The organism is Ensifer adhaerens (assembly GCF_002007205.1).
GTDB lineage: Bacteria > Pseudomonadota > Alphaproteobacteria > Rhizobiales > Rhizobiaceae > Ensifer > Ensifer adhaerens_D.
The window spans coordinates 612,104-723,712 of the sequence record NZ_LAZS01000005.1 but is presented as its reverse complement, the minus strand read 5'-3'; the positions used below and the strand labels follow the sequence as shown (position 1 = coordinate 723,712).

Here is a 111,609-nt window from a genome sequence, read left to right as displayed (position 1 = left end):
TCAACATGCAGACGAGCTTCATGCACCCGCCCTTCGGCTTCGCGCTCTTCTATCTGCGCTCGGTCGCGGCCAAGGTGCCCTATCTCGACAAGATCACCGGCAAGAACATCCAGCCAGTCACGACCGGCCAGATCTACTGGGGTGCGGTGCCCTTCGTCGGCATCCAGATCGTGATGGTGGCGCTGACGATCATGTTCCCGCAGATGGTCATGCACTACAAGGGAACGGGCACCGCCGTCGATCCGAACACCATCAAGATCGAGGTGCCCGGCTTCGGCGCCGGCGGCGGCGGTCTGGGCCTGCCCGGCGGCCTGCAGCTTCCAGGTGGCAGCCCGCTCGACCAGAAGCCGGCCGACCAGGGTGGTGGCGCACAGCCGCAGACGGCACCGTCCAACGACCTCAGCCAGCCACCGTCGTTTGGCAACCCGGGTGCCCAACCGCAGACGGCCCCATCCAACGACCTCAGCCAGCCACCGTCGTTCAATTAAGACGGCCGGCAGACGGACAAAAAGAGGGCGGCCCACAGGCCGCCCTTTTCGTTTGCCGACAACGATACCCGATGCCTGCAGGAGGTTGAGCGCAAACCACACTCTCCCTCATTCCTGTGCGTGTCACAGGAATCTCGCCAGCCCAAGTCCTTGGGCTGAAAAGAGTCTTTCGATCCGACGGACGTCGGATCGCTCCCCGCCACAAGGGCGAGGATGAACGAGGACGGGGCACGCATATCGCCACAAGCCATCGTCGTGGTCTGTCAGCAATCTCAGACCAACCATACCAAACGCACCCGCTCACTCCAGCCGCTTGGCGGGATTGTCGCGATACCAGTCGACGATCATCGGCATCGCCTCCTCGAACGGCCCGCCGACATAGACGTTGAGCAGACCCATGCGCGCGGTGCTCTCATTGCGGAAATCATGCATCGTCCCGCGCGGGATGACGAACAGCGAGCCCTTCGGCTTCTGGTGCCAGATATCGCCGACGAGCACGCTGGCGGTACCCTCGATCACATAGAAGATCTCGTCATTGTCGTCGTGCTTGTGGGCGCCCGGCCCCTCGTGCCTGGCATCGAGCCACCATTCCGAGATCGAAAAGCGACCCGCGGTCTCCGCTCCATCGGCTTTGAACACCGCTTGGATGGCGCCCATGTCGTAGCGGCGCCCCTCGTCGGGGCCGAGCACGACCGATTGGCCTTCGCTTGGCATTGCAGCTTCTCCTCGCAAATTGAAGGTCACACACTACCACGAAATACCGAAATCGCCGTGCCTGGCGTACACGCGGCCGTTGCTGAAACGAAAAAGCCGCCCGCAACCCGAGTTGCGAGCGGCCCTTGATCGTCTGAAACAGGCTGGGGCTTAGAGCTTGCCGCCGCGCTGCTGGATCATCATGAAGGTGTCGTAGTTGTATTCGGCGATCTGGGCGTTGAGGTAATACTCGCCGCGGAAAGCCTTGATCGAGTCCCAGATCTTCTTGAAGGTCGGGTTCGCGGCTTCCATCTCCGCATAGACCTCGTTGGCCTTGTCGAAGCAGGCCGACAGGATTTCGGCGCTGAACGGGCTGAGCTTGGCACCGGAAGCCACCAGGCGCTTGATCGCCGACGGGTTCAGGTAGTCGTACTTCTGCAGCATGTTCGCGTCGGTCGCCTGGCAGGCGGTACGCAGCAGCGACTGGTAGTTCTTGGGCAGGCCTTCGAAGGCCGCCTTGTTGAACATGGCGTGGACCGTCGGGCCACCTTCCCACCAGCCGGGATAGTAGTAGTAGGGTGCGACCTTGTAGAAGCCGAGCTTCTCGTCGTCATAGGGGCCGACCCATTCGGCAGCGTCGATGGTGCCCTTTTCCAGCGCCGGGTAGATGTCGCCGCCGGCGATCTGCTGCGGCACGACGCCGAGCTTCTCGACGACCTTGCCGGCAAAGCCCCCGATGCGCATCTTCAGGCCCTGCATGTCGGCGACCGTCTTGATTTCCTTGCGGAACCAGCCGCCCATCTGCACGCCGGTGTTGCCGCCGGGGAAGCCGACGAGGCCTTGGGTGCCCAGGAATTCGTTGAAGAGGTCGATGCCGCCGCCATGGTAGTGCCAGGCGTTCATGCCGCGCGCATTGAGCGCGAAGGGAACGGCCGCACCAAGCGCCCAGGTCGGGTCCTTGCCCCAGTAATAGTATGCAACCGTGTGGCAGGCCTCGACCGTACCGGCAGCAGCCGCGTCAGCCGCCTGCAGGCCGGGAACGATTTCGCCGGCCGCGAAAACCTGGATCTGGAAAGCACCGTCGGTTGCCTCCGAGACGTATTTCGACAGCACTTCGCCGCCGCCATAGATCGTGTCGAGCGACTTCGGGAACGACGACGCCAGGCGCCAGTTCACTTTCGGGTTTGCCTGTGCGATGGCCGGCGTCGCAAGCGCGGCTGCACCTGCGGCCGCCAAGCCGCCGAGGCTTGCGTTTTTAATGAATGAACGGCGATCCATGGTTCCTCCCCTAGTTCTCGCCAAAAAGGGTGGACGCAGCGCGCCTCTACCCATCAATCCACCCTGCCCCTTCCCGGACAAACAGTGGCTCTCCTCCTCGTTGCCCGTCGAAGGCGACGCAAATCGGCATCGCAACCGCCGGGCATCGTCGCACCTTACAGAAACACCGGACCATGTCCAGAAGCCGCTTTCCGGCGTTTATTCGACTTTTGTCTAATACGCCGGAAAGCGATGTGCTTTGCCTAAAATGCAGGCAAATCAATATTTTCGGTCGAAATCAGAGTTCGGCCGACTTGGCCCAGAGGTTGATGTCCGCCTCGCGCGCATAAAGATCGATCTCGGCCAATTCTTCCGCGGTGAACGTGTCGTTTTCGAGCGCCTTGACGCAATCGACGATCTGTTCCGAGCGGCTGGCGCCGATCAGCGCCGAGGTGATGCGGCCGTTGCGCAGCACCCAGGCAAGCGCCATCTGCGCCAGCGTCTGGCCGCGCTTTTCCGCGATGCCGTTCAGCTTGCGGATGTTGTCGATGATCTCCGGACGAATGAAGTCCTTCTTCAGGAAGTGGTTCTGCGCCGCACGGCTGTCGGACGGGATGCCGCCAAGATACTTCGTCGTCAGCATGCCCTGGGCAAGCGGCGAGAAGACGATCGAGCCGATGCCGAGGTCTTCGAGGGTGTGGATCAGGCCGTCGTCCTCGATCCAGCGGTTGAGCATCGAATAGCTCGGCTGGTGGATCAAGCACGGGGTGCCGAGATCCTTCAGAATCGCGGCCGCCTCGCGGGTGCGCTGCGAATTGTAGGAGGAGATGCCGACATAGAGCGCCCGGCCCGAACGCACGATATGGTCGAGCGCGCCGCAGGTCTCTTCGAGCGGCGTCTCCGGATCGAAGCGGTGTGAATAGAAGATGTCGACATAGTCGAGGCCCATGCGCTTCAGGCTCTGGTCGCAGGACGCGATCATGTATTTACGGCTGCCCCACTCGCCATAGGGACCGGCCCACATGTCGTAGCCGGCCTTGGACGAGATGATCAGCTCGTCGCGCAGGTGCGCGAAGTCCGTGCGCATGATTTCGCCGAAAGCGGTCTCGGCCGAGCCCGGAGGCGGGCCGTAATTGTTGGCGAGATCGAAATGGGTGATGCCGAGATCGAAGGCGGTGCGGCACATGTCGACCTTGCGGTCGTGCGGGGTATCGCCGCCGAAATTGTGCCAGAGCCCCAGCGAGATCGCCGGCAGCTTCAGGCCGGAACGGCCGAGGCGGTTATACTTCATGGTGTCGTAGCGGTTTTCCGCCGGTAGCCAGGTCATCGCAAAATCCTCCGCGATCCGTGTCCGGGTGGCAAACCTTTCCGCCACCCTCAAAATGAAACGGTTTCCGTCGCGGCTGGCCGCAACGGAAACCTCAGTTCTGAAAGGTCTAAACCTGTCTGTTGTCGCTATGAAGCCGCAGCGACGCGATTTCCCGATATTTCTTCTTGCGGCTCACGCAGCAGTGCCCGCGCTTCCTCGATGCCGAGGGCTGCCGGCTGGGTGCAGGTGGTGGAGAGCTCGATGAAGCGCCCCTCGTCGCCGGACTTCAGGATCGAGACCATGACATCGACGCCGTGCAGCGCACGGTCGAGCGAGCAGCGGGCGTCGCGGCCTTCGAGGATTGCCAGCGCCATGTCGGCAAGGCCGGACGTGCGGTAGTTGGCCATCGGCCCCTGCGGGTGCTCCTGGTTGGCAATGCCGAAGGGGTGATCCCAGGGTTCCAGCGGCTGGATGTTCTTGTCCTGGCCGCTGATCTCCACGGTGCCGCCGAAGAAGTTCGGGTCGGGCACGTAGAGCGAGCCTTCGGTGCCGTAGAGCTCCATATTGGCGTGGCGGTGCGACCAGACATCCCAGCTCGCCGACAGCGTGATCGTCGCACCGTTCTGAAACTCGAGCAGCGCATGGATGTTGGTGGGGGTCTTGACCGGGATCACCTCGCCCTTGCGCGGTTCACTGGTGATGGTGCGGGTCGGGTTGGCCATGGTGGCGAGAGCCGCCACGCGCTTCACCGGTCCGATCAGGTTGATCAGGTTGGCGATGTAGTAGGGACCGAGATCGAGGATCGGGCCGCCGCCGGGCAGGAAGAAGAAGTCCGGGTTCGGATGCCACATCTCCATGCCCGGGCTCATGACGTGGCAGGTGCCCGAGGTCACCCGGCCGATCTTGCCGTCATCAATAGTGCTGCGGGCAAGCTGGTGCGCACCGCCGAGGAAAGTGTCCGGCGCGCAGCCGACGGAAAGGCCCTTCGCCTTGGCGATCGCCCTCAGGTCCTCGCCCTGTTCCAGCGAAAGCACCAGCGGCTTTTCCGAGTAGACATGCTTGCCGGCTTCGAGGATCGCCTTCGACACCGGATAATGCGCATCCGGGATCGTCAGATTGACGACGATGTCGACGTCAGGGTTCGCGAGCAACGCCTCGATGCTCTGGGCCTCGACGCCGTATTCAGCCGCCCGTGCCTCGGCCGCTGCCGGGTTCAGGTCGGCGCAGGCGACGACCTTAATGCCCCTGAAGAGCGGGGCGAGCTTGAAGTAGGTGGTGGAGATGTTGCCGCATCCGATGATGCCGACGCCAAGTTCCTTGGTCATGGATAAACCTGCTTCTCAATAGGATTGGATGGAAGCGAGCGAACGCTTGGCGAAGCGCTTGAAATCGCTCGGATTGTCGTGCTCGGCGATGAAGTAGCGGACCTTGGTTCCCGAGAGCGCCTGGAACAGGCCCTTCCAGTCGACCGTGCCCTCGCCGACATCGGCCCAGCCGTCCTCGTCCTTCTTCTCGCCCGTCGGCGCGATGTCCTTCACGTGCACGGCAGTGATGCGGTCGCCATACTTCTTGATCCAGGCGATCGGATCGGCACCGCCGCGGATGATCCAGGCGATATCGGCCTCCCAGGAGAGGTCCGGACCGCCTGCGAAGATCAGGTCCTGCGGGATGCTGCCGTCCGGCAGGGCCGCGAACTCGAAGTCGTGGTTGTGCCAGCCGAAGATCAGCCCGGCATCGCGATAGGGCTTGCCGGCCTTCTGCAGCCGCTCGCCGAAGGCGCGCCAGCCGGCGGCATCGGTCGGGCGCTGTTCGGGCATGAGGTAGGGGCAATAGATCGCCTTGATGCCGAGCGCCTTGGCGATTTCGAGCACGCGGGCCGGATCGCTCTCCAGCATGTCGAGGCCAAAGTGCGCGGTCGGCATGGCAAGACCATTCTCGTCGAGACCTTCCTTGAAGCTGGCGATCTCGGCGTCGCTGAGCGCCGCATAGAGCGCGCCATAACCCTCGACCTGGCTGTAGCCGGCATCGCCGAGCGCCTTCAACACGTTGGCGAACGGCGGGAAGTTGCGGGCGCTGTAAAGCTGGAAACTGACGTCCTTCATGAAATCCTCCTCGATTTCGTCCTTGGGGGGTCTTGGGATCGGATCACTTGAGCCAGGTGTCGTAGTCCGACACCAGCAGGTGGGTGGGTGCCGCGTCCTCCTCGATCGCCGAGAAGCGACCGACGGGCTCGCGGAAATAGTTGTCGGTGAGATCGTCGTTGACGGTCGAAACCTCGCCCATCAGCACGTCGGCGCCTTCGGCCCAGAAGGCATGCCAGTTACCGGGCAGAAGCGTGACGCTTTCGCCGGCCTTGAGCTTCAGCAATTCACCGGCCTTCAGCGTGCGCAGCCGCGCGTCGGTGGCGACGACCACGTCGCTCTCCTCGTCGACGCTGCCGTCAGACTTCGAATTGTACATCTGCAGCACCAGCGCGCCGCCGCCGCGGTTGATGATGTCCTCGGTCTTTATCGCGTGGCGATGTAGCGGGTTGACCTGGTCCTTGGCGGTAATCATCAGCTTTTCGGCATAGACCATGCCCTGCCCGGCCTTAAGGTTCGACGCATCGCCGTTGCGCAGCGTAAAGAGCACAAGCCCGAAATCGTCGAAGCGGCCCTTGCCGTAGTCGGTAATGTCCCAGCCAAGGCGGGCGTCGAAGATCGTCGGGCTGTCCGATGCGACGTGCGACTTCAACTGCTCCGGCGACCAGTAGGCAAAGGGCGGCAGCGTGAAGCCGAAGCTCTTCATGAAGGCATCGCTCTCGCCGATGATGTCGTTGACGTGGCTGCGTTTCATGGCGGTCAACCCTTTCCCTGGCAGGATTCGAGATCGAAGGCGGTAAGGCGCGGACGTTCGCCTGCGCCAAGCGGCACCTTCGGGGTGAAACGGATGACCTTTGTCTCGCCGGCCAAGAGGTCGAAGGCGTTGTCGGAATAGCGCCCGGCGACATCAGCCTCGACCATCACATGTAGCGCCAGGCCGCTCGCCTTGACCGTGACGTCGAAGGCGCCCTCGCCCGCCGGCGCCACATCGAGCGTCAGGCCGGATGGCTGCAGGTCCAGTGCCTTGTAGGTGCCGTTCACGTGATGGCCCTCGCCGGACATGCCGTTCGACGCCTCGAAGGACCAGAACAAAAGGTCGCCTTCAGGAATGTCGAAGGCGGCGATCGTCACCAGCGTCGCCGCCCGGTCCGGACTGCAGGTACCGGCGGCAGCCGTCAGCGGCGTGCGCCGGCCATCGAGCGAAACCAGGAAGGTCTGCAGCTCGACGGTCACGGGCTCGGCCGTGTCGTTGACCATCGAGAAGGCGATCTCCTTGCCATCGGCCGACGGAATGGCCGCGACCGAGACCGGCTGGAAAAAGCGGCGTACCATGTAATGCATCGCCTTCCAGCTGCCGCCATAGTCGAGGCTCGACCAGGAGGCGACCGGCCAGGTGTCGTTGAGCTGCCAGTAGAGCGTGCCCATGCAATGGGGCTTCAGCGAACGCCAGTAGTCGACCGCCGTGCGGATCGCCAGCCCCTGCTGGATCTGGCTGAGATAGACGAAAGCCGGGAAATCCTTCGGGAAGCGGAAGTAGCGGAACATCGTGCCGGCGATGCGTTCGTTGCCGCCGACATTCTTCTGGTGGCTCTCGATCACGGGCGATGCGATGTTGAGGTCCTTCTCCGCCGCAAACTGCCGGATGACCGGCATCGACGTGTAGGACTGGAAGCCGAACTCCGAGCAGAAGCGCGGGCGCACGGTGCGGTAATTGTCGAAAGACTTGTTCTCGTGCCAGACCGACCAGTAGTGCATGTCGCCGGAGCCATCCGCATGCCAGGCGTCGCCGAAATCGAGGTAGCCGGAGGCCGGGCTCGATGGCCACCAGATCGCCTCTGGCAATGCCGCCTTCAGCGCCACTTCGATGGTGCGGTTCAGCCGGTCATAGGAAACGAGATAGCGGTCGCGATCCTTGCGCGGCTCGTCGAACCAGGTGAGTGCGCCAACAAGCTCGTTGTCGCCACACCAGACCGCGATCGACGGATGCGCCGACAGGCGCTTGGCCTGATGGTCCACCTCGGCTGCGACATTCTCCAGGAAATCCGGCGTCGAGGGATAGAGGTTGCAGGCGAACATGAAGTCCTGCCAGACCATGAGGCCCAGCCGGTCGCAGAGATCGTAGAACCAGTCCGGCTCGTAGAAGCCGCCGCCCCAGACGCGGATCATGTTCATGTTGGCATCGACAGCCGAGGTCAAAAGGTCCTCGACGCCCTCCGGTGTGACCCGCGACGCCAAAGCATCGGCCGGGATCCAGTTGGCGCCCTTGCAGAAGATCTCGCGACCGTTGACGCGGAAGGCAAAGCGGCTGCCGGCCTCGTCCTTGTCGGTCAGGAGCTCGATGGTGCGAAAGCCGATCTGGCGGCTCACCTGTTCCTGCGGCACCTCGACGGTGAGCTGCGACAGGTGCTGCTCGCCGCTGCCTGCCGGCCACCAGCGCTTTGGCTCTGCGACGGTGAAGACGTGGGTGATGCGCGTCTCGCCCTTGCCGACGGCGCAATCCAGCCGTTCGCGGTCCTCGTCGAGCGAGAAATGCACCGGTACGATGCCGGGCGCGTCGGCAAACAGCGTCAGCGTCACCACCAGATCGACCGAACCGTCCTCAAGCCAGACCTGCTTGGTCGTCACATGTTCGATGCGGGCGATCTCCAGCCGGCAAAGCGCGATCTCGCCGTAGACGCCGAGCGGCGCGATTGCGAGGTTCCAGTCCCAGCCGAAATGGCACTGGGGCTTCCTCAGCATGTTGCCGTTGGCAATCGGCGAATTGCCGGGATGGTAAGGCACATAGAACGGCTGTTCGGCCTGGCGCCGCGCGCCCTCGGCAATCGAGGAATGCAGGACGATACGGATGCGGTTTTCGCCGGCAACCAATGCCTTCGAGACATCCGGCCGGTAGCGGCGGAAGCAGTTTTCCGCTTCGAGCACGGCCACGTCGTTGACGAAGACCGAGGCGACCGTGTCGAGGCTCTCGAGGTCGAGATACCAGTAGCCCGAGAGGTCATCGGCTGCGACCGCTACCGTGCGCTCGATCGCCCAATCCTTGTGCGCCACCCACTGCACGTCGTTCTCGTTGCGACCGACATAGGGATCGTCGATCACGCCCGCCGTAAGCAAGGCAGAATGCACGTCGCCCGGCAGCGCGATCGTCAGCGTATGGCTGTTGTCGACCGAAGAAAGCTGCCAATCCCCTGCGAGATCGAGGCGAATGGCGGTGCGGGTGAAATCCTCAGAGAGCATGCGCATGGTTCCATAGATCGACCGGCCACGCCGGCACAGTCATTGCTGGGAGGTGCCGGGCAACGATCCCTGCCCGGCATCTCTTTATTTCACAGTCGGTTCTCGCTTGTCGCATCGAAGATCGAGGCAACCGCCATGTCGAAGGAGAGCGTGACCGCCGTGCCCGGCGCATAGCGCCGCTGGCCGGCGATGCGCACGGACATCGACTGTCCGGCAAGCTTCAGCCACAGCAGGTTGTCGGCGCCCATCGGTTCCTCGATATCGACGACCGCCCGGTGCGACGCTGCCGCCCCACTGGCCGCCTCATCGACGCGCACATGCTCGGGCCTGAGGCCCAGCACGACCTTCTGTCCGTGTACGAATGGCGCGCGCGACGGATAGGCCGACACGTCGAAATCGACGCCGTTGGCGTGGACGTAGGCGCGCTGGTCGCGAAGCTGCAGCTCGCCGCGGAAGAAGTTCATCGACGGCGAGCCGATGAAGCCGGCGACAAACAGGTTTTCCGGCGCGTTGTAGATCGTCATCGGATCGGCCAGCTGCTGGATGACGCCGCTCTTCATGACGGCGATGCGATCGGCGAGCGTCAGCGCCTCGATCTGGTCGTGGGTGACGTAGATCATGGTGTTCTTCAGCGACTGGTGCAGCCGCTTGATCTCGACGCGCAGCTCCGAGCGCAGCTTGGCGTCGAGGTTGGAGAGCGGCTCGTCGAACAGGAACACGTCGACATCACGCACCAGCGCCCGACCGATCGCCACGCGCTGGCGCTGGCCGCCCGACAGTTCCGAGGGCTTGCGCTTCAGGAGCGGCTGGATCTGCAGGATCTCGGCGGCGCGGCTGACGCGCTTGTCGATCTCCTCCTTCGGCACCTTGGCGACCTGCAGGCCGAAGGAGAGGTTCTTTTCCACCGACATCTGCGGATAGAGCGCGTAGGACTGGAACACCATGCCGATGCCGCGGTCCTTGGGCTCCTCCCAGGTGACGTTCTTGTTCTTGATGAAGATCTGCCCGTCGCTGACATCGAGAAGGCCGGCGATGCAGTTGAGCAGGGTCGACTTGCCGCAGCCGGACGAGCCGAGCAGCACCAGGAACTCGCCGTCCTTGATGTCGAGGTTGAGCGTGTCGAGCACAGTGACGGCACCGAAGCTCAACGACAGGTCTTTTACCGATACGCTGACGTTTTGCATGTCCTTACCCTTTCACTGCGCCGGCGGCGATGCCGCGGACAAAAAGCCGTCCGGAGACGAAGTAGACGAAGAGCGGCACGGCGCCCGTGAGGATCGTCGCTGCCATGTTGACGTTGTACTCCTTCACGCCCTGGACCGAGTTGACGATGTTGTTGAGCTGAACCGTCATCGGGTAATATTCCGGCCGGGTGAACACGACGCCGAAGAGGAAGTCGTTCCAGATGCCGGTGACCTGCAGGATCATCGCCACGACGAAGATCGGCAGCGACATTGGCAGCATGATCTTGAAGTAGATGGTCCAGAAGCCTGCGCCATCGACGCGCGCGGCCTTGAACAGTTCCTCCGGCAGGCCGGCGAAATAGTTGCGGAAGAGCAGCGTCAGGATCGGCATGCCGAAGATGGTATGAACGAGGATCAGACCGGTCAGCGTGCCGTAGACGCCCATTTCGCGCAGCACGATGACGATCGGATAGATCATCACCTGATAGGGAATGAAGGCGCCGACGATCAGGATCGTGAAGAACAGCTCCGCCCCCTTGAAGCGCCAGTTGGCGAGCGCATAGCCATTGACCGAGGCGATCGCGATCGAGACGAGCGTCGAGGGAACGGTGATGCGCACCGAGTTCCAGAAGCCGCGCGAAAGCCCGTCGCAGTTGAGCCCCGTGCAGGCGCTCGCCCAGGCCTTGACCCAGGGCTCGAAGGTGATTTCGACCGGCGGCGCGAAGATGTTGCCGAGCCGGATTTCCGGCATGCCCTTGAGCGAGGTTATGACCATCACATAGAGCGGCAGCAGGTAATAGAGCGCCACGACAACAAGCGTGCCGTAGATCATGATGTTGCGACCGGAAAGCGCCCGGCGGGGTTTTCGCCCACGCGGCCCGGCAATAACGCGATCCGTCTGCGCCTGAGGTGCGGCTTCGTCAGCCACCGAATTGAAAGCAACGATATCAGACACGCTTGCGCCCTCCCCCGAATTCCAGATAGGCCCAAGGCACGATGATGATGGCGACGGTGATGAGCATCATGGTCGAGGCAGCGAAGCCCTGGCCGAGGTTCTGCGCCTGGAACATGTAGTCGTAGACGTATTTTGCCGGCACTTCCGACGCGATCCCGGGACCGCCGCTCGTCTGCGCCACCACGAGGTCGTAGACCTTGACGATGCCGCTTGCGATGATCACCAGCGTGGTTATGAAGACCCCGCGCATCATCGGGATGACGACGAAGATGTAGGTCTTCCACATCGGAATGCCGTCGACGCGCGCAGCCTTCCAGATGTCCTCGTCGATGCCGCGAAGCCCCGCGAGCATCAGGCACATCACGAGCCCGGTGCCTTGCCAGAGGGCGGCGATCAGGATCCCGTAGATGACGATGTCGGCATTGTAGAGCGGGTCGAAGGTGAAGGTCTCCCAGCCGAGCGAGCGCACCACCGACTGGATGCCGAATTCCGGATTGAGCATCCATTGCCACACCAGCCCCGTCACGATGAAGGACAGGGCGAAGGGATAGAGCATGATGGTGCGGAAGGTGTTCTCGAAGCGGATCTTCTGGTCCATCAGCGCCGCCAGAACGAAGCCGATGACGAGGCTGAAGATCAGCGAGAAGATGCCGTAGATGGCGAGGTTCTGCACCGAGACCAGCCAGCGCGGCGCGTCCCACAGGCGTTCGTATTGATCAAGGCCGACGAAGGACAGCCGCGGCAAGAGCTTGGAATTGGTGAAGGAATAGACGACCGTCCAGATCGTGCCACCGAGGAAGATCACCACGGCCGTCAGGATCATCGGGACGGAGGCAATCTTCGCGTTCAGGTTCCGCAGCCACTGGTTCGGTCGGCCCGAACCTTGTGTGTGACCCGCCATGTTTCGTTCCTCCGGAACTGCATTGGGTTTCGGACGATGGGCAGCGCCAATTGCGCCTCGCCGCATCAGGGCGACAACCACTCCCAGGCAGTCCGCGAACACGTTGCGCGCAGGCTGCCGGCACGGACACGCCATGCCGCGTGGGAGGCCTGACCGACCTCGCTTAAGCGAGGCCGGTCAAGGCAGTTGCGGTTACTCCGCGTTCGCGATGATGTCGGCGAAGCGCTTCTGCGCATCTTCCGGCGTGATCGACGGGTTGGCGAAGAATTCGGAGAACAGGTCCTCCTTCTGCTTCTGGCTGTCGGCCGAAAGCAGCTGGTCGGTACCCTGGATCACGTTGCCCTTGGCAAGGATGTCCAGGCCCTTCTTCATGCAGTCGTTGGCAGCAGCCAGGTCGACGTCGCCGCGCACCGGCAGCGAGCCCTTCTTGAGGTTGAAGGCGACCTGGGTCTTCGGATCGAGCAGCGTCGAAGCGAGCGCTTCCTGCGCCTTCGACTTTTCCTCATCCTTCAAAAGCGGGAAGTAGAAGGCGTCGCCGCCGGTCGAGATGATCTCGTTGACACCGAGGCCTGGCAGGCAGGTGTAATCCGTTCCGGCCTTCTGACCGGCGAGCGCGAATTCACCCTGAGCCCAGTCACCCATGATCTGGCCGCCGGCCTTGCCGGTGATGACCATGTTGGTCGCCTGGTTCCAGTCCTGGACATTGGTGCCCTTGGACATGCGGCGCGCGTCGTCGGCGGCCTTGAAGACCTTGGCGATCTCAGGGCCTGCGGCCACTTCTTCATCCTTGTCGCCAAAGACCTTCTGGAAGGTGTCCTTGCCGGCGATCGCCACCATCAGCACGTCGAAGGCGCCGGCTGCCTGCCATGGCTGGCCACCGACGGCGAGCGGCACGATGCCGGCCTTTTCGAGTGCCGGTGCAGCCGCCACGAACTCGTCCCAGTTCTTCGGCACTTCGACGCCGGCCGTCTTGAAGGCAGCGTTCGACAGCCACAGCCACTGCCAGGAGTGGATGTTGACCGGCGCGCAATAGATCTTGCCGTCGATGGTGCAGGAATCGAGCAGGCTCGCCGGCTTGATGATGTCCTTCCACTTTTCGCGGGTCGCGACATCGGTCAGGTCGCGCATCATGCCGGCCTGAACCAGCTCTTCCGCCTGACGACCATGGTTGAACTGCGTGGCACCCATCGGGTCGCCGCCGGTGATGCGGCTTACCATGATCGGGCGCGCCGTGCTGCCCGAGCCAGCGATCGCGCCATCGACCCAGTGATTGCCCGTTGCGTCGAAGGCCTTGGCGAGTTCCGCGACCGCGGCAGCTTCGCCACCCGAGGTCCACCAATGGGTCACTTCAAGATCGGCAGCGCTGGCTGCGCTGAGCGGCAGAGCCACGGCGGCTGAAAGCACGGCGGCGAAAGAACGTAAATTCATGAGTCTCCTCCCTCACTGTAACGTTACCGTAAAAAACTTAGTGCAATCGATTACAGGACGCAACACCCACCACAATCGATTTAAACAGAATCTTAAAAAACACCCATTGCGTGCAGATGACAGGCGCTATCCAAAGCGCTTTGTGCCCGCCACCGTCCCCTTCGCAGCGTGCAGCAGTCTCTTATATCGCGCTGAATCTCATGGCTTTTCTGCGAGGACGCCAAAGCGACACGGAGGCCGCCATCTCGCAAGCGCAAAAAGCACGCACCGAAGGCCGTGATTCAACCAGTCCGCTCGATCTTTCGCAGCGCAGCAACGAAAACGCTCGACATCACAACTGTATCGTTACAGATTTGAAGCAATTTGATCCATCCAAAGCAGCATAGCCGCCAACGACTTTTCGTATATAAGGCGATGACGTAACAGGGCGACGGCGCAGCGGACGGGACTGAACCGACGCGCTTCGCTGCCGTTTGGGCAAACGGGCGGCGTGCGGCAAGAGAGTGGGTGGGTGACGGCAATGGACAGCAAGACGAAAAACAGGCCGCAGACGCTGCCGGAAGGAGCCAGGCCGACGCTGAAGACGATCGCCTTCATGACCGGGCTCGGAATTACCACGGTGTCACGGGCGCTGAAGGACGCGCCCGACATCGGCGCCGAAACCAAGGAACGCGTGCGCCTTGTCGCCAAGCAGATCGGCTACCAGCCGAATCGCGCCGGCGTGCGCCTGCGCACCGGCAAGACCAATGTCATCAGCCTCGTCCTGACGCTGGAAGAAGAGATCATGGGCATTACCAGCCCGATGGTCGTCGGCATCACCGAGATCCTCGCCGGCACGCCCTATCACCTGGTTGTCACCCCCTATAGCGCCGTCAAGGATGCGCTGGCGCCGATTCGCTACATCCTCGACACCGGCGCTGCCGACGGCGTGATCATCTCGCGCACCGAGCCGCATGATCCGCGCGTGGCGTTGCTGACGGAGCGCGGCCTGCCCTTCGTCACCCACGGCCGCACCGAAATGGGGATCGTCCACCCCTACCACGACTTCGACAACGAGCGTTTCGCCTATGAGGCGGTGCGCAAGCTCGTCGCCCGCGGCCGGCGGAAGCTGGTGCTGCTCGAGCCGCCGCCGCACCTCACCTTCTATTCGCACATGCGTGCCGGCTTCGAGCGGGGCCTACGCGACTTCCAGGCGGACGCGGTCAGCTTCCACCAGACCAACATCGACCATTCGCTGGTCGAGATCCGCGATGCCTTCGAGGTGCTGATGCGCTCGGCGGACGCGCCCGACGGCATCGTCTCGGGCAGCGGCTCCGGCGCGATCGCTCTGATCGCCGGTCTGGAGATGGCCAAGAAGAAGCTCGGCGAAGACTGCGACATGGTCTCAAAGTCCCCGAGCGACTTCCTGCGCTGGCTTCGCCCGGAGGTCATGACCATGTATGAGGACATCCGGATTGCCGGTCGGGAACTGGCAAAAGCGGTGATCGGCCATATCGATGGCCAGCCGCCAGAAACGCTGCAGAGCCTCAGCCAGCCCGAGTTCCAGCCGCCGATCACCCGCGGTTTGCGCGCCTAGGAACGGCTGAAAACAGCCCTCAAGTCTTGCTTGTGACGCAGAAACCTGCGACAGGCCGGGGCAACAATTGGGCGCGACTGCGCCCCGCTCCTCCCTTCAGGCTACCGCAGACATGATCCGTATCGAAAACATCAGCAAGCAGCTCAGCCACCGCATCCTTTTCATCGAAGCCTCCGCCGCCCTCAACCGCGGCGAAAAGGTCGGTCTCGTCGGTCCGAACGGCGCCGGCAAGTCCTCGCTCTTTCGCATGATCACCGGCGAGGAAATCCCGGACGAAGGCCAGGTCGCCGTCGATAAGGGCGTCACCATCGGCTACTTCAACCAGGACGTCGGCGAGATGTCCGGCAACAGCGCTGTTTCCGAAGTGATGAACGGCGCCGGACCGGTGAGCGAAGTCGCCGCCGAACTGCGCGAGCTCGAGGCCGCCATGGTCGATCCGGATCGCCTCGACGAGATGGACGCGATCATCGAGCGTTACGGCGAGGTGCAGGCGCGCTACGAGGAGCTCGACGGCTACGCGCTCGAAGGCCGCGCTCGCGAAGTGCTGGCGGGCCTGAGCTTTTCCCAGGAAATGATGGACGGTGACGTCGGCAAGCTCTCGGGCGGCTGGAAGATGCGCGTGGCGCTCGCCCGCATTCTGCTCATGCGCCCTGACGTGATGCTGCTCGACGAACCAAGCAACCATCTCGATCTCGAAAGCCTGATCTGGCTCGAAGACTTCCTGAAGAACTATGACGGCGCGCTGATGATGACCTCGCACGACCGCGAGTTCATGAACCGCATCATCACCAAGATCGTCGAGATCGACGGCGGTCAGCTCAATGCCTATTCGGGCGACTACGGCTTCTACGAGCAGCAGCGCGCCCAGAACGAGAAGCAGCAGCAGGCGCAGTTCGAGCGCCAGCAGGCGATGCTCGCCAAGGAAATCAAGTTCATCGAGCGCTTCAAGGCGCGCGCCTCGCACGCCTCCCAGGTGCAGAGCCGGGTGAAGAAGCTCGAAAAGATCGACAGGGTCGAGCCGCCGAAGCGCCGCCAGACCGTCGCCTTCGAATTCCGCCCGGCGCCGCGTTCCGGCGAAGACGTCATCAACATCAAGGGCGTGCACAAGAAATACGGCAGCCGCAGCATCTATGAAGGTCTCGACTTCATGGTGCGCCGTCGCGAGCGCTGGTGCATCATGGGCATCAACGGCGCCGGAAAGTCGACGCTCCTGAAGCTTGTCGCCGGCTCGACCGAGCCGGACGAAGGCAACGTCGCGCTCGGCGCCAGCGTCAAGATGGGCTACTTCGCCCAGCATGCGATGGACGTGCTCGATGGCGACCGCACGGTGCTGCAGCAGCTCGAAGACACCTTCCCGCAGGCCGGCCAGGCGCCGCTGCGCGCCCTTGCCGGCTGCTTCGGCTTTTCCGGCGACGATGTCGAGAAGAAGTGCCGGGTGCTTTCGGGCGGCGAGAAGGCGCGCCTCGTCATGGCGATCATGCTCTTCGACCCGCCGAACCTGCTCGTGCTCGACGAGCCGACCAACCACCTCGATCTCGACACCAAGGAAATGCTGATCAAGGCGCTCGCGGACTACGAAGGCACCATGCTCTTCGTGTCGCACGACCGCCACTTCCTCTCAGCCCTTTCCAACCGTGTGCTGGAGCTGACGCCCGAGGGCATCCATCAGTATGGCGGCGGTTACACGGAATATGTCGCGCGCACCGGCCAGGAAGCGCCGGGTCTTCGCAGCTGAGGCATAAAGCAAGCTGGGCGTCGCGCGCCGGCGCCCAGCATTTCGCAGTCACCGCCTTCCTCGGCGGGACCGAGGACCTGCAAGCAGAGCCCGAACGCACAACGCGACCCTGCTCTAAATCGGTACTGAAAAAACTAGGTTCTTGTGGCGCTGCCGTGGCAACGCCCACCGATCCTAACTTATCACGCCGTGAAATCGATGGGACTTTGGTCCGACTCTTGCCGCCAAAGGTCTGAGTGTCATTGCCGCGCCATGCACCGGTCACATATTGCACGGGCTGGGGCGCCATCGCAGCAAACAAAAAGCTGCCAATCACTTTGAGACAGGTGATGTTCGGCATGACATCGAGAATTGCATGGAAAGACAGGCTGACCGACCGCGCGTGGGGCTTCCTGTCCAATCCCTTGACCATCGGCCTCTATCTTGCGTTCGCCATGCTTTGCGCCTTCGTCGGCAGCGCAACGACCGGTATCCCGGCCTATCTGCTCATGGCCATCGGCTTTCTGCTGGTGATCTTTGTCGATCCGCCAAAGAGGCTGGGCAAGCTGCGGCAACGGCGCCGCCGCTCGTCGCCGGCAAACACGGTTACGCCGTTCCCGCGTCGAACGGATGAGCGCGAAACGATGCGGGGTTCGCAGCACCCTGGCGAACGCAGCCGAACCCGCGACGGCCGTCGCGCTTCTCGGCGCTAGCCGCGCGCCCGCCAGGGGTCTTTGGGACAACTGGCGTCACGCGGTGCACAAGCCCCAGCCGGCAACAATCGGCACTTTCGGCCGTTTCCCGTCTGACGTACATTCAAAGGAACGGACGCATGACGTCCACGGTGCAGGCAAGCCATCAGCACAGATGGCGATGAAAGCGCGTGGGCACGATGAAGACCAAACACTTTGTGTTTCAGATCTTTCGCGCCGCCTTCACCGACAGGCTGGTGTTGATCATCGTTGTGCTGATGATTGCCTCGCTTTTCGCCGTCCTGCCGATCAAGTCCTGTTCCAATCCCAGCGCGTCAGGCGGCGGGTCAACCGCGGAACGATCGGCACTTGTCTCGGTGACAGGCTAGCATCCAGTCCGGGCATCACGATCCCCAAACGAAAACGGGGCGACCCGAAGGCCGCCCCGCATTGATCTGTTTACCCGAACGCTCAGGCGTTGAGGCCGCTGCCCCACGGGCCGTGGTGGCTGTCGGCGCCGTCGATGCGGTCGAAGCCATGGGCGCCGAAGAAGTCGCGCTGCGCCTGGATGACATTGGCCGTGCCGCGGCCGCGGCGGTAGCTGTCGAAGTAGCCAAGGGCCGAAGCGAGCGCCGGGACCGGCAGGCCGCCGAGAACCGCTGCCGAGACGACGCGGCGCAATGCCCCGTCGGTTTCCTTGACCATGCCGGCAAAGGCCGGCGTGACGATAAGGTTGGCGACGTCAGGCGCCTTGGTGAAGGCCGTGGTGATCTCGTCAAGGAACTGCGAGCGGATGATGCAGCCGGCGCGCCAGATCTTGGCAATGGTCGGCATCGGCAGGTTCCAGTTGAACTCCTTCGAGGCCGCCGACATCACGGCGAAGCCTTGCGCATAGGCGCCGATCTTGGCGGCAAGCAGCGCGCTTTCGAGATCCTTGATGAAGGCTGCCTTGTCGGCAACCTTGAACTCGCCGACTGCGGGAAGGCCGAGGATCTTCTCGGCCGCTTCGCGCTCGTCCTTCATCGAGGAAATGCTGCGCGCGGCAACCGCCGCCTCGATGCCGGTTGCCGGCACGCCCATGTTCTGCGCCTCGATCACCGACCATTTGCCGGTGCCCTTCTGGCCGGCCTTGTCGAGGATAAGGTCGACGATCGGCTTGCCGGTCAAAGGATCGGCCGCCTTCAGCACCTTCTCGGTGATCTCGATCAGGTAGGAATTGAGACGGCCCTTGTTCCAGGTGCCGAAGACTTCGCCGATCTCGGTCGCCGACATCTTCAGGCCGTCGCGCAGGATGCCGTAGATTTCGGCGATCATCTGCATGTCGGCATATTCGATGCCGTTGTGGATGGTCTTGACGAAGTGGCCGGCGCCGTTTTCGCCGAGCCAGGCGACGCAAGGCACGTTGTCATACTTGGCGGCGATCGAGGTCAGCACGGTCTCGACGCGCTTCCAGGACTCTTCCTTGCCGCCGACCATGATTGACGGACCGTGGCGCGCGCCTTCCTCACCGCCGGAAACACCCATGCCGATGAAGGTAAGCCCCGAATCCTTCAGCGCCTCGAAGCGGCGCATCGTGTCGCGGAAATTGGCGTTGCCGGCATCGATCATGATGTCGCCCTTGGCGAGATAGGGCTTCAGGATTTCCATCTGCTGGTCGACCGGCTCGCCGGCCTTGATCATGATGATGATCGGGCGCGGCGGGCGGATGGCGGCGACAAACTCTTCAATGGTGTCGCAGGGCACGATCTGGCCCTGGAGGTCGCCGGCCTCCGCGTAGAATTTGTGCGTCGCTTCGACGGTGCGGTTGAAGACCGCGATCTTGTTGCCTTTTTCAGCGATGTTGAGCGCCAGGTTCGAGCCCATGACGCCGAGACCGATTAGGCCGATTTCCGCCTGTGACACGTGATTGCCTCCATTGGACAGAAGTGCCGGGCGCGATCGGGATAAGCGCGTCAGAGCCGGCTCTTCGAATTGAACTTCGCCCCCTTGCGCAGGGCTCTCTCGAAGGCCCTGGCGCGAGAAGCGACGGCGGAGGTTGTTTTGGCATTCAAATCGATTAAGGACAAGCGATTACTGAGAAAATCACTTCTTTTCAGGCTTGCCGTCGCCATCGTCGAGAACCCGCCAGGAGGCGCCCTCAAGGTCCTCATACTGACCGCTTTTCAGCGCCCAGAGGAAGGCGACGAGGCCTATTCCGCCGAGAAACAGCGCGATGGGAATGAGATAGATCAGCGTATTCACGAGGCGCTCCCGACCGGCCGCAGGGCGGCAGGCGCCCGGCCGTCCGGCGCCGCCTCGGCAACATTGCCGGTCGCAGCGCGCAGACGCAAGGCATTGGCAACGACGATCACCGACGAGGTCGACATCGCGACCGCCGCGATCAGCGGCGTCGCATAGCCGAGGATCGCGATCGGCACGGCGATGACGTTGTAGCCGATCGCCAGGGCAAAGTTCTGGCGGATCAGCCGCCCGGCCCGGCGCGACGTATCGATCGCCATCGGCACGGCGTTCAGCCCCTGGTGCAGGAAGACGAAGTCTGCCGCCTGGCGGCCAACATCGGCGGCCGTTGCCGGCGCCATCGAGACGTGGGCTGCCCTGAGCGCCGGTGCGTCGTTGATGCCGTCGCCGACCATCAGCACCCGGTGCCTGCCCTCGGCCGCCACCGCGCATTCATCCACCTTGCCGCGCGGCGTCAGTTCCGCCTTGAAACGGTCGATGCCGGCCCGCTTGGCAAGGGCGGCGACGACCGGCGCCCGGTCGCCCGAAAGAATGCCCGTCGAAAGGCCGAGCCGTCCAAGCTCCTCGATGCTCTCGCGGGCGAACGGCCTGAGCCGGTCCTCGAAGCGGAAGCAGGCGAGTTCGCGGTCATCGAGCGACAGTATCACTTCCGACTGGCCGGTCGCCTCGCCGGCATCGCCGCAGGCAAAGGCGCGGCTGCCAAGCCGGTAGAGACCGGCTTGCGTCTGCGCTTCAATGCCGGCGCCGGGGATTTCGCGTATCTCGCCGGCAACAACCGGCGCAAGCCTTGCTGCATCATGTATGGCCATCGCCAGCGGATGGCGCGAATGAACGGCGAGCCCCGCCGCCGTCGCGAGGATCGATGGCTGAATGTCCCCGCCATTGACGAGCCGCGGCTCGCCGACCGTGAGTGTTCCGGTCTTGTCGAGCAGAACCGTATCGATCTCGGCAAGCCGCTCCATCGCCGAGCCGTCCTTGACCATGACGCCGTTCTGGAAGAGCCGCCCGGCGGCAATCACCTGCACGACCGGCACCGCAAGGCCGAGCGCGCAGGGGCAGGTGATGATCAGCACGGCCACCGCGACCAGCATCGCATGATGGAAGTCGCCATAGACGAACATCCAGCCGATGAAGCTGAGCAGAGCCAGCAGATGCACCGCCGGCGAATAATATTGCGCCGCGCGGTCGGCGATGCGGCGATAGCGCGCCCTGCCCCCTTCGGCGGCCTCCATCAATCCCATGATCTCGGCAAGCAGCGAGTCGCGCGCCGCAGCCGTCGCCTCGATCGTCAGCGGTCCGGTGAGATTCAGCGTGCCGGCCTCGACGGTGTCGCCGACCTTGATCGGTCCCGGCGCGCTCTCGCCATTGACGATCGAACGGTCGAGATCGCTGGTACCCATGAGGATGCGGCCATCGACTGGGATACGCTCTCCGGCTGATATCGCCAGCTTTTCGCCGGGCTTGATTTCGTCGACCGGGCGGTACTCACGGCCACCCTCCGCGTCGAGCACCATGGCGCCGCGCGGCGAAAGTCTTGCCAGGCTGCTGATCGCCGAACGGGCGCGGCCGCGCATCATATGATCGAGCGTGCGGCCGATCAAAAGGAAGAACAGCAGCATCACCGTGCCGTCGAACCAGGCATGGGTGCCGTGGGTGATCGTCTCATAAAGCGAGATCGAGAAGGAAAGCGTGATCGCGAGCGCAATCGGCACATCCATGTTGGTGCGGCCGTGCTTCAGCGCGTTCCAGGCCGACGCATAGAAGAAACGTCCTGCATAGATCAGCGTCGGGGCGGCAATCAGCGCCGAGATCCAGTGAAAGAGATCGCGGGTCGCAGCTTCCGCCCCCGACCAGACGGAGACCGAGAGCAGCATGATGTTGGCCGAGGCGAAACCGGAGACGGCAACGGCGCGCACCAGCTTCTTCAGCGTCTGGTCGCCGTCTTCCTCGCCCGGCGCGAAAAGGTGGGTCTCGTAGCCCCGCGAACGGATGGCCCGCGCCAGTTCGCGCGGATCGGTGCGGGCGCCATTTACCTCTTCCTTCCAGACGATCGACACGCGCCGCGAGGAAAGGTTCACACGCGCCCGATCAACCTCCGGCCGTGTCTTCAAGGCGCCCTCGATCGTGCTGATGCAGGCGCCGCAATGCACGCCGGGGACGCTGAGGTCCGTCTGGCGCAGGCCGCCGCCGAGCGACCGGCTCATCAGCCAGAGCTCTTCCGTGGTCGGCAGCCCCTGCCCGGCCCTGTCTATCTTCAGAGCCATCTCGGTTCCGGGGGCGCAGCAGCTCATTGGGCGGCTCCCGGCACGATGAAGCGGATCGCCTGGCGGTAGACGACGGTGTCGCCCGAGGTCGCGGTGATGTCGGCGATCCACTGGCCGCGCTTCAGCGCGGTTGCGGCAACGAAGACGCCCTCGCCCTGATGTGCCATCTCGACCGTGACGTCCTCATGCTCCTCGACCGGGCGCTTCAGCACAGCCACCACCTTGTCGGCGGTCATCTCGGGATTGCCCTGACGGGTCAGCGTGTAGCGAAGCGCCCCTTTCCCGACGACGAGCTTGCCGTCGAGCCCGCTTGCGACAAAGGCCTTCGCTTCCTTCACCTTGCCGTTGAACTGCTGGCTGGCGACATAGGTGTTCTGCACCACCAGCCCGCTCCAGCTATGGCTGGCATTCCAGGCCATGATCAGATTGACGGTGATGATCGTGCCGAAGAACAGCACCATGACGCCAAGCATGTGCCAGCCGGTGAAGGGCCGTGGCGCCTTTGCCTGTTTCGCCCCTGCCTGATTCATTGTCATTTGGCGGCTCCCGGGCTGTTGAAGTTGGCCTTGTAGACATCACGCTCGTGGCTCGAGGGATCCTCGACAATCAGGCTGAAACCGTCAGCCGCTTCGGAGAGCTTATCCTTCGGCAGCGTCACGAACACCTTCACCGCCGTCACCTTGTCCGGATCTACGCCGATGGCAAAGGTTCGGCCGTCGCCCGGCGCCTGGCCGGCAATGCGCATCGTTGCCGAGGACATGCCGTCGATTGCGAGCGTGATCGTGCGCTGTTCAGGGATCATGTTCAAGAGCTTGACCATGTAGCCGTTGCGCACCGAACCGTCGGATTCGAGGACGAATTGCGGGTTGCGGTCGTGCAGCACGTTGAGCTCCAGCCGGTCGCGCGCAAGCAGCGCATAGATGAGACCGATGCCGACCAGCGTCCAGACGCCGAGATAGAGAAGCACGCGCGGCCGGAAGACGATCTTCCAGTTGAAGTGACGCACCTTGTCGGCGAAGGTGCCGTCTTCCTTGCGCACCCGGGAAGGCTCGATCGCCACCGTGCCGCCATTGGTCGCGAGCGCCATGTTGGCAGCGTAGTCGTTGAGCGTCGCATAGGAGATCAGCCCGCGCTCGCGGCCAATCTTGTCCATGACGCCGTCACAGGCGTCGATGCAGAGCGCGCAGGTGATGCATTCGAGCTGCTGGCCGTCGCGAATGTCGATGCCCATCGGACAGACGACGACGCAGGCGTTGCAATCGACGCAATCGCCGACCGCCTCCCCGGCAGCGACGGCCTTTTTCTGGTGGCGCGAGCGCGGCTCGCCGCGCCAGTCGTTATAGGTCACGACCAGCGAGTTTTCGTCGAGCATCGCCGCCTGGATGCGTGGCCACGGGCACATATAGGTGCAGACCTGCTCGCGCATCAGTCCGCCGAAAACATAGGTCGTCGCCGTGAGGATAGCGACGGTCATGTAGGCGACCATGGGCGCTTCCAGCGAAACGAAGCTTTTCAAAAGCGTCGGCGCATCGGCGAAATAGAAGATCCAGGCACCGCCGGTGGCGATGCCGATCATGATCCAGATCGAGTGCTTCGACACCCGCTTGATCACCTTGTCGAACGTCCACGGCCCGGCATCGAGCTTCATGCGGGCATTGCGGTCGCCTTCGATGTAGCGTTCGACCACCAGGAAGAGATCGACCCAGACCGTCTGCGGACAGGTATAGCCGCACCAGGCGCGGCCGACGGCCGAAGTCACAAGGAACAGGCCGAAACCGGCCATGACGAGCAGGCCTGCGACGAAGAAGAATTCCTGCGGCCAGATCTCGATGAAGAAGAAATAGAAGCGCCGGGCGGCGATATCGACGAGCACCGCCTGGTCCGGTGCATGCTCGCCGCGATCCCAGCGGATCCAGGGCGTCAGGTAATAGATCCCGAGCGTCACCAGCATCACCAGCCACTTGAACTGGCGGAACCGTCCCTCGGCGCGCTTCGGGAAGATCTTCTTGCGTTTTTCGTAAAGCGGCTTGCGCACGTGCGCCGCATTGACCGGCTCGGCCTCGTGACGTTCGACGGAGGCTGGATTTGCGGCGGATTGAGGGCTCATTTGTGGGAAATCCCCGGATATGTCATGTATTGCACCAGCTTTTGCCTGATTTGGCGGCCGAAAACGTTGATCTGTGTCAAGTTTGCGGGCTAAAGCGCCAGCATGCGGCGAAAGGTCCAGGCGCTCGAAAGAGACACCAGGCTCAAAAGTAGTAAACGGCCTTTCCCATCCGATCCGCACCGCGGTTCGCCACATCACCACACCTTGCAATACCAATGAGGAACCGCATGGACACGATCATCGGCTTTCTGAACACGATCTTTTGGGGCTACGTGCTGATCTACGGCCTGCTCGCCGTCGGCATCTACTTCACCCTGCGCCTCGGCTTTCCGCAGATCGTGCATTTCGGCGAGATGTTCCGGGTCTTGAGCAGCGGCGGCTCGAAGGATGCGGCCGGTATCAGCCCGTTCCAGGCGCTGACCGTCAGCCTCGCCTCGCGCGTCGGCACCGGCAACCTCGCCGGCGTTGCCGTTGCGCTCTATCTCGGTGGTCCCGGTGCCACCTTCTGGATGTGGATGGTGGCGCTCGTCGGCATGGCGACGGCTTATGCGGAAAGCGCGCTGGCGCAGCTCTACAAGGTGCGCAACGAAAACGGTCAATATCGCGGCGGTCCCGCGTTCTACATCGCCCGCGGTCTCAACGCGCCCTGGGCGGCGACGATCTTCTCCGTCTGCCTGATCCTCTCCTTCGGCCTCGTCTTCAACGCCGTGCAGGCCAATTCCATCGCGGACGCCGTCCAGGGTGCGTTCGGTGTGCCCAAGATCGCCGTCGGTATCGCGGTTGCGACCATCTCCGGCATCGTCATCTTCGGCGGCATCCGCCAGATCGCCCGCGTCGCCGAAATCGTCGTGCCCTTTATGGCGATCGCCTATCTCCTGACCGCGATCTACGTGCTCGTCGTCAACGCGTCGATCGTGCCGAGCGTGCTGTGGACGATCATCTCCAGCGCCTTTGGCCTGCAGGAAGCGGCAGGCGGTGTCGCCGGCGGCGTCACGGCCGCGATGATGAACGGCGTCAAGCGCGGCCTCTTTTCCAACGAAGCCGGCATGGGTTCGGCCCCGAACATCGCGGCCGTCGCAACGCCGGTGCCGCACCATCCGGCGTCGCAAGGCTTCGTGCAGTCGCTTGGCGTCTTCATCGACACCATCCTGATCTGCACCGCGACCTCGGTCATGATCCTGCTGTCGGGCACCCTGGAGCCGGGCTCCGGCGTGACCGGCACGCAGCTGACGCAAGCGGCCATGAACGTGCATATCGGCTGGGCCGGCAGCTACTTCATCGCGATCGCGATCTTCTTCTTCGCCTTCACCTCGATCATCGGCAACTATTCCTATGCGGAGAACGCACTGACCTATCTCGGCGGCGCCAATCGCCTCGGCGTTCTGGTCATGCGCTCAGCCGTGCTCGTCATGGTCGTCTGGGGCGCGTCCGAAAGCATCACCACCGTGTTCGACGCGGCCGATGCTTCCATGGGCCTGATGGCGACGATCAACCTCATTGCCATCGTGCTCCTCTCCGGTACCATTGCCAAACTGACGAAAGACTATTTCGCCCAGCGCCGGCAGGGTGTCGACCCCGTGTTCCATGCGGCCGACTATCCCGAACTGCAGGGCCAGATCGACGGCGAGATCTGGAGACGCGAAGAGGCGATCGGCACGGACCGAAGCGTGGAGGACAAGGCATGGACGGCTCCCGCGGGCCGCTGAGACCGACAGAGCCGGCATTGGCAGAACCGACATTGGCAAGGCCGAGATTGGCAAAGCCGATACTGGCCAAGCAGCGCGGCATCTATCGCGAGCGTGCCGCACCCCAGGTTCTTGGCCGCCACGTCGAATGCCTCTGGCGCCACCAATTGCCGAAGGGGCCGACCGCACCCATCGCGGTCGTGCCCGACGGCTGCGTCGACATCCTCTGGTCGACGCACGGCCTCGTCGTTGCCGGGCCCGACCGGGTCGCCGCCTTCCCCGTCATCGCTCCCGGCACTGACATCATCGGCCTGCGCTTCCGCCCGGGTGTCGCCGCGTCGTTCCTGCGAACATCGCTTTCTGAGATCGTGGGCGAGGTTGTCCCGCTCGACGCCTTCTGGGGGCCTGCCGCGCGCGAACTCGAAACGAGGATGCAGGACGGAGCCGATGCGGACCGCCGCGCGGACGTGCTGGCGGAGGCGGTGCTGCGGTGCCTGCCGGCCGCTTCTCCGCCATCAGGCGATATCGTCGCCACCCTCGCCCATCTGCGGCACGGCCATCAATCGACCGACAACCCCATCCGCGCATTGGCGGCAGCCACCGGCACAAGCGAACGAACGCTAAGGCGCCGCTGCCACGAGCATTTCGGCTATGGCGCCAAGACGCTCGATCGCATCCTGCGCCTGCAGCGTTTCCTTGGAGCATGCCGAAAGGAGCCCTCCGCCGCGCTCGGTCAGCTCGCGCTCGATGCCGACTATGCCGACCAGGCGCATCTGTCGCGCGAGGCCAGGCAGCTGACCTCGCTCTCCCCAGCCGAAATCCGCCGCCAGCTCAGTGGCAACCGGAAGGCGGCCTGACTGGCCGTTTCGTTCAAGACCGGTCGGGCGACCCGTGCTACTCCGTCATGCAGGAGAACAAAGCATGGCAACACTTGAGGCAAAGATCGTTCACATCACCATCGACCGCGACTGGCGCGAGGTCTATGCCTTCATGGCAAGCCCCGAAAACATGCCGCGCTGGGCCTCCGGCCTCTCGTCCGGCCTGACGCGCGAGGGCGATCACTGGCTGGCCCCGGGACCACTCGGCAACGCCCGCGTGCGTTTCGCGCCCGTCAACGACTTCGGCGTCGCCGATCACCTCGTCACGCTCGAAGACGGCACCGAAGTCCACAATGCGTTGCGGGTCGTGCCGAACGGCGACGGTGCGGAGGTGATGTTCACGCTGCTGCGCCAGCCAGGCATGAGTGCGGAACAATTTGCCGGCGACGCCGGTTGGGTGACGAAGGATCTCGCCACCTTGAAATCGATCATGGAATCCGGAGAAGACAGGTAGAAAAATGGGTAACAAGGGCAACGACAGCCGCATCGACTATGTCGAATTCAACGTCTCCGACATCGCCGTCACCAAGGCCTTCTACGGCAGCGCCTTCGGCTGGACCTTTACCGACTACGGCCCGGAATATTGCGAATTCCAGGACGGCCGGCTGACCGGCGGCTTTACCACCACCGGCCCCGTCGGCAGCGGCGGACCGCTGATCATCCTCTATGCCGACAAGCTCGAGGATATGCTCGCCCGCGTCGAAAAGGCCGGCGGCAAGATCGTCAAACCGATCTTCACCTTCCCCGGCGGCCGCCGCTTCCATTTCTCCGATCCGGATGGCTACGAACTGGCGGTGTGGTCGGCGCAGTAAATTGCCGGGAGGGTCAGGCCTGGAGGGTGGTGGCCCTACAACCGCACCGCTTCCCTGTGGACACGCCCTCCCGCTTTACGCCGGGTTAATCTCTACACGTCAGAATTGCGCGCGAAACAAGAAGGGCGCGAAAGCATGGCCGGCACGCACGATTTCCTGAAGAACTCCGTCATCATCGGCGCCCATCCCGATGACGAACTGCTGTGGTTCACCTCGATCCTCCGAGAAGTCGATGAGGTGATCATCCTTTACCGCGACATCTGGTCGGAACCGCAGATGGGCGACGCGCGCGCCGCTGCAATCAACGCCTATCCGCGCGGCAATGTGCGCTTCCTTGAAATGGAGGAAACCGGCTCCTTCGATTGCGCCGACTGGACGAACCCGAAGACCGGCCCCTTCGGCATGGAGTTCGGCACCGAAGGCACGCGCCGCGAGGCCAAGCGCATCGTCAAGAAATCGCTGTCGCAGATCATGCCCGGCAGCTTCCGCCACTCGACCCGGCCGATTGCCCAGGCTTACCGCGACAATTACGAGACGCTCTATCGCGCGCTGCTGCCGCGGCTCAAACCGGACATGAACGTCTTCACCCACAATCCCTGGGGCGAATACGGCCATGAGGACCACGTGCAGGTCTTCCGCGTGCTCGACCGGCTGCGCGACGAGATCGGCTTCAAGCTCTGGATGTCCAACTATTGCACCGAGCGCTCGATGCCGCTCGCCATGCAATATTTCAGCCGCAAGCCGCAGGATTACGTCCGCCTGCCCGCGGACAAGGGCTTTGCCGAGCAAGTCGCCAACATCTATCGCCAGCACGGCTGCTGGACCTGGCGCGACGACTGGGTCTGGTTCGACGACGAATGCTTCATGGAAGCGCCGCGCAGTAAACCCGAAGGCGGCGGCTTTCATCTCCTGCCGATGAACCTCTTCAACTTCGGCACCGTGGTGCGGAGGCCGGTCAACACGCCGCTGCTTCTCGGCACCGCGCTCTCAAGCGTCGTGGTCGGCGCAACGATCGCGGCGGCTCTCGAATAAACGAAGTGCAAGAGGACCGTGCTTTGCCCGCCGCTTCGGCGGTGCCTTCAGATGGGGGTCAGCTCAGCGAAGTAGACCACCATGCGCAAATGCCGGTGCTCGTCCACCACCAGCGTCTCATGACGGAAACTCAGGCGCTTGGCCGCGGCATCGATCAGGGAACCGATCCCGCGCCGGGCCTCGTCACCGCCAGGGGCTGCCCACCAGCGCCTGAAATCGGCCGACAGGTCCTTCAGGCTTTCAACCAGGGCCAGCATCGACGGATCATCCGGGGCCACGGCAAAATCGTAGCGGAACTGGGCAAGCAGCTTCGGCGCGTCCTCGCGCCACGCGGGCATGCGCCGTCGCATCTCGGGATCGGCAAACACCATCTGCAGGATGTTGCCAAGCTCCGGCTGCCGGGCGCTAAAGCCGAACAGAGCGTCTGCCGCAGCGTTCCAGGCAACGACATCCCAGCGCAGGTTGATCACATAGGCCGGCCGTGTGGTCAGTTCATGCAGCAGCTGCTGGATCAGCGGCGAGACCGAGACGCGATGATGCGCCTCCGGCGGCGGCGGCCGCTTGTGGGCAAGCAGGAACAGATGGCTGCATTCGGCGTCGTCGAGCCGCAGCGCCCGCGCCACATTCAGCAGGAACGCCTCCGACACTTTGATGTCGCGCCCCTGCTCGAACCACGTGTACCAGGTGAGCCCGACACCGGCGAGCGCTGCCACCTCCTCCCGCCTGAGGCCCGGGGTGCGCCGCCGCCCGGTGAAGGCAAGGCCGGCATCGGCCGGCGTCAGCTTCGCCCTGTGTCTCGTCAAAAACTCCGACAGCTCGTTCTTGCTTCGCTCAAGACTTCGTTCGTTCACGCTATTGCTCTGAGTAATAGGATAACTACTTAAATTGTAACAGGATGATTATGCCCTGAAGATGTGGTCTCCGCAACCAGCCCAAGCGAAGACGGAGGCCACTTTTGACAATTCTCAGCGACCGACCATCCCACCTCACCGACCATGCCGATCCCGGTGAAACGCGCGCGGGCCTGCGAGAATGGGCCGGGCTCGCCCTGCTCGCGCTCCCCACCATCCTGCTCGGGCTCGACCTGACGCTGCTGCATCTCGCTTTGCCGGCGCTCGCGGCGGATCTGAAGCCCACCAGCACCCAGGCGCTCTGGATCGTCGATGCCTACGGCTTCATGATCGCCGGCTTTCTGATCACCATGGGAACGCTCGGCGATCGCATCGGTCGCCGCAAGCTCCTGATGCTGGGCGCGGCCGCCTTCGGTGTCGCCTCGGTGCTTTCGGCCTATTCCACCAGCGCCACCATGCTGATCGTCGCGCGCGCAGCCCTCGGCGTTGCCGGCGCAACGCTGATGCCGCCGACCCTGGCGCTGATCAGCAACATGTTCCTGAACCCGCACCAGCGCGCGCTTGCGATCGGCGTCTGGGCCACCATGTTCGCGCTCGGCATGGCCGCGGGGCCGATCGTCGGCGGCATCCTGCTCGAACGCTATTGGTGGGGTGCTGCCTTCCTCGTCGCACTGCCGATCGTCGGGCTGCTGCTGATCGTCGCGCCGCTGCTGCTGCCGGAATACCGTGCCCCGCAATCGGACCGGCTGGACATGGCCAGTGTGGCGCTGTCGCTGGCGGGGCTGCTGCCCATCGTCTACGGCATCAAGCAGATCGCCAAGGATGGCATCGGGCTCGGCGCCATGCTCGGCCTTGCCGTCGGTCTGGTTGCCACGCTCCTCTTCATCCGGCGCCAGCGCCGGCTGCGAAGCCCGCTCATCGACCTCGACCTCTTTTCCGACCGCGCTTTCCGCACCGCGCTGCTGATCCTCCTGATCGGCCTGACGGCTGTCGGCGGCACGATGCTGCTCGTCACCCAGTATCTGCAACTTGTCGTCGGGCTTTCTCCGCTGTCGGCGGGCCTCAGAATGGGCCCCTCGGCGCTCGCCATGCTTTTGGCCGGCATCACCGCACCGCTCATCGCCAGGCGCTTCGGCCCCGGCCCCGTGATCGCGGCGGCGCTGGCGCTCTCCGTGGTCGGCTACCTCCTGCTCGCCCAGCTCGGCCATACGCCATACGGGGTCGGGCTGGTAACCGCCGCATTTGCGCTCGTCTATCTCGGCCTTGGAACCATTGCCGCGCTTGGCACCGATCTCGTCGTCAGTGCAGCGCCCGCCGAAAAGGCCGGATCGGCCTCGGCCCTCTCCGAGGTGGTGCAGGAACTCGGCCTTGCCGTCGGCATCGCCACGCTTGGCAGCCTGACGACGGCGGTCTATCGCGCCGAGATGGCCGGGCAGACGGAGGCTGCCGGCGAGGCCGGGCACAGACTGTCGGACAGCCTCGCCGGCGCCGTATCCGTCGCGGCCGAGCTGCCGGCGGGAATGCTGGAGCAAGCCCAGGCCGCCTTCATGACCGGCTTCAACGCAGCCGCCGCCGTTTGCGCCGTCGCCATCGCGATCATGGCGACGCTGGCAGCGGTGGCATTACGGAAGCCTGGCTCCGGCAAGGCTGCGAAATCGTGAGAGAAATGCCTGTCCGCCGGTGCTTCCTTGACGGCTCCTCCCCTTGCCATCGCCGGCCAGCGGCACAGCCATCCGTCAACGACAAAGGCCGCATCCTGCGACGCGGCCTTCTTGATTGCATGGAATAGAGCTGCCCCTCACTGTCCTGCCGGACATCTCTCCCCGCCTGGCGGGGAGAGAGACGCTGGACGCACCCTTCCGGCCGGCATCAAGCTTGAAAAGACTGAGTGGCTTGGCCCCCTTAAGAACGTCGTAGGCGACTCCATCGCCAACGTCTTGGATCTGGCGAGGCCGGTGCGGTCTGCGCCCTTCTCCCCGCTTGGCGGGGAGAAGGTGCCGGCAGGCGGATGAGGGGCAGCCCCCTCACCGCGCGGAGGGGCAGCCTCAACCGCAATGCCGATGAGCCCTACTCGCCCCCACCCAGCGAATGCACGAAGATGGCGAGCTGCTTGACGGTGGTGTCGCCGAGGCGCGGCAGCCAGGCGGGCATGACGCCGTGCTTCGGCGCCTTCATCTGGGCGACGATCGCCTGTTCGCTCGAGCCGTTCAGCCACAGCGCATCGGCTAGGTTGGGCGCGCCGAACTCGCGGTTGCCCTTGGCATCGGCGCCGTGACACGAGGCACAGTTGGCCTCGAACACTGCCTTGCCCGGCTCCACGAGAGCGGCATCCGAAGGCGTGCCGGTGAGGCTGACGACGTAAGCCGCCGTCTGCTTGATCTCTTCCGGCTGCAGGATCTCCGCGAAAGACGGCATTTCCGAAACGCGGGTGTCGTCATCGCCGTTGTAGCGGATGCCGTGGGCGATCGTCTGGTAGATTTCCTCGGGCTTGCCGCCCCAGAGCCAGTCGTCGTCGTTGAGGTTCGGGAAGCCGGCAGAACCGGCCGCACCCGAGCCGTGGCACTGGGCGCAGTTGACCTTGAAGGCCGAGGCGCCGCCCGAAACGGCAAAGTGCTGCAGCTGAGGATCGGCCATGATGTCGGCGAGCGAGCTCGACGCGATCTTCTCGAGGTTGCCGGCCTGCGCCGCCTTGGCGCTGGCAAGCTCCGCACTGACCTCGGAGCGGCTCGAATAGCCGAGCACGCCCTTGGTCGCGTCGGTCAGAAGCGGCACCGCCGGATAGACGATCATGTAGCCGACCGCCCAGACGATGGTCGCGTAGAAGGTATAGACCCACCAGCGCGGCATCGGGTTGTTCAGCTCGCGGATACCGTCCCATTCGTGGCCGGTGGTCTCGACGCCGCTGATTTCGTCGACGTGTTTGTCCGCCATTCTATTAATCCTCCTTCAGGGGGATGGCTGCGGCATCATCGGCCGCCTTCTTGGCGCCGGGCCGGAAGATGAAGGCGACGACGCCGAGGAAGAAGAGCGTCATCGCAAGAAGCGCCCAGCTATCGGCGAACTGGCGCATGGCCGTGTAGGTTTCCATGTGCTGATCTCCTTAGCGATAACCGGTGGTGTCGTCGTAGGTGGAGAAGTCGACCAGCGTGCCGAGCATCTGCAGATAGGCGACAAGCGCGTCCATCTCCGTCAGCTTCTGCGGATCGCCGTCGAAATCGCCGAGCTTGGCCTTCGGATAGCGGCCCTCGACGCCTGATGTGTCGGCGTTCGGGTCTGCCTGCGCCTTGATGTCGGCAAGCGCGTTGTCGATCATCTCGTCCGTATAGGGAACGCCGACAGCCTTGTTCGCCTTCAGGTTCGCGCCGATGTTGTTCACGTCGAGCGGCGTCGCCTTGAGGAAGGCGTAGCTCGGCATCACCGATTCCGGCACCACCGAGCGCGGCTCGATCATGTGCTGCACGTGCCACTCGTTGGAGTAGCGGTCGCCGACGCGGGCGAGATCCGGCCCGGTGCGCTTGGAGCCCCACTGGAACGGATGGTCGTACATGGATTCCGCCGCCAGCGAATAGTGACCGTAGCGCTCCACTTCGTCGCGGAACGGACGGATCATCTGGCTGTGACAGACATAGCAGCCTTCACGCACGTAGATGTCGCGGCCGGCAAGCTCCAGCGGCGAATAGGGCCGCATGCCTTCCACCTTCTCGATGGTGTTTTCGAGATAGAACAGCGGCGCGATTTCCACGATGCCGCCGACGGAGACGACGAGCAGCGAGCCGACGAGCAGCAGTGTCGCATTGCGTTCGAGTGTCGCGTGTTTGTCGAGAATGGACATTCTCTATGCCCTCCTATTCCGCAGCCTTGAGCGCGGGCGTCGCACCGAAGATCGGGGCTTCATCGCGCACGCGGCCGAGGATGGTCATGGTTACGTTGAAGGCCATGAGCAGCGCTCCGGCGAGGAAGAGTGCGCCGCCAAGGGCACGCAGCACGTAGTAGGGAACCATGGCCGCGACCGATTCCGCGAAGGAATAGACGAGGAAGCCCTGGTCGTCGTATTCGCGCCACATCAGGCCCTGCTGGATGCCGGCGACCCACATGACCGCCGCGTAGACGACGATGCCGAGGGTGGCGAGCCAGAAGTGCCAGTTGACCATGCGCACGCTGTAGAGGCGCTCGCGGTTCCACAGCTTCGGAACGAGATAGTAGATCGCGCCGAAGGTGATGAGGCCGTTCCAGCCGAGCGCACCCGAATGCACGTGGCCGATGGTCCAGTCAGTGTAGTGGCTGAGCGAGTTGACCGTCTTGATCGACATCATCGGACCTTCGAAGGTCGCCATGCCGTAGAAGGCGACGGCCATCACCATCATGCGGATGATCGGGTCGGTACGGATCTTGTCCCAGGCGCCCGAAAGCGTCATCAGGCCGTTGATCATGCCGCCCCAGGAGGGCATCCAGAGCATGACCGAGAACACCATGCCGAGCGTCTGCGCCCAGTCGGGCAGCGCGGTATAGTGCAGGTGGTGCGGGCCTGCCCAGATGTACATGAAGATCAGCGACCAGAAGTGGATGATCGACAGGCGGTAGGAATAGACAGGGCGGTTGGCCTGCTTCGGGATGAAGTAATACATCATGCCTAGGAAGCCGGCCGTCAGGAAGAAGCCGACGGCGTTATGCCCGTACCACCATTGCGTCAGCGCGTCCTGCACGCCGGCAAAGGCCGAGTAGCTCTTGGACCCCAGGAAGGAGACCGGAACCGCCAGGTTGTTGACGATGTGCAGCATCGCGATCGTGACGATGAAGGCGAGGTAGAACCAGTTGGCCACATAGATATGCGGCTCCTTGCGCACGAGCAGCGTGCCGAGGAAGACCGCGAGATAGGCGACCCAGACGATCGTCAGCCACAGGTCGACATACCATTCCGGCTCCGCATATTCCTTCGACTGGGTGATGCCGAGCAGGTAGCCGGTGGCGGCCATGATGATGAAGAGCTGGTAGCCCCAGAACACGAACCAGCCGAGATTGCCTCCGAAGAGGCGGGCACGGCTGGTGCGCTGAACAATGTAGAAGGACGTTGCTATCAGCGCGTTACCGCCGAAGGCGAAGATGACCGCCGAGGTGTGCAGCGGCCGCATGCGGCCGAAGTTGAACCAGGGCTCGATGTTGAGGTCCGGGAAGGCAAGCTGGAGCGCAACCACGACGCCGACGAGAAAGCCGACAACGCCCCAGAAGACGGTGGCGATCACGCCGTACTTGACCACCTCGTCGAAGTATTCCGACTGGGGTGGCGGCGGTGATGCCCTGCCCGCGGAAGCCGGGCTGAACTCGATGCGGCGCATCAGCATGACGGTGCCGGCAAGAAGCACGAAGAACAGCACCCACATATGGGCTTCGAAGTGCCGGTCCTGTGCAAACCCGGCGCCAATAAGCGCCAGGAAAGCACCGACCCCGAGCAGGATCATCTCGAATGTGTATTTCATGGTTGGGTCCCCAACTTGGTCCGAACGCACGCGACAACACCCCGAAACGAGGGGTGTCACCGCAGCTTGCCGGAAAGTGTCAGAATCGGGGCGGTCTGGCCTTGATTCAGATCAAGGCTCACCCACCTCGTTTGGATCATCCTCGGCAAACAATAGGGAGCGCCGTGGGAGCTGGCGTCTGAAGCCGATGAAAAAGACTTTTGAAGAGGGACGGATCCGCAGCCGGCTGGATGCAGCCCCCCGGCAGCCGCCGGTGGCCGAGCCATTTGCCTGGCTTGCCCGCGCCCATGAGGAGCAACTGGCGCTTTGTAATTGCCTGGAGGAGATCGCCGACAGCCTGCCGGCGGAAATCGACCGGCAGAAATGCGTCTATGCCGCCAGGGTTCTGGAGCCGCTGATCCGCGAGATGCATTCGGGTGAGGAAAACCTGGTCTTCCCCTGGATCGAACGCACCTACCGCGGAGATCCGACGCTTGGCGCCACGCTGGAGCGGCTGAAATACGAGCACTGCGAGGACGAGTGCTTCGCCGAGGAACTTACGGAAATGCTGGAGCGGCTGGGCGCTGCCGACGAGACGGTGAATGCCGAGACCGCCGGCTACATGCTGCGCGGCTTCTTCACGAGCCTCAGGCGGCACGTCGGCTTCGAGCAGGAATGTCTTCGCAGCATCACCGCGCCGGCTGGTTAACAGGCGCGTCCGCAGTGACGGCCCGACGAGAGTTGGCTGCCGATGTGCCGCGATCGTCGGATGATTGAACCGACGCCATTGGGCGTCAGATCATGCTTCGCTCCGCATCTTCCCGTCGTGATCGTCCCAATCGCTGCGCCGCAACGTCGTGACGTGCTCGATCGTCTGCCTGCCATCAGCCATGCAGCGGCTGGCGACTTCAGCGACGCGCCGATACCCCAGCTTGCGCTGCATCGCCCAGGATTTTTCGTTGCCGTTGAAGTAACCGTTGACCAGCATTGTCAGGCCCAAATCGCGAAAGGCGAAACGGATCTTTGCCGCGAACGCTTCGCGTCCATAGCCGCGCCCCTGATAGAGATTGGCTATCCAGATTCCGCCCCCGCCTGTCCCGGCTTGCCAGTCAATCTTGTTGAGGCTGACCCCGCCGATCAGCAGTCGCTCGGATCTGAGCTCGACCGCAAATTCGTAGGCGGCCGGCCGAGTGCTCGCGTTAGAAATCTCCCGGCACCGACTGACCCAATCCTCGGCATGTGAAGTCGAATAGGGGTGAGGAACGAAGGCGAGCCATTTTGCGAGCTCGAAATCGTTCAAACCGAGCGTGAGGTGTTCGATGTCCTTCTCACTCCAGGGACGGAGGATAAGGCGCGGCGTTTCTATTCTGATCCCCACGACGCTGCGGCTCCTTCAATCGGCCCTGTGCTGAAGAGTGTTCACGGCGCTCGATCCTGCGCAGGACCTGCTTGGGCGACGAGCCCCGCATCAGCGGCTGGCGCGCTTGGCTCCACCGCCGGGTCGAGTCCGAAGCAGGCAGAATTCAGGACAGCTGGGAACGACTAGGCCGCAATCGCGCGGCGGCGGTCCGCATGCTCCTGGATCACCAGGATGGCGCCGATGAGCTTGCCGGTGCTCGACATGCACGGCGTCAGCCGGCAGCGCACGACGACCGTGCGCGCGTCGACCGTCTTGGCGAAGGTGTAGTCCACCACCTCGCCGGCGAAACACCGGTCGAGATAGGATTTCACCCGAAGCTCGAACCGCTGGATGCCGATGAACTCGACGATATGCCGGCCGATCAGGTCCATCGGGCGGCTTTCCAGATGCTCGGCATTGCGCGGATTGGTGTAGAGGTAGCGGTAGTCGGGCGTGATCACCGCCAGCCGGTCCGGGAAGCTGTCGAGGATCGCCTCGTTGAGCAGTCCTTCATCCGCCCTGCCCTTGTTCGGCTGCGCCGGCAGGCGCTCCAATTGCAAATCTGACAGGTTCTCCGCGCCCGTCGCCGCGAAATAGCGGTTGATCAGCGATTGCAGCAGTTGCGAATGGCGCAGCACGCAGGAGATGTCGTCGGCTTCGACGCGCAGGATGTCGATCAGGAACTGGAACTGAAGCCGGGCGTCTTCGACGCTCACCGCCTTTTCGTCGTAGACGGATCTCAGGATCGGATCCAATTCGCGATCCAGAATCCCGATCAAATGCTCGTCTGCCGTCCGTACGGCATACTGCAGCTGCGAATATTTGAACCAGAACAGCTCAATCAGTGCGTTCAATTCGAAACCCCAATTCCCCACGGCAAAGCCGCTTCGATGCACTTACAATTCAGGCGCGGATGCTCAGGACACTGATCTGGTTCTTGACGTTTCCCCCACCGGTTCCGTTTGAAACCGCAGCGCTCAGGCCATCCAAAGCGCTTGCAGTCTCATTCGCACGCAACTGGTACAAGTTTACACTCATTGCGATAGCGTTCAACAGCAGAAAGAAAAACTTAACGTTTACGCACGTTTTCAAAGGGGAACCGGCACGGATGCCCGCCGTGCAGGGAAAAACGCAAAAGCCCGGCAGGTGCTGCCGGGCTTGCGGAAACGTCAGGCGGCCTTGCGCAGAACGCCAGCAGGCCCAGGGAAAGTACTGAAGAGAATCAGTCTTTCAGGTAGCGCTTGATGTGCCAGCGGTCGTGATACCAGAGCCATTGGCCCGGATATTCCCTGACCCAGCTTTCGACCTTGTCGTTCAGCACCTGCGCCGTGGCGGTGACGTCGACGCTGCCGTCGGCCTTGCGGGGGATGGCGATCGCCGGTTCGATCTCCAGCCGGAAACGGCCGCCCGGCAAGCGGATGCAGCGGGCCGGATAGACCTCGCAGTTGAACTGGCGGACGAGCTTGGCGAGCAGCGGGTTGGTCTGCACGTCCTGGCCGAAGAACTTGGTCTTCAGCCCCTTGCGGAACTTCTGGTCGACCAGCACGCCCACCCCCTGGCCGCGTTCCAGCTGGCGGGCAAGCGCAAAGGAGGAGCCGGCATGCGACGGCACGAGCTTGCCCATGCGTTCGGCGCGGAAGTTGAACACCTTTTCGGCCACATAAGGGTTGTTGGGCGGGCGGAACAGCACCGTCACGTCGAGACCGAAGGCGGAGCCGGCAACCGGCAGCATCTCGAAATTGCCGCTGTGCGCGGTAAAGACGATGAACGGGCGCGGGTTGTCGCGAAGCTCGAGGAACAAGGGAATGCCCGACACCTCGATACGGCCGGGCGTCGTGCGCTCCGGGTCGAAGTCGAAGAGACGGTCGAGAAACACGTATTCGGCCGCCATGCGGCCCATGTTGCCCCAGCTTTCGAGCGCGATCTCCTCGATCTCCGCCTCGCTCTTTTCCGGAAAAGCGTTGCGCAGATTGGTGAGGGTCAGCTTCTGCCGGCTGGTCTTGGGACCGATGAAGCGTAACGCGCGATCCATGAAGCTGATCGCGCCGTCGGCGGGAAACATCTTCAGGATCGTCAAAAGCAGAAACACGAACTGCGCAATCAGCCACTGGCGGAAACGATCCGCCGCCAGCACCAGCCGTGTGATCACCATGCGCACGTCGGATCAATCCATCTTCAGGATGATCTTGCCGAAGATCTGGCGCGATTCCATGCGCTCCAGCGCGCGGTCGATCTGATCGAGGCTGATTTCAGTGTCGATGACCGGATGCACCAGGCCGCGGGCCATCTTCTGCATGGCGTTCGCCATGTTCTCCATGCGGCAGCCGAAGGAGCCGAGCAGCTTCAACTGCTGCTGGAAGAGCATCATCAGGTTCATGTCGGTGGAAACACCCGAGGTGGAGCCGCAGGTGACGAGACGACCGCCGCGCTTCATGCAGAGCATCGAACCGGCCCAGGTGTCCTTGCCGACGTGCTCGAACACGACGTCGACGCCCTTCTTCTTGGTAAGCTTGCGCACCACGCCCTCGAAGCGGTCGGTGCGGTAGTTGATGACGTGATCGGCGCCAAGCGCCTTCGCCTTCTCGATCTTGTCGTCCGAGCCGACGGTGGTAATGACCGTGCAGCCGATCTTCTTGGCAAGCTGGATCGCCGCCGAGCCGATGCCAGAGCCGCCGGCATGGACGAGGATGGTTTCACCGGGCTCGAGCTTGGCATTGTCGAAAAGCATGTGCTCGACGGTACCGAAGGTGACCGGAGCCAGCGCTGCAGCAACCGCGTCGACGCCCGGAGGCGCCGGAACGAGCAGGCGCGCCGGCAGGTTGATCTTTTCCTGCGCGAAGCCGTCGAGGTGGAAGCCGTGCACGCCGCCGACATGTTCGCAGAGGTTGTCGCGACCTTCCTTGCACGGACGGCAGAGGCCGCAGGTGCGCGCGCCATAGATCGAGACGAGCTGGCCCGGAAGCACGCTCGAAACGCCGGGGCCAATGCTGTCGACCACGCCCGCCGCTTCCGCGCCGATCACGAGCGGCATCTTGCGCTTGGCAAAGGCCATGCCGCGCCAGCCCCAGACGTCGATATGGTTGAGCGCGACCGCCTTGACGCGCAGCGTCACCTCGCCGGGGCCCGGTGCTTCCGGTTCCGGAATGTCGGTGATTTCGAGCTTGCGGTCATCGAGCAGTTGCAGGGCGCGCATGGTTCTTCCTTTAAATGTTCAGATCGACAGGCGGCATATACACGTCTTGTGGGCGTGTCGCCATTCTACAGAGAGCGGCGCGTTACCCCCCTCTGCCCTGCCGGGCATCTCCCCCACAAGGAGGGAGATTGGATGTGGCACCCCCTCGCCCACCAACAAAGCTGCGAATGCAAGCCTTCCTATTGGAGCGGCCAGCCTGTCCGCGAGTCGATCTCCCCCTTGTGGGGGAGATGGCCGGCAGGCCAGAGGGGGGTATTTCGCTCCGCCTGACTTCCGGCTCAAGCCGGCTCGGCGGTCATCACCAGGCTGGCGTTCTGGCCGCCGAAGCCAAACGAATTCGACAGCACCGCAGTCACCTGCTGGCTGCGCTTCACGTTCGGCACCACGTCGAGCACGATCGCCGGATCCGGGTTCTGGTAGTTGATCGTCGGCGGCAGCGTGCCGGTCAGCATCGTCTGGATCGAGAACACCGCTTCGACCGCACCGGCGGCCGTCAGCGTGTGGCCGATCATCGACTTGTTGGACGAGACCGGGATCGACGGCAGGCGCTCGCCGAAGACCGCCGACATCGACAGATATTCCATCTTGTCGTTCTCCGGCGTCGAGGTGCCGTGGGCGTTGATGTAGCCGATGCCGGTTTCATCAATGCCGGCGTCGGCAAGCGCCGCGCGGATTGTCGCGATCGCCGGCCCACCATCCGGCGAGGAACGCGTGCGGTGGAAGAGATCGGCCTTTTCGCCGCAACCCTTCAGGATGCCGTAGACGCGGGCGCCGCGGGCAACGGCGGCTTCGAGCGATTCCAGCACCAGGGTCGCTGCACCTTCGGCGATGACGAAGCCGTCGCGGTCCTTGGTGAAGGGCTTGGAGGCCTTTTCCGGCGGATCGTTCTGGGTGGAAAGGGCCGAAAGCAGCGCGAAGCGGATCAGCGCCTCGGCGCTGACCGAACCGTCGGTCGCAACCGTCAGTGCACGATCTGTACGACCCTGGCGGATCGCCTCGACGCCGAGCTGGATCGCGGTGGCACCTGACGCACAGGCGGTAGACAGCGTCACCGGCAGGCCGCGCGTGCCGAAGCGATCGGCCAGGCGCTCGGAGATCGCGCCGAAGAGCACGGCCTCATGGAACCCAGGATCGGCCTTCTCGCGCATGGCGGCAAGGAAGCGATTGTAGGCGTCGCCCGGCTGGGTCGACGGCGGCGACCGGTCGGCCAGTTCGAAACGCGCGCTCCATTCCGGCTCGATCGGCGGGGCGGCGAGAAACAGCGGGCCGTTGAAATCACCGGAAAGGCCCGCCTGCGCCAGCGCTTCGAGCGTCGTTTCGCGCGCCATGGCATAGGAGCGCTCGACCGAATTGGCGGCCGGCACCTCGATGAAATCGACCATGCCTGAAATGCGCGTGTTCAGGCCTTCCGTCGGAAAGCGGGTGATCTTGCGGATGCCGGAGACGCCACCGGTCAGCGCCGCCCAGTTGTCTTCCAGGCCCTGGCCGAGCGACGTGATGACGCCCATGCCGGTAACGGCGACGATCGGACGACCGAGATGATCCTTGTAAGCGTTGCTCATCAATCGTTCCTCTTACTCGGCCGAAAGGACCGCGACGCCTTCGCCGCGTGAGTGACCGATCGTGGTCACGACCGCCGACCGGGCAGCAGCCGTCATCGGCTTTTCGAAGCTGGCATCGAAGGCGGGAACCTTGGCGCCGTGTCCGAGCGTAAGCGCGGCAAGCGCCAGGCCCGCTGGAAACTGCGCTTCGATGCTGTGGCCGACAAGTCCGCCATAGCCGCGCACCGGTGCGCCGGCAAGCTTTGCTTGCAGAAACGCCTTCTCGCTGGCGACGAGATCGTGAAAACCTGATGTGCCGGAAAAGACCACGGTCTGTGCCGGATCGAGCTTTTCCGCCGGCTTTGCGAGATCGACGAGGCGGGCTTCGAGCTTGCCGTCGGCGCGGCTGCCGCGGTCGCTTCCGATCGCGTCGATCGTCGCGTAGATGCGAGCGCCGCGGGCTTCGGCGTATTCACGGGATTCCAGCATCAGGAAGGCGCCGACCGATCCGGGGATCATGCCGCCGCCGTTTTCGCGGCTGCGCGACCAGATCGGGTGCCATTCGCCGATGGCCTGGCCCTGGATCGCCTCGATCATCAGCATGATGTCGAGACGCTCGGCCGAAAACGCGCCGCCGACCAGCGTGTGTGTCGATTGCCCCGCCTTGATGCGGAAGAACGCCGTTTCGATCGCCGAAATGCCGGCCGCTTCTTCGCCCATGAAGGTGCGCGATGAGCCAGTAACCTTGTGCACGATCGAAATGTTGCCGGCGAGAAGGTTGGAAAGCTGGGCGAGAAACAGCGTCGGGCGCAGTTCCGTCGTCAGCTTCTCGTTCAGCACCTGCTCGCGATCGTTCCGCTTCAGCGCCTCGTCGACGATCAGCGAATCGACATTGATGTCGCGCTCGCCGCCGCCGGCAGCGACGATCATGTCCATGCTGCCGCAGGCTTCGAGATTGTCCTTGAGACCGGCGTCATCGAGCGCTAGGCCAGCGGCAAAGACGCCGAGGCGCTGCCAGTTTTCCATCTGGCGCTGGTCGCCACGCTTGGCGATCTGCTGCGACCAGTCGATTTCCGGCAGCGGATGCACCGGATAGGGGCTGAACTTCTCGGTCTCGACGCGCACGGCCGGCGACGTGCCAGCGGTAAGCAACGCCAGATGCGGCTCGACGCCGACGCCCTGGCTGGTGACGATACCGACGCCGGTAATGACAACGTCGTTTGAAGATTTGCTCATCTTACTTCTCCGAACCGGCTGTCGCCGAAAGAGCTGCCATCAGGCCCACTTCTCCAGCCCGCTTGCGCACGATATCGCCGAGCGGAACCTGATCGAACGGCATCGTCCGCAGCTTCAGCTGGGCGTCGCAGACCTTCTTGCCGGCAGAGGTGATCTTCGCCTTGGTGACGGCGAAACCCGAACCTTCGTGCTCGAGGAACGCCTCGATCTCGAGTTCGGCATTGGGCTCGACGAAGGTGCGCATCTTGGCGCCGTCGACCGACATCAAAAAGGGCATGGCGGCGAAATTGGTGGCGGCGAGCACCAGGAAACCGGAGGCCTGCGCCATGGTCTCGATCAGAAGCACGCCCGGAACCAGCGGGTAGCCCGGAAAATGGCCTTCGAACACCGGGCTCTTCTGCGGAACCACGGACCGCGCCGTCAGCCGGCCAGCCGAAAGATCGACCGTTTCGACACGATCGATCATCTGGAAGTATTCAAGGAGCATTGAGGCTCACCCTGTTGGTTTTTTAGGCCGTTCGTTTCGGGCTCAAGTAAAAACGCCAATGCCGCCTGTCAAGCGCGGGGCGCGACGGGCGGCATTGGAAATCGAGTAGCAAGGCTCGGGCGAAAGCCCGATCAGCCCTTGGCAGCCCGCAGTTCGTCGATCTTGGCGCAGAGGTTCTTCAGAACGAAGTACTCTTCGGTCGAAACCTTGCCTTCGTTGACTTCCTGCGTCCACTGCTCGAGCGGAATCTTGATGCCGAATTCCTTGTCGATCGCAAACACGATGTCGAGGAAGTCCAGGCTGTCGATGCCGAGATCGTCGATCGTGTGGCTTTCCGGCGTGATCGTCTCGCGATCGATCTCGCTCGTTTCCGCGATGATGTCGGCAACCTTGTCGAATGTAGCTGTCACGCGCATACCTCTAATATTTTATGTCGAGTCTCGGCGATCCTATAGGTAAATGCGCCGCAAAAGCCAATGGCCTTGATTGCAAAGGCCTGCAAATTGGAAACGGTGTTGCCGCATAGCATAAGTCAAACCGCGACCGAATGCCGGCCACGGCCATTGCCGAGATAGGCGTCGAATGCCGCCGCGACCGAGCGTGCAAAGGGCCTGCCGCGTTCCGTCAGGCGAAAGACGCCGTTCTCGATCGTGGTCAGGCCGTCCACATCGCGCGCCCGAAAGAGCCGTGCCTCCTCGATCACCACGCCTGCAAGCCCGGGGAAGGCCCGCTCGATCTCGTCCAAGGAGAAGGCAAAGCGGCACATGATGTCGGCAATCACTTTTGCTCTCAAGGTGTCGTCGGGTGTGAAGCGATAGCCGCGCACGGCTGCCAGCCCGGTATTCTCCACATGGCGCAGATATTCACCGGTTGCCGGCATGTTCTGGACATAACCTTGACGAAACTGGCCGATCGCCGAGGCCCCAAGCCCGATCAACGTCTCGGCCGCATCGTCCGTATAACCCTGGAAATTGCGCCTGAGACGCCCTTCCCGGTTGGCGCGCGCCAGGCTGTCTTCGGGCTTGGCGAAATGGTCGATACCGATGGCCTCGTAGCCGGCGGCAGCCAGCATTTCGGCCGCGCGGCTCATCTGCGCGAAGCGCTCGACGATGCCGGGCAGACTTTCGTCCGGGATCATCTTCTGATGCGTCTTCATCCACGGCACATGGGCGTAGCCGAAGAGTGCGACGCGATCGGGGTCGAGCGAAAGCACTGCCTCCATGGTGCGCTCAAGCGACTGGAGGCTTTGATAGGGCAAACCATAGAGCACGTCGCAATTGACCGAATGCACGCCCCTTACCCGTGACACCTCGATCGCGTCACGGGTCTGCTCGAAGGTCTGGATGCGGTTGATCGCCTTCTGCACGACGGGGTCGAAATCCTGGATGCCGAAGCTCGCCCGCGTCATACCGATCTCGGCCAACGCATCATGGCGCGCTTCGTCGAGATCGTTCGGATCCATCTCGACGCTGATCTCGCAATCAGCCGCGAAGGTGAAGTGATCGGTAAAGGCGCGTTTCAGCGCGATCAGGTCGTCGGGCCTGACGAGCGTCGGCGAGCCGCCGCCGAAATGCAGGGCCGTTACCTTGGCTTCGGGGCTCACCCGCCCGCCGATCTCTGCAATCTCGCGGTGCAGGCCCTGAAGATAGGTTGCCACCGGGTCATAGCGCAGCGTCTGCTTGGTATGGCAGGCACAGAACCAACAGAGACGATCGCAGTAGGGCACATGGGCATAGAGCGAGATCGCCTCACCGGCGCCGATCGTACCGAGCCAGCTCTGATAGTCACCCTGCCCCACCGCCTCGGAAAAATGCGGCGCGGTCGGGTAGCTGGTATAGCGCGGCACTGGGCTCGCATGCTTGAGGATGAGTGCGTCTTCCATCGGTCTCTCCGCTGTCTCGCAGGATGAGATAGGACGGATCGCAAAACCGGCCTTTGATTTTGATCAAGTCGCCGAATTAACACGTTAAAATTGACAATGCTCAAGCCGGCATGAGACATTGTTTCGCGCTTTCGAAATTAGCACCTGTCAACTCTTGATTTAACGACCGGCATCCTCTTTGGTCATCCTGCTGCATGTATCCTTCAAAGGATAAAACATGCAGCACTTCAAAGTGCTACAGCGACCTTTGCGCGTCCGATGAGACGCGCGGCGCTGTCAGAGCAACGACATGCAGGTAGAAAGAATTGCAGATCGTGAACGAACATCGCCGCAAGGATATCCATAATTCGGACATTCCGACCGTCTGCGCAGCCTGCGAGGCGCGCCATGGCGGCGTTTGCGGCACGCTCACGCCGGAGCAGCTTTTCGACCTCAGCCGCCACTCGACCCGCCGCAGCATCGAGCCCGGCCGCGAAGTCATCGGCCAGGGCGAGACGACCGACAGCTATGCCAACATCATCAACGGCGTCGTCAAGCTCAGCAAGGTTCTGGCCGACGGCCGCCAGCAGATCGTCGGTCTGCAGTTCGCCCCTGACTTCATGGGGCGCCCCTTCACCCGGGAAAGCGCGCTGACGGCGGAAGCGGCCGTCGACACCGACATCTGTTGTTTCCCGCGCACGGTCATCGACCGCCTGGTCTCGGAAGCCCCGAGTCTCGAACACCGGTTGCACGAGCAGGCGCTGAAGGAACTGGACGAAGCGCGCGACTGGATGCTGACGCTCGGCCGCAAGACGGCACAGGAGAAGGTCGCAAGCTTCCTCTACATCATCGCCACCCATATCGACCCGGAAAAGGGCACGGCGAACGAGTTCGACCTGCCGCTGTCGCGCGCCGACATCGCCGATTATCTTGGCCTGACGATCGAGACCGTCAGCCGCCAGATCACCAAGCTGCGCAAGGACAACGTCATCCGCATCGAAAACAGCCGCCACGTCACCGTGCCGAGCCTCGACCGCCTGATGCATGTGGCGGGGATCGACTGAGCCGTTCAGCGACGAGCGACGGCGCTATCTGTTCGAGCCGTCGCCCTGGCTCGCTCTTCAAGGATTTGCCCCTCACCCTAACCCTCTCCCCGCAAGCGGGGAGAGGGAACGTGGATAGCCGCGGCGTTGGCGTCTGAGGCACTGTCGCAGGCGGCAACATCAAGCGGCCCTGTTGAGAACGAGCGCGCGCCACAACGTCCCTTCTCCCCGCCCGCGGGGAGAAGGTGCCGGCAGGCGGATGAAGGGCTGGTTTCTTCAGCAAGGCAAAGGCCGGAATTCAGCGCAACCGAAACGTCACCGCGTAATCACGATCCGCGTATTCTTCAGCCCATGCTCGCGCGTCAGCGCGAAGAACTCCGCCGCATTGTTCGGATGCAGCCGCACGCAGCCGTGCGATGCCGGGCGGCCAAGCCGCTTGATGTCGTAGGTGGCGTGGATGGCATAGCCGCCATTGAAGAACACCGCATAGGGCATGGGCGCATCGTCGTATTTGCGCGAGCGATGGTAGCGCGAGAGCCACTTGGCGCTCCAGCTGCCGCGCGGCGTGACATAACCCCTGCGGGCCGTCGACACCTTCCAGCGATACATGATGACGCCATACTGCCGGACGGTCATGGTCTGCGACGACAGGCTGATATCGGCAATGAGGTTGGCGGCGTTCACGGGCTGAACGGGAAACTGCAGCAGAGCGGCAATCAGCGCAGTCAAAAGGGTTTTGCGCATGCTTCTCTCTCCGGAAAAACGAACACTTACCGGTGGAACCAGACGTCCCAGGGAGAATAACTGACCGAATATGATACGATCTTAATCCATATGGAAAGCAAAGTCTTAACGCGAAGGTCAACTTCCGCGATCAAATCATCGCGATTGCAACAATGGCTGCGGTCATGACCGTGCAGGCGCCATAAAAGACGGCGATGCCCGCATCGATGTCTTCGCTTGCCGCGACCGGCCGACCCGGCCCATTGATCATCGGCTCGCTGACCTTGACGCCGCCATAGATGCGCGGGCCGGCAAGCCGCAGGTCGAGCGCGCCGGCCATCGCCGCTTCGGGCCAGCCGGAATTCGGCGAACGGTGCAGGCCATGGTCGCGAAGGGCCACGGTCAGCGCGTCCTTGGCGGCCTGCGCGCCGCGGTGGATCAGCGCGCCGGCGGCAATCAGCAGGATCGAAAGCCTTGCTGCCGGCAGATTGGCGAGGTCGTCAAGCCGGGCCGAGGCCCAGCCGAAATGCAGATATTTCGGCGATTTGTGCCCGATCATCGAATCTGCGGTGTTCAGCATCTTGTAGGCGATGAGACCCGGCAGGCCGGCGACCGCATACCAGAAGGCGGGAGCCACGACGCCATCGGAGAAATTCTCGGCAAGGCTTTCGATCGCGGCGCGGCAGACAGCCGGTTCGTCGAGCGTCTTCGGATCGCGGCCGACGATCATCGAGACGGCGGCACGTCCCCCCTCAAGCCCCCCTTGGCGCAAACCCTCGGCGACGCGGCGGACGTGATCGGCAAGGCTCTTCTGCGCCAGGAAGACCGCGACCAGCACCGCTTCCAACAGGAAGCCGAGCGGACCGAAGGCGGCAAACAGACGATGCAGCAAGTGGCCGAACCAGGCGCTGACGGCCAGCAGCAGAAGGATGGTGACGACGCCACGAAACTTGCGAACACGGTCCTCGAGGTCGTCGCGGTTCAGCCGCTCGTCGAAAAAGCCGATGGCCTTGCCGAAGAACACGACGGGATGCGGCACGCGCGCCCAGAGCCAATCCGGATCGCCGACGATGCGGTCGATCACCAGCGCCAGCGCAAGGATGAGCAGGATCGTCTCCGACACTCAGAGCTCCATGCGGCGGAGCGCATCCGCAAGCCGCCGGTCGGCCGCCGCATCCGGCGCAAGGCCGATGCGCAGCCAAGTCGGCGCATAGTCGAACTTGCGCGTGAGGATATGGGCTTCGCAAAGCCGCTCCTGCAGCAGAGCCGCCCGCGCATGTTCGACCAGCACGAAAAGCCCCGTGCCACCGATGTGGGTGAGCCCTGCCCCATCCAGCGCCGCGTCGAGGCCGGCGCGCCGCTCGAGAATGCCGGCGGCAATCGCCTTCGTATCGCCCTGCATCAGAGTTTTCGAGATCGTCAGCGCCGGGCCGGAGACGGCCCAGGGGCCGAGCCAATCGGCGAAAGATTGAAGCACCGGTTCCGTCGCGACGACGAAACCGAGGCGCAAGCCCGCAAGGCCGAAGAACTTGCCGAAGGAACGGAAGACGACGAGGTTGCCCTCGCCACTGATGTGGCCGGCAACGCTCAGCTCCGGCTCAAGATCGCCGAAGGCCTCGTCGACCAGCAGCAATCCGCCCTGCTCCCGCAGCCTTCCGGCCATCGCCAGAAGCTCGGCCGGCGCGAAGGCCCGGCCGGTCGGGTTGTTGGGGTTCACGACGACGACGAGGCCATGTTCGGCGGTGAGCCCATCGGCATCCTCGACCCGATCGACGGCGAAACCTGCAGCCGAAAGCACCCGGGCGTATTCACCATAAGTCGGCCCGAAGACCGCGACGCGCCTGTTTGCCGGCGGCTTCCCGCTTCCATGCAATCCCGGACGCAAAACCGCTTCGCACTTTTGCTGGAATTGCATCAGACGCGGCAGAAGCTGGATCACCGATTGCGTGCCCGGCACCGGCAAAGGCAGCACGCCGTTGGTGCGGTAGTATTCGGCGGCGGCCAGCCGCGCATCATCCACCGTCTGCCGATCCGGCAGCCGGTGCCAGGCGCGCTCGGGGACTTGAGGCAAGGCGACGGGGCATGGGTTGATGCCGGTCGACAGATCGAGCCAGTCTTCGAGCCGGCCGCCAAAGCGCGCTGCGGCTTCGGTGATGCCGCCGCCATGGATGATCGGTGCGCTCATGCTGCGCCTGCGATGTCGATCAGATGCATGAAGGAGCCGGCGACATTGCCGCGTCTCAAACCGGCATGGCCGAGATCCTCGCCGGCGGCATCACTCATCGCAAACAGCCGATCGGCCGCCCCTTCGGCGACGATGGTCGCATAGTGGAATTCGTGCGCCGTCATGGGTCCATCGAAGAAGGCGTTATCGACTGGCACGACGCGGCGGTAACCGAGGTGCCGCCTGCGCTCGGCAAAACTGGTGATGAGCGGCAGCAGGCCGAGCATGTCGTAGCGCGCGCCATCGGCGGCGACAAGCCCTTCGCCAAGCACCATGTAGCCGCCGCATTCGCCGAAGATCCGGGCGCCGCGTTCGGCCGCCGCATGCATGCCCGACCGGAAGCGGGAGGCCGCGCTCAAGCGCCCCGCATGCAGCTCCGGATAGCCGCCGGGCAGATAGACGGCATCGGCATCGGGATTCGGCGCCTCGTCGGAGAGCGGCGAGAAGAACGCGATCTCGGCGCCGGCGCGACGCCAGTCGAAGAGCAGATGCTCGTAGCAGAAGGCAAAGGCGATATCGCGCGCAACGGCGATCCGCTGGCCGAGTGGACGGAACCGCTCGACACCTGTCGGTGCCGTCTCCTGCGGCAGGATCGTCGCGATCAGGCGGATAGCGTCGAGATCACAGGCCGCCTCGACTCGCCCAGCCGCCGCCTCGATGAAACCTTCGAGCGCCCCGTGTTCGCCGGCCTGGACCAGACCCAGATGACGCTCCGGCAATTGCAGCGCGCTGTCCTGCCTGAGCACGCCGAAGACAGGCATGCGCACCTTGTCGAGCGCGTCGCGCAGCATCTTTTCATGCCGGTCGCTGCCGACCTTGTTGAGGATGACGCCGACCACCCGGATATCGTCGCGGTGATCGGCATAGCCGCGAACCAGCGCCGCGACCGACTGGGACATGCGGGCGCAATCGACGACCAGGATGACCGCAAGGTTCAGCGTCGCGGCAAGGTCCGCGGGCGTTCCGGAGCCGTCGGCAGCCCCGTCATGCAGCCCCATCATCGCCTCGATGATCAAGGTGCGCCCGCCGGCAGCCGCATGCGACGCATTGGCTAGCAACAGTTCCGACCGCATCGCCCAGGGATCGTAGTTGAAGCAGGGCTCGCCGGTCGCCGCCGCATGGAAGGCGGGGTCGATATAGTCCGGCCCGGCCTTGCCGGGCGCAATCGCGACGCCGCGCTTCTTGAGCGCGCGCATCAGCCCAAGCGTCACCGTCGTCTTGCCGGAGCCGGACGCGGGTGCTGCGATCAGCAATCCGCTCATGCCGGGTTCCTGAGAATGCGATTGGCGAAGGGGTCGACAGCAAGCTTGCGCCCGTCAAGCGCGCCGATCCAGTCGAGTGCCGCGCGAAGCCGCACCACCTCGCCGACGACGACGATCGCCGGTGGCTCAAGGCCTGCCGCCTCGACATCGGCCTCGGCGCGCGAAAGCGTCGTTTCGAGCACCGCCTGTTCCGGCGTCGCCGCATTGCAGACGAAGGCGACCGGCTCGTCCGGCGAGCGGCCGCCGGCAATAAGGTTGGCCGTGATCGCGCCGATATGCTTCATCGCCATGTACATGACGATCACAGGCGAGCCGCTGGCGATGCCCTGCCAGTTGATGCGATCGGGCACCAGGCCGGAGGAATCGTGCCCAGTCAGGAAGGTGACGGCGTGGTTGACTTCGCGATGCGTGACCGGAATGCCGGCATAGGCAAGGCCGCCGATTCCGGCGGTGATGCCGGGCACGATGCGGAACGGCACCTGATGCTCGACCAGCGTCAGCGCCTCCTCGCCGCCGCGGCCGAAGACGAAGGGATCGCCGCCTTTGAGCCGCAGCACCCGGTTGCCGGCGCGTGCAAGCTCGACGAGGCGAAGCGAGATGTGGCGCTGCTTCGGCGACGGCTTGCCGCCGCGTTTTCCCGCAAACTCCAGCACCGCGCCCGGCCGCGCGAGCTTCAGGCAGTCCTCGTTGACCAGCGCATCATGCACGATCACATCCGCCTGTCGCAGCGCATTGGCCGCATGCAGCGTCAACAGGCCCGGATCGCCCGGACCGGCGCCGACGAGCCAGACCGAGCCTTTTTCGAGCGCCGGCAATCCGGCAAAGAGGTCGTCGATCATGCGTGCTGCCTCACCCTTGTGCCGGCGCCGTCCGACGGCACGCCTGACTCTAAAGAACCGGATTCAACTTCAGAGCAAACCCGGACAAAATATTGATTCAATTCAACAACATGAGAGCCCATCAGACGACCTCCGCCGCTTGGGCGCGCTTCCCGACACGCAAGGTCGCCGGCCCGGCGAGCGCCGCCGTCGCATGCGCGGATACGATCTTCGGCACGACCAGCACGGCTTCACGGCCGGCGCCGACGAGCGCCGCACCCTCGGCAACCCCATGGCAGCCCGTATGGGCAAAGACGATCTCCGAGGGATTGGCGAGCCGGGAGGCTTCGGCTTCGAGCGTGGCGGCATCGTAGAACGCCGCCGGCACCGCGAAATGTCGCGCGGCCGCCAGGATCGCCGGCTCCTCGGCGCGCGCATCGAGCGAGGCGACCAGCCGCAGATCGCTGGGCGCAGCACCGGCATCGGCAAGCGCACGCTCGGCAAGGGCGATCACCTCTTCGGCCGGCGTGCGACGCTCGCAACCGAGCCCGAGCACCAGCCCGACCTCGCCTTTCGTCGCCTCTGCCGGAGAGTTGTTTTCACACGGTTCCGGGCGCAAGGCGGCCATGCGCTCTTGCTGGAATTGCTTTGATCCGCTGACCGATGCCATCGGCGGCCGGCTCCCTTCGTCGGTTTTCCTTAACGAAGCGCCGGCTGGAACAGTCAATCCCGGGCCGATCTGGACAGCACCGGCTAGAGGCCCCCTTTTTGGGTCGGCCGCACCGGACGCTCTTTCAGTCCGCCGAAGCGGACGCCGTCGCATGTCCTTCATTTTTACCGGAGCGCGCAAGACCGGTCAAACCGGATTGCGCCGTGACGATGTCGCGTTTGGGGAAGGCGGTCATTTGCCCGCCGTATCGCGATGACCGCCTTTTCCGGCCCTCACGCGATAGAAAACGCCTTTATCGAGAAACACAGCGACTCAAGGCAGCGCTTTGAATCCTTGAAAGATTTGACCTCTTGCGGTCCCGCCTCTCAACAACGCGGCAACAGAAGGCTTTGCAAATCGCGCCCGGCTCTGACACAAGGCGCCAAAGCCCCAAACCTCTCCCTCCCCTGAGTCCTCCCCGTGCAAGACCTCGCCTTCCATCTGCTCGCCTTCCTGTTCGTTGCCGCCTTCATCGCCGGCTTCATCGATTCGATCGCCGGCGGCGGCGGCATGATCACCATTCCGGCGATGCTGATTGCCGGCATCCCGCCCTTGCAGACGCTCGGCACCAACAAGCTGCAGGGGTTGTTCGGCTCGGGCTCGGCAACGCTTTCCTATGCGCGCAAGGGGCATGTGAACCTGAAAGAGCAATTGCCGATGGCGTTGATGTCGGGTGCCGGCGCTATTCTTGGCGCGCTGCTCGCGACCGTCGTTCCCGGCGACGTGCTGAAGGCGGTGCTTCCCTTCCTCTTGATCGCGATCGCGCTCTATTTCGGCCTGAAGCCGAACATGGGCGACGTCGACCAGCACAGCCGCGTCACGCCCTTCGTCTTCACGCTGACGCTGGTACCGCTGATCGGCTTCTACGACGGCGTCTTCGGCCCCGGCACCGGCTCGTTCTTCATGCTCGGCTTCGTCACGCTCGCAGGCTTCGGCGTCTTGAAGGCAACCGCGCACACGAAGTTCCTGAACTTCGGCTCGAACGTCGGCGCCTTCGGCGTCTTCCTCTTCTTCGGCGCCATCCTCTGGAAGGTCGGCCTGCTGATGGGCCTCGGCCAGTTCCTCGGCGCCCAGGTCGGCTCGCGCTACGCCATGGCCAAGGGCGCCAGGATCATCAAGCCGCTGCTCGTCATCGTCTCGATCGCGCTCGCGATCCGCTTGCTCGCCGACCCGACGCATCCCTTGAGGATCTGGCTGGGGCTCTGAGGCGGGGGCCTTCAACCAGACCACCGGAAGTCAGCGATATCCGCCGGCACGGCGAGGAACGATGCCTGTCGGCCCGCCTGCGGCCGGAAGATCGTACGGGTACCCCTGCCCATGCTGCGTATTCCTTTTTGACTGAGGCCGCTACCACCGAAGAGCTATCGAAACTAACGGCAACCGCGCGATGTAGGTCTTTACCGCATCGCAACGCCCGTTTTCGCCATAGCTCTCTCCAAGCCCCGTCAAAATGACCTCAGACGAAGCAAACCACCTCAGGAAGTACACCGTTCGCTATCCGGACGGCTTGAAGGCTGAAGAAGCAATCGCCCTGTTGGAGCAGACTTGCGCCGATATCGCCCCACGTCTCACGCTGAGCGAGATGGCCGACGGCGCCATGATCGAGGGCGAGCCTTGGCTCGTCCTGTCGATCTGCCTCGCCCTGCCGCTCTTCGAGATGAATGAGGTGTGTTAGGCCGAGCGCAGCTGACGAGACCGGAGGCGTGGGCGATCTGCGCCCCTGCCGCCGCAGTCTCGGCAGTGGTCTACGTTCAGCGTGATGCTGAAATCGGAGACGTGCGCGAACCACTGCTTGACCTGGATTTCAGCATGGGCGCGGGACCACTTGCCCATCGTGCCTTGCGGAGATCCCGTCTCACACTGACCGATGACACGGCGACCCTTCTTGCTGTTGCCGATGATGGTCGAAAGGAAACCGATGTCGGCGAAGCTTAGGTGGCGGTGGTCCGGATTGTGAACCGGCGACGCGGGGTCGAGGAACGTTACTTCTACCCAGTCTGGCATATCCTCGGCCGGGGTGAAGGCTGGCGAGGGAATGTCGTCGAACATCGACGATGGCGGTTGCGGTCGCATCAAATCACCACTTGCCTATGTCCCACGCTTGCGCGACCTTCGCGAGTGTTTTTGAGGGCTGGCGTAGGATCACATGATGGAAGCATTTACGAAGGACGGTCTGCTTGCATTGGACCCAGACGTTAGAGCGTTCACGCTCGTGGGTGCCTACCTGGGTTACTTTGCCCTTCTAGAGGCCGGCATCAATGACGCGGTGAGTAACGTCCTTGAGATCAAAGGCCTTCGAGCGGCGATAGTCACTCGCAACATGTCCTTCGATGACAAACTTAAAACTCTCCGCGCTCTCGTTGCGGAATACATCCTCGATAAGAAGGAGGCCAAGGCTTTCGACGACTTAGCCAAGCGGGCCAAGAGGTGCGGCGAAAGCAGAAACATCATTGCCCACACACCTTTCCGCCGAAGCGCGCAGTCCGACGGCGTCGAGTTTTTCGCCACTTCTGCAACCAACACGTTCAAGTACCTCGACATGGACTGGACGGTCGATGAGTTCCTGCGGCAGATCGGCACCATAAACGAGATTGACAACGCGTTACGTTCAATCGGAAGCAGGATGTCTATCCAGCGGATAGCCGAGGCGCTGATGAGGCCGCCCCAATCGAGACCTTTCTCAACTATGGGCGGCTTATTCGGATTGGCCCCAACAAAGGAAGAGTCTTGAAAGATGGTTGTGGAGCCATGCAGACCTCCGTCTCTCGTTTGCGCCCCGAGAGCTTACGGCGGGCTTGGGTGCTCCTGGTGCCTCGACGTGCGGGGCTTCCCGCTTGTCTTCCTTCCGGCTACGTAAGAGTGGGAATGGATTCAAGATGACCGAATTCGCTTGCTATTCCCCCGCCGTTGGCGGCTAGCTCTTTCGTCAACAGGAGACGCGCAGATGGCCAAGGGTCAGGTACGAAGCAATAAGGAAGCCAGAAAGCCCAAGAAGGACAAGGCCGCCGCGAAACCCGCTGCGCCGACGTTAGGATCTCAGGCGAAGGACACCAATAAGAAGTAACGCCAACACCGACGTTCGCGCCGGCTGCGTTAATCTGGACACCAATGACGCCGCGACAACTTGGATTCGTGCTCACATCGGGCCGTAGGCGATGATCCAACCTCTACCCTCTCCTGAGGGCACAGAGCGGAGCATCGAGAATCCGGGAGATAGAGATGGCCACCCAAAGATTTGCGGTACCGAGTAAGCCTGCTGGACGATGGCTCTGTCGTTGACGCAGACGGAGAATACCTCGGCAACTGGCGTACTGACGAGTTCGACGCACTGTATTCTTCCCGGGCGGCGCGACAGAACCACTATTAACGGGCCTGTTCTTTGGGCTGCTGTGCAAGAAGGTTGATGCGTGGTACAGCCAGACATCCTATGCGGGAACTCCACGGTGAGCATCTGAGAAGCCGGGCCAGAGGTCCGGCTCCCGTTCGAGCCTGAAACGGCAAACTCGGGAGAAATGGAAGCGATGGCCTATATTGATCAGATCATCATGTTTTGCGCCGGTCTCTGGATGACGGCGGCAGGGTTTGGCTACGTTCAGACCAACACTCAGGTTCCATGGCTTGCTCAACTCACGAGGCACTTTCGATGGATGGGGCCGCTGCTGATCGTTATCGCCGTTGTTCTCGTGCTTGGCGCCCCTACCGTATAAACAGCAGTCCTTGAGTGGTCGCGCTGGCCCAGTCGGGGCCCACCAGCATTTTCCAGGCCAGCCTGTCGAGCTCTGCCTCCTTATGCCCACATTCGAGGGCTGAAGTAGGCCATGGACAAAGCCGGCATCGTCTTCCTCGTGCTCATCTGCATTCTCGTTGCCCTGGTATTGAGCATTCTGATGTTCGAACCGGGCGTGGAGACGGCACCACCGGATGTGCCTGCAATGGTCCCCGCCAACTAGGGGCTTCACACTCCCGGTCCCCGCGGCGGAACAACGGGGCGTCCGAGGTGTTGCTGTAGATCGCAACGAACCGGAAACGCCCCATGCGAATAGTCGTCATCGCAATTGTCGCATCGATCATGAGCATACTTGCCTTCAAGTATGTCGACGGGACGTTTGGCAACTCCGAGGTCGTGGCGACGGCGGAGGAGCTCACGGAAGATTAGCATCGAAAGCTGCTCATCCACCTCGCCGGCAGGAGGCAAAATCCTTCATTGCCCCGGGGCTGGATTGGAAGCTTTTGGCACCCACGCTTCGACTTCGCGGGCTGACGTAATGCAAGGGGCTGCCTCGGCCGCGCTGAGTGTCGGCAATATGTGGCTACGGCGGGAGGCGATGACGTCCTCCCAAGATCCCCGCGGGCGTCACATTCGTCAGCAGCCTGCCGATAGAAATACGGTAACCAAGACGAAAGTCGCGCATGTCCGCCGCTTGAACCTCCAGTCACTAGAGATTGCAGAGTGCGACAAATGCTTCACCGATGGCAGGCAGCGGCCGCTCAGCCTCGCCTGCCCCGGCAAGCATCGTCCTGTCACTACGCTCTCATCGAGGTTCCGATGTCCACCACCCTGCCCGCCATCCTGATGTTCATTGTCGGCCTTTTCACCCTGGCGCTCGCGACCCTTCGCCGCGTCCAGTCCGGGCGCTCGTCTGTGGTGCTCACCTATGGCGACGATGCGGAAGGTTTTGCCGGCAAGCTCTTCCGCTTGATCGTGGCGGCGCTGGTGGTGCATCTCATTGCCGTCGCCGCCTTTCCCGAAGCGGTCGACGCGGCATTCGGTCGGGTCCCGGCCCTCGACATGCCCTCCATCGCGGCCGTCGGCCTCGTGCTGATGGCGTTCGGCGGCGGGCTGACGATGCTTTCGCAATGGGCGATGCGCCATTCGTGGAAGATCGGCATTCCCGAAAAGCAGGACGCCCCGCTCGTCACCTCAGGCCTCTACGTCTTCTCGCGCAATCCGATCTATGTCGGCATGGCCACCGCGCTGATCGGCACGGTTCTGGCGGTTCCCAACGTCGTCTCGGTGGCGCTTACGCTTTCCTCCTGGATCTCGATCTCCTACCAGATCCGCATGGAGGAAACGCACGTCGGCCGCGCCTTCGGTGAGGCCTATAGGGCTTATTGCCAGCGCGTTCGCCGATGGGTCTAAGTCCGGACACCGCATGGACGCCGGCAAGGCGCGTCTTGCTTCGCGCGCCTACCGGCATCTCCAGCTATACGCCTCCGAGACTCCGCCAGAGCACAACACAGGTGCCCGCCGCCAGAGCACCAATGCCGCCGCTCAACAACACGAATTCCGCATCCTGAAAAATAGACCCGACCACCACTGCGAACAACACCGTCGCTAGAAAGCCAGAGACCAGCGCAAGCAGTAGTCGCACGGACCATTTCTGCGAAATGATCACGACGCAACTAACCAACGATGCAGAAATGACCGCGGGAACTGCGCCCCAGACGTAGGCAAAGATCCACGCTAAAGAAAAAACGGAGATGCTGCTCCAATATCCGGCAGTAGCGCCCAGGATGTCGATATACAACAACCCAATCAAAGGGCCGGCGAGGCTGGTCAAAAGAAAAAGTAGCCCAACCTTCTTGGGCCGTACGAACTCTCCGCTTTGGTCTGTCCTCTCATCCATAGGATGGCCCACCAGTTGCGCGACTGCGCTCAGCACCACAGAGGTAATATGCAACTTAATGGTGCTTCAGCTCAAGTATCGGAACCAGCGAAATAAAACAGCGTGACGTGGCCGCGTCGCAGCATGCCGTGACAGCCTGAATTTTCGCTCAAAATACCGCAAGCAACAGCGCGCCTGCGGCGATGAACACGACGCCGAGCCAGTTCATCAGGTTGAGCCTTTCGCCAAGGAAAAGCACGCCGAAGATCGCGACCATGACGATCGAGAGCTTGTCGATCGGCGCGACGCGGGCGGCGTCGCCGAGTTTCAGCGCGCGGAAATAGGCAAGCCACGAAGCGCCGGTGGCAAGACCTGACAGCGCCAGGAACAGCCAGGTGCGGCCGGGGATTTCCGATGGCTTCTGCCATTGCCCGGTCGCCGCCACGATGCCAGCGATCACAAGCAAGATGACGACGGTGCGGATCAGCGTCGCGAAGTCGGAGTTGACCTGCGCAACGCCGACCTTGGCGAAGACGGCCGTGAGCGCAGCAAAGGCCGCCGAAAGCAGCGCCCAGAACTGCCAGCTCTGGCTCATCAGAACTCGACGCCCTGCTGCGCCTTGATGCCGGAGCGGAACGGATGCTTGATCAGTTCCATCTCGGTGACGAGATCGGCGATCTCGATCAGGTCTTCCTTCGCGTTGCGTCCGGTCAGGACAACATGGGTCATGTGCGGCTTTTCTTCCTTGAGGAAGCGTACGACTTCGGCGACGTCGATATAGTCGTAGCGCAGCGCAATGTTGATCTCGTCGAGCAGCACCATCGAGTTGCGCTCGTCGCGGATCAGTTCCTTCGCCTTTTCCCAGGCTTTTTCGGCCATCGCCACGTCGCGGGCGCGGTCCTGCGTTTCCCAGGTGAAACCTTCCCCGAGCGTATAGAACTGGCAGACGTCACCGAAATGCTTCTCGATCAGCTCGCGCTCGCCGGTCACCATCGCGCCCTTGATGAACTGCACGACGGCGCAGGGCATGCCGTGCGCAATGTGGCGGAAGATCATGCCGAAGCCGGCGGTCGACTTGCCCTTGCCCTTGCCGGTGTTGACGATGATCAGACCTTTTTCATCGGTCTTCGTCGCCATGATCTTTTCGCGCGCCGCCTTCTTCTTCGCCATCTTCATGGCGTGGCGGGCATCGTCCTTTTCGGCCGGGGCTTCGCCGCTGTTCGTCGTCTCGTCGCTCATGATAACTCCCTCAGGTCTTGAGTTCGCGGGATGGACAGCCGCCCGCGTCCCGCTTCCGTTCCCTTTCGCGCTTCACTGAGCAGCGAAATGGAACGAGGTCTTTGCTTCCAAGCAATTCCGGACGGAAAACCACCAGCCCGGAACCGCTCTATTGGTTGCCGGCGCGAAGCCGGGTTGCTGCCGTGCCGATGCCGGCAAGTTCAAACCGCGCCGAGTTCGAGCGCGGGGTCCAGAGATTGCGGTCGATCGCTTCGAGGAAGCGCTCGGCAAGCTCGGCAAAGGCGGCCGGGTTCTTCTCGCGCAGGAAGTCCGCCACCCGCTCGTCGACGATGAAGGCCTGATAGGCGGCCTCGAAATGATGGTCGCGCACCGCCCCTGTGGTCGCCGCGAAGGCGAACATGTAATCGACCGTGGCGGCGATCTCGAAGGCGCCCTTGTAGCCATGGCGCATGACGCCATCGATCCACTTGGGATTGACCACGCGCGCCCGGACCACACGGCCGATCTCCTCTTCCAGCGAGCGGATAACCGGCTTTTCCGGACGGGAATGGTCGTTGTGGTAGATCGCCGGGCGATTGCCGCCCAAGTGTTCGGCGGCGGCAGTCATGCCGCCTTCGAATTGATAGTAGTCGTCGCTGTCGAGCAGGTCGTGTTCGCGGTTGTCCTGGTTCTGCACCACCGCCTCGATCGTGCGCAGGCGTTCTTCGAAGAGGCCGCGCTCGGCCTTGCCCTCCTCGCCGGCGCCATAGGCATAGGCGCCCCAGGTGAGATAGGCCTCGGCGAGATCGGCTTTGGTTTCCCAGCCCTTCTCGTCGATCAGCGCCTGCAGGCCGGCGCCATAGGCACCGGGCTTGGCGCCGAAGACGCGATAGGAGGCGCGCCGCGCGGCCTCGGCAGTCTCGACGCCTTCCGCCTCCAGCCGCCGGGCCTCCGTGCGCATGCGCGCGGCGATCATGTTGTCGGCATCGTCTTCTTCCAGAGCGCCGACGGCACGGATCGCCTTGTCGAAGAGCGCAATCTGATCCGGGAAGGCATCGCGGAAGAATCCGGATATGCGCAAGGTCACGTCGACCCGCGGCCGGCCGAGCATGGCAAGCGGTACGATCTCGTAGCCCATCACCCGGCGCGAGACCATGTCCCAGGTGGGCTTAGTGCCGATCAGCGCCAGCGCCTGGGCGATGTCGTCGCCGCCGGTTCGCATGTTCGCCGTGCCCCAGGCGGTGAGCCCGAAGGAAGACGGCCACTCGCCGTGATCCTGCAGGTAGCGGCGGATCAGGAGTTCGGCGGATTTCTTGCCAAGCTCATAGGCCGCCGGCGTCGGCACGGCGCGGCTGTCGACGGAATAGAAATTGCGCCCGGTCGGAAGCACGTCCGGCCGCCCGCGCGTCGGTGCGCCGGAAGGTCCGGGGGCAACGAAGCGGCCACTGAGGCCGGTGAGGAAGCCGGCCATTTCCGCAGCGCCCGAGGTTGAAATCGACGGCTTCAGGCGCGCTTCGATTTCGTCGAGCACGGCGCGGGTGTTGGTCCATCCGTCCGGGCACGTCTGTTCACCCGACACGAGATTCGCGGCAAGCAACTCGATGCGCTCGACCGTATCGCCGGCGGTGCGCCAGGGGGCGTCCGAAAGGTTAGCGAGGATGGCGGGCTTCGAGCCTGTCCAGGTGTCGGACATGACGCAGTCGAGCGGGTCGAAGGGTTGGGCGTCGCGTGCGAGGTTACCCCCCTCTGTCCTGCCGGACATCTCCCCCACAAGGGGGGAGATCGGCGTGGGATGAGCGCTCGTTTCCCCCAAGGAGTTTCCTGTGTTGGCCGACTCCCATGCTGCGTTCACTTGGGAGCGAGCGGCCGCATCCATGATCTCCCCCCTTGTGGGGGAGATGTCCGGCAGGACAGAGGGGGGTGCGTCGCCCACAAACGCCAGCGGCACGGCCACGCCACTCAACCCCGCATCGACCGCGATTGCCCGCTGCAGGCTCTGGTCGCCGCCCTCGCCGAGCCCGCGCGGCACGCGGGCGAGCGCTACCGTCAGATCGGTCAGCAAGCGGCCTTCCGGCGCGACGCCGAAGATGTGCAGGCCGTCGCGGATCTGCATTTCCTTGAGGTCGCAGAGATAAGCGTCGAGCTTTTCCAACGCCTTGTCGTCGCTGTCGCCCTTGTCGATGCCGGCGTCGCTGTCGAGGCCGATGTCGCGCACGAGGTCGAGGATCTGGCGGCTCAAAAGCCTCAGCCGCCGCGGATCGCCGCCAGCAGCGTCGTAGTACTCGTCGACGAGCGCCTCGAGGTCCTTGAGCGGACCGTAGGATTCGGCGCGCGTCAAAGGCGGCGTCAGGTGGTCGATGATGACGGCGCTGGTACGGCGCTTGGCCTGCGTACCCTCACCCGGATCGTTGACGATGAAGGGATAGATATGCGGCAGCGGCCCGAAGATCGCCTCGGGATAGCAGGTCTCCGACAGCGCCAGCGCCTTGCCCGGCAGCCATTCGAGATTGCCGTGCTTGCCCATATGCACGATCGCCTGCGCGCCGAACTGTTCGCGCAGGAAGGCATAGAAGGCGAGATAGCCATGCGGCGGCACGAGGTCCGGCGAATGGTAGCTTTCCTTCGGATCGATGCTGTAGCCGCGTGCCGGCTGGATGCCGACGATGACGTCGCCGAAGCGGGCGAGCGGCAGGGCGAAGCCACCATCGAGGAAGAAGGGATCGGCCTCCGGGGCGCCCCAGCGGCCCGCGACGTCATCCTGAATCCGTTTCGGAAGCGAATCGAAGAAAGCCTGGTAATCCTTGAGTGAAATGCGCTCTCGGATTTCCCTGTCCCGGCTCGCCGCATTGGTCGGGCCTGCCATCAGATAACGGATCAGCGCGTCGCCATCGGCAGGGATCTCGCCGACCGCATACCCCTCTCGCGCCATCGCCCACAGCACCTCGACGGTGCCGGCCGGCGTGTCGAGCCCGACGCCATTGCCGAGGCGGCCATCGCGGTTGGGATAGTTGGCCATGACGATGGCGATGCGGCGCTCGACCGGCTCTGCGCGACGCAACTTCGCCCAATTGACGGCAAGGTCGGCGGCAAAACGCACCCGGTCTTCAAGCGGCTCGTGGCCAACAATGTTAGCCTCGACTTTCGCATCGTAGACCGACGCGGCCTTGAACGAGACGGCGCGAGAAAGAATGCGTCCATCGACCTCCGGCAGGGCGACGTTCATCGCGAGATCGCGCGCCATAAGCCCCTGCGGCGAGGTCTCCCACTGCGCCCGCGACGAGCCGGAGAAGATCACCTGCAAGACGGGTGCACCGGTCGATTCCAGCACGGTCGGCTGCCTGTCGGCGCCAGGTGACGAAACGGCAAAACCGGTGGCGTTCATCACCACGTCGGGTGCGGCCTCGGCAAAGATCGCCTGCAGCGTGCCGACGGAAACGGCATCCTTGAGGCTCGAAACGAACACCGGCAGCGCCCGGACACCTTGCTTTGCCAGAGCATCGATCAGCGCTTCCACCGGCCGGGTCTCGCCGCTCTGGACGAGCGCGCGATAGAAGCAGATGGCGATGGTGGGGTTTGCGGGCGCCGCATATGTGGAGGTATTACCCCCCTCTGTCCTGCCGGACATCTCCCCCACAAGGGGGGAGATTGGCTGGGCGCGAGCGCTCGTTCCAGAGGACGGATCGCCGGAGATGCTCGCTCCGGGCGTCGCGTCTGCGGATGCGTTACCCCCCTCTGCCCTGCCGGACATCTCCCCCACAAGGGGAGAGATTGGCTGGGCGCGAGCGCTCGTTCCGAAATTCAGATCGGCGGTCGGCGCAACGGCGGCTGCCTTGCCGTTCAATTGAGCGGTGGTCTTGACGTCCGTGTGCCTCGGACTTGCCTCTTCCTCTCCGCCCACGACAGAGCGAGCGGCCGCATCCCTGATCTCCCCCCTTGTGGGGGAGATGTCCGGCAGGACAGAGGGGGGTAAGACTACACCCACAGCGTCCAGCCACTCCGAAACCCCGATCACGCCGCGACCCGGCCACCAGATGCCCGCCTTGAGCAACGGCTTGGCCGGTTGCGGCTTCTCCGCACCCGTGACCAGTGCGGCGGCATAGTCGAGAAACAGCCCGGCATTGTCCGCGCCGCCTTCGGTGAAGTAAGCCCAGAGGCGCTGGCGGTCGTCGGCTTCAACGGTCGAAAAAGGCTCCAGCCCCGGATCCGGCTTGTCGTCGCCGGGCAGCACCGCGATCTGGAAGCGGTGGGTGACGGCGGCGGCATGCAGGGCTTCCAGCAGATAACGGAAGTAGCTGGCGCCACCGAGCGGCCTGACGACGATCAGCTTGGCATGACGCGCCGTGCGCTCGACGTAAGTGTCGACCGACATCGGATGCATCAGGTTCATGAGGCTGGCGATGCGCAGGCTCAAGCCTCCGTCGCGTCGGCCGTGAGCCGCGGCGATCGAGGAGAGCTCGGTGTCGGCGGCCGAGAGGAAAAGGATATCGGCCGGCGTTTGCCCAAGGTCGATCGCCTCGTTGCCGTCGGCAATCGTTCCTTTTTGGGCGAGAAGCAGATGCATTCGTCTTGTCCGTTCAGGCAATCCCGAACGAAAACGCGTGAAGCGACTTCCGTCCGGAACTGCATCATTTCAATGCGTTACATCATTCCCTTCAAGGAAGGTCAGACGAGTGCTGCGATCGCGGCGCGCACCGCCTGTTCGTCCATGTCGTGCAGGCCGATGACGACGAGGCGCGTGCCGCGCTTTTCGCCAGCGCCCCAGGCGCGATCGTAATACTGGTCGATGCGGGCGCCGACGGCCTGGATCAAAAGGCGCATCGGCTTGCCGGGCACGTCGGCAAAGCCCTTGAGGCGCAGAACGTCGTGCTCGGCGATTACGCCCTTCAGACGATCGATGAAAGCCGAGGGATCGGCAATCGCGCCGAGTTCGACGACGAAGCTGTCGAACTCGTCGTGATCGTGCTCCTCGCCCGCCTCATGCTCCATCTCGTGGTGCGACTTGCGGTTGGCGATCTCGCCTTCCGTGCCGACGCCGAGGCCGAGCAGGATGGCGGCGGCGACTTCGCCGTTCTTCGCCTCGATCATGACAGGCTTGCGGCTGATGCGCGAAGCCACTTCCTCGCGCACCGACTTGATGCCGGAGGCATCGATCAGGTCGGTCTTGTTGAGCACGATCAGGTCGGCGGCCGTCAGCTGGTCCTCGAACAGTTCCTCGATCGGGCTTTCGTGGTCGAGATTGTCGTCCTCGACGCGCAGCGCATCGACCTTGTCATGGTCGTCGGCAAAGCGGCCGGCGGCAACGGCGGCGCTGTCGACGACAGTCACGACGCCGTCGACCGTCACTTCGCTGCGGATATCCGGCCAGTTGAAGGCGGCGACCAGCGGCTGCGGCAGCGCCAGGCCCGAGGTTTCGATGATGATATGATCCGGACGCTTCTCGCGCTCGAGCAGCTTCGTCATCGTCGGGATGAAATCATCGGCGACCGTGCAGCAGATGCAGCCATTGGTGAGCTCGATGATGTCTTCCTCGGAGCAGGCCTCGGCACCGCAGCCCTTCAACACGTCGCCATCGACGCCGAGATCGCCGAACTCGTTGATGATGAGCGCGATGCGCTTGCCATCGGCGTTCTGCAGCAGATTGCGGATCATCGTCGTCTTGCCGGCGCCGAGGAAGCCGGTGATGACGGTCGCCGGGATCTTGCCCTGGTTGGCTCTCGCAGTGGTCATGGATCAACCCTTCATTTTCAGCGGCAAACCGGCCGCGACAAAGTAAACTTCAGCGGATTTCTCCGCAACGATCTGGTGAAGCCGGCCGGCATGGTCGCGAAATTCTCGCGCCATGCGGTTCTCGGGCACGATGCCGAGGCCGACCTCGTTGGAAACAAAGACGAGGCGCGCTTTCGCCTCGGGCAGATAGGCAGCAAGGGCGGCGAACTCCGCAGCCATATCGCGCTCTTCGAGCATGAGATTGGTGACCCACAGCGTCAGGCAGTCGACGAGGATGGCGTGATTGCTGTCATCGATGCGCTTGAGCACGCCGACGAGATTGACCGGCTCCTCATGGGTCGTCCAGCCGTCACCGCGCTGCGTCCGGTGATGGTCGATACGTTCACGCATTTCGTCGTCCCAGGCGCGGCCGGTGGCGACATAATGCCTGGTGAGACCGGACGCTTCGACCAGCTTTTCGGAAAAGCTCGACTTGCCGGAACGGGCGCCGCCGAGGACCAGGACGGGTCCGGCGCTGAGACTGCTCATCGCCGCCGCCTCAACACGCTGAGATCAACAGCGGATGACAAAAGCCATGGGGCGCGCCGAGGGCGCGTTCGAAAAAACATCTGCGAGCCAAAACAACCTCCGTGATGGCGTTGGAGACGACAGGTCTCCTCGGGCGGAATGCCCATGCCGGATGGCAGGTCTCCTGGCTCACGGCGTCACGGACCCGCATCGCCTCACTCGTAGAGAGCGAGGTTCCGATGTCAGGACCCGAGCGGCCCGCCTCACCTTCCCGGCGCGTTTCAGTGCCACAGCGAACCTTTGCGCGTCGTCTCCGACGCATGGGCGCTGTGGGCGACATCGTGAAAGGCGGACGATTCGTAGAAGAAGAGGCGTCCAACCCGGCTGATCACGATGCCACGCCAGTGGCTTTTCCGGCTTGATCCCTGACCTGCCCCGGTTGCCCATGCAACCGGCCGACAGCCCGGCATCAAGCCTGATGGCGAACCCTGACCGTTCTACAGTCGCGGGGTCGGCTGCGATAAGGATGCCCGGTTTGGGTCCATCCGTCACATTCCCAATTATTCCCCCATGTCGCCACGACAGGAGGGAACCATCCAACACCCGATGATTAGGAAGCGGCCAGCCCAAAGTCAATCGATGCCTGCGACGGCTCACAGGCCGAGTTGCGCCACGCAACGATTTGTCGGGCAGGAAGCGCATGCGGCGACGTCGAAGTGCAAGGGCCGCGTGCCACCACCACCGCCGCCACCACGAACTTTATTTTAGCGATGCTGGATATTGCGCTAAACTGCGCGGCATAGGGGTTTCGATTATCCGGTAGGCACATGGAACGCAGGCTCGCCGCCGTGATGATTGCCGATGTCTGCGGCTATGGATTGCTCACCCAGGCCGACGAAGAGGGTACCTGCGCCCGCTTTCAGACCGATCTGCACGACCTGTTCGAACAAAGGATCGCTGCCCATCGAGGCCGCTTGGTCAAGACCATGGGCGACGGCCTGCTGGTCGAGTTCCACAGCGTCGTCGAGGCAGTGCGGTGTGCGGTCGAGGTACAGCGCGCCAAATCAGAAAGTCGCGGTGCGGACGCGGGGCGATTGCAGTTCCGCATCGGCATCAATCTCGGCGACGTGATCGTCGAGGGCGACGACATCCACGGCGATGGCGTCATCATTGCCGAGCGCCTGCAAAGCCTTGCCGAACCGGGTGGCATCGTCATCTCCGGAACAGCCTACGACCAGGTCGAAAAGCACGTCGATGTCGGCTTCGTCTTTCTCGGCGAGCAGCGCCTGAAGCATGTCGAAAGACCGGTCAGGACCTATCGCCTGCGGCTGGGCGAGGCGCGCCCCGCAAAGGCAAAACCCGGTAGCCGCCGCGCGAAGCGCTGGGCGGCGCTCGGCACATCCGCGATCATCGTGGCAGCGGTCGCCGCTATCGTCGGGTGGCGCGCATGGGAGCCGCCGATCGGCTTCGGCAGCCAGGATCCGTCGATGAGCCTGAGCGCTGCCGACAGACCCTCGATCGCCGTCCTTCCCTTTGCCAATGTGAGCGATGATCCCCAGCAGGATTTTTTCGCCGATGGCATGACCGACGGCCTCGTCACCGAACTCGCCCAGCTATCCGGTGTGTTCGTCATCGCGCGCAACTCGACCTTCACCTACAAAGGCAAGTCGGTGACGCCGAGACAGGTGTCGCAGGAGCTCGGCGTCAGATATGTGCTTGAAGGCAGCGTCCAGCGCGCCGGAGAACAGCTCCGGATCAACGCCCAGCTTGTCGATTCCTTCAGTGGTGGAAACATCTGGGCCGGGAAATTCGACGGTTCGCGCTCCGATGTCTTCGCGCTGCAGGACGAGGTGATGCGCGGGATTGCCGAGGCGCTGGCGCTTCGGCTGGATCCCGACCAGCAGATGGCCTTCGGGCGCAAGGAAACGACGGTGCCGGAGGCCTTCGATGCGTTTCTGCGCGGCTGGGAGCACCACCGGCGCACGACCCCCGAAGATTTTGAAAAGGCGGTGCCCTATTTCGAGCAGGCAATCGCCCTCGATCCAGCCTATGGCCGCGCCTATGCTGCAGCCGCCATGGTTTACGCACGCATCTACCTGTGGCGCTGGCACTACCAGCTCGGCATCTCGCGGATCGAGGCGCGCGCCAGGGCCTGGCAGTACCTGCGGAGCGCCCGGAAACACCAGACGGCGCTGACCCATCAGGCGGCTGCCCTGCTGTCGGAAGCGGACTGGCAGCATGGCGATGCACTTGCCGAACTCAAGCAGGCGATCGCGCTGGAGCCCGGCGACTCCTGGAGCTATGCATTGACGGCTTTCGTGCTGACCTGCGCCGGCCGGCCGGCCGAGGCCCTGCCCTATATCCGCACGGCCATGCGCCTCGATCCCCGCCCACCGTCCTTTTTCGTCTACGTTCTCGGGCTCGCGCAGTTCAGCCTGGAGGACTTCGAGGCAGCCGCAGAAGCGGCGAGAGAGACGATCAAGCTCAACCCGAAGGATGATGGCTCCTTCCTGCTGCTGGCCTCAACCGCCGGCCATCTCGGCCGTCGCGCCGAAGCGGAAGAGGCTGTCGCCCGTTTCAATGCCCTTCGCATCAGCCGCGGCGGCATTGCCGTCACGCTCTCGGCCTACCCACCGCTCGACTTGCAAAATGAGCATATCAGCGGCCGGTTCCACGAGGGATTGCGATTGGCCGGCGTCCCCGAGACGTTGATGGCAGCCGACGCCAACATCAGGAACCGGCTGACAGCCGGCGACGTCCGTTCCTTGCTTCTTGGACACCAGTTGCGCGGGCGGATGCTGGATTCGGGCGAACAACACGAAGCGCTCGTTTCACCGGTGGGCCTCGCGACCTTGAGCGGCGACTGGGCCTCGCTTGGCGGTGGGCGCATGAACGATGTCGAGGTCCGCTTCGAGAAGGACGAAGTTTGTTTCCTATGGCTGAAGACGACGAACCTTTGCGGCGTGGTCCTGCGCAACCCGGGAGGGTCGAGGGACCGGGAAAACGAGTTCATCTGGTTCCACGGCGACCGTGCCTTCACGTTTTCGCAGATCCGCTAGCCTACTGCACGTTTCCCTTGATCGTAGCCGATGGAAACGTGCAGCAATTCAAAGTGCTACAGCGACCTTTGCGCGCCTGATAAGACGCGCGGCGCTGTAGTTGAGTCTGCCACCGCCGCCAAGCACCGGCGCAGATGATTCTCATCTACTGCGCCATCCGCTGAAACACACTGAACTGAAACGCCTGCGTCGCGTTGCCGGGCGTGGTATGCGCGTGCCGCAGCGCTTCGACCAGCCGGAAAGAGGATCCGATCACGCCCGAGAGCGCCGCCGCATCGTAGCGCACCACCGGCAAACCGCTGCAACGCTCTGGCCCCTCGGGCGCAAAGGTGGCGATGATGGCGTACCCGCCCGGTTTGACAGCCGCGATCAGCCGTTCGACGTAGGCGCGGCGGTCGTCGGGATCGGTCAGGAAGTGAAATGCGGCACGGTCGTGCCAGATATCGTAGGTCCGATCCGGCGCCCATTGTGTCACGTCGAGGGCAAGCCATTGCACCTGACCGGCACGCGCGCCGAGCCTTGCCTTGGCGGCATCGAGCGCCGCTGGCGAAAGATCGAGGACGGTGATCGCCTTCATGCCCTCATCAAGCAGCACATCCACCAGCCGCGAGGCGCCGCCGCCGATATCGATGAGCGACGACGACCCAACGGGTGAATATTTCCGGATAAGATCGAGCGAGACCGTCGGCGTATCCTCGAACCAGCTGACGCCCGCCTCACCTTTGGTTCGGTAGGCCGCGTTCCAATGGGTTCGTCTGCTTTCGTCGGTCATCGGAGAATGCGCCTGCGGTAATTCCTGACGTCGTGCGTCGTTTCATCGCGTATTCTAGCGCGATACGATGAAGATCGTTCGGGATTTCGGTCTTCCCTATTGTCCAAGCAGCCCATTCAGCCAACGTCGGTCGAGCACCGCTTCCAGTTCACCGGCGACATCGTCAAGCGCCGCATCGACCGACTGGCGATAGTTGCTCGCCCCGCCCTCGATGCCGAAGCTCTGCAAGAGCGCTGCGCGATAGGCATCGCTGGTGAACAGCCCATGCAGATAGGTGCCCATCACCCGGCCATCGGCCGACAGCGCGCCATCGGCGCGGTTGTCGATGCGCACGGATGGGCGGTCGCAATCGGCACCTTGCGTCTTGCCCAGGTGGATCTCGTAGCCTTCGAGCGCCACGTCATGCTCCAGCGACCAGGCGCGGCTGTTGCGCACCGTCTTTTCCGGCGCCATCTCGGTTTCGACATCGAGCAGCCCGAGGCCCTCGATGTCACGTTCGCCGCCTTCTATGCCGAGCGGATCGGTGACGCGCCGGCCGAGCATCTGGTAGCCGCCACAGATGCCTATGACCCGGCCGCCGCGGCGCACATGGCGCTCGAGGTCACGGTCCCAGCCCTGGGCGCGGAAATCGATGAGGTCGCCGATGGTCGATTTCGATCCGGGAATGACGACGAGGCCGGCATCTGCGGGGATCGGGCTTCCCGGTCGGACGAAGACGAGATCGACCTCGGGCTCGGCGGCCAGCGGATCGAGATCGTCGAAATTGGCGATGCGCGACAGCACGGGTACTGCGACCTTCAGCGCCCGCCCCTCGCCGCGCGTCAGCTTCTCGAGCACGACGGAATCCTCCGCCGGCAGCCGTGCCGCCGCCTTCAGCCAGGGCACGACGCCGAAGCAGGGCCAGCCGGTGAAGCGGTTGACCGCGGCAATGCCATCGTCGAACAGTGTGACGTCGCCGCGGAACTTGTTGATGAGGTAGCCGGTCACCATCCGCCGGTCTTCCTCAGGAAGGATCGCATGCGTGCCGACGAGCGAGGCGATCACCCCGCCACGGTCGATATCGCCGACGAGCACGACCGGGACCTCGGCGCGTGTCGCAAAGCCCATGTTGGCGATGTCGCCGGGCCTGAGGTTGATTTCGGCCGGCGAGCCCGCCCCCTCCACCACCACGAGATCGGCGCCGGCCGATATCTGTTCGAAACTCTCCATGACGGCGCCAAGCAGTTTGGGTTTGAGGGCCTGATACTCGCGGCCCTTGGCCTGCCCGGCGACTTTGCCCTGGACGACGATCTGGCTGCCGACATCCGACTGCGGCTTCAAAAGCACCGGGTTCATGTGCACCGACGACGGCACGCGGGCGGCGAGCGCCTGGAGCCATTGCGCCCGGCCGATCTCGCCGCCGTCGTCGGAAACGGCGGCGTTGTTCGACATGTTCTGCGGCTTGAATGGCCGGACCTTCAGGCCCCTATTGGCGGCAAGCCGGCAGAGCCCCGCCACCAGTACCGATTTTCCGACATCCGAGCCGGTCCCCTGCAACATGATCCTGCGTGTCATGCGGCCATCGGTAACACTGAAACGGTCGGCGGCAAAGGTCTGTTTCAACACGATTTCGCCGCAATTGACAAAGCCTTCTCACGCATTGTTTCGCGCTTTCGCAAGGCTTGTCGAAAATGCCGCGGCCGGTAGCCAAAATGCGACATGGCATGGCGAGTTCAGCATTCATTTTTTTGCGGTGCACACCTATATCAGCGGCATAGCAACAAGCCCCGGAGGATTGGCCTCCGGCCCCTCAAGGTTCACGTCCATGCTGTACATCTTCAGCAAGCCCAATTTCGTCCAGATCGCCTGGAACTCCAAGGTTCCGTCCAGCCAGTCGCGCGTGCGCAATCTTGTCGTCGACGCGCCCTTCGGTCCGCTCGGCGTCATCCGCACCTCGAACGTCGGCTGAGCCAGCGACCGGGCGTCATTCGCCCCTTCTTTGCTCTCCTCCCAGAGCCTCCTCCACCGCCCCATCCGGGGCGGTTTTTTTATGCATGGGGCCGGAAATGCGAAGGCCGCATCGACCTCGAACAGAGGGATGCGGCCGCCAAAAAACACCTGGTCGCTTCGGAGTAACGCACCGAAGGTTCGCTTGAAATCCGGGACGCTTTACCTGATCCGGACCCGCGGCAGTCCCCCGCCGCGAGAAGAACAATTAGCCGGACATCGTTACCGGATGGTTATTGAAGGGTTAACCAAAGATGAACTCCGGCCTTTTTTGATTTTTTTTCGCGACATGCGCGCCCTTTGACGTGGCGCAATCACGACAGGAAAAGTCACGATCTCGACAGGGCTTGGAGCCCGGTGGCGCGTAGCGCCATTTTTTGCGGCAAGAATTGTCGCTATTGCTTAAATTCGGCCTCGCTCACGCACAAAAAGCGCCCTCCGGCCATGTCGCAGACAGAACGCACGCGACCCGCGCGCCGCCCGCACATCCGATTGAAGAGGTTGATTTCTCAGCGAGAAACCTTAGGCTTGGGTGGCGGTATAAGAGGAGATTGGCTGGCGACAGGGTTCCGCGGCCAGGGCTGAAAACGAACTCCCGCACCGTCCGCAGCAAGGGTGAACCTTGGCTTGTTCGATGCCGAACCCCAGGCTGCATCGTTGTTTCGGGTGACGGAGGATGCGTCGCATCCGCCGTATATTCCCGTTTGGATCTTGGCTGCAAATAAGACTGGGAGGTCTTGCAACATGAAGAAACTCCTCGCTTCCACCATTCTCGCCGCTGGCCTCTATGCCATGGCGGGTTCCGCACAGGCAGCGGAATGCGGTGAAGTCAGCATTGCCGAAATGAACTGGGCTTCCGCCGGCGTCGCCGCCCAGGTGGACAAGTTCATTCTCGAAAACGGCTACGGCTGCACCGTGACGCTGGTGACTGGCGACACCATGCCGACCTTCGCCTCGATGAACGAAAAGGCCCAGCCCGACATGGCCCCGGAACTCTGGGTCAACGCCGTGCGCACGCCGCTTGACGCCGCGATCAAGGAAGGCCGCCTGATCGAAGCCGCCAAGATCCTGAGCGAAGGCGGCGTCGAGGGATGGTGGATTCCGAAATTCCTCGCCGACGCGCATCCGGATATCAAGACGGTGCAGGACGCGCTGAAGCATCCGGAACTCTTCCCGGCGCCGGAAGATTCGTCCAAGGCCGCGGTTCACAATTGCCCGTCGGGCTGGAACTGCCAGGTCTCGACCGCCAATCTCTACCGGGCGCTGAACGCGGAAAAGGATGGCTTCCTGCTCGTCGATACCGGCTCGGCCGCAGGTCTCGACGGCTCGATCGCCAACGCCTTTGAAAAGAAGACCGGCTGGCTCGGCTATTACTGGGCACCGACCGCCATCCTCGGCAAGTACGAGATGACCCGCCTCTCCTTCGGCGTCGACCACGACAAGGCCGATTGGGACGCCTGCACCGCCGTGCCGGATTGCCCGACCCCGAAGGTCAATTCCTACCCGGTGTCGGACGTCTTCACGGTCGTGACCAAGTCCTTCTCCGAGAAGGCAGGCGTCGCCATGGATTACGTCAAGGTACGCAAGTGGGACAACGGCACCGTGAACAAGGTCCTCGCCTGGATGGACCAGAACCAGGGCACCAACGAGGACGGCGCCAAGCACTTCCTCGCCGAGTTCCCGGATATGTGGACACAGTGGGTGAGCCCGGAAGTGGCCGAAAAGGTCAAGGCGGCCCTCTGATGAAACGGATGGCAGGCGGTGGATGAAGATCGCCGCCTGCTTGCCCCGGCGGCTTGTGCCGGAGCGGGAACAGTTAGGCGTCGCGGCGGTTTAGCCTGGCGCCCATCGTTCCAGAGACGGCGAACCGTGGCCCTTCGCGTCGCAAACAGTAAAGCGGACGCCACATTTCGCTGACACAGTTTACCTGCCGGGGCCCGAAGAGGTCACCCAAATGTGCGCCGCATCGACGCGATCGATGCCGAGACGCAGCCGGCTTCATAAGACTTCCGGCCAAGAAGGGGAAACATATGGCCTCCATCTGCAGTGTCTTGCCAGCGATGCTCTGCAAGTTCCCTGCCATTGACGAGAGCACGATCCGCCTGGCGCGCAAGGCCGTCGACGATAGCTTCAAGGGCTTCGTGCGATCCTACGGCAATGCCATCGACACAGTGGTCCAGCCGCTTCAATGGTTTTTGAACTATCTTGAGAGCCTGTTCGTCACCTCGCCCTGGATCGTCATCCTGGCGCTCATGGTTGCGATCGTTTATTTCGGCAGCCGCAACATCAACGTCACCATCGGCACCGCGCTGTCGATGATCGCCATCGGCCTCGTCGGGCTTTGGAACGACACCATGGTCACGCTCGCCATGGTCACCGTCTGCACGCTGATCTCCATCCTCATCGGCATTCCGATCGGTATCCTGATGGCGCGCTCGGACCGGGTGCAGGCCTTCGTCAATCCGATCCTCGACGTCATGCAGACGATGCCGAGCTTCGTCTACCTGATCCCGGTCGTCATGATCTTCGGCATCGGCAAGGTGCCGGGGCTGATCGCCGTCGTCATCTATGCGGTGCCGCCGATGATCCGGCTCACCAATCTCGGCATCCGTCTCGTCGACAAGGAAGTGCTGGAAGCGGCCGATGCCTTCGGCTCCTCGACCTGGCAGAAGCTGAAGAACGTGCAGATGCCTCTGGCCTTGCCGACCATCATGGCCGGCATCAACCAGACGATCATGATGTCGCTGGCGATGGTCGTCGTCGCATCGATGATCGGCGTCGGCGGCCTCGGCAAGAACGTGCTGCAGGCGATCGCCAACCAGTTCTTCACCGTCGGCTTCCTCAACGGTTTTGCCCTTGTGGGCATCGCCATCATTTTCGACCGTACCAGCCAGGCCTTCGGCAAGCGGCTGCAAAAGCACTCGGAGGTTATCCATGGCTAGTCACGCGATCGAGGTGAAGAACCTCTACAAGATCTTCGGCCCCAACGGCCGCGACTTCGTCGACGCCGTCAAGAAAGGCATGGGCAAGGCCGAACTCAACGAGGAGCACGGCCACGTGCTCGGCCTGCAGGACATCAACATCTCCATGCCCGCCGGTGGCGTCATGGTGGTCATGGGGCTTTCGGGCTCCGGCAAGTCGACGCTGATCCGCCACATCAACCGGCTGATCGACCCGACCGCGGGCGAAGTGCTCTATGACGGCGTCGACGTCTGCAAGATGAGCGACAACGACTTGAGGGAATTCCGCCGCCACAAGACGGCGATGGTTTTCCAGAAGTTCGCGCTCCTGCCGCACCGCACCGTGCTCGACAACACCGTCTACGGCCTCGAAATCCAGGGCATCGAGCGCAAGGAAAGCGAAAAACGCGCCCGTGGCTGGATCGAGCGCGTCGGCCTGAAGGGCTTCGAGAACCACTTTCCGAACCAGCTTTCGGGTGGCATGCAGCAGCGCGTCGGTCTCGCCCGCGCGCTTACCAACGATGCCGACATCCTCTTGATGGACGAAGCCTATTCGGCACTCGATCCGCTGATACGCGTCGACATGCAGACGGTGCTGCTCGACCTGCAGAAGGAACTGAAGAAGACCGTCGTCTTCATCACCCACGACCTCGACGAGGCGCTGCGCCTCGGCGACAAGATCGCCATCCTGCGCGACGGCCGCGTGGTACAGCAGGGCACCGGCCAGGAGATCGTGCTTTCACCGGCCGACGACTATATCACCGCCTTCGTCAAGGAAGTGAACCGCGGCCGGGTGATCAATGTCGAGACGATCATGCGGCCGCTTTCAGGCAATGCCGAGGGCGTGCCGCTCGTGACCGGCACCGTACTGGAATCGGCCGCCCGCACCATGACCGCCGCCCGCGTTGGCATCGCCCACGTCGTCGACGAAAACGGCCGCCCGATCGGCGCCCTCGACCTCTCGACGGTCATCGCTGCCATGGTGACGCCGGTGAGCCACGAGGATCGCGCTGCGGCTTGAGACAAGCGAGCGATGATTGGGGCAGCGATCGACGCCGCCCCTCATCCGCCTGCCGGCACCTTCTCCCCGTCATGACGGGGAGAAGGGACTCGTAGTGCCCGCTCGCCTGGACCACAAACGCCGCCGTATCCCGTCCGCCCGGACGTCTTCGCGGATGGTTGTCGCGATGCGAAACACGGCCGTAGCCCTCGTCCCCTCGCCCCGCCTGCGGGGAGAGGGTTAGGGTGAGGGGCAAACCTCAGAAAGTGGTCTGAGAGATCAGTTCGTGGTGGTCGCCGCCGCCGCTGCTGCCGGTTCCGTGACACTTGCGGCGCTTGCGTCTTCCTTCGGCGGCAGGAACTTGTCGAGCAGCGCGATCATGTCGTCGTCGCGCGATTGCGCGGTCTTGCCGCCCATGACGACGGCGACGAGGCGGGTGTCGCCGCGCTTGGCCGAGGTGACGAGATTGTAGCCGGAAGCGTCGGTATAACCGGTCTTGATGCCGTCGACACCCTCGTAGCGCTTCATCACGCCGTTGTGGCCGCGCAGCTTCATGCCGCGGAACTCGATCGTCTTGTTGGCGAAGAGCTGGAATTCCTGCGGATAATCGCGCATCAGAGCGAGGCCGAGCGTCGCCATGTCGCGCGCCGTGGTCACCTGGGCCGGATCCGGCAGGCCGTTGGCGTTCTTGAACACGGTGCTGTTCATGCCGAGGGTCCTCGCCTTGCGGGTCATCATCTCGCCGAAGGCGGTCTCGGTTCCGGCAAGCGTCTCGCCGATGACGACGGCGGCGTCATTGGCCGAGAGCACGACCATGCCCATGACCGCTTCGCGTACGGTGATCTGGCGTCCGGCGCCGACAGCGAGCTTGAAGGGCTCCAGGCTGTTCGCACGTTCCGAAACCGTCAGCTTCTGGTCCCATTGCAGGGTGCCGTTCCGCAGCGCTTCGAAGGCGAGATAGATCGTCATCATCTTCGTCAGCGAGGCCGGGAAGTTCAGCTCGTCGGCATTGTCGGCCTCGAGGATCGAACCGGTCTCGGCATTAATGACGAAATGCGCCTGTCCGGCTGCGGCAAAGGATGCGCTGCCAAGCAGCAGGCTGACGGAGACCGCGGCGGACGCGATCGTACGGATGAGGGACTGCATATCGTGTTTTCTCGTTTCGACGCTATCGAACGACCTCGGGACGAAAATCGTGATCGAATTATGGAAGACGGACCGCGAAATACGGCATGGGCCGCGTTTTCCACACGGCCGGCATACCCATGCCTTTTAAGGGCATGGCGGCCGGGCGGCAAGCACCTGCGGCAATCGGCGCGGCAATTTCGAGGCTGGCGACGCCTCACGTGGCAAGCGTGCCCGGGCGGGCTCGCCTGCCGCTTCACCGAGGTTTAACCGGATTGCGCCAAGGTGCGGATCTCTCCTGGCCGGCAAGGCCCGAACGGCAGCACGGCCAGGGGTCATGATCAACAATGCCGCCCGGCATCCCAATCACTCGTCTTTTAGCGCCGCCATGCACCCGAACACAGCCACGGCAGAGCCTTCCACCGCGCGCCAGCGCGTGCCGGCGGCGTTCGAGGCCGGCCTGGCGGAACTCGTGCAGGGCCTTGCAGCGCTGCTCTCGGGCCTTGGCCTGTTCCTCATCGTCTTCACGCTGATCCCGTTTCAGGGCGCGGCCGATACCGACCCGAATGCCGCCAACGTAGGCAACATCATCAACCAGGTGGGCTACCTGGTGCTCGGCGCGGTCTACCTCTTCGCGATGCTGCTCACCGTTGACAGGCGGGTGCTCGCCCGCCTCGTTTCGCCCTCCTGGATCGCGATCTTCGCCATCGCCTATCTCTCCTGCCTGCAGTCCTACGACCCGGCGGCCTCCGCCCGCGGCCTGACGCTGAGCCTCGTCGCGATGATCCTGGTGGCGGGCGTGCTGGTGCTGCCGAAGAACGAGAAGGATTTCGTCAATGCCGGCGCCAATGCGATCCTGCTTCTGATCCTGATCGACTATGCGGCCCTCTTCGCAGCACCCGATCGCGCCATCCATTCGGCCTTCGGCGACGAGCCGTGGCATGCCGGCTTCTGGCGTGGCCATCTGCTGCATAAAAACGTGTCGGCACCAGTCTTCTCCATCCTCTGCATGTTCGGCATCTATTGCCTGCGCGCAGGCGCCCCGTTGCGCGGCTGGGCGATCACGCTGCTTGCGGCCAATTTCGTGTTGCATACGGGTTCGAAGACGACGATCGGCTTCCTTCCAATCGCGATTGGCCTCGTCTTTGCCGGCCGTGCTGTGCGCAGCCCCGGGCTGATGATCCTCGCCCATCTCGCCATGTCGGTGCTGGTCTTCGGCCTGACGCTCGGCACCATCTACTCCGACACGCTGTTTTCGATCACCAAGGCGCTGATCGACGATCCGACCTTCACCGGCCGCGACGACATCTGGAAATTTGCGAGCGCCAGCATCGCCGAACGGCCCTGGCTCGGCCAGGGTTATGCCAGCTTCTGGCTGTCTCCCGTGATCATGGGGCTGGAGGCGAATTTCGAGGCGAGCTGGGACGTGCGCGGTATCGTCGCCGGCCACAACAGCTACCTCGACGCGGTGCTGATGTTCGGCCTGCCGGGCGGTATCCTGATGACGGCCCTGCTCTTCGTCAAACCGCTCTTCGACTATGTCCGCGCCTACCGTCGGCCGCAGGCCCGGATCTTCGCCGATTTCTGCGTCATGGTGGTGATCTTCATGACCTACAACGCCATGCTCGAGAGCTTCTTCCTCAATCGCGCCGATCCGATGTGGCTGCTGACGGCGCTTGCCGTCTTCGGGCTCGGGCTCGCTGGCCGCATGCGCATGCGCGCAGAACCGAAAACCTCCCATCGCGGGACGCTTGCCAAGACATAAAGATATCTTTATATCTTGTTGCAACCTCTCCCGAGCGGTCGAGGAAAAGTGTTTGCGGTTTTCCGCCCGCGACCCGCTCGGACTTGTTAAAACCGATTACGTTCATGATCCTGGGTCGGCCCGACCCAGGATCGTCGTGATCTACCCGGGAAAAACCGATGACCGCAGCATCCAATGTCCTCTCCGCTCTCATTGCCGAAAAGGGCGTGCTTCTCGCCGACGGCGCCACCGGCACGTCGCTCTTCGCCATGGGCCTGGAGGCCGGCGAAGCACCGGAGCTCTGGAATGAGACGAAGCCTGAGAACATCACCAAGCTGCACCAGGATTTCGTCGACGCCGGCGCCGACATCATCCTCACCAACACCTTCGGCGGCACCCGCCATCGCCTGAAACTGCACCAGGCGGACGACCGCGTGCACGCGCTGAACAAGCGCGCCGCCGAGATCGCTCGCGCCGTTGCCGACAAGGCATCGCGCAAGGTCATCACTGCCGGCTCCGTCGGCCCGACCGGCGAACTGCTCATCCCGCTTGGCGCGCTCTCCTATGAGGCTGCGGTCGCAGCCTTCGTCGAGCAGATCGAGGGCCTGAAGGCCGGTGGCGCCGAAGTCGCCTGGATCGAGACCATGTCTTCGCCTGACGAGATCCGCGCGGCCGCCGAGGCCGCCGCCAAGGTGGGCCTTCCTTACGTCTATACCGGCTCGTTCGACACGGCCGGCAAGACGATGATGGGCCTGCACCCCAAGGACATCCACGGCGTTGCCACCGAGTTCGGCGATGGCCCGGTCGCCGTCGGCGCCAATTGCGGCGTCGGCGCCTCCGACATCCTCTCCTCGCTGCTCGACATGACCGAGGCAGCGCCCGAGGCAACCGTGATCGTCAAGGGCAATTGCGGCATTCCGGAATTCCGCGGTTCGGAAATACACTATTCCGGCACGCCGCCGCTGATGGCCGAATATGTGCGGCTTGCGGCCGACGCCGGCGCGAAGATCATCGGCGGCTGCTGCGGCACCACCTGTGGCCACCTCGCCGCCATGCGCGTGGCGCTGGATGAGCACGTGCGCCGCGAGCGCCCGACGCTTGACCTGATCATCGAAAAGATCGGCCCGTTGCGCAACAAGTCCGCCAACGAGACAGCCGCCCCGAGCCGGGAGCGCCGCAGCCGCCGCGCCTGATTGCGGCCGACAAGGCAGACCGACAAGAAAACGCCCCGGCATCGCGAGATCCGGGGCGTTTTTCGTTCAGGCATCGTTGCGGCGGTAGCCTTAGAGACCGGCGCCATCGAAGGCCGGCGCGCCGGTTGCCCGCGCAGCCACGCGTCCGCCCTTGGCCGCCTCGGTGAAGGCGTGGTAAAAATCAAAGGCGCGCCCCATCTGGCGCGATCCTTCCTTCGAGAAGTGCCCGAAGTCCTCGAAGAGCGCGACGCCCTTGTCCTCGATCTTGCAGCTGTCGTTGTCGCAGAGATAGTCCAGGAAGCTGACGACAGGATATTCGTCGGCGATATCCGCAACCACGTTCAGCACGTCGCGGCCGTATTCGCGCACGGTCTTCAGCACCGGCTCGCAGCGTTGGTCCGATTGGCCGAGCAGGCGGGCTCTCGCCACGCACAGTCCGGTATCGCGGCCATCATGCGGCGTCGGCGCCACAAAGACCGGCTCGAAGCCGTTCGACCGCAGCCACGCAAACGTTGCCCGCAGGCCGTCGCTCAGAAGCTTCGTCTCGGTCGCCACCTCGTTTCGACCGTCGACCAGCACCTTCTCTTCCTTCAGGTACTGGCTGAGCTCCGACGACAGGACGACGTAGCGGATCGACCGGTTGGCAAGCAGGAAACGGCGGACCTCGTCGTTGTAGCGGGCACAATCGTCCGACCAGTCGCGGCCGAGCCGCGGCACGATCGGCGAAAGGTTCAGAAACGGCCCGCAATTGTTCTTGGCAAGCTGCACCAGTCGTACGTCGGGCTTCGACGCGATGATGCCGTCGACGAGGTGACGGGCAAAGGAATCGCCCCAGACGGCGACTTCCGGGGTGGGACTCGAGGCGCAGCGCAGATCGGCGACGGCGTCGCATTTCTTGCCGAGGCCAACGCTCGGCTCCGAAAGCTGCGCAAGTTCGCGGTTCCTGGCGGCGAAACCGTCCGTGCCGTCAAGCGTAAAGCCGAACGCGATCGCGACCGATCCGACGGCAAGCGTCGCCCCGAAGACCGCGCGACGGCTGAAGCGGCCCGGCTTGCGGAAAGGCTGCTCGACAAGACGCCAGCTGAGATAGGCAAGCACGAAGCACAGCGCGATCAAGAGCGCGTAGCCTTCGGTCGGGATTTCCTCGATCGCCCGCAGCCGCGCAAAGGCAAAGACCGGCTGGTGCCAGAGGTAGAGGCTGTAGCTAATGAGGCCGATCGCGATCAGCGGCTTCAGCGACAGCAGCCTGCCGACGGCGGTGTCGCCCCGGCCAAAGGCGAGAACGAGCGCCGTGCCGAACACCACCGGAACGGTCGTCCAGCCGGGATAGAAGGCCGATTCCGCCACGAACACATAGCTCGCGACGATCGCCAGCAGACCGACCCCTGAGAGAAGCTCGCGGCCGGCCTTGCCCGGATCGAGCTTTTCGACGCCGACCAGCGCCAGCAAGGCCCCGACGCCGAGCTCCCAGAAGCGGCTTGGCAGCAGGTAGAAATTCGCAGCCGGGTCAAGGTTCGAAAGAACCTGCGTCGCCGCAAAACTCAGGAGCACGAGCCCCGCCACCACCTTCAGCATTGTTGCCGGCGAGAAGCGGCGAAGGAACAGGAGAAGCAGCGGGAAGACGAGATAGAACTGCTCCTCGACCGCCAGCGACCAGGTGTGCAGCAACGGAAGCAGCGCCGTGCTCGGCGCAAAGTAGCCGGTCTGGTCCCAGAAGAAGAAGTTCGAGGCAAAGAGGTTCACCGCGTAGAGGCTCTTGCCGAAACTGTTGAGTTCTCCCGGCAGCATCCACATCAGCGCAAATGGAATAGAGACGGCTGAGACCAGGAACAGCGCCGGCGCCAGACGGCGGGCACGCCGCTCGTAGAAACTGACGATGCTGAAACGTCCGTCGCGGATCTCCTGGTGGATGATCGCGGTGATGAGGTACCCGCTGATGACGAAGAACACATCGACGCCGGCAAAGCCACCGGAGACAAGGCCGAAACCGGCATGGAACAGGAGGACAGGCACGACGGCAAGCGCGCGCAGTCCATCGATTTCGGGTCTGTATCGCATCAGCGGAGGAAACACTCGGGTGGCGGGGGCCGCTCGTTAACACAATGTTGACAATGGAACCATTGTCGCGCGGTCCGTATCCACATGCGTGTGTTCTAAAGTTCCGGCGGCATGAGCCGTCGAAACAGGACCGGCGGCTAGCAAGCAGCTGAAGATGGCGATACTGGGGCTATCTCAGAATATGCCGGCGCCAGGCGTCGAGCCCGATCTCTATTTCCTTGCGGCCGAAGCCGACGCGGAAGCGGTCTGTGGCAACAGGCAGAAGATCCGAAACGAAGAGGCTCGACGGCAGAAGCAGGACGCCCGCCTCCTCCACCAGCCGGCGGCAATGGGTCTCGACACCGTCGGAACCGAGATAGCGGGCAAAGCCGACGCAGCCTCCGTCAGGCGCCCGCCATTCGTAGAGATCCGGGAACTCCTGGAAAAAGGCACCGAGCTTTTCGAGATTGGCGGCGACCAGGGCGCGATTGCGATCAAGGATAACCGCGCGGGCTTTCAGCGCGATCGTCGCCAGCACTTCCGACGGCCGCGAATTGCAGATCGAGAGATAGTGCTTCATCTTCTCCATGCGCTCGAGAAGTCGATGGTCGCGGCAGGCGATCCAGCCGACGCGCAGACCCGGCAGGCCATAGGCCTTGGACATGACGTTGAGCGAGATGCCGCGTTCGAAGAGTTCGGCCGCCTGCGGCAGGCGCAGCGCCGGATCGCGCTCCAGGCCGCGATAAACCTCGTCGCTGAAGAGATGGATGCCGCGCTCGGCGCAGAGGCTCGCCAGCGCCGCAAAAGTCTCCTGATCGGCGATCGCGCCGGTGGGATTGTTCGGGAAGTTGACGCAAATGAGCTTCGTGTTCGGCTTCAGCGCCGCCCTGACATCGGCAATATCGAGCCGCCAGTTGTTTTCGGGCCTTAGCGGCACGCCGGTGACGGCCCCGGCGATCGTCACCGGCAAGGTCTCCATCGACTGGTAGTTCGGCACCGTCACGATCGCGTGGTCGTCGGGCCCAAGCAGCGCCAGCATGGCGCAATAGAGCCCCTCCTCCGCGCCGGCAAAGCAGAGGATGTCGGCGGCCGAAAGCCCATCATAGGTGGCGGCGATCACCGCCCTGAGCGCCGGCGCGCCATAGGTCTCGGTATAGCCGAGCACGATGTTTTCCCAAGCGGCGCGGTCCTCGTCGTCGGCAAGCGCCAGAAGGTCGCTCATGGCCATCGTCTGGCTGTCGCTCGCCGTCATATGGTGGCGGGCGCTGAACTCCCAGCGCGAGAAATGGGTTTCGAGCCGGAAATCGGGCAAGGTGGTCATGGAAGTCTCCTCCTCTCGCGGCCTGGACGCACGCTGGGTTATGGTCAGGCAAATCCGCAGAGCCACCAACGGTCTCTGCCCGGTATTGCGCGTGTTTAAAATCAGGGCGCATCGCCACGGGCGGCAGCGAGATAGTTGTAGATCGAGGCGCGCGAGGCGCCGATGAGGCTGGCGAGGTGATCGACGGCGTTGCGTGTCTGGAACAGGCCGCGCTCCTCGAGTGCTGCCACCAGCGCCACGCGATCGCCGCGCTTGAGCGCCGAAAGCGCCAATCCCCGCTCCTTCAGCCAGCCATGCAGCGTTGCATTGATCTCCTCGCGCCAGTCCCGCGAAAACAGCGCCTGCGGCCTTGGCTGCTCGGCGCCGGCGAAAGCCGAAAGCAGCTTCACCGCCTGATCGATCATCGACATGTCGAGATTGATGCAAAGCAGGCCTACAGCTTCACCCGCCCCGTCGCGCAACACGGCCGAGATTGACTTGAAGCGCCGGCCGTCCGTGCCAGTCTTCTCGTAAGGCCCGAGCACCGCCTCGGCGCTGCCAAGAGCGGCGAACTCCTCCTCGATCAGCGAATCTTCCCCAACCACGCGGCCGGAAAAACAGTTCCAGATGCCTGCGATCGTGCCGGCCCTGAGATCGTGCAGAACGACTTCCCCATGCGGGTAAAGCAATGCGCTGATCGCAGCGGCCGTCGGCGCATGCATGGCAAGAATGGAGGTGAAGGCGGGTGCAATGGTCATGCACAGCTTATGTCCATTATTAGACTTATTGTCAATATTGGATTATTTGTTGATTTCAGGCATATGCGCGGCCGCTTGCGCACCGCCGGCCGCTGACCTATCCCCGATGTCAGAAAGATTCGCGGCTTGCCGGTTCGTGCCTGACCAATGGACGGCGATTCAAGGCGCTATGGCGACCGCCACCCGCCCTTCATGGAACACGCGGCGCGGTCGCAAATACAGACGGGAGACTTACATGAACGCCGGCCCAGCCTCCTTCCCCGACCGGGACACCGTTGCCGAAAAGTTCGGGACTTTCAGCGAATCCGACCAGTCCTTCCTGCGCCTGCTGATGGAAAACCCCGAGCAGGACGAGCGCCTGATGGACGGTCTCTATCGCCACCTCGACCTCGCCTCCGAGGCGAAATTCCTGAATTCCCTGAAGCTCGAAAAGCTCGGAGAATGGCTCGGCGCCCACGCGCCTGCGCGCCTGCAGATGCGCCTGATGGAAGCCGGCCGCTCCAGCCAGCACGCCGCCTACCAGGCGTTCAAGGCCGGTCTGTCGAAGTCCGATGGGTTGGGGCGCGCTTTTCCGAAGGCTTGAGTGCACAACGTCACCAATCTCGCAGGCGGGGAGAGGAAAGGAGCACGGAACGGCGCCGGCCCCTGACAGATGCCCCTCACTGTCCTGCCGGACATCTCTCCCCGCAAGCGGGGAGAGAGCCGCTGGGCGCACCCTTCGATGCCAGACCTCAGTGCCACTGCCAAACCATAGGCTGGGTGAAGCCGCCGCTTTGCTCCCATCTCCCCGCACAGCCTGACAAATGCCCCTCACTGTCCTGCCGGACATCTCTCCCCGCAAGCGGGGAGAGAGCTGCTGGGCGCACCCTTCGGTGCCAGAGTTCAATGGCAGCGACAATCTCAGCCTTCACGATGGGCGAAACGGTCGCCACTTGTCCCTTCTCCCCGTCATGACGGGGAGAAGGTGCCGGCAGGCGGATGAGGGGCACTTCCCTCACCGCGGGGATGAGGGGCGCTTCCCTCACCGCGGGGAAGAGGGGCAGATCCCTTGCCCTCAATTCTTCGAACCACCCAACCCCTTCGCCAGCCGCACCAGATTGACGAACTCGCTGCGGTAGCCGAACGGGTCGGCGCCCTTTGAAGCGGCGGCGAGATCGATGACTGCGTCATAGGTATAGTCGGCGAGCGCCGTCACGCCCGAGAGTTTCTGCCCGAAGGCTGCGACTGCGACGGAGAAGCGGACGTCTTCAGGCGCCTCCACAAGTGCCGGCACCGTATTGGCCTCGGTCACCGGCGTGGTGATCAGCTCGCTTTTGTCTCCGTCCGGCTTCTTGTAGCGGATCTTCAGGAACGCCAGTTCGCCGCTGTTCGGGCTTGCCTCTGCCACCGGTTTTTCCGCCTCTGCATAGCGCAGGTCGTCGTTGAGCACCGCCGGGCTGCCCTTCGGCGTCACTTCGTAGATCGCCGTCACGCTGTGACCGGAACCGATGTCGCCGGCGTCCACCTTGTCGTTGTTGAAGTCCTCGCGCTTCAGGGCGCGCGTCTCGTAGCCGATCAGGCGGTACTCGGTGATCGCTGCCGGATTGAACTCGACCTGCAGCTTGACGTCCTTGGCGATCGGGAACAGCGAGGAGCCCGCCTCTTCCACCAGCGTCTTCTGCGCCTCGGCAAGCGTATCGATATAGGCGGCCGTACCGTTGCCGTTCTGGGCGATCGTCTGCATCAGAGCGTCGTTGTAATTGCCTCGGCCGAAGCCGAGCACGGAGAGGAAGATGCCGCTCTTGCGCTTCTCCTCGATCAGCCGCTTCAGATCCTCGTCGCTCGACGGCCCGACGTTGAAGTCGCCGTCCGTCGCCAGCATGACGCGGTTGACGCCACCCTTGACGAAGGCCTTTTCGGCGAGCGCGTAGGCCGCATCGATGCCTTCGGCGCCGGCGGTCGAGCCGCCCGGTTGAAGCGTATCGATGGCGGCGAGGATCTTCGCCTTGTCCTTGACGGCAGTCGGCTCCAGCACCGTCCCGGCGTTACCCGCATAGGTGACGATCGAGACGGTATCCTCGGGCTTCAATTTCTCGACCAGCAGCCGGAAGGCGCCCTTCAAGAGCGGTAGCTTGTCGGGCTCGTCCATGGAGCCGGACACGTCGATCAGGAAGACGAGATTCGCCTTCGGCGCTTGCGTCCGCACGACGTCATAGCCCTTGATCGCCACATGCATCAGCCGCGTGCCGCCGTTCCAGGGCGTCGGCGTCACCGTCACCGTCGCCTTGAAGGGCTGCGCGGCGCTTTCCGGGCGCGGCCAGTCATAGGGGAAGTAGTTGACCATCTCCTCGACCCGCACGGCGTCGCGCTCCGGCAACTGGCCCTCCATCAGCGAGCGGCGCACGAAGGCATAGGAGGCCGTGTCGACATCGACCGAGAAGGTCGAGACCGGGTCGGTCACGACGCTTTTCACCGGATTGCTCTCGGCCTTGCCGAAGCGCTCGCGGTTATGCTCGGGCGCCGGCTGCATCTCCTCCTGGACGACCGGCGCAGGCAGGAAGGTCATCCTTGGCTGCATCCCGCCTGTTGCGGACAGTGGTGCGACGCTGTCACGGGCAACACTGTTGGCCATGGCATCGGCGGCCGGCGCGGCCGCCTCGCTCTCCACAGGTGCGGCGACCGGCGTTTCCACGGTCTTCGCCTCCTGCCGCGCGCGTTCTTCCGCGACCGCCTTCTTGGCCGTGGCCTGAGGCTCCGGCTTCTGCCGTTTCTCGTCCTTCCTTGTCTCATCCTTCAGCGCGATCTCCTGCGCCCGCTCGCCAAAAGGCGCGCCGTCACGCGTCAGCTCGAAGGTCAGGAAAGCGGCGGCGGGCACGACGAGAAGGGTTGCCAGTGCCGATCCGGCAAGCAGTTTCCGGTTCATGATGGGGCTCCATATCCGGTTGAAGATGGAGCTTTGACGAACCGGGAATGACGATCCTTGGGTGGCACTCGAATTTTTCTCGGCCTCGTCGAAAGATTGCATGGCGGCTGCCAGCGCACGCGCGCGCGCTTCCGCCGAAGCCTTCGGCGGGGTCAGCCCGGAGAGCTTTTCGAAATCGTCGCGCATGGTCACACGGCCTCCTTGCCGAGCAGTGTCTTCAGGCGCTTGCGCGCCTCGTGCACATGCCAGGAAATGGTTGCTTCCGAGCAGCCGAGCACGTCGGCCGCAGCCTGATGACTCAAGCCTTCGGCGTAGACGAGCAGCACCGCATCGCACTGTTTTTCCGGCAGCGCTCGCACCGCCGTCCACAGCGCCTCGCGCTGCTCCTCGTCGGGATCTTCAGGCGGCGCAACCGTCGCCTGCTCGCTGGCATAGGCCTGCATGCGTCGATCGTCGCGCGCCTGCTGCCGCCTGTGGTCGCGCGCGGCGTTCAGCGTCAGCGTATAGAGCCAGGTGCGAAACCGGCTGGTGCCGCGAAAGCCGCGGATCGCCGCGCCCAGCCGCAGGCAGACATCCTGGGCGATGTCGTCCGCATCCGACGCGTTGCCCGACCAGCGCCAGGCGACCGCATGGACAAAATCATAGTGTTGCTCGACCAGCCGGCCGAACGCCTGCCGGTCTCCACTTACCGCCTTTTCGACGAGTTCAGCGTCCAAATCCGTGCCCGCCCTCACCTCATTTGAACCTTAGACGTTGCAGGCCGATCATTCCTTGGGTGCAAGCGAAGATTTTTTTCGGGATGAAGAAAAGTGCGTGCGCCCATATCCCGCGCCCACGAAAAGTCAGCGCGGAAACTGTCCGACGACGGCGATGATCGGCCCCATCGGAAACAGCCGGTCGTGCCGGTTGATATCAGGCGCATAGACACTCGAAATCGTGCCGTCGAGGAAGAGCGCATTGGGACAATCGAGCGCGTCACGGAAGAGCGTCGCGAAGTCGTGGAAGCGCACCGGGCGCTTCGAGATGACGAAAACCACCTCGCCCTCTGCCGTCACGCCGACGCCGTTGCGGGTCTTGAGGCTGGTACTATCCGGCAGGAAGCGCGGATGCAGCTTGCCGTCGATGACAAGCATCGGCCCGGATTGCGTGGCGAAACGCGGGGCTATCCCGGCGTCGCGATAGGCGTCCGCCGCCATCACGCCCGCCTTGCCGTCCTCGACATAGAACACGCCGTTCGGCAGCAGGTGGAAATTGCCCCAGCCCGTATTGGTGTTGAGCGGCACCTGCGCGCGCCCCTCCTCGACATGCAGCCCGACCGGCGACAGATCCTCGTGATACATGCCGCCGTTCATGGCAAAGGCCATGTACTCGTCGCGGTGTCGCAGTTCGAGCGACAGTGCCCGGAACGAGCGGAACGGCACGCCCGCCTGGTCCTTGTTGTAGAGCCGGATGTCGCTTGTCGCCGGATCGAAGCTGCAGGTCACATAGTCCTGGCCCAGATGGCTGACATCGCGGCAGGCGCCGAGCGCAGGACCGGCAAGACCGGCCGAGAGAACGGCACCGACGAGAAAAGGTTTTGGAAAAAGCGGCATGGCGAAAGGTCCAATCGAATCAGACGTCAAGCATGACGCAGATTGCGGCGGATCTGGCGCGAGATCGGAAGCGAAGCACTGCGACCGCCATCGTCGCTGGACAAGTTCATGTCGAACTTCGCCGACGACTACGCCTGCGCCGATTGCTTGGCGAGGAAGAGGTGGAGAAACGGCTTCAATTGCCCCAAGTGCGCTGGCAACGCGGCTGGCGGCTCCCCATTGGGTCCAAGATCACAGGATCGCGGCGGAAATCGTCGGAGGTAGCAATGCGGCCGCTTGATCTCCGCAACGCCGAGATTGCGCGCGAGGGTCATTATCCGCCGGGCTAACCTAAACGGGGCCTGCAGCGGAGCCTGGCACTTCGCCGAACCTGTTGGAGTTCTTCGAGCCAGGGGTAACGATGATTGCAACATGGACCGCCAGCACCAGGATGCCCGTGAGAATGGCTGCGATGAGGGAGTCAACTGCCCCGAAATAGCCTTGGACCAAGTGAAGCAAAAAGACCGAAGGGGTCCACCAGCCGCTCTGATCGAAGTCATGCAGTCGCCTCACCATCAAGCACAGGCTGGCGATGATAGCCAGCACATAGGTTAGGGCGACCATTCCATGAATCATTGAAAGCGCTTGTCGATCTCCGACCAGCGCCATTAGGCGAGTGAGCGCAGATACCACGACCGCAGCAATAGCGACGATTGCCACGTTGAACAGGAAATAGCGAAGACGACCAAGCCTAGCCTGTAGCGAGAATGTTTTGAGCATTGTACCCATTGCAACTGATCGAGAAAATACTCTCGCGCTTACACTTAGACGGTTGCATTGAAGCAGCGTCAAACGGAAATTGAAAGACTATCGCAAGCTCTGTTTTTGGTGAGGATCGGCTGACTGAGATCTGACATGCCGCTAGCCAGCCGCCAGCAGCCCCATGGCGATGACGAGGCCGTAACATCCGGCGGCGGCTGCAAGCCCGAAGATCACGCAGAGGCAGGCAAAGCCGCCGACGCCTGAGAGCAGGTATGATTTGGGGTCGCGGTTGAGCACATCCTGCGACAGTGACAAAAGCAGCCGCTTTTCCCGCAGCGTCGTTGCGAGCTTTACCGCGTGGCGCCTGGCTTCCTTCTGCACCAGACGGAAATTGCTGCCGATCGCAAGGAAGGTCAGAAACAGGCCGAGTGCGCTGACGGTGAGCGCGAACTTCCTGAGGATGTCGATCGCGTCAGGCAGAAGATCCCCGGCGAACACTGAGCGATCGACCAGCGCGTCGAAGCCGGTGATGCAGGCGGCGATGACGGCCGCATGGCCGGCGCCGATCGCCAGAAGGCGCTTGAACGCGTCTTCGAGGATCTGGCTGTTGGCGGCGTGAATGCTGTCAAGCCGAGAGATCTGTGCTTCCACGTCCTCGCGCGACAAATGCGGAGGATAGTTGCTCACGGATACGACTGGGCTACCTCTCATACGATGGACTCCAACGCCACGCCGTCCAGATCGTTATAAATTCGATAATATTATCTTTCCACGACACCTCCAATTTTAGTCATTTTGGAGATTTGCACCATCTTTGCGCGCCAGAGTGGAGACTGGCGATCACACTTCAAGCGCCGCCATATGGAAGCTGAGCTGTTCGGGTGGATAGCGATGCGAGGCTCCGATGGGACAGGCGTCGCGCGAGAGACAGCCATTTGCGAGGCAAGCTGCCCTGCCCGCATCCGCGCGCAGATGGCTGCGACAGAGCGTGACGTCGAAGCGTTCCCCGGCAAGCGCGCGCGCCGGACAGGCGGAGATGCACGGTTTTGCCGAGCAGCCGTCGCAGGGATGTTCGGTGGCTGCCTCACCGGTTCGACCAAGCGGGATGTCGAAGGCGAGTGCCCCGCGATAACCGTGCCAGAGGCCATGGCGCGGATGGATGAGGATGCCAAGCGGTGATGGCTTCAGCCGCTCGGCCCGCATCGCCCATTGTTGGAAGGGCTGCCACGGCGGATCGGAGGGGAAATAGGCGGTGGCCCAAAGTTCGTCAGCCAAGGGCTGGAGGATAGCCTTCGACCAGCGATCGAGCGGATCCGCTCCGCCGCGGTCCGGGCGGCTCCGGCGCCAGGCGTCAAAGGGTTGCCACAGCGAGCCGCCGATATTGCCGATCAGTACAACGCTCGTGGCCGGCCGGCCATCGACGAGCAGCGGTGCGGCCTCACCGGAGGCGAAATTTACGGTTCCGCGCAAAAAAAGACCGTGCGGCGCCAGCGCCGCACGGATCGTTTCGATTATCTTGTCCGCTGTCGCGGAAGGCGCCGTCATTTCGGTTTCGGCCCCTGGTGTTCGTAATGCGGGCGCCAGACCTCCTTCTGGATCATGTCGGCCACCTGCGCCGCGCCGCCTTGCTCCCTGGCTCGCTCGGGACCCTTTCAGGTGAAAGCGTCCGGCATCGAATCCTTGCGGCTGGCGATAAAGGCCTTGAGCTTCTCGTCGATCTCCGGATCGAGGTAAGGCGCCTCGTAGTGCTCCAGCCAGCTGCGGCAGAGCGCATTGGCGCGCTGCTCGATGCGCTTTTCGCCTTCCACTTCCCACTGTTCGAAGGAATTGTTGTCGGCAAGCGGCGACCGGTAGAAGGCCGTCTGGAAATTGGCCTGGGTATGGGCGCAGCCGAGATAGTGGCTGCCCGGGCCGACTTCGCGGATCGCGTCGAGCGCCTGGGCGTTTTCCGAGAGGTCCACGCCTTCGGCCATCTTCTGCATCATGCCGAGCTGGTCCTGGTCGATCATGAACTTCTCGTAGGACGAGACCAGACCGCCTTCGAGCCAGCCGGCCGCATGCAGCACGAAGTTGGTGCCGGCCAGCAGCGTCATGTTGATCGTATTGGCCGATTCGTGGGCCGCCTGGGCATCCGGCACCTTGGAGCCGCAGAGCGAACCGCCGGTGCGGAAGGGAAGCTTCAGGCGACGGGCAAGCTGGGCGGCGCCATAGGAGACCAGCGACGGCTCCGGCGTGCCGAAGGTCGGGGCGCCCGACTGCATCGAGATCGAGGCGGCAAAGGTGCCGAACAGCACCGGCGCACCCTTGCGGATGAGCTGGGTGAAGGAGGCGCCTGCAAGCACTTCGGCCAGAATCTGCGTCAGCGTGCCGGCAACCGTCACCGGGCTCATGGCGCCGGAGAGAATGAAGGGCGACAGCACGCAGGCCTGGTTGTGGCGGGCATAGACCTTGAGCGCCCCCACCATGGTCTCGTCGAAGACCATCGGCGAGTTGGCGTTGATGAGGTTGAGCGTCACGCAGTTGTTTTCGACGAACTCGTCGCCAAAGACGATCTTCGCCATGGCGATCGTGTCTTCCGCGCGCTCAGGCGCGGTCACCGAGCCCATGAAGGGTTTGTCGGAATATTTGATATGGCTGTAGACCATATCGAGGTGGCGCTTGTTGACGGGGATGTCGACCGGCTCGCAGACCGTGCCGCCGGACGAATGCATCGACGGCGCCATATAGGCGAGCTTCACGAAGTTGCGGAAATCCTCGATTGTCGCATAGCGGCGATTGCCTTCCAGATCGCGCACGAAGGGCGGGCCGTAGACCGGGGCAAAGATCGTCGCCTTGCCGCCGACCTGGGCGCTGCGCTCCGGATTGCGGGCATGCCAGGTGAATTCGGACGGCGCCGTCTTCAGAAGTTCGCGGCAGAGTCCCTTAGGGAAATGCACGCGCTGGCCGCGCACGTCGGCACCCGCCTGCTTCCACAGTTCCAGCGCCTCGGCATCGTCACGGAACTCGATGCCGATTTCCTCCAGGATCGTATCGGCATTGCGCTCGATCAGCTGCAGGCCTTCCTCGTCGAGGACTTCGTATTCGCGAATCTTGCGCTGGATATAGGGCAGAGACGGCCCCGGGCCGCCGCCGGTGCGCGATGCGCGCCTTGCCGCTGCTCCCCGGCCCTCGCCGCGTGCGCGGCGACCGCCGCCCTCAACCGCGCCCTGATCTGTCACGTCGCTCATTCGCTCTTTCCTCTCCCGCGCATCACTTTTTGCGCCTTCAAGCATCATTTGACCTTAATGCTACCAAGCATCGGGGGCCTTGCGGGTCTCAATGCGCCAAGGCATGGCGCAACTCGAACACTACCGAGAAGCGACCACGGGACGACAAAAACCGCGTGGCGCGAATATATTGTTTTTGTTAACAATATGCAGGGGCCAAAAGAAGCCGCCCCGCCGTCGCTTTTTGTCATATGCGACGTCGCTTTCGAAAACAGATTTTTAGCTGTCGACCGCTATGGATGAATGGACGCGTCCGAAAATTTCGCGCGACCGTGCCAGGAACCGAGGAACCCCAATATGGCAGACGATGAAATCATTCTCGAGGACCTTTCCGACGAAGAACTCGTGCAGCAGATGCACGACGACCTCTATGACGGCCTGAAGGAGGAAATCGAGGACGGGACCAACATCCTGCTCAAGCGCGGCTGGACGCCTTACGATGTGCTGACCCAGGCGCTGGTCGAAGGCATGCGCATCGTCGGCATCGACTTCCGCGACGGCATCCTGTTCGTGCCGGAAGTGCTTTTGTCGGCCAACGCGATGAAGGCCGGCATGACCATCCTGCGTCCGCTGCTTGCCGAAACCGGCGCGCCGAAGCTCGGCAAGATGGTGATCGGCACCGTCAAGGGCGACATCCACGACATCGGCAAGAACCTCGTCGGCATGATGATGGAAGGTGCGGGCTTCGACGTCGTCGACCTCGGCATCAACAACCCGGTCGAAAACTACCTGGAAGCGATCGAGCGCGAGCAGCCGGACATTCTCGGCATGTCGGCGCTTCTGACCACCACCATGCCCTACATGAAGGTCGTGATCGACACGATGAAGGAAAAGGGCATGCGCGACGACTACGTCGTTCTCGTCGGCGGTGCGCCGCTCAACGAGGAATTCGGCAAGGCCGTCGGCGCCGACGCCTATTGCCGCGATGCGGCGATTGCCGTCGAAACCGCCAAGGACTTCATGAAGCGCAAGCACAACCGCCTGGCCGGCTGAGCTTCGGACAATCCGAAATGACAAAGCCGGCCGCGTGGGTGAAATCCGCGGCCGGCTTTCCTATGTCTGGCGAGCGTGCCTGGCAGGTTTGCCGGGTTAGTTGACGGAGTTTGCCACCTTCTTGCCGGCCGACTGTGTCGCGTTGACCGTGTTTGCGGTATCCTGTCCGATCCCGCGGATGGTGTTGCCGCAGGCGGTAAGCGTCGAAAGGGCGACGAGAACGGCGCCGACGGTTGCAAGGGTCTTTACTGTCATGGTCAGGGTCCTTCCCGCTGATAGCCACATGGAATCAAGATGGAAAAAGTATCGCCCGCAATAGAACGTGCACAACCGAAAAAAGTTCACGTGATCGGTTGCGGCGCCATCGCCCGTGAAATTCTGGCGATCTGCGAAGCGAACGGGCTCGACCATATCGACCTCAACTGTCTGCCCGCCATCTGGCACAACACGCCTGACAAGATCACGCCGGGCATTCGCGACGCGATCGCCAAGGCGCGGGCGCAAGGTTTCGAGCGTATCTTCGTCGCCTATGCCGACTGCGGCACCGGCGGCCATCTCGACCGGCTGCTCGAGGAGGAAAAGGTCGAGCGTATCCCCGGTCCGCACTGTTATTCCTTCTTTGCCGGCAACGAGGACTTCGCCCGCCGCTGGGACGACGACATCACCGCCTTCTTCCTGACCGACTTCCTCGCCCGCCAATTCGAAGCCTTCGTCATCGAACCGCTCGGCCTTAACCGGCACCCGGAACTCCGGGACATGTATTTCGGCCACTACCGCAAGCTCGTCTATCTCTCGCAGCAGGAGGATGAGGGCTTGCAGGAGAAGGCGAAGAAGGCGGCGGAGCGGCTCGGCCTCGAATACGAGTATCGCTTTACCGGTTATGGCGACCTGACAACTTCACTCGAGCGGGCTTGAGCCATCGAGCCCAGCCTTGCGCGGCGGCATTCGTTCCGAATGATGCTCTCCATCTAGGCAAATAGAAATCATCCGTCTTGGTGGCCTTTGCCGGTCCACCTCTCGCCGAGCACGCTCACGCCCGAGCCACAGGCCGGCAGCCGCGCCTATGGTCAGCAACACTCCAGCGCCCGCGAGATTGTAGACCGGCAGAAGGACAGGATTTTCGAAAGGATTGCCCTTGACGCCAGTCGAGTCCCAGCCGACCGGCATCGGGACAAAGGCAATCCATAGCACTGAAACCAACATCGGCAGACCGAAGTGTCGATACGGGTTCCAGGGTTGCGACTGCGCCAGCGTGAACGGGTATCGTCGTCCCACACGGTAGCAGCGCACAGCGACGGCTATGGATGTGGCGCAAACGACGAGATAAGCGAAGAGGTTGGCGGCAAAATAGAAGTGAATGTCTTCAAAGGGAAACTTTGCTTTGAAGTTTCTCGCCTCGAACCAGAATTTCGGCAGCACCGTCATCATGTTCTTGGGGCCTTCAAAGTCGAACCAGCGACGCGGCAGCATCAGAAAGAAAACATAGGGGCCGTAGGTTAACGGCAACGTCCCCCATCCAACGAAAAAACGATAGAACCGCTGGAAAGACGGGTGTTCTATACCATCAGCGATCTGCTGCACTCGCAACGCATTACTGTTCGCCACCAAGGCCCCCAACGCAACGCAACGCAACTCAACTCAACTCAAGTCTTCCAGTAAGTTGCAATCGAAGTCCAGCCCGCTTGCACCCGCGCATTATATAGGGTACCCCCCTATATAATATTGGAGAGATCGACATGGGCAATCACCACCACGACCACCATCATCATCACGGGCATGCGCGTGACGACGGACGCGTGCTTATGGCGCACCATGATCATGTCTTCCTCGGCGGCAATCACGAGCGCAACGAGCGGCGGACCTGGATCGTCATCGCCGTCACCGCGACGATGATGGTAATAGAGATCGCGGCCGGACAGATCTTCGGTTCGATGGCGCTCATCGCCGATGGCTGGCACATGTCGACCCATGCGGCCGCGATGCTCATCGCAGCGCTTGCCTATCTCTATGCGCGCAAGCACTCGAACAATCGCCGTTTCACCTTCGGCACCGGAAAACTCGGCGACCTCGCGGGCTTCTCCAGCGCCATCGTGCTCGCGCTCATCGCACTCTTGATCTGCTGGGAAAGCTTGCGCCGCCTCAACGCTCCGGTCACGATCGATTTCAGAGAGGCCATCCTCGTTGCCGTTGCCGGCCTCATCGTCAATCTCGTCTGCGCCTGGCTCTTGAAGGACGATCACAGCCACCATCACGATCACCATGGGCATCATCACGGACACCAACAGGGCCAGCATGGCGGGCAGGATCGCAACCTGCGCGCCGCCTATCTGCACGTGCTTGCCGACGCACTGACCTCGGTCCTCGCCATTGTCGCCCTTGGCCTTGGCGCGATCTATGGCTGGCTGTGGCTTGATCCCGCCATGGGAATCGTCGGCGCCATCGTCATTGCGCGCTGGTCCTTAGGCCTCATCCGCGACACCGGCGCAACCCTTTTGGACTACATTCCTGATGGCGAAGACCTGCCCGAGGAGATCGGCGAAATCGTCGCGAAGGAAGACGCCGAAATCGTCGATCTGCACGTCTGGCAGCTTGGGCCGGGCCACCACGGCGCGATCGTCTCGATCGTCGCCGACAACCCGCGCGCTCCGTCCTATTATCGCGAGAAGCTTGCCGCCATTCACGATTTGTCGCATGTGACCGTCGAGGTGGAACCAAGGGCCGCATAGCGACGGCGCCCGAAACCGGAGTTTGCGATGACCCATACCATCCGCGAGAAGCAGAAGCTCATCAACCGGGTCCGGCGGCTGCGCGGCCAGATGGAGGCGGTCGAGCGGATGCTGGAGGAAGAGAAGGGCTGCGCCGAGGTCATGCAGGTGATCGCCGGCATCCGCGGCGCGGTCAACGGGCTGATGGCGGAAGTGGTCGAAGATCACATCCACATGCATCTGGCCGCCGCCGACCTGTCGCAGAAGGACCGGGACGAAGCAGCGGCAGAGCTGGTGGACGTGGTGCGCGCCTACATGAAATAGCGTCGCGTGCCGCGCACTTTGTCGAGGCCACACTTGCCGCCAGGAACCAGGCGGTATGGCGAAAGGGCTGCCCCGTCCGGTTGAGCCAACCATCGGATGTCCAGTCCGTACAATCTAGCCCTTGCCTTCATCTTCCGGCGGCCGGCGCGGAACCTTGATCGTGCCCCTGCGGATGCCGTCCTTGAGATTGAGAAGATCAAGAAGATCGTCCGCTTCATCGCGCGGCAGGTTCGACATCAGGCAACCGTCAAGAACAACCGTTTGTCCGGTGAAGACATCGATCACCGCCCAGACATTGTTGGCTTCGACCTTGAGACCGTACCGTAGCGTTGCCATCAACCCAGCCCACAATCGGGGTTCACCACCTGCCCTTGCTCAGCCACATGCGGCATGGCGGGGCGACCACCCGCATTGCCCTGAGCTGGCCTGAAGGCCCAGACAAGAACAACCGACAGGGCGACCAGAAACAGTGAGAAGACCAAACGGGAGGACATCGCGCCTCTCCTTCGTCGAATGAGGCCATCGTGGCCGGGAGAGTCATGCGGCCTCGGAAAGGAAGCGCGCAATCGCCTTCTGCAGGGCTTCGGCAGCCGTTCGGTTCAGGGCGACCTCGATCGGGCCGTCGTCGCATTCCAGGCAGAGCGTGCCGATCAGCGGCGCCGTGTGCAGGGTGATGATGTCGCTCTGGTAAAGTTTGTTCGGCTCGGGCATGACGGTCTCCAGTTCGAAACGACGAGCTTAACACATCCGCGATTGGCACCTGGGTTTTATCGCGCGGGCAACGAGAAACTCGGGAGAAACACCAGCGGCACGCCAAAAACACTTTAAATCTGCGCCGGAAGCCACACGCGCCTCAATTGAAACTCAATCGGCGCGCAATAGTATATCCAAGTAAATTTGGCCGATGTGGCTTTCGCGGTATCAGAAATTCGAACCGCACCTATCTCCTAAATTTTCGAACGACAGGCAAGCTTCGGATCCAGTGCTTGATCCATGCTTCTGCTCGAAGCACATCTCGCCTCGATACGTCTATTGGTCCCGAACCTTGATTGATCGGTCGATAACCGGCCCATCGCGCCTGCCCGACCGACCGTGTCTGCCCGCAGCCCATAAGGACCGAGACCGCCATGAACACTCTCTCTTTTACGAAACGCATCATCCGCGGCCCCCGCGACCAGTCGCCGGTTCACCGCTTCCACGTCGGCCAGCTTGTTCGCTCCAAGAGGGCACTGACGAGAGAGTCGATCAGCGGAGAAGCCTACCGCATTACCGCAACGCTGCCGATCCGCGACAATGCGCTCCAGTACCGCATTCGCAGCAGCGACGAATGCCATGAGCGCGTAACCGATGAGGGCGATCTCGAACTGATCCGTGCCGACGATAACGGAATGGCGCTGGCCGAACGGGCCTTCAAGACCAGGCACGCCCTTTAGATCCAAACCACCCCTCCAAACAGATCAGCCGCAGGAGGCGACCATGAAGTACCACATACCGGCTCAGATCTATCTCTTCGACTATCGCGGCCTGTTTGCATGGATCGCCCTTTCGCTGGCGGTCGCTGTCGTCGTGACCACGATCCTCTTCGGGCGGATCTTGTGACGGCCTGCCGCTGGCCGGCCTGGCTTGCCGCCAAAAGGATCACGATCATGCCACTGACCTTCCCAAACCCATGCCGAAGCTTCGACGAAGCGAGGAACGCCGTCCGTTTCCTTGGCCACGACGGCATGTTCGAAGTGCCCTTCTATGTCGAGGCTGCGGCCCTCTCCGGTGGCACCCGGACGACCGAGGCAGCCTGCCTCATGGCATTCGACGCCGCGCGCAACACAATCCACGAGGTCGCGACGGCAGCCTATGCCAGGGGGCGCCGGACGATCTATATCCTCACGGCCGCTGACTTCCGCTAGGTCTCGGCCAAAACGCGCAGCACCCGCTCGCCCGACACCCCTTGGTTTCGCAGGATCGCCGTCCTGTTCGGCAACATCACCCCGTCCACGTCCCTTCTCCCCACAGCGGACGACAAGGCGTGGTAACCTCAACGCACTGTTGAAATGCGTCCTGTTAACGTGGGCAACGTTGTCGCGAGCGCTTGTCGCCGGCGCCTTTGGTATTATTATTCCGCGAACCTAAACCTGTACCCGTGCAGGCCACATCCGGCAGTTTCACGGATCTGCAGAGATCACCAAGCGACAGAACTTCCATGAAACTCGGCTTCATCGGCACCGGCGCACTCTCCTCGGCGATCGTCACCGGCCTCAAGACGCTTCCCGGCGAGATCACCACCGTCGTCCTTTCGCCGCGTAACGAAGAGATCGCTGCGGGCCTTGCCGCCCGCTTTCCTGACGTGACTGTCGCTGCCGACAATCAGGCCGTGCTCGACGTCTCAGACATGGTGATGCTCGGCGTCCGGCCGCAGATTGCCCGCGATGTGCTGCCGACCTTGCGCTTCCGGCCGGATCACCACGTCGTCAGCCTGATCGCGACCTTCTCCTGCGCCGAGATCGCCGCCATGGTCGGTCCGGTCAAGCGGCTGACCAAGGCATTGCCGATGCCGATGATCGCGATCCGAAAGGGGCCGACGATCCTCTTCCCGCCCGATCCTGAGGTGGCCGCGTTCTTCGGCCGGCTCGGCAAGGCGATCGAGGTTGAAAGCGAGAGCGAGTTCGATGCGCTGAGTGTGGCGACCGCCACCTATGCCAGCTACTTCAAATACCTGGAAACGATCCATAGCTGGCTCAAGGATCACGGCATTGATGATGCCAAGGGCCACGACTATGTCGCCTCGTTGTTTAGCGCATTGGGCCAGGCGCCGGAGACGACGCCGAATGCAAGCTTCGCGCATCTGGCAGAGGATTATGCGACCCGCGGCGGCATCAACGAGCAGGTGCTGCGGGAATTGACGGAACACGGCACGTTCGAAAAGTTCAGGGAAAGCCTCGGGGCTATTCACCGGCGCATCACCGCGGCGTCGTGAGGCGAGAACAGCCCAAGCTCTGCGGATGCTCGCCCCTCATCCGGCCTGCCGGCCACCTTCTCCCCGTCACCACGGGGAGAAGGACACGTGCCGCAGCCGATCGCACCAACAATCAGCGCCTCGCTTTCCTCGTCATCGACAGCCCCACCCGCTGCGGCGCGACCTGTCCACGTCCCCTCTCCCCGCCTGCGGGGAGAGGGTTAGGGTGAGGGGCAGCCCGAGCGCGATCGTCGAGCGGCAGACATAAAGGTCCGGCCGTCACGCCGCCCACGCATCATTCGGCGATGACCAAAAATCAGCTCTTCCTCAAACACGAATCCGCGCTAACCTGTACCTTGTCTGGCGCGCAACCGCCGGACCTAAAACGAGATCCAAGGCAACCGCCCTTGTATCCACCTGGGGGACGCGAATGAAATTGCTCGAATACCTGCCCTATGCCATCGGCTGCGCGGCCGGCCTGCTCCTGGCGCTGCTGGTCGGCGCGGTCTGCGGCCTCTCGGAAGACGCGCAGATGGTGGAGACCGTCGCCCTTGTCGTCCTCGGCGGCGGCGTCGCCGAATGGTACTGGAACGAATTAAGCCGCCGGTAACGGGCGAACCTTCATAACTCGGCCCTGTTCACGCGCGGGGCCGTCATGACCGAAATCGCCAGTCCGAATCAAGCCGAAGGCAAGCGCCCCGGCCGCGTCGTCGTGGTGACCGCGGGCGGGGAAAATCCCTGGATCATGATCAACGCGCTGGCGAGCCGCTTTGCCGATATCGCGGTCGTCGAGGAGCAGCCGGAATCCAAGGGCCTGTTCCTCAGCCGCCGCGCCCGCAAGCTCGGCTGGCTGACAGCGTTCGGCCAGCTTGCGACGATGATCGCTTCGCGCTTCGGCAAGCGTTTTACCCGCAAGCGGGCGGCGGAGATCTTTGCCGCCTACAGGGTCTCGGGAACGCCCGATCCGTCGATCCCGGTCAGGCCCGTCGTATCGATCAACGACGCCGAAACCATCGCTCAAGTGCGGGCGCTAAAACCCGATGTCGTCTTCCTCATCAGTTGCCGCATGCTGAAGGCAGAAACGCTGGCCGCGATCCCCTGCCCGGTGATCAATTTCCACGCCGGCATCAACCCCGCCTATCGCGGCCTGATGGGCGGCTACTGGGCGCTGGTGAACAACGACGCGGAAAACTTCGGCGCCACTGTGCATCTGGTCGATGCCGGCGTCGATACCGGCGGCGTGCTTTGCCAGTCGCGCCAGAAGCCCGCTGCGGGCGATACGATGCACACCTATCCGCTGCTGCAGACGGCGGCTTCCACCGATATTGCGATTGCCGCCGTTGGCGATGCGATCGACGGAAAGCTGGAGGTCGTCGATGTCGCAGGCCCGTCACGGCAATGGTATCACCCGCCGATCTGGACCTGGGTGTGGAACGGTGTTCGGCGCGGCATCTGGTAGGCACGCCAAGCGCCCCTTGCCGTGCTCGGACATGGGCTAAAAGCCTGAAACTGCGGGCAATCCTTGCCAAGGGCTCTTGCCCGGGAAAAGCGCCTCGACTGCGACTTGCGCATCACCGCCAGGACGGCTGATATGGCATCCGCGCGCACGTCGTTTTTGGACATATCCGACGTCGTGGCGAGATGAGCCCGGACGCCGGGACATGCGCATTGTCGCAGGACGAGGAGAACGACACCCCATGGCAGATCGCATTATCGTCTACTGGCGCGACATTCCGGCCCAGGTCATCATCAAGAAGGGCCGCACGACGGCGAAACGCGAACTGTCGCTGCGCTTCACCGAGGCGATCGACATGTGCGCAATGCGCACGGGTGCCGCCGAAACCGACGACTATCTGGCGGAATGGCGCAAGGCCGATCCGGTGCCGGTCTCCGACGATCTGGAGACGGAGGCCGACCAGGCTGCCGCCGCACTCGAGGCCGCCTATGACCGCGAACGGCTGGTGGCACTCGTCAAGTCCGGAGGCCGCGACAATGGCTGACGCCAAACCGCCAGGCGAACCGAAGATCATGAAGGGCAACGCCGCCCCCGGCGCCAAGGCCGCGACCGGTGCTTATACCCCGACCGGCGTTTCTCCGAGCCGCCGCTCGCGCCACAAGTACACGGTCCGCCTCTGGGCGGTCCGCAACTCCCGCTTCCTCGAATGGTTCTACAACCGCTTCGCCGACCTGTTCCTGCTGCTTCATCCGCTGTGGAACGCCATCGGCTACGGCCGGGTGGAGCGTCCCGTGACCTTCGTCGAGCGCCATGTGAAGGGTTTCCTGTTCGACTGTCGCATGTGCGGCCAGTGCGCGCTGTCGTCGACGGGCATGTCCTGCCCGATGAACTGTCCGAAGCAGCTGCGCAACGGCCCCTGCGGCGGCGTGCGCGCCAACGGCAATTGTGAGGTCGAGCCGGATATGCCCTGCGTCTGGGTGCAGGCCTGGAAGGGCTCGCAGAACATGGAGAAGGGCAACGCCATTATGAACGTGCAGAAGCCGGTCAACCAGTCGCTGCGCGAAACCTCGTCCTGGCTGCGCGTGACGGCGGAAGCCGCAGCGCGCCGTGAAGCGGCATCCAAGGAAGGCCAGGCATGAGCCCCGACATCAATCCCTTCGATCCCGGCGCGCCGCTCGAGCCCCTGCCCGGCCATTCCTCGCGCGGCCGCCTTGAACGCGTGCTGCGCCGCGGCGAGTTCGCCGTCACCGCCGAACTCAATCCGCCAGACAGCGCCAACCCGCAGGACGTCTACGAGCGTGCGGCCATCTTCGACGGCTGGGTCGACGGCATCAACGCGGTCGATGCCTCGGGCGCCAACTGCCACATGTCCTCGGTCGGCATCTGCGCGCTTCTGACCCGCATGGGCTACGCGCCGATCATGCAGATCGCCTGCCGCGACAAGAACCGCATCGCCATCCAGGGCGACGTGCTCGGGGCTTCGGCCATGGGCGTGCAGAACATCATGTGCCTGACCGGAGACGGCGTGCAGGCGGGCGACCAGCCGGGCGCCAAGCCAGTCTTCGACCTCGATTGCATGTCGCTGCTCGAAACCGTGCGCATCATGCGCGACAACTCGAAGTTCCTTTCGGGCCGCAAGCTGACGACGCCGCCGCAGGTGTTCCTTGGCGCCGCCATCAACCCCTTCGCTCCGCCCTACGACTTCCGTCCCTATCGTCTCGCCAAGAAGATCGAGGCGGGCGCTCAGTTCGTCCAGAGCCAGTACTGCTTCGACGTGCCGATGTTCCGCGAATACATGAAGAAGGTGCGCGATCTCGGCCTCAACGAAAAATGCTACATCCTCGTCGGCGTCGGGCCGATGGCGTCTGCCAAGACCGCCCGCTGGATCCGTTCCAACGTGCCTGGCATCCATATTCCCGATAGCGTGATCACTCGGCTCGAAGGCGCGCAGGACCAGAAGAAGGAAGGCAAGCAGCTCTGCATCGACATCATCAACGAGGTGAAGGAGATCGAAGGCGTCTCCGGCATCCACGTGATGGCCTACCGCCAGGAAGAATATGTCGCAGAAATCGTGCATGAATCGGGCGTCTTGAAGGGCCGTAAGCCCTGGAAGCACGAGACGCTGCCGGAAGATGCGATGGTGGCCGAGCGGCTGGAACATATTCGCGAGGGCAAGGAAGAAAACCAGCAGCAGATGGCCGAGGCAGCAGCCCACCATCCGCATTGACCTGACCGCAGACAAACCGGCGCCGATGCGAAGGCGCCTATCATCGACTTCATGGGCGTGATTACATAGCCCGACGCCAAATGACAAAGGACCCTTAATGACCCGGACCATCGTCGCTTCCGCCACCCGCGAGATCATCATCGGCTTCGACCAGCCGTTCTGCGTCATCGGCGAACGCATCAACCCGACCGGCCGCAAGAAGCTTGCCGCCGAGATGATCGAAGGCAACTTCGACACGGTGATCAAGGACGCGCTGGAGCAGGTCGCGGCGGGCGCAACGATGCTCGACGTCAATGCCGGCGTCACCGCCGTCAACCCGAACGAGACCGAGCCGCCGCTGCTCGTCAAAACGCTCGAAATCGTCCAGGGCCTCGTCGACGTGCCGCTGTCGATCGACTCGTCGGTAACGGCCGCGATCGAGGCAGCACTGCGCGTCGCCAAGGGCCGCCCGCTCGTCAACTCCGTCACCGGCGAGGAAGAGAAGCTCGAAGCGATCCTGCCACTCTGCAAGAAATACGACGTGCCGGTCGTTGCCATCTCCAACGACGAGACCGGCATCTCCGAGGATCCTGATGTCCGCTTTGCCGTTGCCAAGAAGATCGTCGAGCGCGCCGCCGACTATGGCATCAAGCCGCATGACATCGTCGTCGACCCGCTGGTCATGCCGATCGGCGCCATGGGCACGGCCGGGCAGCAAGTGTTTGCGCTGCTTCGGCGTCTGCGCGAGGAGCTGAAGGTCAACACCACCTGCGGCCTTTCCAACATCTCCTTCGGCCTGCCGCACCGCCACGGCATCAATGCCGGCTTCATTCCGATGGTCATCGGCGCCGGCATGACGTCGGCGATCATGAACCCCTGCCGGCCGCAGGAAATGGAAGCGGTGCGCGCGGCCAACGTCTTGAACGGCACCGACCCGAACTGCACCCACTGGATCAAGACCTATCGCGACCACAAGCCGGCCGACGGCGGCCACGTCGTGGCGGCAGCTCCGGCAGCCGCCGGCGGCGGACGTCGCGGCGGTCGCGCGGCCCGCACCGGCGGCGCGGCGGCAAGCGAATAGATCCTGGTTCGATACTGAAGCACTCGGGGGAGAAGGACGATGGAGGCTGCGCCTCTTGTTGTCCCTCTCCCTTTAACCGTTGAAAGCTGACCATCAGGACACAAGTAGCGACAGACCTAGATTTCCGTCCGGCAACGCCAACGTGGAGACCTCCCATGACACGCCGCCTTCGCCTCGATGCAGCATCCCTCTGGTTCGAAGCCCCCTTCGTCATCGCCGTTCGGCTGCAGGAAATGCAGATGGCGGCGCTTATGGGCAAGACGCAGGACGCGACCGAGCTTCACCGCATGGTCTCCGAGAAGATCGCCGCTACCGCCGAAAGTGTCATGGCCGTCAACGTCGCGCTTTGGAAAGCCGCCTTCGACAACACGCTGCGGCTGATGACGGGTGGCACCGCTTCCGGCCACGGAACGGCGATTGCGTCTGCGGCGCTCAGGCCCTATGGCAAGCGGGTGCGCAGCAACGCCCGGCGGCTGTCGCGCAAGTGATCTGCACTGCCGCCGAGCCTCAGGCCTAACTGTTTGAAACAGATGCTTCCATGTCGGGATTGGACAACTATCGGGCGCCGTTCCGGTGCAGTCTGAAACCGTTTACCCGTGCTTCGCTTGCGAGATGAAACACCTTGCCGGTGTTTCACTCCGGACCAAGCGGACCTCATGAAAGACCACAGAGCATGCGCATCGAAGGCACCTCCGAGATCGAGACCAACATGACCGAAGCCGCGCAAAAGGAACCTCTGGTGCTGTTCATGCCCTCGGGCAAGCGCGGCCGCTTCCCGGTTGGAACGCCGGTTCTCGATGCGGCGCGCAAGCTTGGCGTCTATGTCGAAAGCGTGTGCGGCGGGCGCGCCACCTGCGGCCGCTGTCAGATCGAGGTGCAGGAAGGCAACTTCGCCAAGCACAAGATCGTCTCGTCCAACGACCACATCTCGGACAAGGGCCCGAAGGAAGAGCGCTACGAGAAGATCCGCGGCCTGCCCGATGGCCGCCGCCTCTCCTGTTCCGCCCAGATCCTCGGCGACCTCGTCATCGACGTGCCGCAGGATACCGTCATCAACGCCCAGGTCGTGCGCAAGGCCGCGACCGACCGTGTGATCGAGCGCAATGCCGCCGTCCAGCTCTGCTACGTCGAGGTCGACGAGCCCGACATGCACAAGCCGCTCGGCGATCTCGACCGGCTGAAGGTGATGCTGGAGAAGGACTGGGGCTGGAAGGACCTCTTGATCGCGCCGCACCTGATTCCGCAGGTGCAGGCAATCCTGCGCAAGGGCAACTGGGCCGTCACCGCCGCCATCCACCGCGACATGGATTCATCCCGCCCCTTCATCGTCGGCCTGTGGCCGGGCCTCAAGAACGAGGCCTATGGCGTTGCCTGCGACATCGGCTCGACGACGATCGCCATGCATCTGGTGTCGCTGCTGTCGGGCCGTATCGCCGCGTCCTCGGGCGCCTCCAACCCGCAGATCCGCTTCGGCGAAGACCTGATGAGCCGCGTCTCCTATGTGATGATGAACCCGGATGGCCGCGAGGCTATGACCAAGGCCGTGCGCGAGGCGGTCAATGGCCTCATCGGCAAGGTCTGTGCCGAGGGCGAAGTCGACCGCCACGACATTCTCGACATGGTCTTCGTCGCCAACCCGATCATGCACCACCTGTTCCTCGGCATCGACCCGACGGAGCTCGGCCAGGCGCCGTTTGCGCTCGCAGTTTCCGGCGCGCTGCAATATTGGGCGCACGAACTCGACATCGACGTCAATCGCGGCGCGCGGCTCTACATGCTGCCCTGCATCGCCGGCCATGTCGGCGCTGATGCGGCGGGCGCGACGCTGTCGGAAGGCCCCTATCGCCAGGACAAGATGATGCTGCTCGTCGATGTCGGTACCAATGCCGAGATCGTGCTCGGCAACAAAGACCGCGTCGTCGCCGCCTCCTCGCCGACCGGCCCGGCCTTCGAAGGTGCGGAAATCTCGTCCGGCCAGCGCGCCGCCCCAGGTGCCATCGAGCGCGTGCGCATCGACCCGGTAACGCTTGAGCCGCGCTTCCGCGTCATCGGCGTCGAAAAGTGGTCGGACGAGGAAGGTTTTGCCGAAGCCGCGGCTGGCGTCGGCGTCACCGGCATCTGTGGCTCGGCGATCATCGAGATCGTCGCCGAAATGTATCTCTCGGGCATCATCTCCGAGGACGGTGTCGTCGATGGTGCCATGGCGGCGAAAAGCCCGCGCATCATCCCGAACGGCCGCACCTTCTCCTATCTGCTGCACGACGGCGAACCGCGCATCACGGTGACGCAGAATGACATCCGCGCCATCCAGCTTGCCAAGGCGGCACTCTATGCCGGCATCAAGCTCTTGATGGAAAAGCAGGGCGTCGACCACGTCGACACCATCCGCTTTGCCGGCGCCTTCGGCTCCTTCATCGATCCGAAATACGCGATGGTGCTGGGCCTTATCCCGGACTGTGACCTCGACGATGTCAAGGCCGTCGGCAACGCCGCCGGTACCGGCGCGCTGATGGCGCTCTTGAACCGCGGCCACCGCCGCGAGATCGAGCAAACTGTCAGCAAAATCGAGAAGATAGAGACGGCTCTTGAATCAAAGTTTCAGGAGCATTTCGTCAACGCCATGGCGATGCCGAACAAGGTCGACAGCTTCCCGAAGCTTTCGACCGTGGTCACCTTGCCGGAGCGCAAGGTGAGCAGCGATGACGGTGAAGGCGGCGGACGGCGGCGGAGGAGGAGCCGGGAGTAGTCTGGTAACCATTCCGAGCTCTCACACGTCTCTGCCGTGTCGAAATACGACAACCGCCGTATGTCTTCGTTCTCACAGCAGGTCTACGCCGAGGTTGGCGCGCTTTTCCGCGTGCTTTGAACCAAGGAGAGACCAATGAAGATCATCATCGCGGTTGCGGCATCGCTTGCATTTGCCGGCTCCGCCTTCGCAGCGCGTTCGCTGGGGGCCGCTGAAAATCAGCCGGCCGCCAAAGCCATTGAAGCAATCGAGTTGGCGGGCGGTAGCGGGAAACCCAACACGACGCCAGGCACGGGCAGGTCCAACCTCACCCGCGGCAAAACCTCGTACTTTGGTTGACGCAAACGAAGGGCGGCACCAGCCGCCCTCTCGCCAGGAAAGTGGCGGCCGACCGCACAAGCGAAAGGCCTCGTTTGGTCGCGCATCGGGCTATCTTGCTGTTTGGTGAATGTGGACACTGGAGATTTCAGCTTGCCTTAATTCCGACGGCGGGCGACGGTCTGATGAAACCTATTCCTTAAACTGGCATCCAGAACCCATGAACGACAAAATTCTCGATACCCTGACCGGCATGTACTTCACAGTCGACGATCCCGATGGCACCTACGGCACCGGCCAGGTTATCCGCCTTGCCGCCGAAGGGATCTACTTCATTCGCTACGACGGCAACGAGGTGGAATTGCCGATGGAGCTGGTCTCGATCGGCGAGATGCTGCAGACCACCGAAGAGGACTACAAGCTCTGGCGGTTCTTTGACACGATCGAGGAACGGGACAAGTGGATCGAGTGGCTGGACGCGCCCTCGAAGCCGCGTGTCGTCACGCTGGTGCGGCCGACCAAGTAACGGCCCTCCCCAATCTACCGCGCACCCGCTTTCCGCGACCGCCCCTGCTGCAGGGACACGGTCAGCGGGTGAGCGCGCCTGAAATTTCCCTTTGGTTCGCCCGCAAATATATTATAATTTACTCATATATTTGCGGAGGGATTTTCATGAAAGACATTGCGAACACGATGAACGCCGAGTTTCAGGGCAGCGCCGTCAACGTCCTGTCGACCGACCCGCTTCTCGGCACGTTCGAACTCACGTCCTCGACCGGCGAGACCATCGAGGTCTTGCTGGATCGCTACAGCGCCGAAGCGTTGATTGCGGCGATTATGCAATTCCTGGCGCATGACGAAGACGATCAAGCGACTTGGCTGCAGTGACGAAACCGGCTGCACGAACAGGAGAGCTTGATTTCTAACACCCACCGGACGATGCGCGACTGCGATGCGCTTTGGCATTGGAGCGAAATGGGGGTGATCGGCCAATAAAAAAGGCCGGGGCGAAACCGCACCGACCTTCCTCATCATCGCTCTTACACCAGTGCCAGTACATCCGTGGTCAAAAGTCTAAAGCGACGCGGCAATTGCGAGCGGCGAAACGTTTCAGCGCTCATCAGCAATGCCGGTGAGCAGGTGTATACGGGGCGATTGTGTTCGAAACAAGTTCGGAAACAACAGAAAGGCGCGCATTCGGTGAACACGCGGCTTCCTGGAAGGACGGACCGTTCCGGCCTTATTGCGGCGTCAGGTCGAAGCCGAACCACTTCTCGGAGAGGCGCTTGATGGTGCCATCGGCCTTGGCGGCGGCAATCGCGTCATCGAACAACGCCTTCAGTTCGGGGTCGGTCTTGCGCAGGCCGACCGAGCTGCCGGCGCCGAGGAAGCCGCCCTGGAATCGGGGGCCGGCGATGACCATGTCGCTGTTGGCAGGCTTTTCGACCGTGGTCTTCAGGTAGCCCATGGAGGCCATGACGAAATCGACGCGGCCGGCGACGAGGTCGAGGTCGTGCTGTTCGGTGGTCTTGTACTCGCGCACCTCGACGACGTCCTTCAGATATTCGTCGATGAAGCGTGCGGCAATCGAGGCGGTCTGGACGCCGATGGTCTTGCCTTCGATCAGCGGCTTCAACTCATCGACCGCCTTGCGGGCGCCGGCCTCGTTGGAGGCGAGCGAGAAGAGCTCACCCTTCATCGGCAGGGTTTCGAGATCGCCGCCCTTCAGCGTCGCGAAGGCCTGACCGGTGCTGCCGTAGGACACCGAGAAGTCGATGACTTCCTTGCGCTTCTCGGTTGCCGACATGCCGGCCATGATCGCGTCGAACTTGCCGGCGTTGAGCGCCGGGATCAGGCCATCGAAGGACTGGGCGATGACGGTGCATTCGACCTTCATGTGGTCGCAGAGGATCTTGCTGAGCTCGATCTCGTAGCCGTCGAGCGTGCCGTCGGCCTTGGCGAGGTTATAGGGCGGAAAGGCGCCTTCGGTGGCGATCGTCACCTTAGTCCAATTCTTGTCCTCGGCTTGCGCCGGCATGGACATCAGCCCCGCGGCCACGGCAAGCGCCGAAGCGATGATTGCGGTCGTCTTTTTCATTACAGCATTCCCCTTTTGTGGATGTTGATTGCTTTGTTTTTCGGCCCGCCGATCACGACAGACTTCAACTCTTGATGAACTGGCGGAAGCGTTCGGACTTCGAACGGGTGAAGACCTCGTGTGGCGGCCCCTCTTCCTCGATCGTGCCCTTGTGCACGAAGACGACGCGGCTGGAGACGTCGCGGGCAAAGCCCATCTCGTGGGTGACGACCAGCATGGTGCGGCCCTCTTCGGCGAGCCCCCGCATGACGCGCAGCACCTCGCCGACGAGTTCCGGGTCGAGCGCCGAGGTCGGCTCGTCGAAGAGCATCGCCTTCGGGCGCATGGCGAGCGCCCGGGCGATCGCGGCGCGCTGCTGCTGGCCGCCGGAGAGATGCGACGGATAATGATTGCGCTTGTCGGCGATGCCGACCTTGGCAAGCAGCGCTTCCGCCTCCTCGATCGCTTCCGCCCGCGGCCGCTTCAGCACATGCACCGGCGCCTCGATGACGTTTTCGAGCACGGTCTTGTGGGACCAGAGGTTGAAGCTCTGGAACACCATGCCGAGTTCGGAGCGAATGCGGTCCACCTGCTTCTGATCGGCCGGACGGCTGCGCCCGTCGCCCGAAGTCTTCAGGCGGATCGCCTCGCCGGCGACCTCGATCGTGCCCGAATTCGGCACCTCCAGCATGTTGATGCAGCGTAGCAGCGTCGACTTGCCGGAGCCGGAGGATCCGAGAATGGAAATCACCTCGCCCTCGCGTGCGTCGAGCGACACGCCTTTCAGCACCTCGACCGGGCCGAAGCTCTTGTGAAGGTCGTGCACGCGGATCGCGACCGGTGCGGTAACGGCGGCGGACATGTTCAATGCGTTTCTCCCTTGAGTTCGGTGGAGATCGGAAGCGGCGGGCGCAGTTGCGGGTTCAATCGGTGTTCGGCAAACGCGACGAGCCGGGTCAGCGCGAAGTTGATGGCGAGATAGATGACGCCGGCGACGACGAAGACCTCGATCACCCGGTAGCTCTCCGAAATCAGCTTGGCGGCGACGCCGGTGATTTCCATCAGCGTGATGATCGAGGCGAGCGCGGTCGCCTTGACCATGGAGATCATCTCGTTGCCGTAGCCGGGCAGCGCCTGGCGCAGCGCCTGCGGCATGACGATGCGGCGGAAGATCATCAGGCGCCCCATGCCGCAGGCGCGCGCTGCCTCGACCTGGCCGTGCGGCACCGAAAGCAGGCCGCCGCGGATGATTTCGCTCGCATAGGCGGCGGTGTTCAGCATCAGCGCCAGCACGGCACACCAGTAAGGCTCGCGAAGCAACGGCCAGAAGATACTGTGCCGGACAGCCGGAAACTGGCTGAGGCCGTAATAGATCAGGAAGATCTGCACGAGCAGCGGCGTTCCACGAAACAGGAACACGTAAGTGCGGGCAAAGAGATCGAGCGCGAGGATGCCGGACAGACGCGCCAGCGCCAGGCCGAGGGCCAGAACCGAGCCGAGCGCGATCGAGGTTGTTGCGAGCTGCAGCGTCAGCGGCAGGGCCGCCGCCAAGCTCCAGAAGGTTTCTAGGGCGAACTTGATATCCATCAGCCCCTCCTGACGCCGCGCGAGAACCGGCGCTCGGTGACCTGAAGGATGAGGCCCGAGACCGTTGAAATCGCGAGATAGATCATTGCCGCGATGAAGAAGAAGTCGAACGGGCGGCTGGTCGATCCGGCGCCGATCTGCGCCTGGCGCAAGAGTTCGACGACGCCGGTGACCGAGACCAGCGCCGATTCCTTCAGCACCACCTGCCAGACGTTGCCGAGGCCGGGCAGCGCATGACGCAGCGTCAGCGGCACGGTGATCCGGCGGAACTTGAGGAACCGCCCCATGCCGCAGGCGGTCGCCGCCTCCAGTTCGCCCGGATGCACGGCGCGGAAAGCACCGCGATAAACTTCAGTCTGCTGCGCGCCGGAGGTGATGCCGACGGCAAGCGCGCCGGCGATGAAGCCCGGGAAGCTGACGAAACCCTCGGCACCGTACAATTGGCCGATTGCCGTCACCACGGCGCTGCCGCCGAAATAGAAGAGGTAGATGACCAGCAGGTCGGGTATGCCGCGAAGGACGGTGGTGTAGGCCTCGGCGCAGCCGCGAACGACCGGGCCGCCGGAAATCTTCGCCCAGGCGCCGAAGGTGCCGATGAGGCCGCCGATCGCAAAACCTGCGATCGCGATCAGGATCGTCATCCAGGCGCCGGCGGCGAGCGCCGGCCCCCAGCCGTCCGCCCCGAAGCTGATGATGTCAAGGAAACCGGGCTCAGTCATCGCAGCGCCTCCCTTCGCTTGTCGATCGACTTAACCATGCCTCACCCCGGGGATCGGCGGATAGACATCGGCAGGAATGGGATTGACGAAGGGCGTGCCCTCCAGCCTTGCTGCATGGTCGGCCTTGGCGGCAGCGATGAGCGTGGGGTCGAGGATCAGCTCGACCGCCGTGCTCGCCATCACCTTGGCGGCATGTTCCATGCCCGTGTGCGCGGCCGGCAGCTTGCCCTGGGCAACGAGCTGCCAGGAATGGCCGGGCGTGCCGATCGCGTAAGTGGCGCCACGCATCTGCACGGTCGGCACCACCCAGCTCACCGTCCCGACATCGGTGGAGCCGACGAGCGTGCCGGCGCCGTTTTCGGGCGGAAAGATCGTATCGCAGAGGGAAACGCCGCGGCGCAGCTTCAGGCCGAAGCGCTCGAAGGCAGACGCGATATCCTCCTGGGTGAAGGTCTCCTGGAACTTTGCGGCCGTCCGGCGGTCGTCCTCGTCGAACTCAGGTGGCCCCAGGCGCTCGAGCTGGCGATGCATCAGCGCTTCCAGCGGCGTATTGCCGATCAGATTGGCGTCGCCGCTGACGATCTCGTCCGTAACGGTGGTGCCGGTCATCATGGCCGCGCCCTTGGCGACGCTGCGGACGCGTTCGACGAGATCGAGCAGTTCCGGCAGGCTGCGGGCGCGCACGAGATAGCGCGCCTTCGCCCGGGCCTGGACGACGTTCGGCGCATTGCCGCCCGTGTCCGTCACCGCATAGTGGATACGCGCCGACGACGGCATGTGTTCGCGAAGATAGTTGACGCCGACATTCATCAGTTCGAGCGCATCGAGCGCACTGCGGCCGAGATGGGGTGCCGCCGAGGCATGCGACGCCCGGCCGCTGAAGCGGAAGTCGAGTTCGTTGCAGGCAAGCGAGATCGGGTTGTTGACGCCGGCAAAGGGTGCGGGATGCCAGGAGATCGCGATATCGACATCGTCGAAAACGCCGGCCCGAACCATGAAGCCCTTGGACGAGCCGCCCTCTTCCGCCGGGCAGCCATAATAGCGGACCCGCCCCTTGAGGCCCTTGGCGGCGAGATAATCCTTGACGGCGGCAGCCGCCATCATCGCGCCGGCGCCGAGCAGGTTGTGGCCGCAGCCATGGCCGTTGCCGCCTTCGACAAGCGGCCGCTCCTCGGCAACACCTGCCGCCTGGCTCAAGCCTGGCAGCGCATCGAACTCGCCGAGGATGGCGATGACCGGCCCGCCCTCGCCCGCTTCGCCCATGACCGCCGTCGGCATGCCGGCAATGCCGCGCGAAACACGAAAACCCTCGGCCTCCAAAAGCGCCGCGTGTTCGGACGACGAGGCAAACTCCTCGTAGTTCGTTTCCGGCGTATCCCAAACCCGGTCGCTGAGCACGAAAAAGCGCTCGCGCTTGGCTTCGAGAAGGTCCCAGACGGCATGCGAATTCTTCATGGTTTACCGACGCCCTCAATGATAGTATCCATAATTGGCGCCAATTTACGGAATCATTTTTGGATACACAAGAGAGGCGTCGTGAATTATTTCGATTGGCATCAAGCGTGCGTCGCGAGGCGTGATCGTGGAGACTGGACGCACCCTCAAGACGTTGAAACTGAGCGAGAA

General features: G+C 63.2%; 113 protein-coding genes and 1 riboswitch (1 of these 114 running past the window's edge). Of the genes, 48 read left to right on the top strand and 65 right to left on the bottom strand.

What is annotated here, in order from left to right; genetic code table 11:
* Window positions 1-488, top strand: the 3' portion of a protein-coding gene (locus XB14_RS07345) for a TRAP transporter large permease (protein ID WP_077960979.1). It extends 1,336 nt beyond the left edge of the window; only the last 488 of its 1,824 coding nucleotides appear in the window; the start codon falls outside the window, past its left edge; the stop codon is at window positions 486-488.
* A gap of 300 nt (window positions 489-788) precedes the next feature.
* Here the strand turns inward: XB14_RS07345 and XB14_RS07335 are convergent, their stop codons facing one another.
* The 11 genes from XB14_RS07335 to XB14_RS07285 all read right to left on the bottom strand — a co-directional run bounded on the left by XB14_RS07335 (window position 789) and on the right by XB14_RS07285 (window position 13,530).
* Window positions 789-1,202, bottom strand: coding sequence for a cupin domain-containing protein (locus XB14_RS07335; RefSeq protein WP_077960977.1), 414 nt, complete (start codon window positions 1,200-1,202; stop codon window positions 789-791).
* A gap of 150 nt (window positions 1,203-1,352) precedes the next feature.
* Window positions 1,353-2,459, bottom strand: coding sequence for a TRAP transporter substrate-binding protein (locus XB14_RS07330; RefSeq protein ID WP_077960976.1), 1,107 nt, complete (start codon window positions 2,457-2,459; stop codon window positions 1,353-1,355).
* A gap of 277 nt (window positions 2,460-2,736) precedes the next feature.
* Complete coding sequence (gene mgrA, locus XB14_RS07325) at window positions 2,737-3,765, bottom strand: L-glyceraldehyde 3-phosphate reductase (RefSeq protein ID WP_077960975.1); 1,029 nt, start codon at window positions 3,763-3,765, stop codon at window positions 2,737-2,739.
* A 128-nt stretch (window positions 3,766-3,893) separates the two neighbouring features.
* Complete coding sequence (locus tag XB14_RS07320; protein ID WP_077960974.1) at window positions 3,894-5,072, bottom strand: Gfo/Idh/MocA family protein; 1,179 nt, start codon at window positions 5,070-5,072, stop codon at window positions 3,894-3,896.
* A 15-nt stretch (window positions 5,073-5,087) separates the two neighbouring features.
* Complete coding sequence (locus XB14_RS07315) at window positions 5,088-5,849, bottom strand: sugar phosphate isomerase/epimerase family protein (RefSeq protein WP_077960973.1); 762 nt, start codon at window positions 5,847-5,849, stop codon at window positions 5,088-5,090.
* 43 nt (window positions 5,850-5,892) lie between these two features.
* Window positions 5,893-6,582: a D-lyxose/D-mannose family sugar isomerase gene (locus XB14_RS07310; RefSeq protein ID WP_077960972.1), complete on the bottom strand. Its 690-nt coding sequence runs from the start codon at window positions 6,580-6,582 to the stop codon at window positions 5,893-5,895.
* Window positions 6,583-6,587: 5 nt separating this feature from the next.
* Window positions 6,588-9,062: a glycoside hydrolase family 2 protein gene (locus XB14_RS07305; RefSeq protein ID WP_077960971.1), complete on the bottom strand. Its 2,475-nt coding sequence runs from the start codon at window positions 9,060-9,062 to the stop codon at window positions 6,588-6,590.
* Window positions 9,063-9,151: 89 nt separating this feature from the next.
* Complete coding sequence (locus tag XB14_RS07300; RefSeq protein WP_077960970.1) at window positions 9,152-10,246, bottom strand: ABC transporter ATP-binding protein; 1,095 nt, start codon at window positions 10,244-10,246, stop codon at window positions 9,152-9,154.
* Window positions 10,247-10,250: 4 nt separating this feature from the next.
* Window positions 10,251-11,078, bottom strand: a complete 828-nt coding sequence (locus XB14_RS07295) for a carbohydrate ABC transporter permease (RefSeq protein WP_419178580.1) — start codon at window positions 11,076-11,078, stop codon at window positions 10,251-10,253.
* Between the two features lie 115 nt (window positions 11,079-11,193).
* The gene (locus XB14_RS07290) at window positions 11,194-12,102 is read right to left on the bottom strand and encodes a carbohydrate ABC transporter permease (RefSeq protein WP_077960968.1); all 909 of its coding nucleotides are present in this window, start codon (window positions 12,100-12,102) and stop codon (window positions 11,194-11,196) included.
* Window positions 12,103-12,294: 192 nt separating this feature from the next.
* Window positions 12,295-13,530 (bottom strand): ABC transporter substrate-binding protein, encoded by a 1,236-nt coding sequence (locus tag XB14_RS07285; protein ID WP_077960967.1) that lies wholly within the window; start codon window positions 13,528-13,530, stop codon window positions 12,295-12,297.
* 520 nt (window positions 13,531-14,050) lie between these two features.
* On the opposite strand from XB14_RS07285, the gene XB14_RS07280 reads away from it, so the two are divergent.
* The 4 genes from XB14_RS07280 (at window position 14,051) to XB14_RS07265 (ending at window position 17,901) form a co-directional block, all read left to right on the top strand.
* Window positions 14,051-15,106: a LacI family transcriptional regulator gene (locus XB14_RS07280; protein WP_077960966.1), complete on the top strand. Its 1,056-nt coding sequence runs from the start codon at window positions 14,051-14,053 to the stop codon at window positions 15,104-15,106.
* 112 nt (window positions 15,107-15,218) lie between these two features.
* Window positions 15,219-16,841 (top strand): ABC-F family ATP-binding cassette domain-containing protein, encoded by a 1,623-nt coding sequence (locus tag XB14_RS07275; RefSeq protein WP_077960965.1) that lies wholly within the window; start codon window positions 15,219-15,221, stop codon window positions 16,839-16,841.
* A gap of 236 nt (window positions 16,842-17,077) precedes the next feature.
* Entirely contained in the window at window positions 17,078-17,533 is a 456-nt protein-coding gene (locus XB14_RS07270) for a hypothetical protein (RefSeq protein ID WP_143348275.1), read from the top strand.
* Window positions 17,534-17,712: 179 nt separating this feature from the next.
* A complete protein-coding gene (locus XB14_RS07265; RefSeq protein WP_077960963.1) occupies window positions 17,713-17,901 on the top strand; it encodes a hypothetical protein in 189 nt (62 codons plus the stop codon).
* An 82-nt stretch (window positions 17,902-17,983) separates the two neighbouring features.
* Here XB14_RS07265 and gndA read toward each other — a convergent pair whose 3' ends face one another.
* The 5 genes from gndA to ccoG form a co-directional block, all read right to left on the bottom strand.
* On the bottom strand, window positions 17,984-19,414 hold the full coding sequence (gene gndA, locus XB14_RS07260) for an NADP-dependent phosphogluconate dehydrogenase (RefSeq protein ID WP_077960962.1): 1,431 nt from the start codon (window positions 19,412-19,414) through the stop codon (window positions 17,984-17,986).
* A 180-nt stretch (window positions 19,415-19,594) separates the two neighbouring features.
* On the bottom strand, window positions 19,595-19,753 hold the full coding sequence (gene ccoS / locus XB14_RS07255; protein ID WP_043615060.1) for a cbb3-type cytochrome oxidase assembly protein CcoS: 159 nt from the start codon (window positions 19,751-19,753) through the stop codon (window positions 19,595-19,597).
* Entirely contained in the window at window positions 19,750-22,041 is a 2,292-nt protein-coding gene (locus tag XB14_RS07250; RefSeq protein WP_077960961.1) for a cation-translocating P-type ATPase, read from the bottom strand. Before XB14_RS07250 ends, ccoS begins: the two co-directional genes overlap by 4 nt.
* Entirely contained in the window at window positions 22,038-22,550 is a 513-nt protein-coding gene (locus tag XB14_RS07245) for a FixH family protein (protein ID WP_419178568.1), read from the bottom strand. The genes XB14_RS07250 and XB14_RS07245 overlap by 4 nt, the downstream gene beginning before the upstream one ends.
* Complete coding sequence (ccoG, locus tag XB14_RS07240) at window positions 22,547-24,121, bottom strand: cytochrome c oxidase accessory protein CcoG (RefSeq protein ID WP_077960959.1); 1,575 nt, start codon at window positions 24,119-24,121, stop codon at window positions 22,547-22,549. Before ccoG ends, XB14_RS07245 begins: the two co-directional genes overlap by 4 nt.
* 227 nt (window positions 24,122-24,348) lie before the next feature.
* Here ccoG and XB14_RS07235 point away from each other — a divergent pair, with 227 nt between their 5' ends.
* The 5 genes from XB14_RS07235 to XB14_RS07215 all read left to right on the top strand — a co-directional run bounded on the left by XB14_RS07235 (window position 24,349) and on the right by XB14_RS07215 (window position 28,528).
* Entirely contained in the window at window positions 24,349-25,827 is a 1,479-nt protein-coding gene (locus tag XB14_RS07235; protein WP_077960958.1) for an alanine/glycine:cation symporter family protein, read from the top strand.
* Window positions 25,803-26,663 (top strand): helix-turn-helix domain-containing protein, encoded by an 861-nt coding sequence (locus XB14_RS07230; protein ID WP_077960957.1) that lies wholly within the window; start codon window positions 25,803-25,805, stop codon window positions 26,661-26,663. The genes XB14_RS07235 and XB14_RS07230 overlap by 25 nt, the downstream gene beginning before the upstream one ends.
* 64 nt (window positions 26,664-26,727) lie before the next feature.
* Complete coding sequence (locus XB14_RS07225; protein WP_077960956.1) at window positions 26,728-27,138, top strand: polyketide cyclase; 411 nt, start codon at window positions 26,728-26,730, stop codon at window positions 27,136-27,138.
* Window positions 27,139-27,142: 4 nt separating this feature from the next.
* On the top strand, window positions 27,143-27,496 hold the full coding sequence (locus tag XB14_RS07220; protein WP_077960955.1) for a VOC family protein: 354 nt from the start codon (window positions 27,143-27,145) through the stop codon (window positions 27,494-27,496).
* Between the two features lie 135 nt (window positions 27,497-27,631).
* On the top strand, window positions 27,632-28,528 hold the full coding sequence (locus XB14_RS07215) for a hypothetical protein (RefSeq protein ID WP_077960954.1): 897 nt from the start codon (window positions 27,632-27,634) through the stop codon (window positions 28,526-28,528).
* 47 nt (window positions 28,529-28,575) lie between these two features.
* Here XB14_RS07215 and XB14_RS07210 read toward each other — a convergent pair whose 3' ends face one another.
* Window positions 28,576-29,379 carry a helix-turn-helix transcriptional regulator gene (locus XB14_RS07210; RefSeq protein WP_077960953.1) on the bottom strand — a complete coding sequence of 268 codons (804 nt, stop codon included), beginning with the start codon at window positions 29,377-29,379 and terminating at the stop codon, window positions 28,576-28,578.
* A 104-nt stretch (window positions 29,380-29,483) separates the two neighbouring features.
* Here XB14_RS07210 and XB14_RS07205 point away from each other — a divergent pair, with 104 nt between their 5' ends.
* On the top strand, window positions 29,484-31,040 hold the full coding sequence (locus XB14_RS07205; protein ID WP_077960952.1) for an MFS transporter: 1,557 nt from the start codon (window positions 29,484-29,486) through the stop codon (window positions 31,038-31,040).
* 406 nt (window positions 31,041-31,446) lie between these two features.
* On the opposite strand, the gene ccoP is transcribed toward XB14_RS07205, so the two are convergent.
* The 4 genes from ccoP to ccoN are packed head-to-tail and all read right to left on the bottom strand — an operon-like array spanning window position 31,447 to window position 34,853.
* Window positions 31,447-32,310: a cytochrome-c oxidase, cbb3-type subunit III gene (ccoP, locus tag XB14_RS07200; protein ID WP_077960951.1), complete on the bottom strand. Its 864-nt coding sequence runs from the start codon at window positions 32,308-32,310 to the stop codon at window positions 31,447-31,449.
* A 4-nt stretch (window positions 32,311-32,314) separates the two neighbouring features.
* Entirely contained in the window at window positions 32,315-32,467 is a 153-nt protein-coding gene (locus tag XB14_RS07195; RefSeq protein ID WP_034788377.1) for a CcoQ/FixQ family Cbb3-type cytochrome c oxidase assembly chaperone, read from the bottom strand.
* Window positions 32,468-32,479: 12 nt separating this feature from the next.
* Window positions 32,480-33,211, bottom strand: coding sequence for a cytochrome-c oxidase, cbb3-type subunit II (gene ccoO, locus XB14_RS07190; protein WP_077960950.1), 732 nt, complete (start codon window positions 33,209-33,211; stop codon window positions 32,480-32,482).
* A 13-nt stretch (window positions 33,212-33,224) separates the two neighbouring features.
* Complete coding sequence (ccoN, locus tag XB14_RS07185; RefSeq protein WP_077960949.1) at window positions 33,225-34,853, bottom strand: cytochrome-c oxidase, cbb3-type subunit I; 1,629 nt, start codon at window positions 34,851-34,853, stop codon at window positions 33,225-33,227.
* Window positions 34,854-35,040: 187 nt separating this feature from the next.
* Between ccoN and XB14_RS07180 the strand changes: the two genes are divergently transcribed.
* Complete coding sequence (locus XB14_RS07180; protein WP_077960948.1) at window positions 35,041-35,541, top strand: hemerythrin domain-containing protein; 501 nt, start codon at window positions 35,041-35,043, stop codon at window positions 35,539-35,541.
* Between the two features lie 90 nt (window positions 35,542-35,631).
* Here XB14_RS07180 and XB14_RS07175 read toward each other — a convergent pair whose 3' ends face one another.
* The 9 genes from XB14_RS07175 to hemN form a co-directional block, all read right to left on the bottom strand.
* Complete coding sequence (locus XB14_RS07175; RefSeq protein ID WP_077960947.1) at window positions 35,632-36,210, bottom strand: GNAT family N-acetyltransferase; 579 nt, start codon at window positions 36,208-36,210, stop codon at window positions 35,632-35,634.
* 164 nt (window positions 36,211-36,374) lie between these two features.
* A complete protein-coding gene (locus XB14_RS07170; RefSeq protein ID WP_077961914.1) occupies window positions 36,375-37,085 on the bottom strand; it encodes a PAS domain-containing protein in 711 nt (236 codons plus the stop codon).
* Window positions 37,086-37,453: 368 nt separating this feature from the next.
* Window positions 37,454-38,383: a lipid A biosynthesis lauroyl acyltransferase gene (locus XB14_RS07165; protein WP_077960946.1), complete on the bottom strand. Its 930-nt coding sequence runs from the start codon at window positions 38,381-38,383 to the stop codon at window positions 37,454-37,456.
* A 12-nt stretch (window positions 38,384-38,395) separates the two neighbouring features.
* Window positions 38,396-39,424, bottom strand: coding sequence for a zinc-binding dehydrogenase (locus XB14_RS07160; RefSeq protein WP_077960945.1), 1,029 nt, complete (start codon window positions 39,422-39,424; stop codon window positions 38,396-38,398).
* A 278-nt stretch (window positions 39,425-39,702) separates the two neighbouring features.
* Entirely contained in the window at window positions 39,703-40,986 is a 1,284-nt protein-coding gene (locus tag XB14_RS07155; RefSeq protein ID WP_077960944.1) for a beta-ketoacyl-ACP synthase, read from the bottom strand.
* A 12-nt stretch (window positions 40,987-40,998) separates the two neighbouring features.
* Window positions 40,999-42,201, bottom strand: coding sequence for a beta-ketoacyl-ACP synthase (locus XB14_RS07150; protein ID WP_077960943.1), 1,203 nt, complete (start codon window positions 42,199-42,201; stop codon window positions 40,999-41,001).
* A 1-nt stretch (window position 42,202) separates the two neighbouring features.
* Complete coding sequence (locus XB14_RS07145; protein ID WP_077960942.1) at window positions 42,203-42,688, bottom strand: 3-hydroxyacyl-ACP dehydratase FabZ family protein; 486 nt, start codon at window positions 42,686-42,688, stop codon at window positions 42,203-42,205.
* Between the two features lie 131 nt (window positions 42,689-42,819).
* On the bottom strand, window positions 42,820-43,104 hold the full coding sequence (locus XB14_RS07140; RefSeq protein ID WP_089044188.1) for an acyl carrier protein: 285 nt from the start codon (window positions 43,102-43,104) through the stop codon (window positions 42,820-42,822).
* 116 nt (window positions 43,105-43,220) lie between these two features.
* Window positions 43,221-44,570, bottom strand: coding sequence for an oxygen-independent coproporphyrinogen III oxidase (gene hemN, locus XB14_RS07135; RefSeq protein ID WP_077960941.1), 1,350 nt, complete (start codon window positions 44,568-44,570; stop codon window positions 43,221-43,223).
* Between the two features lie 305 nt (window positions 44,571-44,875).
* Between hemN and XB14_RS07130 the strand changes: the two genes are divergently transcribed.
* The gene (locus XB14_RS07130) at window positions 44,876-45,613 is read left to right on the top strand and encodes a Crp/Fnr family transcriptional regulator (protein ID WP_077960940.1); all 738 of its coding nucleotides are present in this window, start codon (window positions 44,876-44,878) and stop codon (window positions 45,611-45,613) included.
* A 294-nt stretch (window positions 45,614-45,907) separates the two neighbouring features.
* Here the strand turns inward: XB14_RS07130 and XB14_RS07125 are convergent, their stop codons facing one another.
* From XB14_RS07125 to XB14_RS07100, 6 genes are all read right to left on the bottom strand, one after another.
* On the bottom strand, window positions 45,908-46,336 hold the full coding sequence (locus tag XB14_RS07125; RefSeq protein ID WP_077960939.1) for a L,D-transpeptidase: 429 nt from the start codon (window positions 46,334-46,336) through the stop codon (window positions 45,908-45,910).
* Between the two features lie 130 nt (window positions 46,337-46,466).
* Window positions 46,467-47,438, bottom strand: coding sequence for an adenosylcobinamide-phosphate synthase CbiB (gene cbiB / locus XB14_RS07120; RefSeq protein WP_077960938.1), 972 nt, complete (start codon window positions 47,436-47,438; stop codon window positions 46,467-46,469).
* Window positions 47,439-48,500 (bottom strand): threonine-phosphate decarboxylase, encoded by a 1,062-nt coding sequence (locus XB14_RS07115; protein WP_077960937.1) that lies wholly within the window; start codon window positions 48,498-48,500, stop codon window positions 47,439-47,441.
* A complete protein-coding gene (locus XB14_RS07110) occupies window positions 48,497-49,801 on the bottom strand; it encodes a cobyrinate a,c-diamide synthase (RefSeq protein WP_077960936.1) in 1,305 nt (434 codons plus the stop codon). Before XB14_RS07110 ends, XB14_RS07115 begins: the two co-directional genes overlap by 4 nt.
* Window positions 49,798-50,637, bottom strand: coding sequence for a uroporphyrinogen-III C-methyltransferase (cobA, locus tag XB14_RS07105; RefSeq protein ID WP_419178579.1), 840 nt, complete (start codon window positions 50,635-50,637; stop codon window positions 49,798-49,800). Before cobA ends, XB14_RS07110 begins: the two co-directional genes overlap by 4 nt.
* A gap of 124 nt (window positions 50,638-50,761) precedes the next feature.
* The gene (locus XB14_RS07100) at window positions 50,762-51,289 is read right to left on the bottom strand and encodes a cobalamin biosynthesis protein (RefSeq protein ID WP_234803998.1); all 528 of its coding nucleotides are present in this window, start codon (window positions 51,287-51,289) and stop codon (window positions 50,762-50,764) included.
* Window positions 51,290-51,748: 459 nt separating this feature from the next.
* Between XB14_RS07100 and XB14_RS07095 the strand changes: the two genes are divergently transcribed.
* A complete protein-coding gene (locus XB14_RS07095; protein ID WP_077960934.1) occupies window positions 51,749-52,534 on the top strand; it encodes a TSUP family transporter in 786 nt (261 codons plus the stop codon).
* A gap of 244 nt (window positions 52,535-52,778) precedes the next feature.
* Window positions 52,779-53,003, top strand: a complete 225-nt coding sequence (locus tag XB14_RS07090) for a hypothetical protein (protein WP_077960933.1) — start codon at window positions 52,779-52,781, stop codon at window positions 53,001-53,003.
* Here XB14_RS07090 and XB14_RS07085 read toward each other — a convergent pair.
* Window positions 53,000-53,377: a putative metallopeptidase gene (locus XB14_RS07085; protein ID WP_179119555.1), complete on the bottom strand. Its 378-nt coding sequence runs from the start codon at window positions 53,375-53,377 to the stop codon at window positions 53,000-53,002. The genes XB14_RS07090 and XB14_RS07085 overlap by 4 nt on opposite strands.
* Before the next feature lie 100 nt (window positions 53,378-53,477).
* Here XB14_RS07085 and XB14_RS07080 point away from each other — a divergent pair, with 100 nt between their 5' ends.
* The 5 genes from XB14_RS07080 (at window position 53,478) to XB14_RS07070 (ending at window position 56,468) form a co-directional block, all read left to right on the top strand.
* Window positions 53,478-54,059 carry a hypothetical protein gene (locus XB14_RS07080; RefSeq protein ID WP_143348273.1) on the top strand — a complete coding sequence of 194 codons (582 nt, stop codon included), beginning with the start codon at window positions 53,478-53,480 and terminating at the stop codon, window positions 54,057-54,059.
* Window positions 54,060-54,849: 790 nt separating this feature from the next.
* On the top strand, window positions 54,850-55,035 hold the full coding sequence (locus XB14_RS07075; protein ID WP_077961912.1) for a hypothetical protein: 186 nt from the start codon (window positions 54,850-54,852) through the stop codon (window positions 55,033-55,035).
* A 111-nt stretch (window positions 55,036-55,146) separates the two neighbouring features.
* Entirely contained in the window at window positions 55,147-55,278 is a 132-nt protein-coding gene (locus tag XB14_RS33750) for a hypothetical protein (RefSeq protein WP_268802272.1), read from the top strand.
* An 83-nt stretch (window positions 55,279-55,361) separates the two neighbouring features.
* Window positions 55,362-55,484 carry a hypothetical protein gene (locus XB14_RS33745; protein ID WP_268802271.1) on the top strand — a complete coding sequence of 41 codons (123 nt, stop codon included), beginning with the start codon at window positions 55,362-55,364 and terminating at the stop codon, window positions 55,482-55,484.
* A 390-nt stretch (window positions 55,485-55,874) separates the two neighbouring features.
* Complete coding sequence (locus XB14_RS07070; protein WP_077960931.1) at window positions 55,875-56,468, top strand: methyltransferase family protein; 594 nt, start codon at window positions 55,875-55,877, stop codon at window positions 56,466-56,468.
* A 64-nt stretch (window positions 56,469-56,532) separates the two neighbouring features.
* Here the strand turns inward: XB14_RS07070 and XB14_RS07065 are convergent, their stop codons facing one another.
* The 6 genes from XB14_RS07065 to cobU form a co-directional block, all read right to left on the bottom strand.
* Window positions 56,533-57,009: a hypothetical protein gene (locus XB14_RS07065; RefSeq protein WP_143348272.1), complete on the bottom strand. Its 477-nt coding sequence runs from the start codon at window positions 57,007-57,009 to the stop codon at window positions 56,533-56,535.
* Between the two features lie 94 nt (window positions 57,010-57,103).
* Window positions 57,104-57,529: an EamA family transporter gene (locus XB14_RS07060; RefSeq protein ID WP_077960929.1), complete on the bottom strand. Its 426-nt coding sequence runs from the start codon at window positions 57,527-57,529 to the stop codon at window positions 57,104-57,106.
* On the bottom strand, window positions 57,529-58,173 hold the full coding sequence (gene cobO / locus XB14_RS07055) for a cob(I)yrinic acid a,c-diamide adenosyltransferase (RefSeq protein WP_077960928.1): 645 nt from the start codon (window positions 58,171-58,173) through the stop codon (window positions 57,529-57,531). The genes XB14_RS07060 and cobO overlap by 1 nt, the downstream gene beginning before the upstream one ends.
* A gap of 148 nt (window positions 58,174-58,321) precedes the next feature.
* On the bottom strand, window positions 58,322-62,713 hold the full coding sequence (gene cobN, locus XB14_RS07050; protein WP_077960927.1) for a cobaltochelatase subunit CobN: 4,392 nt from the start codon (window positions 62,711-62,713) through the stop codon (window positions 58,322-58,324).
* Window positions 62,714-62,814: 101 nt separating this feature from the next.
* Window positions 62,815-63,879, bottom strand: a complete 1,065-nt coding sequence (gene cobW / locus XB14_RS07045) for a cobalamin biosynthesis protein CobW (RefSeq protein ID WP_077960926.1) — start codon at window positions 63,877-63,879, stop codon at window positions 62,815-62,817.
* Between the two features lie 3 nt (window positions 63,880-63,882).
* The gene (cobU, locus tag XB14_RS07040) at window positions 63,883-64,407 is read right to left on the bottom strand and encodes a bifunctional adenosylcobinamide kinase/adenosylcobinamide-phosphate guanylyltransferase (protein ID WP_077960925.1); all 525 of its coding nucleotides are present in this window, start codon (window positions 64,405-64,407) and stop codon (window positions 63,883-63,885) included.
* Window positions 64,408-64,542: 135 nt separating this feature from the next.
* Window positions 64,543-64,998: riboswitch (cobalamin riboswitch) on the bottom strand.
* A gap of 215 nt (window positions 64,999-65,213) precedes the next feature.
* Between cobU and XB14_RS07035 the strand changes: the two genes are divergently transcribed.
* Window positions 65,214-67,445 (top strand): adenylate/guanylate cyclase domain-containing protein, encoded by a 2,232-nt coding sequence (locus XB14_RS07035; protein WP_077960924.1) that lies wholly within the window; start codon window positions 65,214-65,216, stop codon window positions 67,443-67,445.
* A gap of 145 nt (window positions 67,446-67,590) precedes the next feature.
* Here the strand turns inward: XB14_RS07035 and XB14_RS07030 are convergent, their stop codons facing one another.
* Both XB14_RS07030 and XB14_RS07025 read right to left on the bottom strand, forming a co-directional pair.
* Window positions 67,591-68,217, bottom strand: coding sequence for a class I SAM-dependent methyltransferase (locus XB14_RS07030; RefSeq protein WP_077960923.1), 627 nt, complete (start codon window positions 68,215-68,217; stop codon window positions 67,591-67,593).
* 96 nt (window positions 68,218-68,313) lie between these two features.
* Window positions 68,314-69,771, bottom strand: coding sequence for a cobyric acid synthase (locus XB14_RS07025; RefSeq protein WP_077961911.1), 1,458 nt, complete (start codon window positions 69,769-69,771; stop codon window positions 68,314-68,316).
* Between the two features lie 250 nt (window positions 69,772-70,021).
* On the opposite strand from XB14_RS07025, the gene XB14_RS32575 reads away from it, so the two are divergent.
* From XB14_RS32575 to XB14_RS07010, 4 genes are all read left to right on the top strand, one after another.
* Window positions 70,022-70,165 carry a hypothetical protein gene (locus XB14_RS32575; RefSeq protein WP_089044242.1) on the top strand — a complete coding sequence of 48 codons (144 nt, stop codon included), beginning with the start codon at window positions 70,022-70,024 and terminating at the stop codon, window positions 70,163-70,165.
* 782 nt (window positions 70,166-70,947) lie between these two features.
* Window positions 70,948-71,946: an ABC transporter substrate-binding protein gene (locus XB14_RS07020; RefSeq protein WP_077960922.1), complete on the top strand. Its 999-nt coding sequence runs from the start codon at window positions 70,948-70,950 to the stop codon at window positions 71,944-71,946.
* Between the two features lie 287 nt (window positions 71,947-72,233).
* Window positions 72,234-73,145 carry an ABC transporter permease gene (locus XB14_RS07015; RefSeq protein ID WP_077960921.1) on the top strand — a complete coding sequence of 304 codons (912 nt, stop codon included), beginning with the start codon at window positions 72,234-72,236 and terminating at the stop codon, window positions 73,143-73,145.
* Window positions 73,138-74,184: a quaternary amine ABC transporter ATP-binding protein gene (locus tag XB14_RS07010; RefSeq protein WP_077960920.1), complete on the top strand. Its 1,047-nt coding sequence runs from the start codon at window positions 73,138-73,140 to the stop codon at window positions 74,182-74,184. The genes XB14_RS07015 and XB14_RS07010 overlap by 8 nt, the downstream gene beginning before the upstream one ends.
* Window positions 74,185-74,442: 258 nt before the next feature.
* Here XB14_RS07010 and XB14_RS07005 read toward each other — a convergent pair whose 3' ends face one another.
* The gene (locus tag XB14_RS07005; RefSeq protein WP_077960919.1) at window positions 74,443-75,309 is read right to left on the bottom strand and encodes a D-alanyl-D-alanine carboxypeptidase family protein; all 867 of its coding nucleotides are present in this window, start codon (window positions 75,307-75,309) and stop codon (window positions 74,443-74,445) included.
* A gap of 367 nt (window positions 75,310-75,676) precedes the next feature.
* Between XB14_RS07005 and XB14_RS07000 the strand changes: the two genes are divergently transcribed.
* A complete protein-coding gene (locus tag XB14_RS07000) occupies window positions 75,677-77,053 on the top strand; it encodes an O-antigen ligase family protein (RefSeq protein ID WP_179119554.1) in 1,377 nt (458 codons plus the stop codon).
* A gap of 158 nt (window positions 77,054-77,211) precedes the next feature.
* Window positions 77,212-78,225 (top strand): betaine--homocysteine S-methyltransferase, encoded by a 1,014-nt coding sequence (gene bmt / locus XB14_RS06995; protein ID WP_077960917.1) that lies wholly within the window; start codon window positions 77,212-77,214, stop codon window positions 78,223-78,225.
* Window positions 78,226-78,315: 90 nt separating this feature from the next.
* Here bmt and XB14_RS06990 read toward each other — a convergent pair whose 3' ends face one another.
* The 3 genes from XB14_RS06990 to XB14_RS06980 form a co-directional block, all read right to left on the bottom strand.
* Window positions 78,316-80,283 carry an acyltransferase family protein gene (locus XB14_RS06990; RefSeq protein WP_077960916.1) on the bottom strand — a complete coding sequence of 656 codons (1,968 nt, stop codon included), beginning with the start codon at window positions 80,281-80,283 and terminating at the stop codon, window positions 78,316-78,318.
* A 169-nt stretch (window positions 80,284-80,452) separates the two neighbouring features.
* On the bottom strand, window positions 80,453-81,583 hold the full coding sequence (locus XB14_RS06985) for an aminotransferase class I/II-fold pyridoxal phosphate-dependent enzyme (RefSeq protein WP_077960915.1): 1,131 nt from the start codon (window positions 81,581-81,583) through the stop codon (window positions 80,453-80,455).
* Between the two features lie 101 nt (window positions 81,584-81,684).
* Window positions 81,685-82,320 (bottom strand): helix-turn-helix transcriptional regulator, encoded by a 636-nt coding sequence (locus XB14_RS06980; RefSeq protein ID WP_077960914.1) that lies wholly within the window; start codon window positions 82,318-82,320, stop codon window positions 81,685-81,687.
* 235 nt (window positions 82,321-82,555) lie between these two features.
* Between XB14_RS06980 and XB14_RS06975 the strand changes: the two genes are divergently transcribed.
* On the top strand, window positions 82,556-82,903 hold the full coding sequence (locus XB14_RS06975) for a hypothetical protein (protein WP_077960913.1): 348 nt from the start codon (window positions 82,556-82,558) through the stop codon (window positions 82,901-82,903).
* A gap of 471 nt (window positions 82,904-83,374) precedes the next feature.
* On the opposite strand, the gene XB14_RS06965 is transcribed toward XB14_RS06975, so the two are convergent.
* The 3 genes from XB14_RS06965 to XB14_RS06955 form a co-directional block, all read right to left on the bottom strand.
* Window positions 83,375-85,408 carry a vWA domain-containing protein gene (locus XB14_RS06965; protein ID WP_419178567.1) on the bottom strand — a complete coding sequence of 678 codons (2,034 nt, stop codon included), beginning with the start codon at window positions 85,406-85,408 and terminating at the stop codon, window positions 83,375-83,377.
* Between the two features lie 2 nt (window positions 85,409-85,410).
* A complete protein-coding gene (locus tag XB14_RS06960) occupies window positions 85,411-85,938 on the bottom strand; it encodes an RNA polymerase sigma factor (RefSeq protein ID WP_077960910.1) in 528 nt (175 codons plus the stop codon).
* Between the two features lie 126 nt (window positions 85,939-86,064).
* Window positions 86,065-86,814, bottom strand: a complete 750-nt coding sequence (locus XB14_RS06955; RefSeq protein ID WP_077960909.1) for a phosphodiester glycosidase family protein — start codon at window positions 86,812-86,814, stop codon at window positions 86,065-86,067.
* Window positions 86,815-86,922: 108 nt separating this feature from the next.
* Here XB14_RS06955 and XB14_RS33910 point away from each other — a divergent pair, with 108 nt between their 5' ends.
* Complete coding sequence (locus tag XB14_RS33910; protein WP_143348270.1) at window positions 86,923-87,078, top strand: transposase; 156 nt, start codon at window positions 86,923-86,925, stop codon at window positions 87,076-87,078.
* 66 nt (window positions 87,079-87,144) lie between these two features.
* On the opposite strand, the gene XB14_RS06950 is transcribed toward XB14_RS33910, so the two are convergent.
* From XB14_RS06950 to XB14_RS06935, 4 genes are all read right to left on the bottom strand, one after another.
* Window positions 87,145-87,582, bottom strand: a complete 438-nt coding sequence (locus tag XB14_RS06950) for a DUF805 domain-containing protein (RefSeq protein WP_234803996.1) — start codon at window positions 87,580-87,582, stop codon at window positions 87,145-87,147.
* A gap of 132 nt (window positions 87,583-87,714) precedes the next feature.
* Complete coding sequence (locus XB14_RS06945; protein ID WP_143348269.1) at window positions 87,715-88,266, bottom strand: hypothetical protein; 552 nt, start codon at window positions 88,264-88,266, stop codon at window positions 87,715-87,717.
* Between the two features lie 129 nt (window positions 88,267-88,395).
* Window positions 88,396-89,100 (bottom strand): 4Fe-4S dicluster domain-containing protein, encoded by a 705-nt coding sequence (locus XB14_RS06940; protein ID WP_077960907.1) that lies wholly within the window; start codon window positions 89,098-89,100, stop codon window positions 88,396-88,398.
* A gap of 107 nt (window positions 89,101-89,207) precedes the next feature.
* Window positions 89,208-90,782 (bottom strand): trimethylamine methyltransferase family protein, encoded by a 1,575-nt coding sequence (locus XB14_RS06935; protein WP_077960906.1) that lies wholly within the window; start codon window positions 90,780-90,782, stop codon window positions 89,208-89,210.
* A gap of 336 nt (window positions 90,783-91,118) precedes the next feature.
* On the opposite strand from XB14_RS06935, the gene XB14_RS06930 reads away from it, so the two are divergent.
* Entirely contained in the window at window positions 91,119-91,814 is a 696-nt protein-coding gene (locus tag XB14_RS06930) for a corrinoid protein (protein ID WP_077960905.1), read from the top strand.
* Window positions 91,815-91,910: 96 nt separating this feature from the next.
* Here XB14_RS06930 and XB14_RS06925 read toward each other — a convergent pair whose 3' ends face one another.
* Window positions 91,911-92,069 (bottom strand): hypothetical protein, encoded by a 159-nt coding sequence (locus tag XB14_RS06925; protein ID WP_034788206.1) that lies wholly within the window; start codon window positions 92,067-92,069, stop codon window positions 91,911-91,913.
* A gap of 39 nt (window positions 92,070-92,108) precedes the next feature.
* On the opposite strand from XB14_RS06925, the gene XB14_RS06920 reads away from it, so the two are divergent.
* Entirely contained in the window at window positions 92,109-92,729 is a 621-nt protein-coding gene (locus tag XB14_RS06920) for a DUF1638 domain-containing protein (protein ID WP_077960904.1), read from the top strand.
* On the opposite strand, the gene XB14_RS06915 is transcribed toward XB14_RS06920, so the two are convergent.
* Window positions 92,712-93,419 (bottom strand): hypothetical protein, encoded by a 708-nt coding sequence (locus XB14_RS06915; protein WP_143348268.1) that lies wholly within the window; start codon window positions 93,417-93,419, stop codon window positions 92,712-92,714. The two genes, XB14_RS06920 and XB14_RS06915, sit on opposite strands and share 18 nt — an antisense overlap.
* 197 nt (window positions 93,420-93,616) lie before the next feature.
* Here XB14_RS06915 and dmeF point away from each other — a divergent pair, with 197 nt between their 5' ends.
* Both dmeF and XB14_RS06905 read left to right on the top strand, forming a co-directional pair.
* Entirely contained in the window at window positions 93,617-94,540 is a 924-nt protein-coding gene (gene dmeF / locus XB14_RS06910) for a CDF family Co(II)/Ni(II) efflux transporter DmeF (protein WP_179119553.1), read from the top strand.
* Between the two features lie 27 nt (window positions 94,541-94,567).
* Entirely contained in the window at window positions 94,568-94,843 is a 276-nt protein-coding gene (locus XB14_RS06905; RefSeq protein WP_043619696.1) for a metal/formaldehyde-sensitive transcriptional repressor, read from the top strand.
* Window positions 94,844-94,957: 114 nt separating this feature from the next.
* On the opposite strand, the gene XB14_RS06900 is transcribed toward XB14_RS06905, so the two are convergent.
* On the bottom strand, window positions 94,958-95,179 hold the full coding sequence (locus XB14_RS06900) for a hypothetical protein (RefSeq protein WP_077960901.1): 222 nt from the start codon (window positions 95,177-95,179) through the stop codon (window positions 94,958-94,960).
* Window positions 95,180-95,380: 201 nt separating this feature from the next.
* Window positions 95,381-95,554: a hypothetical protein gene (locus XB14_RS33120; RefSeq protein ID WP_179119552.1), complete on the bottom strand. Its 174-nt coding sequence runs from the start codon at window positions 95,552-95,554 to the stop codon at window positions 95,381-95,383.
* A gap of 416 nt (window positions 95,555-95,970) precedes the next feature.
* Between XB14_RS33120 and XB14_RS06895 the strand changes: the two genes are divergently transcribed.
* The 15 genes from XB14_RS06895 to XB14_RS06830 all read left to right on the top strand — a co-directional run bounded on the left by XB14_RS06895 (window position 95,971) and on the right by XB14_RS06830 (window position 106,488).
* Complete coding sequence (locus tag XB14_RS06895; RefSeq protein ID WP_077960900.1) at window positions 95,971-96,276, top strand: hypothetical protein; 306 nt, start codon at window positions 95,971-95,973, stop codon at window positions 96,274-96,276.
* A 43-nt stretch (window positions 96,277-96,319) separates the two neighbouring features.
* Window positions 96,320-96,442, top strand: coding sequence for a hypothetical protein (locus tag XB14_RS33740; RefSeq protein WP_268802270.1), 123 nt, complete (start codon window positions 96,320-96,322; stop codon window positions 96,440-96,442).
* A 47-nt stretch (window positions 96,443-96,489) separates the two neighbouring features.
* Window positions 96,490-96,747, top strand: a complete 258-nt coding sequence (locus tag XB14_RS06890) for a DUF1488 domain-containing protein (protein WP_077961909.1) — start codon at window positions 96,490-96,492, stop codon at window positions 96,745-96,747.
* A gap of 293 nt (window positions 96,748-97,040) precedes the next feature.
* Entirely contained in the window at window positions 97,041-97,814 is a 774-nt protein-coding gene (locus tag XB14_RS06885; RefSeq protein ID WP_077960899.1) for a pyrroline-5-carboxylate reductase, read from the top strand.
* Window positions 97,815-98,223: 409 nt separating this feature from the next.
* Window positions 98,224-98,403 carry a hypothetical protein gene (locus XB14_RS06880; protein WP_077960898.1) on the top strand — a complete coding sequence of 60 codons (180 nt, stop codon included), beginning with the start codon at window positions 98,224-98,226 and terminating at the stop codon, window positions 98,401-98,403.
* A gap of 45 nt (window positions 98,404-98,448) precedes the next feature.
* Window positions 98,449-99,252, top strand: coding sequence for a formyl transferase (locus XB14_RS06875; protein WP_077960897.1), 804 nt, complete (start codon window positions 98,449-98,451; stop codon window positions 99,250-99,252).
* A 238-nt stretch (window positions 99,253-99,490) separates the two neighbouring features.
* Window positions 99,491-99,793, top strand: coding sequence for a virulence factor (locus tag XB14_RS06870; protein WP_077960896.1), 303 nt, complete (start codon window positions 99,491-99,493; stop codon window positions 99,791-99,793).
* A complete protein-coding gene (locus tag XB14_RS06865) occupies window positions 99,786-100,388 on the top strand; it encodes a methylenetetrahydrofolate reductase C-terminal domain-containing protein (RefSeq protein ID WP_077960895.1) in 603 nt (200 codons plus the stop codon). Before XB14_RS06870 ends, XB14_RS06865 begins: the two co-directional genes overlap by 8 nt.
* Window positions 100,385-101,476, top strand: coding sequence for a methylenetetrahydrofolate reductase (locus XB14_RS06860; protein WP_077960894.1), 1,092 nt, complete (start codon window positions 100,385-100,387; stop codon window positions 101,474-101,476). Before XB14_RS06865 ends, XB14_RS06860 begins: the two co-directional genes overlap by 4 nt.
* A 97-nt stretch (window positions 101,477-101,573) precedes the next feature.
* Window positions 101,574-102,536 (top strand): methyltetrahydrofolate cobalamin methyltransferase, encoded by a 963-nt coding sequence (locus tag XB14_RS06855; protein ID WP_077960893.1) that lies wholly within the window; start codon window positions 101,574-101,576, stop codon window positions 102,534-102,536.
* Window positions 102,537-102,691: 155 nt separating this feature from the next.
* Window positions 102,692-103,024: a hypothetical protein gene (locus tag XB14_RS06850; RefSeq protein WP_077960892.1), complete on the top strand. Its 333-nt coding sequence runs from the start codon at window positions 102,692-102,694 to the stop codon at window positions 103,022-103,024.
* A gap of 185 nt (window positions 103,025-103,209) precedes the next feature.
* A complete protein-coding gene (locus XB14_RS06845) occupies window positions 103,210-105,282 on the top strand; it encodes an ASKHA domain-containing protein (RefSeq protein ID WP_077960891.1) in 2,073 nt (690 codons plus the stop codon).
* Between the two features lie 135 nt (window positions 105,283-105,417).
* Window positions 105,418-105,621 carry a hypothetical protein gene (locus tag XB14_RS06840; protein ID WP_077960890.1) on the top strand — a complete coding sequence of 68 codons (204 nt, stop codon included), beginning with the start codon at window positions 105,418-105,420 and terminating at the stop codon, window positions 105,619-105,621.
* Window positions 105,622-105,820: 199 nt separating this feature from the next.
* The gene (locus XB14_RS06835) at window positions 105,821-106,126 is read left to right on the top strand and encodes a hypothetical protein (protein ID WP_077960889.1); all 306 of its coding nucleotides are present in this window, start codon (window positions 105,821-105,823) and stop codon (window positions 106,124-106,126) included.
* 146 nt (window positions 106,127-106,272) lie between these two features.
* The gene (locus tag XB14_RS06830; protein ID WP_077960888.1) at window positions 106,273-106,488 is read left to right on the top strand and encodes a hypothetical protein; all 216 of its coding nucleotides are present in this window, start codon (window positions 106,273-106,275) and stop codon (window positions 106,486-106,488) included.
* 352 nt (window positions 106,489-106,840) lie between these two features.
* On the opposite strand, the gene XB14_RS06825 is transcribed toward XB14_RS06830, so the two are convergent.
* From XB14_RS06825 to XB14_RS06805, 5 genes are all read right to left on the bottom strand, one after another.
* Window positions 106,841-107,698, bottom strand: coding sequence for a transporter substrate-binding domain-containing protein (locus XB14_RS06825; RefSeq protein WP_077960887.1), 858 nt, complete (start codon window positions 107,696-107,698; stop codon window positions 106,841-106,843).
* Window positions 107,699-107,762: 64 nt separating this feature from the next.
* Window positions 107,763-108,539, bottom strand: a complete 777-nt coding sequence (locus XB14_RS06820; protein WP_077960886.1) for an ABC transporter ATP-binding protein — start codon at window positions 108,537-108,539, stop codon at window positions 107,763-107,765.
* Window positions 108,540-108,541: 2 nt separating this feature from the next.
* Window positions 108,542-109,264 carry an ABC transporter permease gene (locus tag XB14_RS06815; protein WP_077960885.1) on the bottom strand — a complete coding sequence of 241 codons (723 nt, stop codon included), beginning with the start codon at window positions 109,262-109,264 and terminating at the stop codon, window positions 108,542-108,544.
* A complete protein-coding gene (locus XB14_RS06810) occupies window positions 109,264-109,983 on the bottom strand; it encodes an ABC transporter permease (RefSeq protein ID WP_077960884.1) in 720 nt (239 codons plus the stop codon). The genes XB14_RS06815 and XB14_RS06810 overlap by 1 nt, the downstream gene beginning before the upstream one ends.
* A gap of 30 nt (window positions 109,984-110,013) precedes the next feature.
* A complete protein-coding gene (locus XB14_RS06805) occupies window positions 110,014-111,438 on the bottom strand; it encodes a M20 family metallopeptidase (protein WP_077960883.1) in 1,425 nt (474 codons plus the stop codon).
* Window positions 111,439-111,609: the final 171 nt, after the last annotated feature.

What these genes read in the sequence shown, in the direction of transcription:
- hemN (WP_077960941.1), bottom strand. Translation starts at nt 44,570, where the DNA reads ATGGAAGACGCACTCATCCTCAAGCATGCGAGCCCAGTGCCGCGCTAT.
- XB14_RS07280 (WP_077960966.1), top strand. Translation starts at nt 14,051, where the DNA reads ATGGACAGCAAGACGAAAAACAGGCCGCAGACGCTGCCGGAAGGAGCC.
- XB14_RS07005 (WP_077960919.1), bottom strand. Translation starts at nt 75,309, where the DNA reads ATGCAGTCCCTCATCCGTACGATCGCGTCCGCCGCGGTCTCCGTCAGC.
- XB14_RS06850 (WP_077960892.1), top strand. Translation starts at nt 102,692, where the DNA reads ATGACACGCCGCCTTCGCCTCGATGCAGCATCCCTCTGGTTCGAAGCC.
- XB14_RS06810 (WP_077960884.1), bottom strand. Translation starts at nt 109,983, where the DNA reads ATGACTGAGCCCGGTTTCCTTGACATCATCAGCTTCGGGGCGGACGGC.
- XB14_RS07310 (WP_077960972.1), bottom strand. Translation starts at nt 6,582, where the DNA reads ATGAAACGCAGCCACGTCAACGACATCATCGGCGAGAGCGATGCCTTC.
- XB14_RS06945 (WP_143348269.1), bottom strand. Translation starts at nt 88,266, where the DNA reads ATGAGAGGTAGCCCAGTCGTATCCGTGAGCAACTATCCTCCGCATTTG.
- XB14_RS07030 (WP_077960923.1), bottom strand. Translation starts at nt 68,217, where the DNA reads ATGACCGACGAAAGCAGACGAACCCATTGGAACGCGGCCTACCGAACC.
- XB14_RS07335 (WP_077960977.1), bottom strand. Translation starts at nt 1,202, where the DNA reads ATGCCAAGCGAAGGCCAATCGGTCGTGCTCGGCCCCGACGAGGGGCGC.
- XB14_RS07195 (WP_034788377.1), bottom strand. Translation starts at nt 32,467, where the DNA reads ATGGAAACCTACACGGCCATGCGCCAGTTCGCCGATAGCTGGGCGCTT.
- XB14_RS07000 (WP_179119554.1), top strand. Translation starts at nt 75,677, where the DNA reads ATGCACCCGAACACAGCCACGGCAGAGCCTTCCACCGCGCGCCAGCGC.
- XB14_RS07015 (WP_077960921.1), top strand. Translation starts at nt 72,234, where the DNA reads ATGGCCTCCATCTGCAGTGTCTTGCCAGCGATGCTCTGCAAGTTCCCT.
- bmt (WP_077960917.1), top strand. Translation starts at nt 77,212, where the DNA reads ATGACCGCAGCATCCAATGTCCTCTCCGCTCTCATTGCCGAAAAGGGC.
- XB14_RS06840 (WP_077960890.1), top strand. Translation starts at nt 105,418, where the DNA reads ATGAAGATCATCATCGCGGTTGCGGCATCGCTTGCATTTGCCGGCTCC.
- XB14_RS07220 (WP_077960955.1), top strand. Translation starts at nt 27,143, where the DNA reads ATGGGTAACAAGGGCAACGACAGCCGCATCGACTATGTCGAATTCAAC.
- XB14_RS07100 (WP_234803998.1), bottom strand. Translation starts at nt 51,289, where the DNA reads ATGGCATCGGTCAGCGGATCAAAGCAATTCCAGCAAGAGCGCATGGCC.
- XB14_RS33740 (WP_268802270.1), top strand. Translation starts at nt 96,320, where the DNA reads ATGAAGTACCACATACCGGCTCAGATCTATCTCTTCGACTATCGCGGC.
- mgrA (WP_077960975.1), bottom strand. Translation starts at nt 3,765, where the DNA reads ATGACCTGGCTACCGGCGGAAAACCGCTACGACACCATGAAGTATAAC.
- XB14_RS07215 (WP_077960954.1), top strand. Translation starts at nt 27,632, where the DNA reads ATGGCCGGCACGCACGATTTCCTGAAGAACTCCGTCATCATCGGCGCC.
- XB14_RS07265 (WP_077960963.1), top strand. Translation starts at nt 17,713, where the DNA reads ATGAAGACCAAACACTTTGTGTTTCAGATCTTTCGCGCCGCCTTCACC.
- XB14_RS06930 (WP_077960905.1), top strand. Translation starts at nt 91,119, where the DNA reads ATGGCAGACGATGAAATCATTCTCGAGGACCTTTCCGACGAAGAACTC.
- XB14_RS07165 (WP_077960946.1), bottom strand. Translation starts at nt 38,383, where the DNA reads ATGGTGATCACACGGCTGGTGCTGGCGGCGGATCGTTTCCGCCAGTGG.
- XB14_RS06825 (WP_077960887.1), bottom strand. Translation starts at nt 107,698, where the DNA reads ATGAAAAAGACGACCGCAATCATCGCTTCGGCGCTTGCCGTGGCCGCG.
- XB14_RS07020 (WP_077960922.1), top strand. Translation starts at nt 70,948, where the DNA reads ATGAAGAAACTCCTCGCTTCCACCATTCTCGCCGCTGGCCTCTATGCC.
- XB14_RS06870 (WP_077960896.1), top strand. Translation starts at nt 99,491, where the DNA reads ATGGCAGATCGCATTATCGTCTACTGGCGCGACATTCCGGCCCAGGTC.
- XB14_RS06975 (WP_077960913.1), top strand. Translation starts at nt 82,556, where the DNA reads ATGAACGCCGGCCCAGCCTCCTTCCCCGACCGGGACACCGTTGCCGAA.
- XB14_RS07315 (WP_077960973.1), bottom strand. Translation starts at nt 5,849, where the DNA reads ATGAAGGACGTCAGTTTCCAGCTTTACAGCGCCCGCAACTTCCCGCCG.
- cobW (WP_077960926.1), bottom strand. Translation starts at nt 63,879, where the DNA reads ATGACCACTGCGAGAGCCAACCAGGGCAAGATCCCGGCGACCGTCATC.
- XB14_RS06925 (WP_034788206.1), bottom strand. Translation starts at nt 92,069, where the DNA reads ATGACAGTAAAGACCCTTGCAACCGTCGGCGCCGTTCTCGTCGCCCTT.
- XB14_RS07150 (WP_077960943.1), bottom strand. Translation starts at nt 42,201, where the DNA reads ATGAGCAAATCTTCAAACGACGTTGTCATTACCGGCGTCGGTATCGTC.
- XB14_RS07110 (WP_077960936.1), bottom strand. Translation starts at nt 49,801, where the DNA reads ATGAGCGGATTGCTGATCGCAGCACCCGCGTCCGGCTCCGGCAAGACG.
- XB14_RS06820 (WP_077960886.1), bottom strand. Translation starts at nt 108,539, where the DNA reads ATGTCCGCCGCCGTTACCGCACCGGTCGCGATCCGCGTGCACGACCTT.
- XB14_RS06805 (WP_077960883.1), bottom strand. Translation starts at nt 111,438, where the DNA reads ATGAAGAATTCGCATGCCGTCTGGGACCTTCTCGAAGCCAAGCGCGAG.
- XB14_RS06990 (WP_077960916.1), bottom strand. Translation starts at nt 80,283, where the DNA reads ATGCGATACAGACCCGAAATCGATGGACTGCGCGCGCTTGCCGTCGTG.
- XB14_RS06865 (WP_077960895.1), top strand. Translation starts at nt 99,786, where the DNA reads ATGGCTGACGCCAAACCGCCAGGCGAACCGAAGATCATGAAGGGCAAC.
- XB14_RS07085 (WP_179119555.1), bottom strand. Translation starts at nt 53,377, where the DNA reads ATGTTCGACGACATTCCCTCGCCAGCCTTCACCCCGGCCGAGGATATG.
- XB14_RS07225 (WP_077960956.1), top strand. Translation starts at nt 26,728, where the DNA reads ATGGCAACACTTGAGGCAAAGATCGTTCACATCACCATCGACCGCGAC.
- XB14_RS06935 (WP_077960906.1), bottom strand. Translation starts at nt 90,782, where the DNA reads ATGAGCGACGTGACAGATCAGGGCGCGGTTGAGGGCGGCGGTCGCCGC.
- XB14_RS07145 (WP_077960942.1), bottom strand. Translation starts at nt 42,688, where the DNA reads ATGCTCCTTGAATACTTCCAGATGATCGATCGTGTCGAAACGGTCGAT.
- XB14_RS06955 (WP_077960909.1), bottom strand. Translation starts at nt 86,814, where the DNA reads ATGCCGCTTTTTCCAAAACCTTTTCTCGTCGGTGCCGTTCTCTCGGCC.
- ccoN (WP_077960949.1), bottom strand. Translation starts at nt 34,853, where the DNA reads ATGAAATACACATTCGAGATGATCCTGCTCGGGGTCGGTGCTTTCCTG.
- XB14_RS06950 (WP_234803996.1), bottom strand. Translation starts at nt 87,582, where the DNA reads ATGGGTACAATGCTCAAAACATTCTCGCTACAGGCTAGGCTTGGTCGT.
- XB14_RS07155 (WP_077960944.1), bottom strand. Translation starts at nt 40,986, where the DNA reads ATGAGCAACGCTTACAAGGATCATCTCGGTCGTCCGATCGTCGCCGTT.
- XB14_RS07180 (WP_077960948.1), top strand. Translation starts at nt 35,041, where the DNA reads ATGAAAAAGACTTTTGAAGAGGGACGGATCCGCAGCCGGCTGGATGCA.
- ccoP (WP_077960951.1), bottom strand. Translation starts at nt 32,310, where the DNA reads ATGGCGGACAAACACGTCGACGAAATCAGCGGCGTCGAGACCACCGGC.
- XB14_RS06920 (WP_077960904.1), top strand. Translation starts at nt 92,109, where the DNA reads ATGGAAAAAGTATCGCCCGCAATAGAACGTGCACAACCGAAAAAAGTT.
- XB14_RS07060 (WP_077960929.1), bottom strand. Translation starts at nt 57,529, where the DNA reads ATGAGCCAGAGCTGGCAGTTCTGGGCGCTGCTTTCGGCGGCCTTTGCT.
- XB14_RS32575 (WP_089044242.1), top strand. Translation starts at nt 70,022, where the DNA reads ATGCTGTACATCTTCAGCAAGCCCAATTTCGTCCAGATCGCCTGGAAC.
- XB14_RS07070 (WP_077960931.1), top strand. Translation starts at nt 55,875, where the DNA reads ATGTCCACCACCCTGCCCGCCATCCTGATGTTCATTGTCGGCCTTTTC.
- XB14_RS07295 (WP_419178580.1), bottom strand. Translation starts at nt 11,078, where the DNA reads ATGATCTACGGCACGCTTGTTGTCGTGGCGCTCTATTACCTGCTGCCG.
- XB14_RS06845 (WP_077960891.1), top strand. Translation starts at nt 103,210, where the DNA reads ATGCGCATCGAAGGCACCTCCGAGATCGAGACCAACATGACCGAAGCC.
- dmeF (WP_179119553.1), top strand. Translation starts at nt 93,617, where the DNA reads ATGGCGCACCATGATCATGTCTTCCTCGGCGGCAATCACGAGCGCAAC.
- cobO (WP_077960928.1), bottom strand. Translation starts at nt 58,173, where the DNA reads ATGAGCGACGAGACGACGAACAGCGGCGAAGCCCCGGCCGAAAAGGAC.
- XB14_RS07330 (WP_077960976.1), bottom strand. Translation starts at nt 2,459, where the DNA reads ATGGATCGCCGTTCATTCATTAAAAACGCAAGCCTCGGCGGCTTGGCG.
- XB14_RS06890 (WP_077961909.1), top strand. Translation starts at nt 96,490, where the DNA reads ATGCCACTGACCTTCCCAAACCCATGCCGAAGCTTCGACGAAGCGAGG.
- XB14_RS07235 (WP_077960958.1), top strand. Translation starts at nt 24,349, where the DNA reads ATGGACACGATCATCGGCTTTCTGAACACGATCTTTTGGGGCTACGTG.
- XB14_RS06830 (WP_077960888.1), top strand. Translation starts at nt 106,273, where the DNA reads ATGAAAGACATTGCGAACACGATGAACGCCGAGTTTCAGGGCAGCGCC.
- XB14_RS33120 (WP_179119552.1), bottom strand. Translation starts at nt 95,554, where the DNA reads ATGCCCGAGCCGAACAAACTTTACCAGAGCGACATCATCACCCTGCAC.
- XB14_RS33750 (WP_268802272.1), top strand. Translation starts at nt 55,147, where the DNA reads ATGGACAAAGCCGGCATCGTCTTCCTCGTGCTCATCTGCATTCTCGTT.
- XB14_RS06855 (WP_077960893.1), top strand. Translation starts at nt 101,574, where the DNA reads ATGACCCGGACCATCGTCGCTTCCGCCACCCGCGAGATCATCATCGGC.
- XB14_RS07245 (WP_419178568.1), bottom strand. Translation starts at nt 22,550, where the DNA reads ATGACAATGAATCAGGCAGGGGCGAAACAGGCAAAGGCGCCACGGCCC.
- XB14_RS07125 (WP_077960939.1), bottom strand. Translation starts at nt 46,336, where the DNA reads ATGCGCAAAACCCTTTTGACTGCGCTGATTGCCGCTCTGCTGCAGTTT.
- ccoG (WP_077960959.1), bottom strand. Translation starts at nt 24,121, where the DNA reads ATGAGCCCTCAATCCGCCGCAAATCCAGCCTCCGTCGAACGTCACGAG.
- XB14_RS07275 (WP_077960965.1), top strand. Translation starts at nt 15,219, where the DNA reads ATGATCCGTATCGAAAACATCAGCAAGCAGCTCAGCCACCGCATCCTT.
- XB14_RS07300 (WP_077960970.1), bottom strand. Translation starts at nt 10,246, where the DNA reads ATGCAAAACGTCAGCGTATCGGTAAAAGACCTGTCGTTGAGCTTCGGT.
- XB14_RS33745 (WP_268802271.1), top strand. Translation starts at nt 55,362, where the DNA reads ATGCGAATAGTCGTCATCGCAATTGTCGCATCGATCATGAGCATACTT.
- XB14_RS07160 (WP_077960945.1), bottom strand. Translation starts at nt 39,424, where the DNA reads ATGCGCGCCCTGCAACTGCTCGATGACCGCAAGCTCGAAATCACCGAC.
- XB14_RS07075 (WP_077961912.1), top strand. Translation starts at nt 54,850, where the DNA reads ATGGCCTATATTGATCAGATCATCATGTTTTGCGCCGGTCTCTGGATG.
- XB14_RS06905 (WP_043619696.1), top strand. Translation starts at nt 94,568, where the DNA reads ATGACCCATACCATCCGCGAGAAGCAGAAGCTCATCAACCGGGTCCGG.
- XB14_RS06885 (WP_077960899.1), top strand. Translation starts at nt 97,041, where the DNA reads ATGAAACTCGGCTTCATCGGCACCGGCGCACTCTCCTCGGCGATCGTC.
- cobN (WP_077960927.1), bottom strand. Translation starts at nt 62,713, where the DNA reads ATGCATCTGCTTCTCGCCCAAAAAGGAACGATTGCCGACGGCAACGAG.
- XB14_RS06965 (WP_419178567.1), bottom strand. Translation starts at nt 85,408, where the DNA reads ATGCGCGACGATTTCGAAAAGCTCTCCGGGCTGACCCCGCCGAAGGCT.
- XB14_RS33910 (WP_143348270.1), top strand. Translation starts at nt 86,923, where the DNA reads ATGTCGAACTTCGCCGACGACTACGCCTGCGCCGATTGCTTGGCGAGG.
- XB14_RS07025 (WP_077961911.1), bottom strand. Translation starts at nt 69,771, where the DNA reads ATGACACGCAGGATCATGTTGCAGGGGACCGGCTCGGATGTCGGAAAA.
- XB14_RS06900 (WP_077960901.1), bottom strand. Translation starts at nt 95,179, where the DNA reads ATGGCAACGCTACGGTACGGTCTCAAGGTCGAAGCCAACAATGTCTGG.
- XB14_RS07080 (WP_143348273.1), top strand. Translation starts at nt 53,478, where the DNA reads ATGGAAGCATTTACGAAGGACGGTCTGCTTGCATTGGACCCAGACGTT.
- XB14_RS07035 (WP_077960924.1), top strand. Translation starts at nt 65,214, where the DNA reads ATGGAACGCAGGCTCGCCGCCGTGATGATTGCCGATGTCTGCGGCTAT.
- XB14_RS06895 (WP_077960900.1), top strand. Translation starts at nt 95,971, where the DNA reads ATGAACACTCTCTCTTTTACGAAACGCATCATCCGCGGCCCCCGCGAC.
- XB14_RS06875 (WP_077960897.1), top strand. Translation starts at nt 98,449, where the DNA reads ATGACCGAAATCGCCAGTCCGAATCAAGCCGAAGGCAAGCGCCCCGGC.
- XB14_RS07230 (WP_077960957.1), top strand. Translation starts at nt 25,803, where the DNA reads ATGGACGGCTCCCGCGGGCCGCTGAGACCGACAGAGCCGGCATTGGCA.
- cobU (WP_077960925.1), bottom strand. Translation starts at nt 64,407, where the DNA reads ATGAGCAGTCTCAGCGCCGGACCCGTCCTGGTCCTCGGCGGCGCCCGT.
- XB14_RS07320 (WP_077960974.1), bottom strand. Translation starts at nt 5,072, where the DNA reads ATGACCAAGGAACTTGGCGTCGGCATCATCGGATGCGGCAACATCTCC.
- XB14_RS06860 (WP_077960894.1), top strand. Translation starts at nt 100,385, where the DNA reads ATGAGCCCCGACATCAATCCCTTCGATCCCGGCGCGCCGCTCGAGCCC.
- ccoO (WP_077960950.1), bottom strand. Translation starts at nt 33,211, where the DNA reads ATGTCCATTCTCGACAAACACGCGACACTCGAACGCAATGCGACACTG.
- XB14_RS06835 (WP_077960889.1), top strand. Translation starts at nt 105,821, where the DNA reads ATGAACGACAAAATTCTCGATACCCTGACCGGCATGTACTTCACAGTC.
- XB14_RS07115 (WP_077960937.1), bottom strand. Translation starts at nt 48,500, where the DNA reads ATGAGCGCACCGATCATCCATGGCGGCGGCATCACCGAAGCCGCAGCG.
- XB14_RS06940 (WP_077960907.1), bottom strand. Translation starts at nt 89,100, where the DNA reads ATGACGGCGCCTTCCGCGACAGCGGACAAGATAATCGAAACGATCCGT.
- XB14_RS07250 (WP_077960961.1), bottom strand. Translation starts at nt 22,041, where the DNA reads ATGAGCTGCTGCGCCCCCGGAACCGAGATGGCTCTGAAGATAGACAGG.
- XB14_RS07290 (WP_077960968.1), bottom strand. Translation starts at nt 12,102, where the DNA reads ATGGCGGGTCACACACAAGGTTCGGGCCGACCGAACCAGTGGCTGCGG.
- XB14_RS06815 (WP_077960885.1), bottom strand. Translation starts at nt 109,264, where the DNA reads ATGGATATCAAGTTCGCCCTAGAAACCTTCTGGAGCTTGGCGGCGGCC.
- XB14_RS07140 (WP_089044188.1), bottom strand. Translation starts at nt 43,104, where the DNA reads ATGCGCGTGACAGCTACATTCGACAAGGTTGCCGACATCATCGCGGAA.
- XB14_RS06880 (WP_077960898.1), top strand. Translation starts at nt 98,224, where the DNA reads ATGAAATTGCTCGAATACCTGCCCTATGCCATCGGCTGCGCGGCCGGC.
- XB14_RS06985 (WP_077960915.1), bottom strand. Translation starts at nt 81,583, where the DNA reads ATGACCACCTTGCCCGATTTCCGGCTCGAAACCCATTTCTCGCGCTGG.
- XB14_RS07285 (WP_077960967.1), bottom strand. Translation starts at nt 13,530, where the DNA reads ATGAATTTACGTTCTTTCGCCGCCGTGCTTTCAGCCGCCGTGGCTCTG.
- XB14_RS07090 (WP_077960933.1), top strand. Translation starts at nt 52,779, where the DNA reads ATGACCTCAGACGAAGCAAACCACCTCAGGAAGTACACCGTTCGCTAT.
- XB14_RS07305 (WP_077960971.1), bottom strand. Translation starts at nt 9,062, where the DNA reads ATGCTCTCTGAGGATTTCACCCGCACCGCCATTCGCCTCGATCTCGCA.
- XB14_RS06980 (WP_077960914.1), bottom strand. Translation starts at nt 82,320, where the DNA reads ATGACCATTGCACCCGCCTTCACCTCCATTCTTGCCATGCATGCGCCG.
- XB14_RS07010 (WP_077960920.1), top strand. Translation starts at nt 73,138, where the DNA reads ATGGCTAGTCACGCGATCGAGGTGAAGAACCTCTACAAGATCTTCGGC.